Here is a 113,870-nt window from a genome sequence, read left to right on the forward strand (position 1 = left end):
CAAGTCCGAAGACTGAGATATTCATCTATGAACGGCGGCAGATCTGCGATCGTAGGGATCTGCCGCCGTTTCATGTGGACGGTCCATTTTCCGCCATTTGCCGGTATTTGCATTATGCCCCATCCATAATGCGTAACCATCCCCGAACAATCCGTGTGGCCCCTTCCGATACATCGGTGGGTTTGCATACGTTCACCTGAGCTCCGAATCCGGGGCGGTTCACCGCCGTCGCTGTACCCCAGCGCGCGGTTATGCCAACGGAGGTAAACGTAGTGCGCAAGGTGGTCGTGGGACTGCTCGGCGCCGTGATGGTCACCAGCGTCGGGATGTCACTCCCGGCCGGTGCCCTCGCAGCACCGCCGGTCGATCCGATGCCGGCGGCCAAGGCCGACACGGCTCAAGTGGACGATCTGCCCAACCCGCTCGAGGACAAGCGTCGCGCTCTGCGCGAGGAGGCTGTCGCCGACGTCGTGAGCGGCAAGGCGAAACCCATAAAGCGAAACGGCAGCACGGTCGTCAAGGTCGGCCGTACGCAGGGCTCGGGCGTGACCAACCGCAAGGTGGCCAAGTCCGGTACGGACCAGTACGTCGAGGTCAGCCGCGAGCGGACCGACCGGATCTTCGTGATCCTGGCCGAGTTCGGCAACGACCGGCACCCCAGCTTCCCCGACGTGGACAGCGACCCGGCCACCCCGGGCCCGGTGACGTGGGACGGCCCGGTGCACAACAAGATTCCCGCGCCCGACCGCTCGAAGGACAACTCGACGGTGTGGCAGCCCGACTACAACGCCGAGCACTACCGCGACCTGTACTTCGGTGAGGGCGCCGGCAAGGAGTCGGTGAAGACCTACTTCGAGACCCAGTCGTCCGGGCGCTACAGCGTCGACGGCGAGGTCACCGACTGGGTCAAGGTCAACTACAACGAGGCCCGGTACGGCCGCGACTTCTGCGGCGCCCACGTCTGCAACAACACCTGGGCGCTCGTCCGCGACGCCGCAAACAAGTGGGTCGAGGAGCAGAAGGCCGCCGGACGTACCGACGCCCAGGTCGCCGCGGACATGAAGTCGTTCGACCAGTACGACCGCTACGACTTCGACAACGACGGCAACTTCAACGAGCCCGACGGCTACATCGACCACTTCCAGATCGTCCACGCCGGCGGCGACCAGGCCGACGGTGACCCGCAGCAGGGCGAGGACGCGATCTGGAGCCACCGCTGGTACGCGTACGGCACCGACCAGGGCCGCACCGGCCCGACCGGTAACCTGCTCGGCGGCACGCAGATCGGCACCACCGGCATCTGGATCGGCGACTACACCATCCAGCCGGAGAACGGTGGCCTGAGCGTCTTCGCGCACGAGTACACGCACGATCTGGGCCTGCCGGACGACTACGACACCTCGGGCCTCGGCGACAACAACAACGAGCACTGGACCCTGATGGCCCAGAGCCGGCTCAGCGCGGCCGGCGACCAGGCCATCGGCACCCGGCCGGGCGACCTCGGCGCCTGGAACAAGCTGCAGCTCGGCTGGTTCGACTACGAGACCGTGGTCGCGGGTCAGCAGAAGACCCTCAAGCTCGGCCCGCAGGAGTACAACACCTCCAAGGCGCAGGGCGCGGTGGTGGTGCTGCCCGACAAGGAGGTCACCACCGACCTCGGCGCCCCGTTCGCCGGCACCAAGCAGTTCTTCTCCGGCAACGCCGACGACCTCAACAACTCCATGTCGCAGGCGATCGACCTGACCGGCAAGACCACCGCCGCGGTCACGCTCAAGGGCCGGTACAACATCGAGCAGGACTACGACTTCCTGTACTTCGAGGCCTCGACGGACAACGGCGCTACCTGGACCCGCCTGGACGGCACGCTGAACGGCGCGGCGTTCCCGCGGGACGCCAGCAACACGCCGGCCCTCACCGGCAGCACGGCCGGCGCTTGGGCGGACATCGCGGTGCCGCTGAACGCGTACGCGGGCAAGAAGATCACCTTCCGTCTGCACTACCTCACCGACGGTGGCGTGTCCGCGGGCGGCTTCTTCGGTGACGACGTGACGATCACGGCGGACGGCGCGACCGTGCTGGCCGACGGTGCCGAGGGTGCCACCACGTGGGCGCTGGACGGCTTCTCGATCGTCGGGGCGACCTCGTCCAAGAAGTTCGACAACTTCTACATCGCCGGCCACCGCAGCTACGTGTCGTACGACCAGTACCTGAAGACCGGCCCGTACTTCTTCGGCTATCTGCCGACTTTGCCGGACAAGGTGGACCACTACTCCTACCAGGAGGGTCTGCTGATCTCGTACTGGGACACCTCGCAGGTCGACAACAACACCAACGTGCACCCGGGTTCGGGCCGCAACCTGTACATCGATGCGCACCCGGCGCCGTTCTACAACCTGGAAGGGCTGCCGTGGCGGGCCCGCATCCAGGTGTACGACGCCCCGTTCAGCCTGAAGAAGGCGGATTCGTTCACGCTGCACATCAACGGCAAGCCCAGCTACATCAGGGGCCAGGCCGCGCAGCCGCTGTTCAACGACACCGCCAAGTACTTCTACGACGAGCTGCCGAACCATGGCGTCAAGCTTCCGGCGGTCGGCGTCAAGATCAAGGTGCTCGATGTCAACGGCACCTCGATGAAGATCAAGATCAGCTGATCTGGGACATTTGGAACGGCGCTCGGGAAATCTCCCGGGCGCAGTTTCGTTTCGCATAAAGAATTCGTTGCGAAGACTTCCATGCATCTCACTTTTTGCATACGTTCACTGAGGCCTTGATCACAAGGTCGTTGCATGCCGACCGCTGCAACCCAGCGTTTCGGGCACGTCGACGGAGGTACGTAGTGCGAAAGGTAGTCGTGGGACTACTCGGCGCCGCAATGGTCACCGGTGTCGGGATTTCGCTCCCGACGGTGGCCCAGGCGGCGCCGCCGGTGGAGCCGACACCGGCGGCCAGCAAGCGGGCCGCGATGGACGACCTCCCCAACCCGGTCGAGGACAAGCGCCGCGAACTGCGTCAGGAAGCCATCAACGGCGTCCTGAAGGGCGAGATCAAGACGCAGGAGCGCGGCGGCAGCACCGTTGCGAAGGTCGGCAAGACGCGGGGCGGCGGCCTGAACGACCGCACCGTCAAGGCGGCCGGCCAGGACCAGTACGTCGAGCTCAGCAACGAGCGTACTGACAAGATCTTCGTGATCCTGGCGGAGTTCGGGAACCAGCGGCACCCGAACTACCCGGACGTCGACAGCGACCCGAAGACGCCGGGCCCGACGACGTTCGAGGGCCCGCTCCACAACAAGATTCCGGCACCCGACCGCACCATGGACAACACCACGGTCTGGCAGCCGAACTACGACAAGAAGCACTACGAGGACCTCTACTTCGGCAAGGGCAAGGGCGTCGAGTCGCTCAAGACCTACTACGAGACGCAGTCGTCGGGGCGCTACAGCGTCGACGGCGAGGTCTCGGACTGGGTGAAGGTGCCCTACAACGAGGCCCGCTACGGTCGTGACTGCGACGTCAACGGCACCTGCACCGACACGAACGCCTGGGCCCTGGTCCGCGACGCCGTCAACAAGTGGGTCGCCGACCGCAAGGCCGCCGGCCGGACCGACGCGCAGATCGCCGCGGAGGTCAAGGAGTACGACAAGTGGGACCGCAACGACTACGACGGTGACGGCGACTTCAACGAGCCGGACGGCTACATCGACCACTTCCAGATCGTCCACGCCGGCGGCGACCAGTCCGACGGTGACCCGCAGCAGGGTGAGGACGCCATCTGGGCGCACCGCTGGAACGCCTTCCTGAACACGGTGGGCGTCGACGGCCCCTCGTACAACCAGTACGGCGGCACTCAGATCGGCAACACCGGCGTCTGGATCTCCGACTACACCATGCAGCCCGAGAACGGCGGCCTCAGCGTCTTCGCGCACGAATACGGCCACGACCTCGGCCTGCCGGACGACTACGACACCGACGGCGGCACGAACAACAACAGCGAGTACTGGACGCTGATGGCCCAGAGCCGTCTCTCCGGCGCGGGCGAGCCCCTCGGCACGCGCCCCGGCGACATCGGCGCCTGGAACAAGCTGCAGCTCGGCTGGCTGGACTACGAGACCGTGGTCGCGGGTCACAAGAAGACCCTCGAGCTCGGCCCGCAGGAGTACAACACGTCCAAGGCCCAAGGCGTGGTCGTGGTCCTCCCGGACAAGAAGGTCACCACTGACCTCGGCGCCCCGTTCGCGGGCACCAAGCAGTACTTCTCCGGCAACGCGGACAAGCTCAACACGTCGCTGACCCAGGCGGTCGACCTGACCGGCGCCACCTCCGGGTCGCTGGACCTGAAGGGCCGCTACTCGATCGAAGAGGGTTACGACTACCTGTACTTCGAGGTCTCGGCCGACAGCGGCACCACCTGGACCGCGGTCGACGGCACCATCGACGGCGCCCCGCTCGGCAAGGACGGCGGCGAGCCCGGCCGTCCGGCGATCACCGGCACCAGCGGTGGCGCGTGGAAGGACATCCACATCCCGCTCGACGCGTACGCCGGCAAGAAGGTGCAGGTCCGCCTGCACTACCTGACCGACGGCGGCGCCTCCAAGGGCGGCTTCTTCGGCGACGACCTCACCGTCAAGGTGAACGGCGCCGCGGCCTCCACCGACGGCGCCGAGGGCACCCTCGCCTGGACGCCGGCCGGCTTCAGCGTCGTGGGTCAGACCACGACCGCGGAGTTCGACAACTTCTACATCGCGGGCAACCGCAGCTACACCTCGTTCGACAAGTACCTCAAGACCGGCCCGTACAACATCGGCTGGGCGAACACCAAGCCGGACTGGGCCGAGCACTTCGCGTACCAGCAGGGCCTGCTGATCTCGTACAACGACCAGTCGGTGGCGAACAACAACGTCAACACCCACCCCGGCTCCGGACTGAACCTGATCATCGACAGCCACCCGGCGCCGTCGTACAACCTGGAAGGTGCCCCGTGGCGGGCCCGCGTCCAGCTGTACGACGCCCCGTTCAGCCTGAACAAGGCCGACTCGTTCACGCTGCACATCAACGGCAAGCCCAGCTACGTCCGGGGCCAGGCCGCGAAGTCGACGTTCGACGACACCAAGAAGTACTTCTACGACGAGATCCCGTGGAACGGCGTCAAGCTGCCGGCCGTCGGGGTCAAGATCAAGGTGGTGTCGCAGGACGGCACCTCGATGAAGATCAAGATTTCCTGAACCACCGCACCACCTGACGCCCGGGGACCGAGGTCCCCGGGCGTCACCCTTTCTCGCCGTCGGTGGGAACCTGCCGCGCTCAACCCGGGTCTCACTCACCGGAGGTGCAACACCATGTCCCTTTTCCGTACGGCCGCAGCGACGTCCCTGGTCCTGGGGTTTCTGACAGCCTGCTCATCCACCGAGGCCGCCGATCCCGGCATCTCCGTGCCCCCCTCGCCCAGCGTCTCTCCGTCGGCCGCCGCCCCCACCCCGCCTGCCGACGCGACTAGTTCCGCCACCCCGATTCCTCCCAACTCGGTCGGCACGGGAGCGCCCCCTGGTGCGAAGAAGCCGAGCGGAATCCCCAAGACCCCGACGGACAGCATTGCCAGCCCCGGCTGGATCGACGGCCTCGTCACCCGCGGCGGCACCGGCCCCTGCTACGGCTTCGCCGACTGGGACGGCAAACCGTACGCGGTCTACTCGCCCGTCGGCACGGAGCTGAAGAAGGGCGACCACATCCGGGTCCGCTTCGTCCCCAACAAGTTGCGCATCGACTGCGGCGAGGGAACACAGGTCGTCATGGAGGCGTTCGAGCGCGTCCAGTGACCGGGACAACACCGGCGTAGCCGGGTGCCCGTACGCTGTTTCGCATGAGTTCGCAGGTGGACGAGTCGTGCGTCCTGACGGAGGGTCCCTGGACCCACCGTTTCGTCGGCGCCAACGGCAGCCGTTTCCACGTCGTCGAGGCCGGCACCGGGCCGCTCGTGCTGCTGCTGCACGGCTTCCCGGAGTTCTGGTGGGCGTGGCACGACATGCTGCCCCGGCTCGCCGACGCGGGCTTCCGCGCGGTCGCGCTCGACCTCCGCGGCTACGGCGCCAGCGACAAGCCACCCCGCGGCTACGACGGCTACACCATGGCCGCCGACGTCACCGGCCTGATCCGCGCCCTCGGCGAACGCTCCGCCATGATCGTCGGAACGGGCGCGGGCGGCATGATCGGCTGGACGGCGGCGGCCTTCCACCCCAAGATGGTCAGCCGCCTCGTGGTCCTCGGCGCAGCCCACCCGCTGCGCCTGCGCGCGGCACTCTTCGCCGACCCGCGAGGCCAGATCGCGGCAACGGCCCCCACCCTGAAGTTCCAGGTCCCCCGCTACGAACACGTCCTCACCAAGGACGACGCCGCGGTGGTCGGCGAGCTCATCGAGCGGTGGAGCGGTCCGACATGGACACAGACCCCGGAGTTCACCGACTACGCGGCCCGCTGCCGCGAGGCACTCCGGATCCCCCAGGCGGCGTTCTGCGCCCTGGAGGCGTACAGGTGGGTGTTCCGCTCGGCGTTGCGCCTCCAGGGATACCGGTTCGTGAAGCTGATGCAGAAACCCCTGACCACCCCGACCCTCCAGATGCACGGGGCGCTGGACACGGCGGTGCTGCCACGAACGGCCCAGGGATCGGGACGCTACGTGATCGCGCCGTACGAGTGGCGGCTCATCGAGAACGCGGGCCACTTCCTCCATCAGGAGGCGGCGGACGTGGTGACCGGGGAGATCCTGCGCTGGCTGAAGGCCTGAGCCGGCTCGCCTAGACCCGGTGCTCGTAGAGCTCGCTCACCTCGTGGGCGGGGGCCCAGCCCTGATACACCCCGAAGTCGAACTCCTCCAGCCCCAGCGACCGCGCCACGGGACCCCGGCCGCCGGTGTACTCCACCCGTAGCCAGCTGTCGGCCTCGGCGAGGACGATGAACGGCTCGCCGCGCCAGGAGCAGGTCGTACGGACGTACACGAGATCGCTGAACTCCCCGGACCGCAGCACCCGGACGTAGCGTCCCGGCTGCACTTCCTCGAAGCCGTCGGCGGACTCGGGGGCATAGATGCGCACGTTCTCGCCGTCGGGCGCGGCGTCGTACTCGCGCCCGTGCCAGGTCACGACGTACCCGTCACGCATCGCCGTCTCCCTCCACGCGCACTGCCCTCACTCGCCTTTGCTCCCGCGGCGCTCTCGCTTCGCCCATCGGCGTCACTCGCTGACCCGGCGCCAGACCGGGGCGTCGCAGTCGAAGACGGCGAGCAGGCGCTCCTGCCCCTCGGCGTCGAGGTGCCACAACTGGGCCCCGTGCGGCAACCGGACACTGTCCACCTTGAACTCGGCGATGACGTCCTTGCCCTCACCCGGCGCAAACCCGTTACCCCGGAACGGCGGGCGCTCGATCACCCACCCGTCCATGGCGCGCAGCGCCTGCTCGCTCTGCCCGCCGTACGGAATGCGGTAAAGACTCGGCCGGAAAGCCGGCCAGCGAAGCACGAAGGCCTCCTTGGCATCGGCCTGATAGGGCGACCCGTCGTAAAGCAGCCCGAGCGCGGCGAACAGCTCTTCAGGACTCCGCAGATGCTCCACCTCGGCGGCGCGGTGCACGAACCCGGCCACCCGGTCGTATCCCCGCTCCAAGTAGTAGTCGACCTGCTCGGCCGGAACCGCCTTCTGCATCGTGGTAGGCCGCGCATCGGTCTCACCCGCCTGCTCCGGCACAACAGCAGCATCGACTTCCTCGACCGGCTCCCCGCCGAGCCCGGCCTCGATCGCCCAGCTGGCCAGCGCGATGACCTGCGGCCCCGGATACTTCGCCCCGACCGCGGTGCCAGGGTTCACGGCGAAGGACCAGGCCGGGTCGGGCCAGTTCCGAATCAGATCAACGAACCGGACGGCGACGGTACGCGCAGGCTCGGCGTAGTGATCGCTCAGCCGGTCCGGGCTCGTGAAGACGACCAGGAACCGCTCCCCGTCCATCTCCTCGGTCCGGAACGCAAACCCAGCCTCCCCGAGCGAGCTTCCCGGGCGCGAATCGGGCGCGACCGGCACCAGAACGGTGGCGAGCAGCAGCGTGGAGAGGAAGGCATCGGTGCTGTGATCGAGCGTCGCCTGGTAGAGGTCCCGCTCGACCTCGTTGGCGGCAATGAAGTCATCCTCGTCCGCGGCGTACGCCGGAGGCGCGATGCGGCCGCTTGCTTGCGCGCTCTTGGAGGGCGCGCCACCGGCTTCTCCGGCCTGCGCCGGGGGGCCTGCCTGGGGCATCGATCCGCCGAGGGCTCCCACGGAGGGTCCGGCCTGAGGCGCTGATCCCCCGGCGCCGCCGGCCCCTGCCGCCTGATCGGCCATCCCGGCGGCTTCCACCGACGGACCGGCCATCCCGCCGGCTTCCACCGACGGACCGGCCTGAGACGCTGATCCTCTGGCCCCGCCGACTTCGGCCGAGGCACCGGGCGGGGGCGCGGGGACCCGCTCGGCCTGGGCCTGGGACGCCGTGCGAGGTGCCTCGAAGCGCTGGGTATCCGCCGTGGAACGGCCGGTCTCTCCCGGCGCCAGCCCGCCGCCGGGCCGGCTCCCTCCGGTCGGCCGGGTGGGAAGACCACTCCCCGACGAGACACCGGGAATCGTCGGGCGGACTGCCGGTTCGGGGACGCTCGTACGGTTGGCACCGCCCGCACCCGGAATCACGGGCGGAGCGATACTCGCCTGCGGTGGACGGGCGGCCGGACTCGACCCTGCCGGGCTCTCTGCCGGGTTGGTCGGGGATGCACCGGCCTCGCCCTTCGCCGCGAGGGCTTGAGCAGCCGCGGCCATGCTGGGAGGACGCTCCGAGGACGAACCCACCTGCCGGCGCGGGAGACCACCCGGGCCCGCGGTTTCACCAGCCTGTTCGCTGGTGGCGCTGTCGCGACCGGCGTTCGTTCCTTGGTCGGCGGCCGTGGCGCCCTGGCCTGGGGCCGTCGTGGCGTTCTGACCTGGGGCCGTCGTGGCGTTCTGGCCGGGAGTCGCTTCCTGGCCGGGAGCCGCTTCCTGGCCGGCGCCCGCGTTGCCGGTCGCCGCGCCGCCGGACTGCTCGCGCTGCGCGAGGTGGCTAGGAACAGGCGGAGTCTGCGCCATCGGCGTGCGAGTCGGTAGAGGCCCATCCGGTCGCTGCAAGGGCGGCAGGTCGGCGCTCTCCCGATCGCCGCTGCCCTTTGCACCGCCACTATTCGGCCGGGCGTCAGCACCCCCGGGCGGCGTCTCTCCACCGCTCGGCCGGTCTCCACCGCTCGGCCGGGCGGGAGCACCACCGCGGCTACCCAGCGCGTCGAGGGCACTCGCACCACTCGACGGAGCCGGCATCCCGGACCTGCTGGCCAGGGCATCCAGCGCACTCCCCGGAGGAACCGCCGACCCGGAACCCGGGCCACGGCCACCGGACGCACCGGAAGCTGGGGGAACGGGGGCCGGGCTGTAGGACGCAGGGACGTCCGCGCCGGGGCGTGCCGGCCTGTCCTGCCCGGTACTGAAGCCACTGAAGGAGGAGGAGCTGCCAGGCCCACCCATCCCAGGCGGCGTGGCCGGTACGCGCGACGGCAACCCACTGGGAAGGACGGCGCCCGGAGTACGCACGGGAAGCCCGCCCGGACCGGCCGGCGACGCATCGGCCGGACCGGTCCCAGACTCGGGTCCGCCGTACCGTCCGGCGCCGCTCGCCGCTACTGCGCCTTGACCAGCGGAAACGCCACCGGAACGGGCAGCGTGCGCGTCCCCCGGGTCCTGGTTACCAGCGTCTGAGCCGGGTCCGTATCCGCCCACGCCCGCCGTACCAGGTCCGTATTCGCCGGCACGCGCGGCGCCTGCGGCATATGCGCCGGATTCGGTGCCGTTGGCGGGTGCCGTACCCGAAGATGGGTCGCCCGACATGGGGCCACCCGACTCCGGTGAGGCGTAGTTCTGGGCCGCGGCCGCGTTGGCGGCCATCGCGGCAGCGTGAAGATCCTTCATCCGGTCGGTCGCGTTGGCGCCGTCCCGAGCGGGCCCGCGCTTCGGAAGCCGCAGGTCACCACGGCTGAGCTGGGCCACGAACCAGGCCGGGAGGTAGCCCTCGATCGGCAGGCCGGGATTGACCGCCAGCCACCATTCGAGGTTGGGCCAGGTCTCCGCAAGTTCCGAGTACGCGACCCGCCGCGCAGAACCGGCGTAATCAGACAAGCAAGCCTGAAGTGCCGACGGCGACGTGAACGCCAGCACGTGCGTACGGCCGCCGGTGCTCCACGTGCCCCAGCCCATCGGCGCGAGACCTGCGAGAGCGTCCGCCGAGACGGGCAGGAGCAGGTCGACGCCGGCGAGAATGCGGAAGTAGGACTCCTGGTCGTCGGTGCGCAGGGCGTTGCGCATCGCGACTTCGGCGTCCGTACCCGGTTCCCACTCGGTCACGTCCACCTCTCCCTTCGCGGCGAACGGGCCACCTCAACGCGTACAACCTACAAGGTCAGGCCCCGATCACAATGGGCGGCTGCGTGGATACAGCCAACCAGGCTTTGCCCCCGCGCAACAGTCGCGTAAAGACACGATCCGATGACCATAAGTAGCCGCATTCCGGAAGGGGTCGGAACACGTCAACACCGGTGGTCGTGGTGGGGCCGACCCGCGGCGAGGCGATCGTCGGCCCAGCGCGTCACGTCGAAGGACTTCAGCCCGGCCGGCAAAGCCCTCGGCCCGGGTACCCGAGGCCCGCACCCAAGACCCGCACCCAACACCCGCACCCGAGACGCACTCGCGACACGCACCCGAGAACGGCAACGGCCGAGCACTCCCCCAGCGGGAAGGCCCGGCCGTACCGTGCAGATCAGCCCGCGAAGCGCTTCTCCGCGTTGCCTTCGGTCGTCGCGTAGTCCTGCGCCGCCTGGTCCACCGCGACCTTGATGTCGCGAAGGATGTTCTTGAGGTCCGTGGACGCTACGGTCCACTTCTGCTGACGCTGGGCGTACGCGTCCTGCGCCTGGCCCTCCCACGTCGCGACCAGCGGGCGCGCGTCGGCCTCGAGCTGGCTCAGCTGCGACTCCAGGTCGTTCACAGCCTTGTGGATGTCGGCGCCGGCCTGAGCCAGGGCGCCGAAGTTCACGCGGAGCAATCCGTCGTTCATTGAGTGATCCTCCCCCGCCGTCAGTTCTCGAGCGGCAGGCTGTAGCCGCCGCCACCAGCCTTGGTCACCGTGCCGGCGGCCGAGCTGTCGGTGTTCTCGTAGCTGACACCCGAGGTGCGAATCGCTTCGGCGGTGTCGGCCAGGGCCTTGTTCAGGTCGGCCAGATCCCGCTGGTACTGGTTCTTGACCGTCTCGAAAGCCCGGCCACCGGCGCCGACCCACGCGGTCTGCAGCACCGAGAGCTCCGACATGAGCTTGTTGAGCATCGAAGTCAACGTGCTGTTGACCTGATCGAACTTCGCGGCGGTCTGCGCCATCACCGCGGATTCTGCCTGCGTCTGGGCCACCCCGGACGTCACCCCGCTTTCTCTGTCGTCTGTCGTGCGCCGGGTCCTGAATGGACGGGTCGTGCCTGGTGGACGACGGGCCGGTGCATCGACGTGGCCCCCAGGTTAGCCCCTTCCGCAAACCGGTGGGGGGCACCCCTGAGCAGCCCTTTTTCGTTCCGCAGACCGACGGTAGCGGTACGGAGCCGGTCACCGTAACCCGGAACGTCAGCCTGTGGATATCGATGTCCGAGTTATCCACAGCCACCCCCCACCCCGGACCGCCGCCCCATACGATGGGTCCCCGCAAGGAAAAACGCACGATCGGAGGGCGGCGCAGGTGACGGCAGAGGTGGCGAGCGACCGCAGCTTCCCCGAGCTCGGCGGTGCCGGTCAGCGCCTACCCAAGATCCGCTCCCCCCTTGTCCGACATGGGCGCTTCTTCGGTATTCGCACTAGTCAGTTGGTCAGCACCCAGGTGGCCGCCGTGGCCTTACTGATCGGCGCCACCAACGGCCCCATCGCACTCGGCGCGGCGGTGTTCGTGGCGGTGGTGCTGCTCGCCATCACGTGGCTGCGCCTTCGCGGCCGGTGGGCCTTCGAGTGGCTGGGCACCGCGGCGCAATATGCGGGCCGCCGGCACCTCGTCTCCGTCGATGCGAATCCGACCGCTCTGCTCGCATTTGTCGCACCGGGATCCCGCGTCGAGCAGACGGAGCTAGCCGGCGACCCCGCCGCGATCATCGTCGACGAGCACGGCCTCACCAGCGTCCTGGAGGTCGGAGACCCCGCCGGCCTGCTGGCCGAGGACGCCGTCACCATGCCCTCTCCCGCCGGGCTGCTGCCGCCCGCGAGCGCCGAGCACCCACCGTGCCGCATCCAGCTCGTTCTCACCGGTGCTCCCGCGCCTTCGCTGCGGGCCGGCAGCGGGACGCCCGCCAACTCGTACCGTCAATTGACCGAGGGCCGGCTCCTCGGGCACAGCCGTGCCCACCTCGCCGTGCGCGTTCTGCGCGCCGAGGGCTGGTCGGAGGAAGATCTCCGGCGCGCGCTGTCCGGTCTGGTGCGCAAGCTGGTGCGGCGGCTGGCACCGACCCCGGCGCGGCCCCTCGGCGAGGCGGCGGCCCTGCGAGTGATCGCCGAGCTGTCCCACGACGACGGCGTCGGCACGGCCCAGGAGACCTGGCCGGGCCTGCAGGTGGGTGGCATGACGCAGGCCACATTCCGCCTGCACCGCTGGCCTGATCTGCGCATCGAGACCTCGCGACGCATCATCACCCGCACGCTGGCCCTGCCCGCGGCGGCCACGACGGTCGCGCTGGGTGCCGGCCCACGCTCCTCCACGGGTACGGACACAGCAGTCGACCTGACCATCCGCATCGCCGCGCCGGACGCCACCACGCTGTCGTTCGCCGCCCAGACGCTGCGCAAACTCCTCGCCGCCGAGCGAGCCACCGCCCGGCGCCTCGACGGCGAACACCTCGACGGCCTGACCGCCACGCTGCCCCTGGGCATCCCGACGGCTCCGGCCGTACCCGGTCGCCCCGGCCTCGACGACAACCCGGCGGACGAGCTGGACAACCTCGACCTGCCCCTCGGCAACGCGGGCCTGATGATCGGCAGCAACCGCCACGGAGACCCGGTCGTAGCCCGCCTCTTCCGGCCGGAACAGACCCGCGCCCTCCTCGTCGGCGGCGTGCGCTGCGCCCAGCTCTTGTCGCTCCGAGCCATGGCCCTGGGCGCCCGCGTGGTGGTCCAGACAGCCCGCCCGCAGGCCTGGGAGCCCTTCGTACGCGGCGCGGCGGTCCCCGGCGAGTCGATCGCGGTGATCCCGCCAGGCCGCGCGATGGACGTCCCCCCGGGCTCCGCCCTGCACCCCCTGCTCATGGTGGTGGACATCGGCCCCGTAGGCGCGGACAACCGCCCAGGCGCCGGCTGGCAGGCCACCCTGGTCGTCCGCGACGAGTTCAGTCCCGCGGACGCGGACCTGGCCTCCCGAGCCGACCTCCTGCTCGTCCAGCCCCTCCGCCAGGAAGAAGCCCAACTCGTAGGCGCCGCCCTCGGCCTGGGCGAAACAGCCAAATGGCTCACCCAGATCCGCCCGGACATGGTCGGCGTCATCAACCGCCGCGCGGTCCGCTGGGCCGCCCTCTCCCAGACCCCGATCGAAGCCCAGCTGATCGGCCCCCCGGTACGCGACTGACCCACCCCAAACGCGCGAAGCTAGGCCGAGCCGCGAGGTCATCCCTGGCGGCACACGGCCAGCCATCCCGGGTCCGCGTCCGCGCTGGCCCCGAGACGAGGCTGGCCGTGCAGGCGGCCGCGCAGGCGCCCTGGCGGAACGGACCGCGATGCCGCGCGGCGCGAGCGGGACGAGGCCGTTGGATGGCTGGGCCGCGCAGGTGGCCGCCCGGTGCCGTGGCTGGCCTGGCCGCGCCGGCGCCGTGGCTGGCCTGGGCCGCGCGCCGGGCACAGGAACCCGGGCCGCCAAGCCGCGACTGAACGGCCATCGGACCCACGCACCGGGCATCGGGCATCGGGTGCCGCATTCAGGCACGCGGCCCGGGCAACAGGTGACTGGCACCAGGCAACAAGTCACTACGCACGCTATGCCGTCGAGCCACCGAGCCGGAGCCCCCTGCTGGACACGATGGTCACCGCGGCCGACACCTAACGAACCCGTCGATTCGATGACTTTCTCGACTAGCGCCAACAAGATCGTGGAGTGTTGCTGCTCTTGGTGGCCCGGGCGTGGCACCATCGCGAGCCATGGGCATCATCATCCGGCTGGTGATCACCGCGGTATCGCTGTGGATCGCCACCTTGGTCATCGACGGCATCCGACTTACCACCGATTCCACACCGGGGAAGGTCGGCACTCTCCTGGCCGTCGCCGTCATCTTCGGCATCGTCAACGCGGTGCTGCGCCCGATCATCAAGACGATCGGGTGCGGACTCTACGTGCTGACCCTGGGCCTGATCTCGGTGGTGATCAACGGCCTGCTCTTCCTGCTCACCAGCTGGATCGCGGGCCGTTTCGACCTGCCGTTCCACGTCGACGACTTCTGGCCCTCCGCGGTCTTCGGCGCCCTGCTCGTCGGCGTCGTGAGCTGGCTGCTCAACATGCTCGTCCCCGACGGCGGCGACGACTGACGGCCCCAACGACTGACACCCCGACGAACCCGGAAGCGGCACTCGGACCCGCAACGGCATGGCCGGAAGCATCGCGGCCGTGCCGGGGGCCGGCCGGGCCAGCGAAGCGGCCGGGCCAGCAGGCGGCCCCGGCCGTGGGGCGCCCAAGCCGCCAGCGAGCACAACTGCACGCCCGCAGAACGACGGGCAAACGGCGCAGCGCCCGACAACAGCACAGCGCAGTAACCCTCCCTCCCCTTAACTAAATTCCATGCTGAAAGACCGCCGCGATGGCTTCCTGCTGACCGACGATCCCGCGCTCCTCGACCACGGCCTCGTCCACCGCTGGATCTCCACCGACACCTACTGGGCCGCGGGCCGCAACCGCGACACCATGGACCGCGCGATCGCCGGGTCCGAGGTCGCCGGGATCTACCGGGAACCGATCACCGGCAGGTCGCCTTCGCCCGGATCGTCTCGTCACCGATGGTGTCGTCTTCGCGTACCTCTGTGATGTATATGTCGATCCTGATCTTCGCGGCCGGGGGCTCGGGCGCTGGCTCGTCGCCGCCGTCCGCGACGACCTCGCCGCTCGGGGACTCACGCGGCTGCTGCTGGTCACCAAGACCGCTCAAGGTGTGTACGCACCACTCGGCTTCGCTCCTGTCGACCCGGAGCGGTGGATGCTCTGCGAGCTGGTGACCTCGTGACGTTCGACATATGCAAGGACCACACCCCTGTTCGCCCCTTACGGTGATTACATGGCTGACGAGCGTCGCGGATACCTGTACGGCCTGACCGCGTACGTCTGCTGGGGTTTCTTCCCGATCTACTTCAAGCTGCTCAAGCCCGCCGGCCCCATCGAGATCCTCGCCCACCGGGTCATCTGGTCGGTCGTCTTCGTCAGCCTGCTCCTCGCTGCCCTCCGCAACTGGCGCTTCGTCGGCCGCGTGGTCCGGAACCGGCGCCTGCTCGGCGGGGTGACGCTCGCCGCTCTGCTCATCGGGGTCAACTGGGCGACCTACATCTACGGCGTCAACTCCGATCGGGTCGTCGAGACCGCCCTCGGCTACTTCATCACCCCGCTGGTCGTCGTTCTTCTCGGCGTCACCGTGCTGCGTGAACGGCTGCGGGTGTGGCAGTGGATCGCTGTCGGGGTCGGTGCCGTCGCGGTGGCCGTGCTGACCATCGACTACGGGCATCTGCCGTACATCGCGTTGCTGCTGGCGGCGAGCTTCGGGGCGTACAGCCTGGTGAAGAAGCGGTTGTCGCTGCCGCCCGCCGAGGGTTTGTTCGTCGAGTCGTTCGTCCTGGCCGTTCCCGCGCTGGCCTACCTTGCCTGGTTGAACGGGGACGCCGCCTTCGGGCACGTCTCCGGCCGGCACACCGTACTCATGATCCTGTCCGGCGTCGCCACGGCCGTACCGTTGCTGCTTTTCGCCGGTGCCGCCAACCGGGTGCCGCTGGTCGGTCTCGGCATCCTTCAGTACGTCGCGCCGATTCTGCAGTTGGGTTTCGGGGTTCTGCTCTTCCACGAGCCGATGCCGGCAGCGCGCCTCGCCGGGTTCGCGCTGGTCTGGGTCGCCCTGGCGCTCTTCACCGTCGACGGGCTGCGGAGCCGGAGGGGTCAGAGGACGGCGGCCGACCCCGCGGCCGCCACCGCGGAGCCGGCCACCGCCCTACCGCCACGCTGACGGTCCCACGGAGGAGACGGACCATCAGGGGACGTCGTAGGCCAGCAGCGTCCTGCCGTCGTTCCGGACCAGCGCCAGCCGGGACAACGCGCCTGCGGTGAAGTGCGTGACGCCCGACATGCTGAACTCCTTGCCCGGCGATGCGGTCCAGGAGCCGAGCTGCTCGCTCTCCTGATCCGGCCCGTACGCCATCAGCCGGATCGTGTAAGGCTCGGACTCGGCGTTCCCCCGGTTGTACGAGCAGACGAGGTTGACCTTCGTCCCGCCCGGCGCGCCGGCGAGGTTGATCTGCGCGGAGACCGGGACCAGCTCGTTGGCGGGCGTCATCGCCACCGTCGGACCCGGCACCGTCGGGTCGGGGGCGCCGCGGCCCGTCCAGAAGACCGCGCCGATGCCCGCCACCAGGGCCAGGCATGCCGCCGCGAGGACCCCACCCAGCACGCGCCACCGCACGCGCTTGCGTTCCTGGCGGCGGGTCGTCTGCGCGGCCGAGACAAGGACCGGCGTGCTCGTGCGCCGGCGGGGGCCCGGCGGGGGCGGGAAGTCGGGTTCCAGCAGCCGTTCGAAGTCCGCCGGGTCGAGGCGGCCGAGCAGGCCCGGCAGGACCGCGATGTCGGCCACCGCCTCGCGGCAGAACGAGCAGGTGGCGAGGTGGCGTTCGTAGGCGGCGCGTTCCGACGGGGACAGGGCGCCGAGGACGTACGCGCCGTCGTCGTGCTCGTGGTCGCATCTCATCCTGTCACCCCCATCTCGTTCAGAACCATGCGCAGCGAGCGCAGGGCATAGTGCGTCCGCGACTTGACCGTGCCGGGCGGTACGCCCAGCCGCGCAGCCGCCTCGGCCACCGAGCGCCCCTGATAGAAGCACTCGACCAGCACTTCACGATGGCTCTGGGACAACCGCCCCAGGGCCTCGGCCACCGTCCAGGCTTCCACCGCTCGGTCCGCCTCGTCCGCGCTGGGCGGAGGCTCGGGAATCATGTCCGTGACCACCTCGCCGACCCGTACCGACCGGCGCCGCCAGGCATCGATGGCCAGGTTGCGCGCGGTGGTGAACAGCCATGACCGCACCGTGCCCCGCTCAGGGTCCAGTGCTTCGGGATACCGCCAGGCCCGCAGCAGGGTTTCCTGCACGAGGTCCTCGGCCCGCTGCCGGTCGCCTCCGGAGAGGCGTACGGCGTGCGCGAAAAGGGCGTCCCCGTGCTCGTCCTGCAGAGCGCGCAGCAGCTCGGCGTCCTGATTCTCCAAGGCTGCGGACCTCCCTCGCGCGTTCCACCCTGTCTTACGGGCGCGAGGGGTCCACGGGTTCAACAGGTCATTGAACGAACAAGTTCATTCACGCGGTGGCCGCGTCGCCGGTGGACAACGCCTCCGCGACGCTGCGGGCGGCCGCGGTCAGTTTGGCGCGGACCACCCGGGCCGAGGTGAGCATCTCCGCGGCGGGCAGCGCGCACGCGAGGACCAGCCGGCGTTCCATGTCCCGGTCCGTGATGACGTTGACCGCGGCGCAGGCGAGCCCCTGGCGGAACTGGCCCATCTCGAGCTGCATCCCCCGCCGCTCGCCGGCGGCCAGGTCGGCCTCGAGCGCCTCGGTCGTGGTCAGCGTCGCCGGGGTGAAGGCCCGCATGCCCCAGTCGCGCAGGTACCTGGCGCGCTGGTCGGGGGTCAGCGTCGCCAGCAGCGCCTTGCCCAGCGCGGTGGCGTGGCTGCCCTCGTCGAAGCCCGGGACCATGTCGTCCATGAACGGCGAACGGGCGCCCTCGGCGCTGGCGGTGATCGCGATCCGGCCGCCGACGAACCGGCCCAGGTAGTGGCTGTAGCCCGTGTCGATCGCCGCGCGTCGCAATGCCTCGCCGACCGACGGCGGGCCGCGGAACGCGGACACCAGCTCGCGGTACCGGTCCGCGATCTCGAGGCCCACGATGTAGGTGCCGTCTTCGCGTCGGATCACGTATCCCTCGTACGCCAGGGTACGGACAAGGTGATACGTCGTGGCAACGGTCAGCTCGCATCGCCGAGCGATCTGTTTCACGGTGAGTCCGCGCGGGGCCCGACCTACCGACTCGAGCACACGCAGGGCGCGTGACACGCTCCGGATGAGATCTGACGGCTCCGCCAGGGGGTCGCGCACAGCTACCTCCGACGCCGGGGACTTACACCATATGAATAATCTTCCCCGGACGGAATGCCTGAAGCGTGTCGACCATGACCAATCTCTACGCGACGTGTGGTTCTTGACACTCAGGGTCGAAGAACGAGCGCACGACAAGCGCACGCGAGCAGCGCGAAACCACTGTGGACCGGTGCGCGGAGGTCAGCTGGTGCGGTCGGCGATGAAGTCGCACAGCGACTCCATGGCGCGACGCGGCGACCCGTCCGGCAGCGGAGCGAGCTGGGCCCGCGCCTCTTCCGCGTAGGTGCGGACGGTCTCCCGCGCCCGCTTCATCGCGCGCGACTCGCGCAGCAGCCCCAGCGCCTCGGCATGCGGGCCGTCCTCGACCAGCGGGCCCGAGGCGAGCAGCTCGCGCAGGCGCACCGCGGACGCGTCCGTGTCGTCTCCCGCCAGCGCGTAGAGCACCGGCAGCGTCGGCACACCCTCGCGCAGGTCGGTGCCCGGTGTCTTGCCCGACTGCACCGACTCCGACGCGATGTCGAGCAGGTCGTCGGAGAGCTGGAACGCGATGCCGATCGTCTCGCCGTACCCGGCAAGGGCCTCGACGTGCTCGGGCGTCGCGCCGGAGAAGAGCCCGCCGAAGCGGGCGGACGTCGCGATGAGCGACGCGGTCTTCTCGGCGATGACGTGCAGGTAGTGCTCGATGGCGTCGCTGCCGCGCGCCCCGGCCGTCTCGGCGATCTGGCCGTGCACGAGCCGGGAGAACGTCTGCGCCTGCAGGCCGACCGCCTCCGGGCCCAGCGTCGCCGCGATGTCCGCGGCGCGGGCGAAGAGGTAGTCGCCGACCAGGATGGCCACGGAGTTGCCCCAGCGGGCGTTGGCGCTCGGGGCACCGCGGCGCACGGCGGCCTCGTCCATGACGTCGTCGTGGTAGAGCGTGGCCAGGTGGGTCAGCTCGACGACCAGCGCCGCCGGCACGATCTCCGGCCGGGCCGGGTCACCGAACTGCGCCCCCAGCGCCACGATGAGCGGCCGGAACCGCTTGCCACCCGCGTCCATCAGGTGCCGTGCGGCCTCGGCGACCAGGGGGTCGGCGCTGGCCACGTTGCTGCGCAGCGCGTCCTCCACCACGGCGAGCGTCGCCGACACCGAGGCATCGACCGTCGGGTCGATGTCGAGGCCGAGCGACGTCAGCGCGCTGTCAGCAGTCACGGGTTTCACGATGCCATACGAGTAATCCTCCGGGCGTCGCAGGGGTATCAAGATCAAATTCATTTCACGGTACGGGCGCAGCGCCGCCGGAGTGCCGCACGGCGGCGCTGATTGCCTGGTCCGGCCCGGGACGCGGCCGCCGGGCGGAGCTGCCTCATAAAGCAAACAGCCCCGGCAAACGCCGGGGCTGCAGAGCATTGACGGCTATCTGACGAATTGCGCGGCGTCGTTGGTCAGATCGAGCAGCGGCGCCGGGACGACACCGAGGGCGAAGGTCGCGATGACACCGATCGCCAGGGCCGCCGAGGTGTAGAAGCCCGGGATCGACACCGTCGGGGTGCTCTCGCTCGGCTCCGACAACCACATCAGCACGATGACCCGCAGGTACGGGAACGCCAGCACCATGCTGGTGATCACACCGAAAATGACCAGCCAGGTCTGCCCGCCCTCGATCGCCGCTCCGAAGACCGCGAACTTGCTCGTGAAGCCGCTGGTCAGCGGGATGCCCGCGAAGGCCAGCAGGATGAACGAGAAGACGCCGGCGAACAGCGGGCTCTTGCGGCCCAGGCCGGCCCAGCGGGACAGGTGTGTGGCCTCGCCCTCGGCGTCGCGTACGAGCGAGACGATGCCGAACGCCGCGAGCACCGAGAAGCCGTACGCGACCAGGTAGAACATCGTGCTGGACAGGCCCTCCTTGTTGAGCGCCAGGACGCCCACCAGCAGGTAGCCCGCGTTGGCGATCGACGAGTACGCCAGCAGCCGCTTCATGTCGGTCTGGGTGACCGCCAGCACCGCGCCGACGAACATCGTGAGGACGGCGATGACGCCGAGCACCGGCTGGAAGTTCCAGCCGACCCCGTCGAACGCCACGTAGAGCACCCGCAGCAGGGCACCGAACGCGGCGACCTTGGTGCAGGCCGCCATGAGCGCGGTGATCGGCGTCGGGGCGCCCTGGTAGACGTCCGGGGTCCACACGTGGAACGGCGCCGCGGCGCTCTTGAAGAGCAGGCCGATGGAGACCAGCGCCAGGCCGGCGAAGAGCAGCACCTCGCTGCGGGCCGGGTCGGCCACTGCGGCGTGGATCGACGCGAGGTCCACCGCGCCGCTGAAGCCGTAGATGAGCGCCACCCCGAAGAGGAAGAACGCCGAGGCGTACGAGCCCAGCAGGAAGTACTTCAGGGCCGCTTCCTGGCTCAGCAGGCGGCGCCGGCGGGCCAGCGCACAGAGCAGGTACAGCGGCAGCGAGAACACCTCGAGCGCCACGAACATGGTCAGCAGGTCGTTCGCCGCGACGAACAGCAGCATGCCGCCCAGCGCGAAGATCGTCAGTGGGTACACCTCGGTGGCCCCGGGCTGACCGCCGGCCTGCCGCAGGTCCTTCTGCGAGCCGACGGTGATCGCGGCCTGGGAGACGAACGCGCCGCCGGCCTCGATGGACCGCTCGCCGATCAGCAGCAGCGAGACGATGCCCAGCAGCAGGATCGAACCCTGCAGGAACAGCATCGGCCCGTCGACGGCGACCGCGCCGCCGATCGTGACGATCCGCTTGTCGCGCACCCAGATCACCACGACCAGCGCGGCGACCAGGGACAGCAGCGCCAGCCCGAGCTGCACGCCGTGCCGGCGGGTCTTCGGCACCAGGGCCTCGAACAGGACGCCGACGCAGGCCGCCCCGAAGAGGATCAACATCGGCGCCAGCGCCGCGTAGTCGATCTCGGGCAGTTTGAGGTCTCCCATGGCTACCGCGCCACCTTTCCGTTCGCGACCGCCGGCGGCACCGGGTCGGTCGTGCCGACGTCCTGCATCGTCGCCTGGACCGCCGGGTTGATCACATCGGTGACCGGCTTCGGGTAGAAGCCGAGGAGCAGCAGCAGGAGCACCAGCGGCGCGACGACCACCTTCTCGCGCAGCGTGATGTCCTTCTGCATCGCCGGGACCTCGGTCAGCGCCGGGTTAAGCGTGCCCTGCGTCGTGCGCTGGAACATCCAGAGCACGTACGCGGCGGCGAGGATGATGCCGACCGTGGCGATGACCGCGTAGACCTTGTGGGTGGTGAAGGTGCCGATCAGCACCAGGAACTCGCTGATGAACGGCGCCGTGCCGGGCAGGGCCAGCGAGGCGAGGCCGGCGAAGAACAGCACGCCGGCGAGGACCGGGACGAGCTTGCCGGCGCCGCCGAAGTCGCTGACCAGCGCCGAGCCGCGGCGGGCCACGAACATGCCCACCACGAGGAAGAGCAGGCCGGTGGCGAGGCCGTGGTTGACCATGTAGAGCACCGAGCCGGTGCCGGCCTGGGTGGTGAAGGCGAAGATGCCGATGCCGATGAACCCGAAGTGGGCGATCGACGTGTACGACACCAGCCGCTTGAGATCGTTCTGGCCGACCGCCAACAGGGCGGCGTAGATGATCCCGATGACGCCGAGGATCAGCGCCGCCGGGGCGAACCAGCGCGACGCCTCCGGGAAGAGCGGAAGGCAGTAGCGCAGGATGCCGAAGGTGCCGACCTTGTCCAGCACGCCGACGAGCAGCGCGGCGGCGGGCGCCGGGGCGGCACCACCGGCGTCGGGCAGCCAGGTGTGGAACGGGAAGAACGGCGCCTTGACCGCGAACGCGATGAAGAAGCCGAGGAACAGCCACCGGGCGGTGTCCGTCTCGAACGCCGCGGAGGCGTCCTTGAGGCTGGTCCAGTCGAACGTGTGGCCGCCGACCACCCATAGGCCGATGACGGCGGCCAGCATGAAGAGGCCGCCGACCAGCGAGTAGAGGAAGAACTTCACCGCGGCGTACTGGCGGCGCTGGCCGCCGTACGAGCCGATGATGAAGTACATCGGCACCAGCATGACCTCGAAGAACACGTAGAAGAGGAAGACGTCGGCGGCCGCGAAGACGCCGATCATCGTGCACTCGAGGGTCAGCAGCAGCGCGAAGTACGTCGGCACCGACCGCTGGGTCTCGTCGATGTCGTTCCAGGACGCCAGGATGACCAGCGGCACGAGCACCGCGATCAGCACCAGCATCACCAGGGCGATGCCGTCGGTGGCGAACGTGAACCGGGCGTCCCAGGTGGGGATCCACTGGTAGGACTCACGGAACTGGAATCGGTCGCCGTCGACCTGGAATGCCACCCACATGCCGATGCTCAGCGCGAGCACCACCAGCGACCACGCCAGGGCCACCGTCTTGGCGAGGTTGCCCTTGCCGCGCGGGATGAAGGCCACCACTGCCGCGCCCACCAGCGGGAGCAGCGTCAGGATGGACAGGAACGGGAAGTCCTTCATTACGCCAACCACCCCAGCTGGATCGCGAGGAACGCGCCGACGACCAGCACGGCGCCGGTGAGCATGGACAACGCGTACGAACGGACGAAGCCGGTCTGGAGCCGGCGCAGGCGCCCGGAGCTCCCGCCGACGGCGGCCGCAAGGCCGTTGACCACGCCGTCGATGCCCTTGTTGTCGAGGAAGACCAGGGCGCGGGTCAGGTAGATGCCGGGCCGCTCGAACACCGCCTCGTTGAACGCGTCGGTGTAGAGGTTGCGGCGGGCGGCCCGCACGACCACGCCGGCCGGCTGCTCCTGCTCGGCGGTGCCGTTGCGGAACAGCGCCCAGGCCAGGCCTGCGCCGGCCAGCGTGACCACGATCGACAGGATCGTGATCAGCGTGTGGCCCAGGACCGGGACGGCCTCGGCCTCCTCCTGCCCGAAGACCGGCTCCAGCCAGTCCGGCACCGACGAGGCCATGAGCCCACCGGCCACGATCGAGCCGAGCGCCAGCAGCATCAACGGCACGGTCATGATGTACGGCGACTCGTGCGGCTCCTTGATGTCCTCGGTCCAGCGCTTCGGCCCGTGGAACGTCAGGATGAAGAGCCGGGTCATGTAGAACGCGGTGAGCCCGGCGCCGAGCAGGGCGGCCATGCCGTACAGCCAGGCGGTCCAGCCGTCGCGCTCGAAGGCCGCCACGATGATCGGCTCCTTGGAGAAGAAGCCGGACAGCGGCGGGATGCCGATGATCGCGAGCCAGCCCATCATGAAGGTGAGCCAGGTCCACCTCATGTACTTGTGCAGCCCGCCGAAGCGCCGGATGTCGACCTGGTCGTGCATCCCGTGCATGACCGAACCGGCGCCGAGGAACATGTTGGCCTTGAAGAAGCCGTGCGCGAGCAGGTGGATGATGGCCAGCGCGTACGCCGCCCCGCCGAGCCCGACGCCGAGGAACATGTAGCCGATCTGACTGACCGTCGACCAGGCGAGGACGCGCTTGATGTCGTCCTTGGCCGCGCCGATGACGCAGCCCATCAGCAGGGTGATCGCGCCGACGCTGACCACGATCGTCTGCAGGGTGGCGTTCGCCGTGAAGATCGCGTGCGAGCGGGCGATCAGGTAGACGCCGGCGGTGACCATGGTCGCCGCGTGGATCAGGGCGGAGACCGGGGTCGGGCCCTCCATGGCGTCCGGGAGCCAAGCCTGCAGCGGGAACTGGCCGGACTTACCGGCGGCGCCGAGCAGCAGCAGGATGCCCATGACCAGCACGGTGCCGCCGGAGAGCGCGGAGACGTGGTTGAAGACGTAGTCGTACTGGGTGCTGCCGAGCGTGGCGAACATCAGGAAGATGCCGACCGCCAGGCCGGCGTCGCCGACCCGGTTCATCAGGAACGCCTTCTTGCCGGCGGTGGCCGCGGACGGCCGGGTGTACCAGAACGAGATCAGCAGGTACGACGCGAGACCGACGCCCTCCCAGCCGAAGTAGAGCATCACGTAGTTGTTGCCGAGAACCAGCAGCAGCATCGCCGCGACGAAAAGGTTGAAGTAACCGAAGAACTTCCGCCGCCCGGGGTCGTGCTCCATGTAGCCGACCGCGTACAGGTGGATGAGCGAGCCGACCCCGGTGATCAGCAGGACGAACACGCCGGCCAGCGGGTCGAACAGCAGCCCGAAGTCGACGTGCAGGTTGCCCACCACGATGAAGTCCCACATGCTCTGCTGTGCCGAGCGGTGCTCCTCCGCGAGGCCGCCCAGCTTGAAGAACATCGACAGGCCGAGGACGAAGGTCACGGCCACCGCCAGCACGCCGAGCCAGTGGCCCCACTTGTCGGCCTTCCTGCCGAGCAGCAGGAGGACCGCCGCGCTGGCGAGCGGAATGGCGACAAGCAGCCAGATTCCGCTCAAGAGCCCCGTCGCGTGGGCGTACTCCACTGTCTGTTCCACGTGAAGGCCCCTTTAGTACTTGAGGAGGTTGGCGTCGTCGACGCTCGCCGAGCGTCGCGTCCGGAAGATCGACATGATGATGGCGAGCCCGACCACGACCTCGGCCGCCGCGACCACCATCACGAAGAACGAGATGATCTGGCCGTCGAGGCTGCCGTTGATCCGGCTGAAGGTCACCAGCGCGAGGTTCGCCGCGTTCAGCATCAGCTCGATGCACATGAACAGCACGATCGCGTTGCGGCGCACCAGCACCCCGGCGGCGCCGATGGTGAACAGGATCGCCGCGAGTACGAGGTAGTAGTCAGGAGTCACTTCTCAGTCCCCTTGGGTGCGGCCTCACGCTCGGTCAGCTCCCGCACGGGCAGGATCGGCGAGAGGGTGCGCTCCGACGCGTTGCCGTCCGGCAGGCGGCCGGGCGCGGCGACGGACATGGTGTTGGCGTAGACGCCCGGGCCCGCCTTCGCACCGGGGTAGTTGCCCGGCCGGAAGCGTTCCTTCATCCGCGTCACCTGGTCGGCCTTGTCCTCCTTGGCCTGCTCCACGTGGGCGAGCACCATCGCGCCGACCGCCGCCGTGATGAGCAGCGCCGACGTGACCTCGAAGGCGAAGACGTACTTGGTGAACAGCAGCCGGGCGATCCCCTGGACGTTGCCCGCGGCGTTCGCCTCGGTGAGGCCGACCACCGCGGTGTCGCCCAGCGAGCGGGCCAGACCGGCGGCGACCAGCACGCCGAAGCCCACCCCGAGCAGGATCGCCGCCAGGCGCTGGCCTCGCAGGGTCTCGATGAGCGAGTCGGAGGCGTCCCGGCCGACGAGCATGAGCACGAACAGGAACAGCATCATGATCGCGCCGGTGTAGACGATGATCTGCACGGCGCCGAGGAACGGTGCCGCGTTGACGACGTAGAGGAAGCCCAGGCAGAGCATCGTCACGACGAGCCACAGCGCGGAGTGCACCGCGTTGCGCGCCAGCACCATCCCGAGCGCGCCGACCACGGCCAGCGACCCGAGGATCCAGAAGGCCCAGGCCTCACCCGTCGATACCTGCGCGGCGGCCTCGGCCGCGTACGACATCATCACTTCACCTCAGCGGGCTGGTCGGCGGCGTTATCCTTGCGCAGGGTGCCCGCCGTCTCGGCGCGCACCCTGCCCCCCGGCACACCCGCGGTGGCAGCGTCCTGGGTTCCGCTCTGCGACCACGGCGCCCGCTCGGCGCCGGCCGAGGTGCCCGGGTTGGTCAGCGCACCGAGGTAGTAGTCCTTGTCGGTGTCGCCGAGGCGCATCGGGTGCGGCGGCTGCTCCATGCCGGGCAGCAGCGGCGCCAGGAGTTCCTTCTTCGTGAAGATCAGGTCCTGGCGGTTGTCGCGGGCCAGCTCGTACTCGTTGCTCATGGTCAGCGAACGGGTCGGGCAGGCCTCGATGCAGAGCCCGCAGAAGATGCAGCGGGTGTAGTTGATCTGGTAGATGCTGGCGTACCGCTCACCGGGCGAGAAGCGCATCTCCTCGGTGTTGTCGCCACCCTCCACGTAGATCGCGTCCGCCGGGCAGGCCCAGGCGCACAGCTCGCAGCCGATGCACTTCTCGAGACCGTCCGGGTGCCGGTTGAGGATGTGCCGCCCGTGGTAGCGCGGCGCCGGCTTCGGCGGGGTGAAGGGATAGTCGGTCGTGATGACCTTGCGGAACATGTGCGCGAAGGTCACCCCGAAGCCCTTGAACGAGCCCGTGAACGTTCCCACGTCACACCTCCTTGTCTGACGCGTCGTCGTCCGGGCCGGTGGTCGTGCCGCCGACCGTGGCAGGCTGGCGCTCCGCGACCGCACGCCGGGCGCGCGGGCTGGGCGGGACCTGCAGGTCGATCGGCGGGACCGGGAAGCTGCCGGGCGGCCGGGCCGCCAACTGCTCCTCGATCGAGTACTCGCGGGGCTTCTTGCTCGCCGGCCAGAGCAGCGCGATGCCGAGCACCACCACCGCCGCGACGATGTAGACGAGGTACCGCCCGTTGCCGTCGACCCTGGTGTTGGTGACCCGGACGCCGGCCAGGAAGAGGATCCAGACCAGGTTGACCGGAATCAGCACCTTCCAGCCGAAGCGCATGAACTGGTCGTAGCGCATCCGGGGCAGCGTGGCCCGCAGCCAGATGAAGCCGAAGAGCAGGATCAGCACCTTGACGAGCCACCAGACCAGCGGCCACCAGCCGGAGTTGGCGCCCGCCCAGATGCTGGTGATCGGCGCCGGCGCCCGCCAGCCGCCGAGGAACAGCGTGGTGGCGAACGCCGAGACGGTGATCATGTTGATGTACTCGGCGAGGAAGAACATCGCGAACTTGAACGACGAGTACTCGGTGTGGAAACCGCCGACCAGCTCCGACTCCGCCTCGGGCAGGTCGAAGGGCGCCCGGTTGGTCTCACCGACCGCGGCGATGCAGTAGATGATGAAGCTGGGCAGCAGCAGGACCGCGTACCAGCTGGGCGCGGTGGGGTTCCAGCCGAGGATGTCGAAGCTCGACTCGCCGTTGCCGGCCTGCGCCTTGACGATCTGCGAGGTCGACATCGTGCCCGCGGTCATGAAGACGGCCACGATGGACAGGCCCATGGCGACCTCGTACGAGATCATCTGGGCGCTCGACCGCAGGCCGCCGAGCAGCGGGTACGTCGAGCCCGACGCCCACCCGGCCAGCACGACGCCGTACACGCTCATCGAGGAACACGCGAGCAGCACCAGCACCGAGGCGGGGACGTCGGTGAGCTGCAGGGCGGTCCTGTGCCCGAAGATCGACACGACCGGCCCGAACGGGATCACCGAGAACGCGGTGAAGGCGCAGGTCGCGGAGATCACCGGGGCGAGGAAGTAGACCACCTTGTCGGCGGTCTTCGGGATGATCTCCTCCTTGAACGGCAGCTTGAGGCCGTCCGTGAGGCTCTGCAGCCAGCCGTTGGGCCCGACCTGGTTGGGGCCCGGGCGGACCGCCATCCGGGCCACGACCTTGCGCTCATAGTTGATCGTGAACAGGGTCAGCAGCAGCAGGACCACGAAGACGCCCAGCAGCTTGATGAGCGTGATCCACCAGACGTCGTTCTCGAACGTCTGGAGCGTCGGGTCCTGCGCGGCCCCCAGGATCAAAGTGTTCATGCGTTCACCCCTTGGGCGAGGACCGGGCCCGGCTTGCCGGCGCTGAGCCGGACCACCGCACCCGAGGTGACGCCGAGGCTGCGACGCACCGTCGAGCCGGGCGAGTTCGTGGGCAGCCACACCACCTGCGGCGGCAGGTCGGTGATCGCCGCCGGCAGCGTGATCGTGCCCCGGTCCGTGCCGACCGTGACGGCGTCGCCGTCGGCTACACCGAGCGACTCGGCGAGATCCTTGCCGAGGCGGATCAGCGGGGTCCGGGCCGTGCCGGCCAGCACCTCGTCGCCGTCGAGCAGAGCACCGAGGTCGACCAGGTGGTGCCAGGTGGCCAGGACGGCCTCGTGATGGCCGGGCTTCGGCAGGCTTCCCGCGGCGACCGTCGGCAGCGCCGGGCGGGCCGTGCGGCTCGCCGGCATCGTGCCCAGCTCCCGGCGGATCGCGGCTACGTCGCCCGTGCCCAGCGGGATGCCTTTAGTCGTGCTCTGGGCGGTGGCGGGGTGGTTGGATGGGACTTCCATCGACGCTGCGATGGCCTCCAGCACGCGGCCGTCGGTCATCGCGCCGGTCGGCAGCACGGCGCCGAAGGTCCGCAGGCGGCCCTCCCAGTCCATGAACGTGCCGGCCTTCTCCGGCGCGGGCGCGATCGGCAGCACCACGTCGGCACGCCGGGTCACGGCGCTCTGCCGCAGCTCGATGCTGACCAGGAACGGCACCGCGTCCAGGGCCTGTTCGGCCGCGACGGGGTCGGCCAGGTCGGCCGGGTCGACGCCGGCGACCAGCAGGGCGCCGAGAGATCCGTCCGCGGCGGCGGCGAGGATCGCGTCCGTGTCCCGGCCCGCCGTGGCGGGCAGAGAGTCGACGTCCCAGGCGGCGGCCAGCTCGGCCCGGGCCGCCGCGTCGGTGACCGGGCGGCCACCGGGCAGCAGGTTGGGCAGGCAGCCCGCGTCCACGGCACCGCGGTCGCCCGCGCGCCGCGGCACCCAGGCGAGCCGGGCGCCGGTCCGGGCGGCGAGCGCGGCCGCGGCAGAGAGTCCGCCCGGCACGCTCGCGAGCCGCTCGCCGACGATCAGCAGCGAACCCGGCGCGCTCAGCGCGGCGGCCACCGTGGCGTCGGTGCCGAGCAACCGTGCCTCGTCGCCGGGTACGGCCGGAACGAGCGCCGCGCCGAGCTTCTCGAAGCCGCGGGTCAGGAACGGCGCCACCGCCGTGACCTTCAGCTTCTTCTTGCCGTGAGCCTTGCGCAGGCGCAGGAAGAGGATCGGGCACTCTTCCTCGGGCTCCAGCCCGACGATGAGCGCCGAGGGCGCGTTCTCCACGTCCTCGTACGTCACGTCGGTGACCCCGGCGACCGAGGCGGCAAGGAAGTCCGCCTCCTCCGCCGACAGCGGGCGGGCCCGGAAGTCGATGTCGTTGGTGCCGAGCGCGACCCGGGCGAACTTCGCGTACGCGTACGCGTCCTCGACGGTGACCCGGCCGCCGGTGAGCACACCGACGCCCTTGCCCCTCGCGGCCGCCAGGCCCTCGGCCGCGGCGACCAGCGCCTCGGACCAGGAGGCCTCACGCAGCTCGCCGGTGACCGCGTCGCGGATCATCGGGGTGGTGATGCGGTCGTAGCCGGTGGTGTAGCGGAAGCCCCACCGGCCCTTGTCGCAGTTCCACTCCTCGTTGACCGCCGGGTCGTCGCCGGCCAGGCGGCGCAGCACCTTGCCGCGGCGGTGGTCGGCGCGCATGGCGCAACCGGCCGCGCAGTGCTCGCACGTCGTCGGCGTGGAGACCAGGTCGAACGGGCGGGCCCGGAACCTGTACTGCTCGCCGGTCAGCGCGCCCACCGGGCAGATCTGGATCGTGTTGCCGGAGAAGTACGAGTTGAAGGCGACGTCACCCGCGCCCTCGCCGACCTGCCCGTCGCCGGTGCCCGTGCCGCCGAAGAAGTCGTCGCGGTACACGTTGATCTGCTCGCCGGACGAGCGGTCCATCAGGTCGATGAACTTGTCGCCGGCGATCTCCTCGGAGAACCGGGTGCAGCGCTGGCACAGGATGCAGCGCTCCCGGTCCAGCAGCACCTGGCTGGAGATGTGGATCGGCTTCTCGTACTCACGCTTGTGCTCGTGGAACCGCGAGTCCGCCCGGCCGTTGCTCATGGCCTGGTTCTGCAGCGGGCATTCGCCGCCCTTGTCGCAGGTCGGGCAGTCGAGCGGGTGGTTGGCGAGCAGCAACTCCATCACGCCGCCCTGTGCCTTGGCGGCGACCTCCGAGGTGAGCTGGGTCTTGACGACCATGCCCTCGGCCACCGTCTGGGTGCAGGAGGCGACCGGCTTGCGCTGGCCCTCCACCTCGACCAGGCACTGCCGGCAGGCGCCGGCCGGGGCCAGCAGCGGGTGGTCGCAGAACCGCGGGATGGCGGTGCCCATCCGCTCGGCGACCCGGATGACCAGCTCACCCTTCTCGGCTTGCACCTCGACGCCGTCGATGATCAAGGTGACGGTGTCGGCCTTCTTGGCGACGTCGGTCATCAGTGCGCTCCTACCAGGGCCTTTTGGGACAGCCGTGGAGCGGTCCGGCCCTCGATGTAGTCCAGGTAGTCCTGCCGGAACCACTTCAGCGTGGAGACGACCGGGGTCGCCGCGCCGTCGCCGAGGCCGCAGAAGGACCGCCCGAAGATGTTGTCCGCCGTGTCCTGCAGGGTGTCCAGGTCCTGGTGGGTGCCCTGGCCGGAGAGGATCCGGCGGTACGTGCGCACCATCCAGTAGTTGCCCTCGCGGCACGGGGTGCACTTGCCACAGGACTCGTGGTGGTAGAACTCGAGCCAGCGCCAGGTCGCGTACACCGGGCAGTCCTGGTCGGAGAAGATCTGCATCGCCGTGGTGCCCAGGATCGAGCCGGCCGCCGAGACGCCCTCGAAGTCCATCGGCGTGTCCATGTGCTCGGCCGTCAGCAGCGGCGTTGACGAGCCGCCCGGGGTCCAGAACTTCAGGTTGTGGCCGGGCTTCATGCCGCCCGCCAGCTCGATCAGCTCGCGGAGGGTGATGCCGAGGCCGCACTCGTACTGGCCGGGGTTGGCGATCCGGCCGGAGAGCGAGTAGATCATCGGGCCGGACGACTTCTCCGTGCCCATGCTCTTCCACCAGTCCGCGCCGCCCAGCACGATGTACGGCACCGAGGCGATGGTGCCGACGTTGTTGACGACCGTGGGGCTGGCGTAGAGGCCGGCGACCGCGGGGAACGGCGGGCGCAGCCGGGGCTGGCCGCGGAAGCCCTCGAGCGAGTCGAGCAGCGCCGTCTCCTCGCCGCAGATGTACGCGCCCGCGCCGCTGTGCACGACGAGGTCCAGGTCGAACCCGGAGCCGAGGATGTTCTCGCCCAGGTAGCCCTTCGCGTACGCCTCCTTGACCGCGTGGCGCAGGCGGCGGGCGGCGTGCACGGCCTCACCGCGGATGTAGATGTACGCCCGGCTGGCGCGGATCGCGTACGAGGCGATGATCGCGCCCTCGATCAGCGAGTGCGGGTCGTACGTCATCAGCGGCAGGTCCTTGCAGGTGCCCGGCTCGCCCTCGTCGGCGTTGATCACGAGGTAGTGCGGCTTGCCGTCGCCCTGCGGGATGAACCCCCACTTGAGACCGGTCGGGAAGCCGGCGCCGCCGCGGCCGCGCAGGCCCGAGTCCTTGACGAGCTGGATCAGGTCGTCGGGGTGCACGTCCAGCGCCTTGCGGGCCGCGGCGTAGCCGTCGAGCCGCTCGTACACGTCGATCTTCCAGGCGTCCGGCGACAGCCAGCGCTTGGTGAGGACGGGGGTGAGCTTCTGGAGCACCTCGAGCCGTGGCTGAGTCACTTCTTCTCCTCGGTGCCGCGCTTGTTCTCCTGCGGCTGGGCTCCGCGCTTGCGCGTCGCGGTGCGCTCGCTGACGATGCTCTCGCCGCGCTGGCCGTCACCGGCCGGCTTGCCGTCACCGGCAGGGGCGTTTCCGGCCGTGCCTGCCGCCTCGGACGGGCTCGCCGGAACGGGGGCCGCCTCGACCTTCGCCGGGTCCGGGGTGGGCGTGGACGCGTCGGGGTTGCGGGCCTCCGCGGCGCGCACCTCCGGGTCCTTGACGTCGCCGGCCTTGACCGGCCGGCCGGCGCGGTGCTCGACCACGTGCTCGGCCTTGTCCACGACGGCCGCCGCCGCGCTCTTGACCGCGCCGGCCGCCTTCTTCGCGACACTGGCGATCTTGCCCTCGGGCTTCGCCGCCGGCGGCTTGGCGCCGGCGGGGGCCGGGTCCTTGACCGCCTTGGCGGAGTCGTCGCGGGCGGGCTTGGTCGTCGTGATCGGAGTGTCGATGTTGAAGTCGGCGACCGCGACGCCGTGTTCCTGCGCCAGGGACACACCGCGCAGCGTGGGGGCACCCGCGACACCGTCGGCGACCGCGCCCTCGCGCTCGTCGGCGAAGCCCGCGAGCTGGAACTGCATCTCCTTCAGGGTGCAGATGCGCGCCCCGCGGCTCGGCGTGGGCCGCTCGCCGTTGCGCAGCTTGTCGACCAGGCCGACCGTCGCCTCGGGAGTGGCCTCGTCGATCGTGAAGTCGTAGTTGACCGTCACGACCGGCGCGTAGTCGCACGCCGCGAGGCACTCGGCGTGCTCCAGCGTGATCTTGCCGTCGGCGGTGGTCTCGTCGTGGCCGACGCCGAGGTGCTCGGTCAGGCCGTCGTAGATCTCCTGGCCGCCGAGCACGTTGCACAGCGTGTTGGTGCAGACGCTGACCAGGTACTCACCGGTCGGGCGGCGCTTGTACATGGTGTAGAACGTCGCCACCGCGCCGACCTGGGCCTTGTTGATGCCCAGAACCTCGGCGCAGAACGCGACGCCGTCAGGACTGACGTGTCCCTCCACCGTCTGTACGAGGTGCAGCAACGGCAGCAGCGCCGACCGCTCACGGCCCACGGGGTAGCGGGCGATGATTTCGAGGGCCGGCTCCAGAAGCTTCTCGGCCAGCGGGGCGGCTGCGGGGGAGAAGTCCACCTCACCCGGGGTCTCCGTAGCAGTGCGGCGAAGCCGCCCGGAAAGCGCAGTATCGGACATTTAGCGGTCACACCCACCCATCACCGGGTCCAGAGAGGCGCCGCCGGCGATCACGTCGGCCAGCAGGGCGCCTTCGGCCATCGCGGGGATGGCCTGGAGGTTCACGAAGCTCGGGTCACGCATGTGCACTCGGTACGGATGCGTGCCGCCGTCGGACACCGCGTGCACGCCGAACTCGCCGCGCGGATGCTCGATGCTGACGTAGACCTGGCCCGGAGGAACCCGGAAGCCCTCGGTCACGAGCTTGAAGTGGTGGATCAGCGACTCCATCGACTGACCCATGATCTTGGCGACATGCTCGAGCGAGTTGCCCATGCCGTCGACGCCGACGGCGAGCTGCGCGGGCCAGGCGATCTTCTTGTCGGCGATCATCACCGGGCCGGGCCGGAGCCGGTCCAGCGCCTGCTCGACGATCTTCAACGACTCGCGGATCTCCGCCATCCGGACCAGGTAGCGGCCCCAGACGTCGCCGGTCTGCGCGGTCGGCACGTCGAACTCGTAGGTCTCGTACCCGCAGTACGGCATGGTCTTGCGCAGGTCCCAGGCCAGGCCCGAGGCGCGCAGGACCGGGCCGGTGATGCCCAGCGACAGGCAGCCCGTGACGTCGAGGACCGCGACGCCCTGGGTGCGCTCCTGCCAGATGACCTGGCCGGTGAGCAGGGCCTCGTACTCCTTGAGCTTCTTGGGCAGGTAGACCAGGAGGTCGCGGATCTTCTTGATCGCCGACTCCGGGATGTCCTGCGCGACGCCGCCGGGGCGGAAGTACGCGTGGTTCATTCGCAGCCCGGAGGTCTCCTCGAAGATGTCGAGGATGTACTCGCGCTCGCGGAAGCCGTACAGCATCATCGAGATCGCGCCGAGCTCCATGCCGGTGGTGGCGATCCAGACGAGGTGCGACGAGATCCGGTTGAGCTCCATGAAGAGCACCCGGATCGTGTTGGCCCGCTCGGTGATCTGGTCCTCGACGCCGAGCAGCTTCTCGACCGCCAGGCAGTACCCGGCCTCGTTGAACAGCGGCGCCAGATAGTCGGCCCGGGTCACGAACGTCGTGCCCTGGGTCCAGTTGCGGTACTCGAGGTTCTTCTCGATGCCGGTGTGCAGGTAGCCGATGACCGGCCGGCACTCGGTGACCGTCTCGCCCTCGAGCTCGAGGACCAGCCGCAGCACGCCGTGTGTCGACGGGTGCTGGGGGCCCATGTTGACGACGATCTTCTCGTTGCTGAGCGGGTCGACGCTGTCGGTGACCGTGTTCCAGTCGCCGCCCGTGACCGTGAAGACGCGGCCCTCGGTGGTCTCTCGCTCGGTGGCGTAACCCGACTGTGTCACTGGTAGACCCTCCGCTGGTCAGGAGGCGGAATCTGGGCGCCCTTGTACTCGACGGGCACGCCGCCGAGCGGGTAGTCCTTGCGCTGGGGGTGGCCCTCCCAGTCGTCCGGCATCAGGATCCGGGTCAGGTTCGGGTGGCCGTCGAAGACGACGCCGAACATGTCGTAGACCTCCCGCTCCTGCCAGTCCGCTGTCGGGTAGATCGAGGACACGCTCGGCAGGCTGACGCCGACGGCGACCGCGGCCTCCAGCCGGACCCGGCGCCGGTACGTCATGGAAGTCAGCTGGTACGTGACGTGCAGGCGCCGCTCGTCGCTGCCCAGGTAGTCCACGCCGTCGACCGAGGAGCACAGCTCGAAGCGCAGCGACTCGTCGTCGCGCATGATCTGGCAGACCTCGGCGATCCGCTCCGGCTGAATGTGCAGCGTCAGCTCACCCCGGTCGACGACCACCTTCTCGATCGCGTCGGCGAAGCCCGGGTAGGCCTCCTCCAGCGCGTCGTACACCTCGTCGAAGTAGCCGCCGAACGGCCGCAGGCTGTCCACCGTGGTGGGCCGCCGGCGGGCCAGACCGCCGAAGCCGGAGACGTCGCCGGTGCCCTTGACCCCGAACATGCCCTTGTCGGGGCTGGGCGGGACCTGAGCGGGGGCGTCGATGTTCGCGCCGACCGGCTGGGCCGCCGGCACGCCGCCGTCGGATTCGGAGTGCGTTGTCACTTCCCACCCTCTCGAAGGTGCGACTGCAGCTTCATCCAGTTCTCGATGCGGAGCTGCTCCTCGCGGCCTTCCTTGACCGCCTGCGTCCACTCGGCACGCCGGGCCTTGTCCACCCTGTACGACGAAGGCATCGCACCCGGGGCCACGATCGGCACGTCGCCGCGTTCCTTGCGGGCCTCCAGCATCTTGCGGCCGTTGGGGCCGAGCGGCGTGGCCATGACCTTCTCGCGCATCTTGAGAATGGCGTCGATCAGCATCTCCGGCCGCGGCGGGCAGCCGGGCAGGTAGATGTCGACCGGGACGATGTGGTCGACGCCCTGCACGATCGCGTAGTTGTTGAACATGCCGCCCGAGGACGCGCAGACGCCCATCGAGATGACCGAGCGCGGCTCCGGCATCTGGTCGTAGATCTGCCGCACGACCGGTGCCATCTTCTGGCTGACCCGGCCCGCGACGATCATCAGGTCGGCCTGCCGGGGCGACGCCCGGAAGACCTCCATGCCCCAGCGGCCGAGGTCGTAGTGCGGGCCGCCGGCGGCCATCATCTCGATGGCGCAGCAGGCGAGGCCGAACGTGGCGCCCCAGAACGACGACTTGCGGGCCCAGTTCGAAAGCTTCTCGACCGAGGTCAGCAGGATGCCGCTCGGGAGTTTCTCTTCGATTCCCATAGCACTCAGTCCCAGTTCAGGCCGCCACGCCGCCACACGTACGTGTAGGCGATGAAGACGGTGACGATGAAGAGGACCATCTCCACGAACCCGAACAGGCCCAGCGCCTCGAAGGACACGGCCCACGGGTACAGGAAGATGGTCTCGATGTCGAAGACGATGAAGAGCATCGCCGTCAGATAGAACTTGACCGGGAAGCGTCCGCCGCCGATCGGCTGGGGCGCCGGCTCGATGCCGCACTCATACGCGTCCAGCTTGGCCCGGTTGTAGCGCTTGGGCCCGACGATGGGCGCGATTGCCACCGAGAACAGGGCGAAGAGCGCACCGAGAACCAGCAGCCCGACGATCGGTACGTAAGGATTGAGCGTCATGCCTTCTCCTGCTCGACTGTTAGCCGCTTCACACTATTAATGCGCATTTGCCGGGGCTCGACCGGGGTGCCCCCGTCCGACCGCCCCACCACCGCCCAAAACTGGACTAAAGACATTATTCACACCGCCGGCGCAACCTTGGTCAGACCGTTGATGATTCGGTCCATCGCGTCTCCGTCCCGCGGATCCGTCAGATTGGCGAGCAGCTTGAGCACGAAGCGCATGAGCGTCGGGTGCGGCATGCCGTGCTTGGTGGCGATCCGCATGATCTGCGGGTTGCCGATGAGCTTCACGAAGATCCCACCGAGCCGGTAGTACCCACCGAATCGGACCTTCAACTCCGCCGGGTACGCCCGCAGCGCCCGCTCGCGATCCGGGCCCGCCGCCCGGGCGAGCGCCTGGACGGCGACCTCGGCGGCAAGTTCGCCGGACTCCATCGCGTACGCGATGCCCTCGCCGTTCATGGGGTTGACCATGCCGCCGGAGTCGCCGACGAGCATCATGCCGCGGGTGTAGTGCGGCACCCGGTTGAAGCCCATCGGCAGGGCGGCACCCAGGATCGGCCCGTCGGCGTTCTCCTCGCCGCGCATGCCCCAGTCCTCGGGGGTGGTGCCCAGCCAGTCGGTGAGCAGGGACCGGTAGTTGGTCTTGCCGAACGCGTCGGACGAGTTCAGGATGCCCAGGCCCACATTGACCCGGCCGTCGCCCAGCCCGAAGATCCAGCCGTACCCGGGCAGCAGCCGGTCGTGATCCCTGGCGCTGCGGAGCTCCAGCCAGGACTCCAGGTAGTCGTCGTCGGCGCGGGCCGGCGAGTGGTAGTAGCGCCGGACGGCCACGCCGATCGGCCGGTCGTCGCGCTTCGCGAGGCCCATGGCCAGCGGCAGCTTGCCGGACACGCCGTCCGCCGCGATCACCAGCGGGGCTCGATACTGGACGGGCTCCTTCGCGGGACCGGCCTTGGCCTCCACGCCGATGGCGCGGCCGTCCGCGTCCAGCACCGGCCCGGTGACCACGACACCGGTACGCAGCAGCGCGCCGGCCTCGACGGCCCGCCGCGCCAGCATGTCGTCGAAGTCGAGACGGGTGCGCACGAGGCCGTAGTTGGGGAAGCTCGCGAGGTCAGGCCAGTCGAGCTCGAGGCGGACGCCGCCACCGATCACCCGCAGGCCTCGATTGTGGAGCCAGCCGGCCTTCTCGGAGGTGTCCACACCCATCCGAACGAGCTGGCGCACTGCCCGCGGAGTGAGGCCGTCGCCACAAACCTTCTCCCGCGGGAACTCGGTCTTCTCGAGCAGCAATACCCTCAGCCCGTGTCTGGCCATGTGGTAGGCCGCGGCGGATCCGCCCGGCCCGGCACCGACCACGATCACGTCCGCCTCGTCGGCGACGCTCCCGGTCACGGCTCACCTCCGTCTCGCGCGGGCTCGTGAAACAGTTCACAAGCCAGCCCAGTCCGGAGTCTATGACCGGCATCGAAGCGGGCTAGGGTTAGGGAACCCTAACTATTTCCCGCCGGTGAAATTACCGCCGAACTTTCCTTGCCCGCCCCGTTGAGCGCCCGATCCGCCACGTCGCGGGTGGGCCCGTCCAGGTATTCCCGAAACGTACCGCCCAGGGCCCGGTCCAGTTGCACGATCAGCTCATCAACCAGCCGTTGCGCGTGTCCCGGGTCGTGAACTGCGACCATCCGGATCCGATCCGCCAGCTCCAGGGCCCGCCGCTCACCCTCGTCCCGGTCGTCGATCGCGACGTCGATGTCCGAGTCGTCGACGAAGTGGTCGATTGTCGTCATATCCCGAGCTAACACCTCGGCCGGGTGCAAAGCGGGCGAACGGCGTTTTTTTAGCTCTTCGTAGCGCGGTGCAGGGCCACGATCCCGCCGGTGAGGTTCCGCCACCCCACCCGGCTCCACGGGCCGGCCTCCCCGATGCGGGCCGCGAGCGCCGCCTGGTCCGGCCAGGCACGGATCGACTCGGCCAGGTACACGTACGCATCAGGGTTGCTGGAGACGCCGCGGGCGACCGCCGGCAGGCTCCGCATCAGGTACGACATGTAGACCGTGCGGAACGCGGGATGGGTCGGGCTGCTGAACTCGCACACCACCAAGCGCCCGCCCGGCCGGGTCACTCGGGCCAGCTCCCGCAGCGCCGCGCCGGTGTCGACGACGTTGCGCAGGGCGAAGGAGATCGTGACGGCGTCGAACGCCTCGTCGGCGAACGGCAGGTTCAGCGCGTCCCCGGCGACCAGCGGCACGTCCCGGCGAACCTTGCGCCCGGCCCGCAGCATGCCGGTGGAGAGGTCGGCGCCGACCGCGAACGCCCCCGACAGACCCAGCTCCGCGGTCGAGACGCCGGTGCCGGCGCCCACGTCGAGGACCCGCTCCCCCGGCCGCAGACCCAGCGCGGCTCGGGTCGCCCGACGCCAGCCGCGGTCCTGCCCGAAGGAGAGGACGGTGTTGGTGAGGTCGTACCGCTCGGCCACGCCGTCGAACATCTCGGCGACCTCGTGCGGCTGCTTGTCCAGGTCTGCGCGCGTCACGAGTGAATACTGCCAGCTCTCTTACGAACAGAACGGGCGGGATGGTGACCCATCCCGCCCGTTCCTTGTGCGTTATATATACGACCGCCATCGGTCGGGTCCGAACCCACCGCCGGCGGTCAGATGCCTCGGCGACGCTTCAATGGTGCGGTGCAACACCGGAGTTACCCGGTGTCACGCAGGCACCGTAACCAGCGAGAACACGTCGAGCCAGAGACACGCGGAGCTCGTTACCGAGGAGCAATCCGCCCCTCCCCGGTCCGCCGAGGCGCACCTGGCCGATCGGCCGACCCGCGAGGTCGTACGGCCCATCGACACCCCTCAGCGCGCGTCGACCAGCGGCAGGTTCTTGCGGCCGCCCTCGGGCATCGCGATCGAGGAGTAGTGCGAGACCACCCGCTCGTCGGTGGGGTCGTCCGCCTCGGTGTGGTGCACGGCCAGGTGCCGGTAGAGGGTGTCGCGCTGGGCCGGGATCCGGCCGGCCGTGCGGATCATCCAGATCAGCTCGTGCAGGTTGGAGCGGTGCCGGGCGCCCGCCGACGAGATGACGTTCTCCTCCAGCATGATCGAACCGAGGTCGTCGACGCCCAGGTGCAGTGAGAGCTGGCCGACGTCCTTGCCCGTGGTCAGCCAGGAGGCCTGCAGGTGGGCGATGTTGTCGAAGAACAGCCGGGACACCGCGACGAACCGCAGGTATTCCAGCGTCGTCGCCTGGGTGCGGCCCTTGAGGTGGTTGTTCTCCGGCTGGTACGTCCACGGGATGAAGGCCCGGAAGCCGCCCACGCCGCCGTCGGCCTCGACCGGCGAGTCCACGTACCCGTTGGCGACGGCAAGGTCCTGCACCTCGCGGATCATCCGGATGTGCTCGATGCGCTCGGCGTTCGTCTCGCCCGTACCCATCATCATCGTGGCCGTGGAGCTCAGGCCGTTGCGATGGGCGACCGCCATGACCTCCAGCCAGCGCGCCCCCGACTCCTTGAGCGGGGCGATCGCCGTGCGCGGCCGGTCGGGCAGCATCTCCGCGCCGGCGCCCGCGATGGAGTCCAGCCCGGCGGCCTTGATCCGGACGACCGCCTCCTCGATGGAGACGCCGGAGACCTTCGCCATGTGCAGGATCTCGCTGGGGCCGATCGAGTGGATGGCCAGCTGCGGGTAAGCCGCCTTGACCGACGAGAAGAGGTTCTCGTAGTACTCGACGCCGTAGTCGGGGTGATGACCGCCCTGGAGCATCACCTGCGTCGCGCCCAGGTCGACCGCCTCGCCGCACCGGTGGAGGATCTCCTCCATCGGGTGCGACCAGCCTTCCTTGTGCTTCGGCGCCCGATAGAAGGCGCAGAACTTGCACGCGGTGACGCAGACGTTCGTGTAGTTGATGTTGCGATCGATCAGATACGTGACGATGCCGTCGGGATAGCGCCGCCGCCGGACGGCGTCGGCCGCCTCGCCCAGGGCGTGGAAGGGCGCGTCGGTGTAGAGCAGCAGGGCCTCCTCGGGCGTGATCCGCCCGCCGTCGGCACCCCGCTGCAGAATGCTGTCGATCTCCGCGTTCACCGTCACGCCTCGAAGACTACGTCCCCTCGCCATTCCCGGTCAGCGGCGCGGGTCACTGACGGCCCTTGCTGTCGATCAGCACGCCGAGGCCGTCGAGCACCCGCTCCAGGCCGAAGGCGTACGCGTGCTCGGCGTTGAAGGCGCCACCGAGCTCGGCGCCCGCCGCCTCCCCGACCCGGACGGCCAGGGGGTAACGGTGGCGGTCGAAGACCTTCTCGAGCAGCGGCCCGCTCTCCTGCCACCACTGGGCGTCCGTCTGCGCGGAGCGCTCCGCCACGGCCTTCGCCTCCGCCGCCGCACGCGCCGAGTGCTGCACGAAACCCAGCACGAAGGTCAGCGCCGAGTCCGTCTCCACGTCGTCCAGCCCGGAGCCCTCGAACGCGCGGAGCTCGTGCTCGTACTTCGCCATCAGCCCGGGGCCGAGGGGAGGCCGGCTCGCCGATATCTCCGCAGCCCAGGGGTGGTGGTCGTACAGCGCGCGGTTCTCTCGGGCGACCGCACGCACCCGCTCGCGCCAGCCGGGGCCGTCGTCCGCCGGCCGTTCCATGCGCAGGTAGAGCGCATCCACCATGAGATCAAGAAGAGCTGCTTTGTCCGGTACGTAGGTATAGAGCGTCATGGGGACCACGCCGAGCTCCTGCGCGACCCGCCGCATGCTGACCGCGTCAAGCCCCTCGGCGTCGGCGAGGGCGATCGCGGCATCGACGACCTGCGTCAGCGACAGGCCCTTCTTCCGCCCGCGCCGGCTCTGCGGCTCCTCGAGCCACAGCAGGTCGATCGTGCGTCGTGCCACGCTAGTGGCGCTCCTTTCTTGTACGGTGTATCTTATACGGTGTCCACAAAGAGTCGGGAGGCGTCTTGCAGATCTCTTCCTCCGCTGTTTCGCTCACCGTCGACGACGTTCCCGCCTCCAGCAAGTTTCTCGCCTCGCACTTCGGCTTCACCGAGCGGATGTCCGCCGACGGGTTCGCCTCCCTCGGCCGGGACGACGGTGCGATAGACCTGATCTTCCTCCGCCGCGGGCTGGAGGTCCTTCCCGAGGAGTTGCGCGACCGCCGCGCCGCGGGCACGATCGTCGCGTTCGTGGTCGACGATCTGGACGCCGAGCACGAGCGGCTGCGGGCCGAGGGCGTTCCGATCACTCTGCCGCCCCGCGAGGAGCCCTGGGGAGAACGCCTCTTCATGGTCCAGGACCCCAACGGCCTCGTGTACGAGCTGGTCGAGTGGGTGCCGCCATGAGCCTCGCGCCGCCTCGGTCGTTAATCTCGATGGGTCGATCGGAATCGGAGTCGCAGTGCTCGTCGTACATGGCGTCTGGATCGCCGGTGAGTCGGCGCCGGGACGACTCGCCCTCTGGGCGGAGGATCCCGCCCTCCCCCTGACCGCCTCCCGGTCACGCCGGCGGCCGCACCCCTTCGCCGCCACCGCCGCCGCCCTGTCCACGGCGCTGACCGGCTCGTCCGACGACGTCCGCGAAGCCCTCGCCAAGGCCGACGAGACCACCGTGACCCTGCGGCTGCCGGGCACCACAAAGGGTCCCGTGCCGTCGCCTGAGACCGGGAGCGAGGTGCCCGCCCGTGGCTTGCGGCTGGCGGAGTGGGAGACGCCGGCCGTGGTGCTGCCGGGCGACCAGGCCCTCACCGCTCTTGGGGCCCTCGCGGACCCGGATCCGGACGGGCCCTGGGTGGCGGCCGCATCGCTGCGATATCTGTCGCTTCTCGCCGGCCACGCCTGCGACATGGCCCGGCGCGGCCGGATGCTGCCGCAGCTCGTTCGGGAGGCGGGCGTGCCCGCGGCGCGCTGGCGGCCGGTGCTCACCGGGGCCGACGCCGCGGCGTTCCGCGACTTCGCCGAGGCTATGCCGCCCGTCTGCCGGGCCTCGGCGCTCCCGGAGGCCGGTGCGGCACGCACCCTCCGCGACGCGCTCAACGCGCTGCTGGACGCCGGGGCGCGGGCCGTGCTGCCCGAGCGACTCCTGCTCGGGACCCGCCCGGGACTGAAGGCGGACCTGGCCGACCGGTGGCTCGCCGCCCTGACCGCGGCCGACCCCGCCCTGCCCGAGGCGAACCCCGCCGACGTGGTCCGGCTGGCCGATCCGCTCGAGGCGTGGCTGCGGGCCGCCCACGAGGCGAACGGCCCGGTCCGGGTCAGCTTCCGGCTCGTCGAGCCGGAACCGGGCAAGGACGACTGGGCGCTCGGCTTCGCCCTGCAGTCCGCCGACGACCCGAGCCTCTATCTGCCCGCGGAGGAGCTGTGGACCGGCGGCCGGCTCCCGGGGCTCGCCACCCGCGCCGACGAGACCCTGCTCGCCGGGCTCGGGCGCGCGGTCCGGCTCTTCCCGGCGCTGCACGAGGCGCTGCTCCAGGCCGAGCCGGACGGCATGACGCTGACCACCGCCGACGCGCACGACTTTCTGCGGCAGGCGGCGCCCCTGCTGCAGGCCGCGGGGTTCGGGGTCCAGCTGCCGTCCTGGGCCGGGCGCAAGGCGGTGGGACTCAAGCTGACCACCCGGACCAAGTCCTCGTCGCCGTCCGGCCGGGCGGCCGCCGACTCCGGGTTCGGCCTCGAACAGCTGGTCGACTTCCGCATCGACCTGATCATCGGGGACGGCGCCGTCAGCGCCGAGGAGCTGGCCGAGCTGGCCCGGCTCAAGGTGCCCCTCGTGCGGGTGCGCGGGCAATGGGTCGAGCTCGACGAGCGCCAGCTCAAGGCGGCGCTGAAAGCCGTGAGCCGCCGGCGCGAGGGCGAGATGACCGCCGGCGAGGTGCTGCAGCAGGTGGTGGACGGCGGCGACGAGGACCTGCCGCTCGTCGAGGTGGACGCCGACGGGCACCTGGGCGACCTCGTCTCGGGTAAGGCCGCCGAGCGGCTGACGCCGGTGCGCACCCCCGCGGACTTCCAGGGGGTGCTCAGGCCGTACCAGGAAAGGGGTCTGTCCTGGCTCTCCTTCCTGGCGCGGCTGGGGCTCGGCGGCGTTCTTGCCGACGACATGGGCCTGGGCAAGACGGCGCAGACGCTGTCACTGCTGTTGACCGAACGCGCGGATGGAGGCAGGCCCGCGCCGACCCTGCTCGTCTGTCCTATGTCGCTGGTCAGCAACTGGCAGAAGGAGGCGGCCCGCTTCGCGCCGAGCCTGCGGGTCCACGTCCACCACGGCGGCACGCGGAAGCGGGACGACGAGTTCCTGACCGCGGTGGCAGAGTCCGACGTCGTCATCACGACCTACGGCACAGCACTCCGTGATCTCGGCACGCTGCGTTCCGTCCAATGGGGACGCGTCGTGTGCGACGAGGCGCAGGCGATCAAGAACAGCGGCACCCGGCAGGCGCAAGCGGTGCGCGCGATCCCGGCCCGCACCCGCCTCGCCCTGACGGGCACGCCGGTCGAGAACCACCTGGCGGAGCTGTGGTCCATCATGGAGTTCGCCAACCCGGGGTTGCTCGGGCCGGCGAAGCGGTTCCGCAAGCGATTCCAGGAGCCGATCGAGGTACGCGGCGACGCCGACGCGACGGCCGCCCTCAAGCGCGCGACCGGCCCGTTCGTCCTGCGCCGCCTCAAGACCGACAAGTCGATCATCTCCGACCTGCCGGAGAAGAACGAGATGAAGGTCTGGTGCCCGCTCACCGCCGAACAGGCCACCCTCTACCAGGCCGTGGTGGAAGACATGATGGCCACCATCGAGAGCAGCGAGGGCATCCAGCGGCGTGGCAACGTGATCGCGGCCATGACCAAGCTGAAGCAGGTGTGCAACCACCCGGCCCACCTGCTGAAGGACGGCTCCCGGCTGCCCGGCCGCTCCGGCAAGCTCGCCCGCCTCGAGGAGCTGGCCGAGGAGATCATCGAGGACGGCGACAAGGCCCTGATCTTCACGCAGTACGCGGAGTTCGGGACCATGCTGCAGGCGTACCTGGCGGCTCACCTCGACCGCCCGGTCCTGTGGCTCCACGGTGGACTCTCCAAGGCGAAACGTGACGAGCTGGTCGACCGCTTCCAGACAGACCGCGAGCCGATGCTGTTCCTGCTCTCGCTCAAGGCGGCCGGCACCGGGCTCAACCTGACGGCGGCCAATCACGTCATCCACGTGGACCGCTGGTGGAATCCTGCCGTCGAGGACCAGGCGACCGACCGCGCGTTCCGCATCGGACAGAGCCGCAACGTGCAGGTGCGCAAGTTCATCTGCACCGGCACGCTCGAGGAGAAGATCGACGCCATGATCGAGCGCAAGAAGGCGCTGGCTTCCACAGTGGTCGGTACGGGCGAGGACTGGGTGACGGACCTGTCGACCGAGCAACTGCGCGAACTGTTCGCCCTCGACCCGGTGGCGGTGAGCTGACATGCCGGTTGATCCTGATGGCCGCTGGTTCGAGTCGAGCGGACCCATCCAAGTCGACGGCGGCATCGCCGTGCGTGCCCAACGCGGAAAGATCGGCGAGCAGTGGTGGTCGCGCCGATTCGTCGACATCCTCGAACGCACCTGCGCTCCCGGTCGCCTTGCCCGTGGCCGCTCGTACGCACGCAAGGGCCAAGTCATCGACTTCACCCTCGCGCCCGGCCGGGTGGCGGGACGGGTCCAGGGGTCCCGCCCCGACCCCTACCAGGTCACCATCACCATCCCGGCGTACGACGAAGCACAATGGACCGTCGCGCTCTCCGCCCTCGGTTCGCAGGCGTTGTATCGGGCTGCACTGCTGGCCGGTGACATGCCGCACGAAATCGTCGAGCTCTTCGAAGAGCTCGACCTGCCGCTCTTCCCGTCCACACTCGACATGCGGTGTTCATGTCCCGACTGGGGTGTGCCCTGCAAGCACGTCTCCGCCGTCCTGTACGTCCTCGCCGAGGCGTTCGATGACGACCCGTTCCTGGTACTCGCCTGGCGCGGCCGTAACCGCGACGAGATCCTGACCGCCCTCCGCGGTCTCCCCGAACCGACCGAGACCGTCGACCCGCTCGCGATCGATGAGGAGCCGCTGGACGGGCGCCTCACCGACTTCTACACCCCGTCGATCTCGCTGAGCCGACTCCGCGAACGCCCCGCCCGGATGACGGCTCCGCCGGAACTCCTTCTGCGGGTGCTCGACCCGCCCCTGGTCCGGGTGCGGCACATCCCGCTCGTGGACATCCTCCGCCCTGCCTACCGAGACCTCGCCGACCCACCCGGCTGATCCGGATCCAGCTCGGGATCGGTACACAACGGAGGGCCTGCGATGCCGCGCAGGCCCTCCGTCGAGCTGCTTTACCTCAGCCCTTGTGCCACTTCTGGTTCGCCGTACCGGCGCAGTCCCACAATTGGAGCCTTGCCCCGTCGTTCGCGTTCCAGTCCTTGATGTCGACGCACCTGTTCGACTGGGGGTTCACCAAGTCTCCCGCGCCGGACAGGACGAACTGTTGCGCCCCCGTGCCGTTGCACGTGTACAGCTGGACCGCCGCGCCGTTGGCTGTGGAGCCTCCGGCCACGTCCATGCACTTGCCGCCCGCCTGGAGCGTGCCGTTGGTGAAGGTCCACTTCTGGGCGCTGCTGTTGTTGCAGGTCCAGGCCTGCAGCGGCGCGCTGTCGACGAAGTTGGCGCTGGGGACGTCGACGCACTTGCCGTTCCAGTCGCTGATGACCGGCACTCCGCCGCCTGTCGGCGGCGGGTTCGTCGGGCCGCCCGCGCCGAACGGGGTGAGGATCAGGCCGGCCGAGCGGGGATCGCCGTCGTGCACCAGCGACTCGAAGTTGCCGACGTCGTCGAAGGCGAACGCGTACGCCTTACCGTCCGCCATGTTCTGGTGGATGATCTTCGCGTACTGGTTGGTCGGGTTGTTCTGGTAGAACTGCGCGGCGTTCGTGCTCGGCTGGGTGTCGATCGTGCCGAGGGTGCCGCGGTTGAGGGCCGCGCAGAGGGTGCGCGAGATCGGGCCCACCACCAGGTCGTTCGGGGCCGGCAGGTCGCCGTCGCAGCCCCACACCGACGCGGACGACGGCTTGTTGAACGACGCCACCTTCTGGCCCGCCGAGTTGGTGAAGTTCATGACGTTGCCCGACGTACGCCCGAAGTACTTTGTGTTCGGCTGGTCCCCGAACGGCACGACGGTCAAGGTCTTCGACGCGTACGCGTTCCAGGCCGAAGTGATGTACGAGTCGAGGTAGTTCGCGCTCAACAGCCCGGCACCGGCGGCCTTGCCCGGGGCGAGGGCGCGCAGCACCGTGCCGTCCGAGCGGGTGTAGACCGTGTTGGCCCAGCCCGGCTGCGCCTTGATGCTGTTGATCACGTTGGTGCGACCGTTGTTGAGCAGCTCACCGGTCTTCGACGTGACGCCGTTCGAGCCGGTCACCGTCACGGCGTGCGGCACCGCGAACATGTCCACCTGGGAGCTGTTCAGCCACAGGCCGGAATCGTTGTACGTGAACTCGCTCCAGTCGAACAGGATGTTGTAGTTCGCGTCGCCGCTGGCCCACGGGGCCGGCTGGACCAGGCCGTCCGGGGTCAGGAAGAACTTGAGCTTCTCGCCGAGGGAGAAGTAGACCCGGCCGGAGAAGCCGCGCGGGAACTGGACCGTCGTCGTGCCGCCGTTGCCCGGCCCGCCGATGGCGACGTCCGGGGCCGGCGACGGCGGGATCTGCCCGGCCGGCCAGGGGGTGAACGTGCCGCCCTGGTTGACGTAGCCGAGCCGGTTGGTGCTGAGGTTGATGCCGATCACGTACAGGTAGACGGCCTCGCCGCGGCCGGTGTTGTTGGTGACGGAGACGGGCAGCAGTGCCGGGCCCAAGGCCTGGGCCGGCGTGGCGGCGGCTGCGGCGCCCACAGGTACGGCCACGGCCAGCGCGGCCAGCGCATGCAGGAGCTTTCTTCTGGTACGCACAGTGACTCCTCGGGGGACGAAGCGGAGGCAAAGCGGGGGACAACCAGGGGGATCGGGGACGGATGGAACATGGACGAGGCGACAAGCGGTGAATGTGAACGACCTCCGTTGCGGCGGGTGGCTGAGCCGCGGCGTTGGCCTGGAGTGCCGCGCTCGCCAGGCCGGTCGACGGCGATCTAGAGAGCGCTCTCACAGCATTAAATGGTTAACTTCGTGTGTCAATAGATAACAGCTAATGTATTAGCCGGTGATCTCCGGGGCGGCCGGCCCGTACGCCGCGACATAGGGTCGGAGCATGAGTCAGATGAGCTACCGCCGCCTCGGCGAGTCCGGGCTGGTCGTCTCCGTCGTCGGCATCGGCTGCAACAACTTCGGCCGGAAGCTGGACCTCGACGGGACCCGGGCCGTCGTCGATGCGGCGTTCGACGCCGGGATCACCCTCTTCGACACCGCCGACATCTACGGCACCCCGCACGGCAGCTCCGAGGAGTGCCTGGGCGCCGCCCTCAAGGGACGCCGTGACGAGATCGTGCTGGCCTCCAAGTTCGGCATGGACATGGAGGGCGTGAACGGCAACGACTTCGGCGCCCGGGGCTCCCGGCGGTACATCGTGCGGGCCGTCGAGGCCTCGCTGCGCCGGCTCGGCACCGACCACATCGACCTCTACCAGATGCACCAGCCCGACGAGGCCACCCCGATCGAGGAGACCCTCGCCGCCCTGGACGACCTCGTACGCGGCGGCAAGGTGCGCTACCTGGGCAACTCGAACTTCGCCGGATGGCAGATCGCCGACGCCGACTGGACCGCCCGGGCCGCGGGCCAGACCCCCTTCATCAGCGCGCAGAACCAGTACAGCCTGCTGCACCGGGAGGTCGAGACCGAGGTCGTGCCCGCGTGCGAGCGGTTCGGGCTCGGGCTGCTGCCCTTCTTCCCGCTGGACAGCGGCCTGCTCAGCGGCAAGTACCAGCGCGGCGAGCAGCCCGCCGAGGGCACCCGGCTCTCCCTCGAGCGCTACCGGCGGTGGCTCGACGGCGCCGACTGGGACACCATCGAGGCGCTGACGGCGTACGGGAAGGAACGTGGCCATTCCCTGCTGGACGTGGCGATCGCGGGCCTGGCCGCGCGACCGGCGGTGACCAGCGTGATCGCCGGCGCGACCACCCCCGAGCAGGTCCGGGCCAACGCCGCGGCGGGCGCCTGGGAGCTCAGCGCCGAGGACGTCGCGGCCCTGGACGAGGTCCTCGGCGACTGAGGCATGGACCTGGAGGAGCAGGCACGGGCCGTGCTACCGCCGGCCGTCTTCGACTACTACCGGGCGGGGGCCGGCGAGGGCATCAGCAGGGACGAGGCCGCCGCGGCATGGCGGGACTGGCGGTTCCGCCCGCGCCTCTTCCGCGACGTCTCCAGCGTCAGCACGGCGACCACCCTTTTCGGTACGGCCATCGCGGCGCCCGTGCTCGCCGGGCCGACGGCGCTGCACACCCTGGCGCATCCCGAGGGTGAAGTGGCGACCGCGCGAGGCGTGGCGGCGGCCGGATCACTGCTCGTGCAGTCGTCCCGGGCGGGGCGAACCGTCGAGTCGGATCGGTGGTGGTTCCAGGCGTACGTGCTGCGGGACCGGTCGATCACCGAGGGGCAGGTCCGGGACGCGGCCGGCCGCGGGGCGACGGCGATCGTGCTGACGGCCGACGCCCCGTACGTCTACCGGAACACGGTGCCGGAGGCCGGGGACGCCGCGCCCGAGGCCAGGCCCGTCGAGCGGCAGCAGGATCCGGCGCTGGGTGCCGACGCCGTGGGGTGGCTCACGGGGATCTCCGGCCTGCCCGTACTGGTCAAAGGGGTCCTGCGGCCGGAGGACGCCGTCGCCGCGGTGGAGGCCGGTGCCGCGGGGGTGATTGTCTCCAACCACGGAGGCCGCCAGCTGGACCGGGCGATCGCCTCCGCGGACGCGCTCGGCCCGGTGGTCGCGGCGGTGGCGGGACGGGTGCCCGTCCTGGTGGACGGCGGCATCCGCACCGGCGCCGACGTGCTGACCGCCCTGGCCCTGGGAGCGCGCGCCGTGCTCCTCGGCCGGCCGGTGCTCTGGGCGCTGGCCACGGGCGGTGCTGAGGGCGTACAAGATCTGCTGGATTCTTGTCGTGCGGATCTGGCCCGGACGATGGCGCAGGCGGGCGTGCCGACCCTCGCGGACATCGACGAGTCCCTGGTCACCCGCCGGCCGTGACGAGCCGGCGGCGCCCCGGCGGCGCAGAACGGCTCAGACCTGGGCGAAGACCGGGCCGTCGGCCGGGAGCGGGGGCGCCTCGCCCCGCTCGGCGGCCCGCCGGGCGAACTCGCGTACCCCGGCGATCTGCCTCTCCCCCAGGGAGAAGTCGAGCGCCCGGAAGTAGGTGGCGAGAGTGGCCGCGTCGAACGGCTCCCACCGGGCGGCCGACTCGGCGACCGCATCGAGCTCGTTCAGGCAGAGGTCGCGGGAGCGCTGGAAAGCCTCGTGCACGTCCTTGACCACGCCCGGCTGCGCGGCGGCGAAGTCCCGGCGGACGGCCCAGACCGCGAACACCATCGGCAGGCCGGTCCACTCCTTCCACGCCTGGGCCAGGTCGGTGACCTCCAACCCCAGCCCGGGCGCCTCGTAGAGGGCGCGCAGGGCCGGGTCACCGATGAGTACGCCCGCATCCGCCTCGAGCAGCATCTGGTTGAGCTCGGGCGGGCAGCGGAAGTACTCGGGGTCGGCGCCGTACCGCTCGGCGAGCACCATCTGGGCGAGCAGCACGCCGGTGCGCGACGTGGAGCCGAGCGCCACCGGGCGGCCGTCCAGTTCGGCGAGGGGCCGGGTGGAGACCAGGTTGACCGAGAGCACCGGGCCGTCGCTGCCGACCGCCAGGTTGGGCAGCAGCAGCAGCTCGTCGGCGTGGCGCAGGTACTCCACGAGCGAGATCGGGCCGATATCGAGATCACCGGCGACGAGCGCGGCATTGAGCCGGTCCGGCGTGTCCTTCTGCAGGTCGACGTCGAGCAGCGCACCGGAGCGCATCAGGCCCCAGTAGATCGGCAGGCAGTTGAGAAACTGAATATGCCCGACCCGGGGGCGCTGAACTGCGACGTCGCTCATCCTCCGACGCTATCTCCGGCGTGACGTTCCCACGGGCTGGGAGGGAGCAATCTCACGTCCAGCCCGCTACCCTGCCGCCCGGTCAGCCACCTTGAGCTGCTCGTCGCCGAAGTCAGCGATCAACTTGAGAGTTCCCCCGAGCGCAGCGTTTATTCGGTCGCGTTGCGGGTGGCACGGGCGTACCCTGGTGGGCTCGCCCGCGGGGACCGCGCGCTTCTCTCAACCGGGCACTGCCGACACCGCACTCAGATGCACCGCACCCAGATGCACCGCACCTTGACGGAGCGCCGGGCGGCCCACGTCAGCCGAACCACAGACACCGATGCCGGAAGGTTCCTCGGATGACGCTGCCTGCCCACACCGACCTCGACCACGATTTGGCCGCGGAGCGACGGCATCTTGCCGATTCCCGCGCCGCCCTCGCCCGGATGCGGGGCCGGGCCGAGTCGCTCTTCTCGTCCTCCGCCGACGTCGCCGGCGATCCGTTCGCTGCCGAGACCCTCGGGCGTGCCCTGTTGCGCCGGGTGGCCGAGTTGGCGGACGATCCCACCACTCCCCTCTTCTTCGGCAAGCTGGACATCGAGGATTCCGCGTACCACATCGGGCGGCGGCATGTCACCGATGATGCCGGGGAGCCGATGGTGCTCGACTGGCGGGCGCCCCTGTCGCAGTCGTTCTACCGGGCCAGCGTGCGGGATCCGCAGGGGGTGTCGACGCGCCGGCGGTTCGGGTTCGTCAAGGGTGATCTGACCAGCTTCGAGGACGAGCATCTTGACCGCGGCGAGGAGCTCGGCACGAAGAGCCGCATCCTGACCGCCGAGATCGAGCGGCCGCGGGTCGGGCCCATGCGCGACATCGTCGCCACGATCCAGCCCGAGCAGGACGAGCTGGTCCGGGCCGAGCTCGAGGAGTCGATCTGCGTGCAGGGCGCGCCCGGCACCGGAAAGACCGCGGTCGGGCTGCACCGGGCCGCCTTCCTCCTGTACGCGCACCGCGACCGGCTGCGGCGCTCCGGCGTGCTGATGGTCGGCCCGAACACCGCCTTCCTCTCGTACATCGCGGCGGTGCTGCCGGCGCTGGGCGAGGTCGACGTCCGGCAGTCCACGGTGGACGAGCTGATCGCGCGCGTACCTGTGAAGGGCCGGGACGGTGACGCGGCGGTGCTGCTCAAGCACGACGTACGGATGGCGGAGGTGCTGCGCCGGGCGGTGTGGAGCCGGCTGGTCAAGCCCGCCGAGCCGATCATGGTGTCGGACGGCTCGTACCGGTGGCGCATCGACGCCGAGCCGCTGCGCCGGATCGTGGACGAAGCGCGCCGCGAGGGGCTGCCCTATTCGGTGGGCCGCGAGCGGGTCCAGGCCCGGGTGGTCGGGCTCCTGCAGCGGCAGTCGGAGTACCGCACCGGCAATTCGCCGAACGAGGGCTGGCTGCGCAAGATGGCGAGGGTCGCGCCGGTCCGGGACTTCCTCGACAAGGCGTGGCCGGCGGTCACCCCGGAGGCGCTGGTCGTCGCGTTGCTGACCGATGCCGAGCTGATGGCGTCCGCGGCCGACGGCATCCTGACCGCCGAGGAGCAGGCGGCGCTGCTGTGGGCGAAGGCGCCGAAGACGCCGAAGTCCGCCCGGTTCAGCGCCGCCGACCTGCTGCTTCTCGACGAGGCGGCCGGGCTGCTGGAACGCGAGACCAGCTTCGGGCACGTCGTGGTGGACGAGGCGCAGGACCTCTCGCCGATGCAGGCGCGGGCCATCGCCCGGCGCAGCGAGCACGGTTCGATCACGCTGCTCGGCGACCTCGCGCAGGGCACCGCGCCGTGGGCGGCCGCGCAGTGGAAGGACACGCTGGCCCATCTCGGGAAGCCGGATGCCGCCGTGGTGCCGTTGACGGTCGGTTTCCGCGTACCGGCTGTGGTTGTGGCCCTGGCCAATCGTCTGTTGCCCGCCCTCGGGGTGGACGTGCCGGAGGCCGTCTCGCTGCGTCGCGACGGCGACCTCACGATCGTGCAGCTCGCCGATCCGGACGAGGTCGACGGCGCGACGCTGGTGGAGGTGACCGCAGCGCTGGAGCACGAGGGCTCGGTGGCCGTGATCGCGGCGGACGCCGCGGTGGACCGGCTGCGGAATCACCTCGCCGCGGCGGGGCTGGAGGCCGCGGCGCCGGACGACGTGGATTCCGAGGCGCGCGTCACGGTCGTGCCGGCCACGATCGTCAAGGGCCTCGAGTACGACCATGTCATCGTCGTCGAGCCGGCCGAGATCGTCGCCGCCGAGCCGCGCGGGCTGCACCGGCTGTATGTGGTCCTGACCCGTGCGGTGTCCCGGCTCTCGGTCGTCCACGCCGCACCGCTGCCGGAGGCGCTGAACGGTTAGAGCGGCTTGATCCAGCGGGACCAGTCGTCTTGGCGGCGGTAGCCGTGGGCCGCCCAGATCGCGTGGGCGGCCTCGTTGTCGTCGAGGACCATCGCGTCCATCCGGATGCCGCCCAGGGCCCGGCCGCGCTGCTCGGCGGCCTCGAGCAGGGCGCGGCCGATGCCCGCGCGGCGGCGGGACGGGGCGACGGCGAGGCGGTAGAGATGGCAGCGCCAGCCGTCCCAGCCGGCGATGACCGTACCCACGATCTCGTCGCCGTCGAGGGCCAGGATGAGGGCGTCCGGGTCGCGCAGGTGGAGGGCGGCCGGTGAGTCCGCCGGCCGGCTCGCATTCTCGGCTGCGGCGAGCCAGAAGCGCAGTACGGCGCCCAGTTCGCGTGACTCGGCCGTTCGCAGCACCACATCCCCCATGGCAAGGCATGCTAACCGAGATCAACTTTATGGCACAAAGTTCTTTGACTTTGCGTTGTAAAGTTCTTTGCATGGAAGAAGACGAACAGCCGCCGCTCGATGCCGCCGAGTCCCTCCGCCTGATCCGCCAGGAACAGACCGCCACGGTGCGCAGGATCGTGCCGGACCCCCGCCTCCTGCTGTGGCCGTGGGGCGTCGCCTGGCTGCTCGGCTTCACCGTGTTCTTCCTGCGCTACGGCCCGGACGACCGCGTCCTCGTCGCCATGCCCTCGTGGCTGCCGCTGCTCGTCCTGCTCGCGCTCATCCTGGTCGCAGGCACGATCACCGGCATCGTGGGCGCCCGCGCCGCCCGCCAGGTCACCGGTCCGACCTCCCGCCAGGGCGCGATGTACGGGTTCACCTGGGCGCTGGCCTTCGCCGGCATGATCTCCGTGCTCAACCGGCTCGGCGACCAGCTGCCCGTCGGCCTCACCAACCTGATCTGGGCCGGCACCATGACCGCTCTGACCGGCGCCCTGCACATGGCCGGCGGCGCGCTCTGGAACGACCGCACGCTGTTCCGCCTCGGCGCCTTCCTCAGCGTGATCAACGTCGTCGGCGTGATCCTCGGTCCCGGCTGGCACGCGCTGATCGTCGCCGTCCTCGGCGGCGGCGGGATGCTCGTCGCGGGGCTCGTCTCGTGGCTGCGGCTGCCGCGATGAGCGACGCCCTGCCGGAGCTCGACCCGGTCATCCACGCCCAGGCCCGGCTGCGCGTCGTCTCCTCCCTGTCGACGCTGCGCGAGGGCGACAGCATCGCCTTCCCCCGCCTGCAGGACATCCTCCGCATGACCCCCGGCAACCTCTCCGTCCACCTCCGCAAGCTCGAGGACGCCGGATACGTCGAGGTCGTCAAGACCCATCAGGGCCGGACCCCGGCCACCCTCGTGCACCTCACCCGCCGTGGGCGGCTGGCCTTCGAGGACTACACCGCGGCTGTACGGGAGCTGCTCGAGCCGAGGGAGGACCGATGATCCTGGCCCGCGCCATGAACGTCAGCCGGCGGTACGCAAGGGTGCTCGCCCTCGACCGGCTCGACCTCGACGTGCACGCCGGGGAGCTCGTCGGCCTGCTCGGGCCCAACGGCGCCGGCAAGAGCACCCTGGTCGGGCTGCTCACCGGCGTACGGCGGCCGAGTTCGGGCCGGGTCGAGCTGTGCGGCGGCGACCCGCGAGACCCGGCCACGCGGAGCGGGCTCGGCGTCACGCCGCAGGAGACCGGGCTGCCGTCGGCGCTGCGCGTGGGCGAGGTCGTCGACTTCGTACGCGCCCATTTCCCCGATCCGCTGGGCAAGTCCGAGCTGCTCGCGCGGTTCGGGCTGGAGGACCTGGTCAAGCGCCAGACCGGCGGGCTCTCCGGCGGGCAGAAGCGGCGGGTGGCGGTGGCCCTCGCGTTCGTCGGGCGCCCGCGCATCGTGTTCCTCGACGAGCCGACCACCGGGCTGGACGTCGAGGCCCGGCACGCGCTGTGGGCCGGCATCCGCGCGTTCCACGCCGGCGGCGGCACGGTCGTGCTGACCAGCCACTACCTCGAGGAGGTGGAGGCGCTGGCGAGCCGGGTCGTGGTCATCGGCGGCGGCCGGGTGCTCGCCGACGACACCGTCGCCGCCGTACGGGGAATGGTCGCGATCCGGCGGGTGAGCGTGACCGTGGCCGTACCCGTACCGGATCTTCCCGGGGTGGTCGGCACCGAGCGCGACGGTGACCGCACCCACCTGCTGACGCCGGACGCGGACCGGCTGGTCCGCGACCTGATCGCGCACGATGTGCCGTTCCGCGACCTGGAGGTCCGGCCCACCTCGCTGGAGGAAGCGTTCCTCACCCTCACCGCCGCCTGAAGGAGAGCCGTGTCGTCCCTCGCCCTGACCCATGCCCGGTTCCAGCTGATCGAGACGCTGCGCATCCCCATGGCGCTGATCGGCAGCGCGTTCTTCCCGGCCGCGTCGATGATCTTCTTCGTGGTGCCGTTCGTCGGCCACGACCGTACGTACGCGACCTACGCCACCGCGTCGATGGTGACCTTCGTGGTGATGACCTCGAACCTCTTCCAGTACGGCATCGGCGTCGCCGAGGATCGCGCCCAGCCCTGGGACCCGTACGCCCGCACGCTCCCGGCCGGCGCCGCACCCCGCTTCCTCGGCCGGATCCTGGCGGGGCTGGTCCTCATGGTGCTGTCACTGATCCCGGTCGTGGTGATCGCGGCCGTGGCGACCGAGGCGAGCGTCAGCCCGGCCGGCTTCCTGGCGGCCCTCGGTGCGGTGGTGGTCGCCGCGGTGCCGTTCACGCTGCTGGGGCTCGCGATCGGCTACTCGCTGCCGGCCAAGGCGGCGATCGTCCTGGCCCAGGTGCTGTTCTTCCCGCTGGCGTTCGGTGGCGGGCTGATGACAGCGCCGGGCGACGCACCCGGATTCGTCGAGACGATCGCGCCCTACCTTCCCACCGGCGCGGCCGTACGCCTCATGTGGGCGGCCGTCGGCGACTTCCCGGTGCAAATTGCATCGATCGTCGCCTTGTTCGCCTGGACCCTGGCGTTCGCTGGGGTGGCCACATGGGCCTATCGCCGCGACGAGGGTCGGCGGTTCAGTTGAACTTCCGACTGAGCGCCCTCGTACAAGGCATCGCGGTGCAACGATCCACCTGTCGTCTGCCGTGACTCGCGAGGAGCCCCTCATGACCCGTCCGACGCCCGGAGTGCCGAACTGGGTCGACCTGGGAACAGCAGACTTGGAGGACGCGACCCGCTTCTACACCCGGCTGTTCGGCTGGGAGGCCGACGTGTCCGGCGAGGAGTACGGCGGCTACACCACGTTCCGCCTCGACGGGCGGGCGGCGGCGGGTGGCGGCCCGCTCTACGGTGAGGGCCAGCCGACGGCGTGGAGCACGTACATCGCCACCGACGACGCCGACGCGGTGGCGGCCCGGGTGGAGGCGGCCGGTGGCAAGGTGCTCGTCGCGCCCTTCGACGTGATGTACCAGGGCCGGATGGCGGCCTTCCTCGACCAGGCCGGCGCGCCGTTCAGCGTGTGGCAGCCCGGCACCATGAAGGGCGCCGACGTCTTCGACGTACCCGGCTCCCTGGCCTGGAACGAGCTGGTCACCCGGGACGTGGAGGGTACGGCCGCTTTCTACGGCGCGGTGTTCGGCTGGGTCGCGCGGGAGATCGAGGTGCAGGGGTTGCCGTACATCGTCTGGGAGCTGGCCGGCGAGACCGTCGCGGGCATGCAGGTGATGGACGCCACCTGGCCGCACGACCTCTCCCCACATTGGATGATCTATTTCGCGGTGGCGGACTGCGACGAGTCGGCCGCGTACGCGCAGTCCCTGGGCGCCCGGGTCGCGCGCCCGCCCTCGGAGCTGGCCATCGGCCGGTACGTCGTGCTCGAGGACCCTCAGGGCGGCCTCTTCGCGCTGCTCCAGGCCGTCAGCGCCTGACCGGTACGACCAGCGGGCCGCGCTCGCCGTCGATCACCCTGACCCGTACCCGATAGTGCTCGGCCAGCAGCTCCTCGGTGAGCACCTCGCGGGCGGTGCCCCTGGCCACGACACGGCCCGCGGCCAGCAGCACCATGCGGTCGGCGTACTCACCGGCGGTCGACAGGTCGTGCATGGTGGCGAGCACGGTCAGGCCCCGCTCGGCCCGCAGCCGGTCCACGAGGTCGAGCACCTCCTGCTGGTGACCGATGTCGAGCGCGCTGGTCGGCTCGTCCAGCAGCAGGATGCCGGCGCCCTGCGCGAGCGCCCGGGCCAGGAAGACGCGCTGCCGCTCGCCGCCGGAGAGGGTGTCCAGCCGCCGGCCCACGAAGGCATGCAGGTCCAGCGCCCCGAGGACCTCGTCGACCACGGTCAGGTCCGAGGCGGACTCGCGGCCCAGGGCGGGGATGTAGGGCGTACGGCCGAGCAGCACGTAGTCGTAGACCAGCATCGCGGGCGGCACGATCGGCGACTGGGCCACCGTGGCCAGCGTCCGGGCCCGCTCCCGCCGGGACAGCCGGTCGAGCTCCTGCCCGCCGAGCAGGACCGTTCCCTCGTACGGGACCAGGCCGCCGACCGCCCGCAGCAGCGTCGACTTGCCGGCGCCGTTCGGACCGATGATCGTGACCCACTCGCCGTCGGCCACGTCGAGGTCCACGCCGTCGACGATCGGCGCGCCACCCAGCCGGACCCGTACCCCCGAAACCGAGATCATGTCCGGGTCCTGCGCAGCACGACGGCGAAGAACGGGGCGCCGAAGAAGGCCGTCACCACCCCGATCGGGATTTCGGCGGGGCTCGCCACGGTCCGCGCCACGAGGTCGGTCAGGGCCAGGAACGCCCCGCCGTAGAGCACCGACAGCGGCAGGATCGATCGGTAGCTCGGCCCGGCGAGCAGCCTCAGCGTGTGCGGCACGATGATGCCCACGAAGCCGATCAGGCCCGAGACCGACACGGCCGCCGCGGTGCCCAGCGAGGCGGCGACCACGAGCAGGTAGCGGCTGCGCTGCGGGTGCAGCCCCAGGCTGGTCGCCTCCTCGTCGCCGACGGTCAGCACGTCCAGCTCGCGCCGGTGGGCGAGCACGATCAGGCAGGTCGCCGCCGCGTACGGCAGCACGATGAGCACGTCGTGCCAGCCGGCGGTGGCGAGGCGGCCGAGCAGCCACGCGTACACCTCCCGCATGGAATCGGTGTGCCGCTGCATGAGGTAGGTCTGCGCGGCCGACAGGAACGCCGACACGGCCACCCCGGAAAGGATCAAGGTCGCCGGGGTACGGGCGCGCCCACCGGCCCCGCCGAGCAGCCACGTCAGCACGACGGCGGCCACCGCACCCACGAAAGCGGCCACGGGTACGCCGATCGGCAGACCCGCGGTGACGTCGCCGGTGCCACCACGCAACGAGATCACCGCGGTGACGCCCAGCCCGGCCCCGGCCGCGACGCCGAGCAGGTGCGGATCGGCGAGCGGGTTGCGGAACACCCCCTGATACGCCGCGCCGGCCAGCGCGAGCAGGGCGCCGACCAGCAGTCCCAGGACGACGCGCGGCAGGCGCAGCTCGGTGACGATGGCGACCTCGCGCTCGCTCAGGCCGCTGTGCAGCCGTACCCCCGGAAGGAGATCGAGCAGCTCGGCCGCGACGCCGGCGGGAGGAAGGGTGACCGGTCCGACAGCGACGCCGACGACCAGCGCGACCGCCACCGCGAGCACGCCACCGGCCACCCAGGCGACCCGCAGCCCCGCGGGCCGGATCATGGGGCCTTGGCCACCGCGTCCGCCACGGCCCGGACGAGATCGACGACGCGGGGTCCCCAGCGGGAGGCGATGTCGTCGTCGAGCACGACGATCTGGTTGTTCTTCACCGCGGTCACGCCCGCCCAGCCCTTGCGGGCCCGGACGGTCGCCGCCGACTGGGCGCAGCACTTGCCGTCCGCCAGGAAGATCATGTCGGGGTCCGCCGCGACCAGCGCCTCCTGCGAGAGCTGCGGGTACGCGGTCTTGGCGCCGTCCGCGACGTTCGTCAGCCCGAAGCGCGCGAAGATCGAACCGACGAAGGTCTGCGACGTGACGGTGTAGTACGTCGGGTCGAGCTCGTAGTAGTAGCTCGGCGGCGCCGGCCGGGCGGGCACACCCTTGACGATCTTGTCGATGTCGGTCCGCATGTGCTCGACCAGGGCGGCCGCCTCTGCCGGGTGACCGGTGAGCGTGCCGAGCTGACCGATCTGGGCGTACGAGTCGTCGAGCTCCTGCGCCGCCGGGGCGAGCAGCACCGGGATCTTCAGCTTGGTGAGCTGATCCACGATCTTGTTCAGGTCGTCGGAGATCACCACGAGGTCCGGATCCTTGGCCGCGATCGCCTCGGCGTTCGGCTTGAAGCCGGACAGCTCGCTCCGCGGCGCATCGGCCGGGTACGTGGACTGATCGTCGACGGCGACCACCTGCGGCCCGGCGTCGATCGCGAAGAGCATCTCGGTGGCGGTCGGCGCCAGCGACACGATCCGCTCGGGCCGCCGGTCGAGGGTCACGCCGCCGGCCGACGCCGGGAAGGCGGACCCGCCGGCACTCGCCGCCGGTTGCGCCTTCTGCTCGTCCCCGCCGGCGCAGCCGCCGAGCAGCAACACGGTCGCCGCGAGGGCGGCGGTCAACAGCCGTTTCATCCTGGTCCTCCTGCCGGGCTCCGCCGACCGGAGTCCCGGCCCGCGAGGCGCCCCTCCGTCGAGAGCGCGATATCGCGACCGGCGTGCAGGCGACCTGGCTTTGCCTGGGAACAGGACTTCACAGTTGCGGGACAGCGCCGGAATCCCACCGGCTTCGCTGCGACGCGGTCACCCTGACGCTATCCCACACGCTCACCAGACGTTCAGGAGACGGCGTCCGTCGACCGATCCGGCCGGGATCGGCCCCCACTGCCGGGAATCCCGTGAGATCTCGCGATGGTCGCCCAGGACGTACAGGTGACCGTTCGGCACCGTCACCGGCGCATCGCAGTCGGCGGTCCGGGCGCCCTTCAGGTACGGCTCGTCGAGCGGCACGCCGTCGCGCCACACCCGCCCGTCGCGGCAGCTGATGGTGTCACCGGGCAACCCGATCACCCGCTTGAGCGACCGGCCCCCGTCGGGGATGGTGAACTCGACGATGTCGCCGCGATCGATACCGGTGAACCGGTAACTCACCTTGTCGATCACGAACCGGCTGGTCACCGGCACGGTCGGCGCCATGGCCTCGCTGGGCATGTATCGCATGCTCAGCGCGAACTGATTGATCAGTACCGCCGCGACGAGCCCGGTCGAGGCGGCCGTGAGAATGCGGCGCTGCACGCTTACGGTCCGGGGAAGCCGGCGGGACAGCTCCCGCCGCTCGCGCCACGCCGTGCGCAAGCCACCGGCCGCCCAGCGCGCCGCCTCCCAGCCGCCCTTGGTCTGCTCGAACTCGGCGAGCACGGCCTCACCCCAGGGGCCGCCCCGTTCGCGGCGCCCCCGTACCGCCGCGACCAGGACTCCCCGTGAAACCCTCCGCACGACCGCCATCACGCCTCCCGGGGGACGAAGGCGGCCCGGCCCCGCGCCTTCTCGGCAGCGGCGGCCAGCCGGGCAGCGGCGAGCTCGACGCCGTCGGCGGTGAGCCGATAAGTGTGCCGCGGCGGGCGGCCGGGCTCGTCGGAAGCTTCCCAGCCGGTATCCAGCAGCTGCTGGCCGGACAGGCGCATCAGGATCGGGTACAGCGTCCCGGACGCCAGGCCGGTCTCCCTGCTCAGGTCGTATCCGTAGCGCCACCGGGCGGGCTCGGCCAGCAAGGCCTCGAACACCCGCAGGGTCTGCGGCGATGAGTGCGACATCCTCGGCATGCGGAAAGTCTACATAACTCGACTAACGGCGGCCACCCGTCTTCGCGGGTGGCCGCCGCGCGACATCAGCAGTAAGTCGACTCCTTGCCGATCACCTTGTACGGGCAGTCCGCCACCTCGGCCAGCAGCAGCGCCGCCTCACGGTTACGGGACGTCTCCCGCGGGATCACGCTGCCGGGCGGGTAGAAGCCGCCGCCCGCCGAACTGGTCGGATACATCTCGAAGGTGAACGCGAAGATCTTCTGCGTACCCCACAGGTAGTCGAGCAGGTCGCCGTCGGTGATGTACAGGTCGCTGGACTGCTCCGGGGTGTAGCCGTTGGTCGCGGCCATCTGCCGGCCCAGCGTGGCGAACGTGTTGTACTGGTCGGCGGTCATGCCGGTGGTGGTGTTCGCAGTGGTGTAGCCGAACGGCCACAGCACCAGCTCCGAGTACGTGTGGAAGTCCATCGTGGCCTTGATCTGCTGGACACCGCCGACGACCCGGCTCAGCACGAAGTCACGGACGACCCGGGTCTCCGGGGCCGAGAACGCCGAGCTGCCCCGGTACGTCTCCGAGGACGGGCTGCCGGACGAGCCGCCGCAGCAGCCCCACTTGTAGCTGTAGTTGCGGTTCAGGTCGGTGCCGACGTACGAGGAACCGGTGTTGGGCTGGCGGTTCTTGCGCCACGAGCGGTAACTACCGGTGGCGATGTCGTACTCCGCGCCGTCCGGGTTGACCGACGGGATGATCCAGATCTCGCGGCTGTTCACGATGTTTCGGATCCGCGTGTCACTCGCGTAGTTGTCCGTGTAGAGATGCAGCAGGTAGACCGCCATCTCCACGGTGAGGTGCTCCCGCGCGTGGTGGTTGGCGTCGTAGAGAACCTCGGGCTCGCTCTCGTCCGTACCGACATTGTCCGAAATCTTGACGGCGACGATGTCGCGACCCTGGTACGTCTTCCCGAGCACCCGCTTGCTCGCGATGGCCGGATACTGCGCGACGATCGTGTTCACCTCGGAGACCATCTCCGAATAGTTGTGATAGGCGGCATCCCGCGACGGGAAGTCCCGTGTGGACACGCCGTCACCCGCGCCGGTGGCCTCGATCTTCTTGACCGTGAAGCCGAGCGCCCGCAGCGCCCGCACCTCCTGGCCGGTCGCAGTCACCTCGACAACAGCATGCTCCACCGCATCGATGGCGGCGCCGGTGCTGGCGATCGTGTTGCGCTGAGCGAGGGTACGAACGTCGTAGATCTCGTACTGTGCCGAACTGTCGGCGCGCAGCTCCGCGGTCGCGGGCTGAGCGGTGGCGGCGGATGCGGCGATCAGGGCAAGACCGGCGGTGGCGGCCGCGACCAAGCCGGTGACGCGTCGTCTCATGAACGACCTCCCGGGGGTCAGTGGGGGTTCGAACCCCGTCACTGCATCACCCGGAATCGACGTTTGGCAATGGAATGGACGCGCGGCGGCCATGCCAAAGTGCCCCCTACGTCGACATGATGACGTCAGGCAGTGCCGGTGCCGCCGTCGGTTTCGGTTTCGGCGGGGCGCTCTCCTGCCTCAGCGGCGGCCGGTGCGGCCGGTGCCGGGCCGACCTTTGCCGCCGGGCTGGACTTGGCCGCCGGGCTCGCCGTGGCCGCCGGGCTCGCCTTGGCCGGGCTGGATGCCGTGTCGGCCGTGATCGGGCCGGCCGTAGTACCCGCCGCGTCGGGCGCTGGGCCGGCGGCGGTCCCGGTCTTCACCGCGGCCGTCGCGGCGCCGGCCGTCGCGGCCGCAGATGCGGCGGCAGCCGTTGCGGCGGTGGAAGCCGCGCCCGTCGAGCCCGTGGAAGCGGCGCGGGCGCCGGTAGCTGCGGGTTCGGCGGCACGATCACCCGCGGCGGCCGCGGCCTCGTCACCGGCCAGGGCGGCCCGCAACCGCTCCTTCTCCGCGGCCCGCCGCTGCGCCACCGACCCGAGCTGGTCGGCCATCTCGTTGCGCCACTTGGCCAGCAGGAAGTAGGAGAAACCCGCCGAGGCGAGCAGCGCGATCATCGCCGTCACCAGGGGGTTCAGCGGCAGCGGCAGGAGCAGCACGAACACCACGACGAACAGCCCGAGGCGCCCGAGCGTGTACTTGACGGCGGGACTCATCACGAACTCCTGTCAGCCCGCCCGGTGGCTCAACCACCGGAGGCCGTAGAACCAGATCAGGCAGTAGACGACCGTGAGACCGAGCGCACCGACAGCGCCGCTCACGAGCGGGGGGAAGACCGGGGCGGCAAGCCCGGCGAGCGTCATGCCGGCGGCGACCCCGAAGCCGGATCCCAGGGCGGCAACCACGATCCGGTACGCCCCGTACCCGGCCGCCCGGAACTCCTCAGTAAACAACCACACCGGCAAGACGACGGCGATCCACCCGCTGGCCCCACCGAACTCCGAGGCGCGCACCAGGGACATGACGCCCTCGAAGAGCAGCAGGATGACGAGCCCGGCGAGCAGCCCGGCCAGCGCCACACCCATCAGGTCCTGAACGGTCGCCAACCGCCCGTCCGCATCCCGGCGCGGACGACGCGCACTCTGAGTCTCGGCCATGTCAACCACGAGGGTACGCCGCCCGCAACCAGCGATCGAAGCCCACACCCGCCCACGGCCGAAGCCCCACAATCCCCCCCAACACGGCCCGGCGCCCCGCCGGCCAGCCGTCGCGGAGCCGGCATCGTTCACCCGGCCGTCGCGGGGTACCGAACCGGACGCAAACGCGGCTGGGTGAGCAGGAGAAGGGGGAGATGCAAGCCGCACGGCAGGCAGCTGCCCTTCTCCGGGCCCGGCTGCCTCAGCGTCCGTCAGCGACGAGGTCCGGGCGTTCGCGTCGACACGGCCGCCCGCGAACGGCTCCCGGGCCGCCCGTGAGCGGCTCCTGCGTCAGGCCCAGACCTGCTGGGGTTCGCTGCGCCGCTCGGCCAGGGGGGTCGGCTTGTCGTACTCGCGGACCACCTCGTACCTGGTGTTGCGCTCGACCGGCTGGAAGCCCGCGTCCCAGATCAGGTCGAGGAGGTCGCCGCGGTGCATGGTGTTCGGGGTGCCGTACGAGTCGGCGTCGTGCGTGATCTTGTATTCGACCACCGAGCCGTCCAGGTCGTCGACGCCGAAGTTGAGGGAGAGCTGGGCGACCGACAGGCCGTGCATGACCCAGAAGCACTTCACGTGCGGCACGTTGTCGAACAGGAGCCGGGACACCGCGAAGGTCTTGAGGGACTCGGCCGGCGCCGCCATCGTCGTGCGGGACTGGATGCGGTTGCGGATCTTGCCGTCCGCCGAGTCGACGAAGTCGTGCTGGTAGCGCAACGGGATGAAGACCGCGAACCCGCCCGTCTCGTCCTGCAGCTCGCGGAGGCGCAGCACGTGGTCGACCCGGTGGCGCGGCTCCTCGATGTGGCCGTACAGCATGGTTGCCGGGGTCTTCATGCCCTTCTGGTGTGCCAGCCGGTGGATCCGCGACCAGTCCTCCCAGTGGCAGTTGTGATCGACGATGTGCTGGCGGACCTCCCAGTCGAAGATCTCCGCGCCGCCGCCGGTGAGCGACTCGAGGCCGGCGTCCATCAGCTCGTCGAGGATCTCGCTGGCGGGCAGGCCGCTGATCTTCTCGAACCACTGCACCTCGGTGGCCGTGAAGCACTTGAGCTTGATGTTGGGCAGCGCCGCCTTCAGCTCGCGCAGCACCTTGGGGTAGTAGCGCCAGGGCAGGGTCGGGTGCAGGCCGTTGACGATGTGCAGCTCGGTGAGCTGCTCGTCCTCCATCTCCTTGGCCTTGCGAACCGCCTCGTCGATGCGCATCGTGTACGCGTCCTTCTCGCCCGGCTTGCGCTGAAAGGAGCAGTACGCACAGCTGGCCGAGCAGACGTTCGTCAGGTTGAGGTGCCGGTTGACGTTGAACATCACCCGGTCGCCGTTCATCTCGGTGCGCTTGTGGTGCGCCAGCCGCCCCAGCCAGGCCAGGTCGTCGGAGTCGTAGAGGGCGATGCCGTCCTCGCGCGTCAGCCGCTCACCGGCGTAGACCTTCGCCTCGAGCTCGCGCTTCAGTCCGACGTCCATCTGGGCCCCTCTCACGTTCGCGGTGGGTCGAGCGTACGTCCTGCCTCTGACAGAAGTTCGCTCGTGTTCCCTGGAGGGCGGCGTAGCTCACGTAACCGGCTTACGATTCTCAGGGTCCTTTCAACTCGAATCAATCGACACCGGTACAGGTGTTGGGGTATGACCTTTATGGGGACGGCAACCGCCGGCTGGCAAGTGCTCGCGGACGGGGTACGCATGGCCAAGACGAGGCAGGATCGGGGCCGAACAGCGCTCCGAGTGCTGCCCTGGCGTCCGCTCGCCTGCTCAGCCGTGACCGCCGCCGCCATCGCCGCCCTGTTCAGCCCGCTGCCGGCCGCCGCGGTCCCGGCCGCCCCGCCGCCCGCGGCACCCGGAGCACCGCCCGTGCCCGGAGTGCCGGCCGCCCTGCCCGGAGCGCCAGGCGCCCTGCCCGGAGCGCCCGGTGCGCCAGGCGCGGTCCCGGACGCGGGTTCACGCCCCATCGCCATCGGCGCGATCACATTGCCGGGGCAGAAGCCCGGCACCCCGGCGACCACTCCCGCAGCCATCACGCCGGTCACCGGCCTGCCCACCAGCCCGCTGCTGAAGAAGGTCGAGGCCGGCCGCACGGCGATCGCGGCCAGGGGCGAGGAGCTCGCCAAGCTCGACGAGGATCTCAACCTCACCCGGACCCAGCTCACCACGGCCGATCAAAAGATCGTCCAAACCCAGTCGGCCGTGACGGCCGCGCAGCAGGAGGTCGAGGCTGCGGCTGCGACAGCGGTACGCAGTGCAGCGGCGCTCCCTCCGGGCACACTCGGATCCGGGCTGCACGACCTCGACTCCCTGGCTCGCCTGCAACGGGGCGAGTCCGCGACCGAGCAGGCCGCCGCCCGTCAGCTGACCATCGTGCAGGCGGGGCACACGGCCGCCGTCGCCGAGCAGCAGAGCCTGCGGACGAAGTTCGACCAGCTCTCCGCCGAACACACGAAGCAGAAGGCGGCGCTCGACAAGAAGGTCGCCGCCCAGCAGAAGTTCGAGCAGGAGCACGCCGCCGAGATCAGTACGGCGGACGCCGCCCAGGCGGCCCAGGACGCCCAGATCGGCGCGGACTACCTCGCGGGCGAGAACGCGGGCCGGGGCGCCGACCGCCGGGCCATCGCGGCCCTCAAGATCGCCCTGGCACAGCGCGGCGATCCGTACGTGTGGTCCGAAGAGGGCCCGGACATGTTCGACTGCTCGGGGCTGATCTGGTTCTCCTACCACCAGGACGCGGCCGGCGGGTTCCCGCTGACCCGGGTGTCGAAGGACCAGTACTACCAGACCCGCGGCAAGACGGTGGATCGCTATTCACTGCTCCCCGGCGACCTCCTCTTCTTCAGTTCGTCCGCCAGCTGGACCGGCATCCACCACGTAGCCATGTACGCCGGCAAGGGCATGATGGTCGAGGCCCCACGCACCGGCCTGAACGTGCGGCTCACCCCCGTACGCTGGACTCGGTTGTTCGCGGCGACCCGGATCTACGGCTCGGTGGAGGGGACGGTCGAGGGCCCGGCCCTGGGCGCGCCGGACCCGGAGACGCCGAGCAACCATTCCCCGACGCCGCGGCCGTCGAGCAAGCCGCCGACGAGCAAGCCGGGTACGCCGACCAGCCCGAAGCCGTCGTCCTCGAGCCCGAGCCCGAAGCCGTCCTCGTCGAGCCCGAGCCCCAAGCCGTCGTCGTCGAGCCCCAGCCCGAAGCCGTCGTCCTCCAGCCCGAGCCCGAAGCCGTCCTCGTCGAGCTCGAGCCCGTCGACGCCCGCCACCAGCGCGCCGCCCGCCGGCGGGCCGTCGCCGAGCAAGTCCCAGGGTCAGAGCAACTCGCCATCGAACTCCGCACCGACCTCCGGCTCGACGAAGAACCCGACGGCCTCGGCAACCTCGTCGAAGGCGCCCGCCACGTCGGCGTCCACCACCAAGCCCGCAGTGTCGGCATCGGCCTCGAAGTCAGCCGAGGCGAAACAATCCGGTAACGGCTGAGCTGAGACCGGATCTTGACACCGCAGACCGGTTGACGCCGGGTGCGCTCATGAGCGGTGATATGGCACGGTAGGACGAACGCCCGGCATTTCGGCTTGCCCGGCGTCCGGCAGTGACGTCGCTCGCGGGTGGCGGCGATCGGGAGGACCCATGGACGAGCAGCAGGCGAAACCGGACGGCGACGGCACGAAGCCGCCCGCTGCGCCGACGCCGGCGAACGGTTCCGGGCCGCAGAACGATCAGGGGTACGAGCTGCCACCACCGCCGGCCGCCGGTGCGCTGTGGGCATCGTCGGGACAGGCCGGCGCCGCCAGACCCGTATCGGGATCCGCCTCGGTGCCCAGCTCCGCACCGGTCTCCGGATCCGCGGCGGTCCGCAGTTCGGCCGCGCCGGTTTCCGGGTCTGCCTCCGTGCCCGTCTCCGGGTCGGCTTCCGTCCCCAGCTCCGCGCCCGTCTCCGGATCGGCCTCGGTGCCCAGCTCCGCGCCGGTCAGCGGCCCTTCCGGTCGTGCGGCCGGGTCCGCCGGTCGCTCGGCGTTCTTCCCGGACGGCGCCGAAAGCTCCGCGAAAGCGGGCGGCTCGGCGCGTCCGGTGTCGGTGCCGCCGAGTGCGAACGCCGCCCGGGCCACCGTCCCGGGTTCGGCCCAGATCAAGCCCGCCGACGATCGTTCCGCGACCCGGTCGGGCGGCGGGCAGGCCAAGGTTTACGGCACCCGCTCGATCGAGAAGCCGGAGCCGGAGGCCACCGAAACCCCCGAAGCTCCCCCGGCCGAGACCGCGCCGTCGAGCCCGAAGCCAGGGCCCGCGTCCGCCGAGCCGTCGTCCCCGGAGCCGGATCTGCCCGAGCCGTCGACCCCGGAGCCGCGGCCCGCGAAGCCCGAGCCGCCGAAGCCGACCCGGCCCGAGCCGGCACCGTTCCCGGCCCCCTCGCCGGCGCCGCCCGGCCCGGCTCCGGAGCCTTCCCCGGCTCCCGGCCCGTCGCCGACGCCTCCGGGCCCGGTACCGCCCGGCCCTGGGCCCAGCCCGATCCCGCCGGGTCCCGGACCCGATCCGGTCCCGCCCGGCCCGGGTCCGAACCCGATCCCGCCCGGACCCGGTCCCAGCCCGGTGCCCCCGGGCCCCGGACCGTCTCCCGTGCCGGGTCCGCCGCCGAGCCCGTTCCCGGCACCGCCGGCCTTCCCGGCGGCGAGCAGCCTGCCGTCCTACACGGTGCCGCCCGCCACCGGCCCGGTGAGCACACCACCGTCCGCCGCCGGCCACCCCGCTCCACCGGTCGCAAGCCGCTCCACCCCACCCGTCGCGGGCCATCCGGCACCGGCCAGCAACCACTCCACGCCACCGGTCGTCGCGGGCCATCCGGCACCGGCCACCAACCACTCCGCCCCACCGGCCTCATCGGCCACTCATGACTCGACCATGCCCTTCACCACGGCCGCCGCCGGTCATTCCGCGAGCCGGTCCGGCGCGGCTACGGCGAGCACCACCACTGGAAGCGACTCCACGATGCCCTTCACGTCAGCCGCGGCGAGCCCTTCCGGCTCGAGCGACTCGACCATGCCCTTCACGACGGCCGCAGCAAGCCAGGCCCCGAGTGACGCCACCATGCCCTTCATGACGGCCGCGGCCAGCCAGGCCCCGAGCGATGCCACCATGCCCTTCGCAGCGGGCGCCGGGCATGCCGCAGCGAGCGCCGGGCATGCCCCAGCGGCCGCCGCCGGGAGCGACGCGACCATGCCGTTCACCACGGCCGCCGCGAGCCAGGCCCCGAGCGACGCCACCATGCCGTTCGCTGCTCAGGGGTCGCCGCACGGGCACTCTCCCTTCGGGGTCGGTGCATCGGGCGGGGCTCGGCAACCGTTCGGCGGAACGATGTCCCCGGGGGGCGGCTCGTCGGGTCGGCCCTCGACATACGGGTCGGGTTTCGGACAGCCGGCCACCGTGCCGCAGCAGCGGGGCGAGGGGACGGTGTACGGCGGGTTGGCCGACTATGCGCCCGCCGACATGACGATGCCCGTGATGACCAATCCGATGGAGAACTCCGGCTCGCTGACCGGCCACATCCTGGCCCAGGGCTGGCGCGATGCCCCCGAGGCGCAGCGGCGCAGCAACGTCAAGGTGGTCGTCGCCATGCTGGTCGTGCTGGTCGTCCTGGTCGGCGTCAGCCTGCTGTTCCTCTTCACCGTCGGGGACGCGTTCAGCAACATGATCGGTGGAGTATTCAAGGATTAGCTTGTCGCTTTCGCCGTCCGCGCCTAAGCTGGCGAGGTTGCGCCCGAAGGGTGAGTCTGCCCACTACCGGTGCGGAATGCGGGCGGTGTCTGCGACGTTGCCCCGTACACTGATGGCAGTAATTGACCTGGCGTGCCCTCATGGTGCACGCCACGGGCGTTCTTGCGGGCAATTCAGCGGCAGGCACAAGGCAGCCGCGGCGGGCCATTCGCGAGCATGCGCCCCCGTAGAGAGGTTCTCTTGACCACTTTCGCTGATCCCAGCACGTTCCCGTCCGTCTTCGAAACCCCCTCCCCCGGCCAGGCCGACCCGACGACCGCAGACGTCGAGATCGTCGCCACCGCAGACGCGGAGGTCACCGCCGGCACAGAGCTCACCGCCGACGCCGAACTGACCGCCGACGCGGAGCTGGCCGCCGACGCGAACCTCACGGCCGAGACCGAGCTCACCGCAGACACAACGGTCACGGCCGGCACTGAGGCCACCGCTGTCGCAGCGGTCACCACTGACGCGGAGCTCACGACCGACGACGACGCGGAGCTCACGGCCGACGACGACGTCGCGATCGTCGAGGCCACCAAGTCCTTCGCCGACCTCGGTATCCCCGCCGAGCTCGTGCGCGTCCTCAGCCGCGAGGGCATCACCACCCCGTTCGAGATCCAGGCCGCGACGATGCCGGACGCCCTGAGCGGCCGGGACGTACTCGGTCGGGGCCAGACCGGCTCCGGCAAGACCCTGGCGTTCGGCCTGCCGCTGCTGACTCGCGTCGCCCAGGGCGGCCGCGCGCTGCCGCACCACCCCAAGGCCCTGATCCTGGTGCCGACCCGCGAGCTCGCGATGCAGGTCGCCGACGCGCTCATGCCGCTCGGCCGTTCCGTCGGCGTCTTCCTCAAGACCGCCGTCGGCGGTGTGCCGTACGACCGGCAGATGGACGCGCTGCGCCGCGGCGTCGAGGTCATCGTCGCGACCCCGGGCCGGCTGGGCGACCTGATCGAGCGGGGCGCCTGCAAGCTCGACAGCGTCGAGATCACCGTGCTGGACGAGGCCGACCAGATGGCCGACATGGGCTTCCTGCCCGAGGTCACCGAGCTGCTCGCCAAGACCCCGGCGGGCACTCAGCGCCTGCTCTTCTCGGCGACCCTCGACGGTGACGTCGACACGTTGGTCAAGCGGTTCATGACCGACCCGGTGACGCACTCGACGGCCCCGGCCGAGGCGAGCGTGTCCACGATGGACCACCACCTGCTGCTGATCCCGCCGCACGACAAGTTCCCGATCACCGCGTCGATCGCCAACCGCACGGGCAAGACGATCGTCTTCGCCCGTACGCAGATGGGCGTGGACCGGCTGGTCGAGCAGCTCGCCGCGGTCGGTGTCCGGGCCGGTGCGCTGCACGGTGGCAAGACCCAGCGGGTACGCACCCGCACGCTCGCCGAGTTCAAGGAAGGCCGTACGAACGTGCTGGTCGCCACGGACGTCGCGGCGCGTGGCATCCACGTCGACGGCATCTCGCTCGTCGTGCACGTGGACCCGCCGAAGGACCCGAAGGACTACCTGCACCGTGCCGGTCGTACGGCCCGGGCCGGCGAGTCCGGCGCGGTCGTGACGCTGGTCCTGCCGAAGCAGCGCCGCAGCACCCAGGCGATGATGCAGAAGGCGGGCGTCACGCCGGGCGAGTTCCGGGTACGTCTCGGCGACGAGACGCTGGCCGAGGTCACCGGTGCGCGCGAGCCCAGCGGCGTACCGGTGAAGGAAGAGCCGGAGCAGCGTCGCGAGCGGGGCGACCGTCCCCGTCGCTTCGGGGACCGCCCGCAGCGCGGTGGTTTCGACCGTCCGCGCGGCGAGCGCAGCTACGGCGACCGCCCGCGCGGCGACCGCGAGCGCTCGTTCGGCGGCGACCGCCCGCGCGGGGAGCAGCGCAGTTACGGAGACCGTCCCGCGAGCGACCGCCCTCGTGGCGACCGCAGCTACGGCGACCGGCCCACCGGCGAGCGCACGTTCGGCGGCGACCGTCCCCGCGGCGAGCACCGCAGTTACGGAGACCGTCCGGCAAGCGACCGCCCCCGCGGCGACCGCACCTACGGCGACCGGCCCACCGGCGACCGCCCCAGCGGCGACCGCACCTACGGTGACCGGCCCAGCGGCGATCGGTCGTTCGGTGACCGGCCGCGTGGCGAGCGCAGCTTCGGTGACCGTTCGTCCCGCACCTTCGGTGACCGTCCCGGTGGCTTCCGCCGGGAGACCGGCCGCAACGACCGGCGTGAGCCGGGCAACGGCCGCTCCCCGCAGGGTCGACCGGCGCACACGCACTGACCGCACCCGCTTCTTTCGAGGGCTCTCGGCTTCGGCCGGGGGCCCTCGTCCCGTTCCGGCCGGCCGAGTGCCGCACGGCAGCTGCGCACCGGTTCGGCCACCGGTACGCCGGGTACGGTGATGGCATGTCCGTTCTGCCTCGTTCGCTGTTCTGGGAGCGCCGGGACACCACCGGTGCCGAACACACGCTGGTCGACGCGCGCACGGGCCTGCACGCGCGTGGCACCGCGCTGGCGGTGCATCCCCTCGCCTACACCGCGCGGTACGAGATCCGGACCGATCCCTCCTGGGTCACCACGTCGGTCGAGGTGACGACCGAGGGCGAGGGCTGGAGCCGTACCCTGCGGATGGAAGCCGACGGCGGACGATGGCGGGCGACCACCGCCGAGCAGGGCGACCTGGACGCGGCGCTGGCCGCCGGTGGGCATGCCCGCGCCGGGCTGCCCGGCACAGAGGACCCGGACCTGCTGGTCGGGGCGTACGACGTCGACCTGACCGGCTCGCCGCTGACCAACACCCTGCCGATCCGCCGGCTGGGGCTGGACAAGGCCGAGCCGGGGGTGGCGCACCGGGTCAGCGTGGCGTGGGTGCTGCTGCCCAGCCTCGAGGTGGTGCAGGCGGACCAGATCTACACCGCGTTGGGCGACGGCCGGGTGCGCTTCGCCAACGAGACGTTCAGCGCCGACCTCACGGTCGACGATGATGGTTTCGTCGTCGACTATCCCGGTCTGGCCCAGCGCCGACCCTAGGCGCGGTCGCGGATCCAGGCGACGCAGGACCTGTCGACGGTCTTGAACGGCCGACCGAGCGCCTCTTGCGACGCGGGGTCCAGGTCGCGGTCCTCGCGCAGGTAGAGCCGGACGAACGTGAAGAGGGCGCGCTGGCCGTACTTCGTGGCGATGCAGTCCGCGGCGAAGTGGCCCAGGCCGTAGAACGCGTCGCCGTCCTCGCTGCGCGCGTCGGCGTCCAGGGATTTCACCGCGATGGAGGTGGGCCGCCGGCTGCCGTGCACCGCGTCGCGGACCGCTTGGCGGCGCCAGCTGGCGGTGGCCGGCTGCGGGTACCAGCCGATGTACTCGGCGATGCCTTCCTTGAGCCACATGTCGCCCGGACCGCCATAGGTACGCCGGTGCACGCCGCCGACCGTCACCACGTGACCGAGCTCGTGCTGGACCGTAGTGGCGAGGAACCGGCTGTCGTCCTCGAGCTCGGCCATGTTGAGCACCACGTCGGTGCCGGACTCGTGGAGCGGGAGCGCGTACCCGACGATCCACTTGTCGGTCATGCCGCCGTACCAGGTCTTCCACTGCTTGGCGCCAGCCAGGTAGATCCGGTAGCGCCCTTGCGGGTTGCCGACGAGGCCCGCGAATCGGTCGTTGACCGCGGCGGCCTGCTCGGCGATCGGCAGCATCCGCCGGAAGTACTTCTGCTCGCCGGGAACGGCCACCAGCGTGACGCGCTTGCCCTTGGCGGTGACCAGCTCGCTCGTCGCCCAGGGGGCCCGCTGCTCGTCCGGCGCGCTCTTCCTCGCGGTGAGCGAGGTGATGACCCAGCCGCCCTTGACCGTCTTCAGGTCGAGCTCCTGCGCCACGGTCGGGGGCCCTTCCGATTCGGCGCTCTTCTCCACCTGGCAGTGGTCGTCGGCGTAGCAGTACGCGACGTCCGCCCCCACGCTGAGGCGGCCGGAACCGTCCTTGGCCTGGCCCCGGACGTACGTCTTGTATTCGAAGTAGCTGACGCCGAGCCCGCGCAGCGACCGGTACATGGCGCGGTAGCGCGTCCTGAGCTTCGGCCGGCCCGGATCGACTGCGGCCAGCCAGGCCTTCTCGTCGCCGCGCAGCAGGGCCGCCGCCTGCGCCTTGAGGAGCGCGTTGACCTGCTCGAACGGTGTCAGCGGCAAGGCGCGGGCGGGTTGGCCCGCGGCCTCGGCCCGGCCGTCGAGCGGCTCCCGGTTGGCGACGTAGACGGCACCGGCGCCGACGGCCAGCGCGGCGACCAGGGCAAGCGCCCCGCCGACGAGCAGCCCCCGGCCCCGGCCCCGCGAAGGAGGCTCAACAAACGAAGGAGGCACAAAGAACGGCGGGGCGACGCTGCCCGAAAACCCCGCCGACTCGGAAGGATGCGGCATCCGCTGGGAAGGAACGAAGGACGAAGTGTGAGGAAAGGGCGTGGCGGGAGGAAAAGCGGGCGCAGCCGGCGGGCTGGTGACATCGTCGCCGTCGGGCACGGGCGCTCCTTGACGTGAATCCCTTTACCGGGCCCCATCCTCGCAGGTCGCGCTCCCGGGCGCTGCCCCGGATCCCGGCGGAGGCCAGACCCCGCCGGCGAGGAACCCATCGATGATGGCCAGCGGCGCCTCCAGCGACATCCCCTGTTCCGCCACCCAGGCGTCCGAATAGTAGGTGTCCGTGTACCGCTCACCGCCGTCGCAGATGAGGGTCACCACAGAGCCCGTACGGCCCTCCGCGAGCATTTCCGCGATGAGGCCGAAGGCGCCCCACAGGTTCGTACCGGTGGATCCGCCGACCTTGCGCCCCAGCACCTTGGAGCCCGCCCGCATGGCTGCCAGCGACGCCGCGTCGGGCACGGGAATCATCCGGTCCACGACCGCCGGCTGGAACGACGGCTCGACCCGGGGCCGCCCGATGCCTTCGATGCGCGAGCCGCGGCCGGTGCGGATTTCCCAGTCCTGCTTCTGGTACGCGGGCCAGAAGGCCGATCCCTCCGGGTCCACGACGCACAGCCGGGTCGGGAAGCGCCGGTAGCGGGCGTACCGGCCGATCGTGGCGCTGGTGCCGCCGGTGCCCGCGCCGACCACGATCCAGGCGGGCAGGGGGTGCCGTTCCAACGCCAGCTGAGCGTAGATCGACTCGGCGATGTTGTTGTTGCCGCGCCAGTCGGTGGCCCGCTCGGCGTGGGTGAACTGGTCCATGAAGTGGCCGCCAAGTTCTGCCGCGAGGGAGCGGGCGGCGCCGACCACGGCGGTCGGGTCGTCGACGAGGTGGCACTTGCCGCCCTGGAACTCGATCAGCGAGATCTTCTCGTGCGACGTGCTCGCCGGCATGACCGCGATGAACTCCAGGCCGAGCATCCGGGCGAAGTACGCCTCGCTCACCGCTGTCGAGCCCGAGGAGGCCTCCACCACAGGGGTGTGCGGGCCGATCCAGCCGTTGCACAGGGCGTACAGGAAAAGGGATCTTGCCAGTCGGTGCTTGAGCGAGCCGGTGGGGTGGGAGGACTCGTCCTTGAGATAGAGGTCGACGCCCCAGGAGGCGGGCAGCGGGAACGGCAGGAGGTGGGTGTCCGCCGAGCGGTTCGCGTCGGCCTCCACCAGGGCGATCGCGTCGCTCGCCCAATCCCGTTTCGCCGGGTCACAGCGGTCGAGATGCAGCATGGTTCAACCTACCGCCGGGTCACGGCCCGGCTGGGGCCGGTTCTCCCACTTCGTCGACAACGCGATGGCGGTTCGGGTGGATGCGACCCCGGGTGTCCGGTTGATCCGCACGATGAGTTGCTCCAGCTCGGCGATGGTGCCGACCCGGACGGTCAACTGGTACGACTCCACGCCGGCCATGAAGTAGCAGGACTCGATCTCGGGCATGACGCGCAGGGCGGCGAGCACGTCGTCGGTGTCGGCGCCGGAGTCCTCGATGATGCCGATCAGCGCCGTGACGCCCAGCCCGATCGCCTCGGGCTCGACCTCGGCCCGGTACGCCCGCACCGTCCCGGCCGCCTCCAGCTTGCCGACTCGCTCGTGCACGGCGGGCGCGGAGAGGCCCACCTGGCGCGCCAGTTCGGCGTACGAGGAGCGGGCGTTGTCCCGCAACAGGTCGATCAGGCGCAGGTCGATGGCGTCCATGGCTTCAGAGGTTAGTGCGACCCGTCCGGGTACTTCACGCCCGGTAGCGAGCTACGGCCCGGAGACCGAGCCAGGATAATGGTCAACGTCGCAATCAGGGCTTTTTCCGCATTTCAGCGACTTGCTGTTTTTCCCGATGCTCTAATGGCTGTACGTCCCGATCGAGCACGCCGAACACGCACCGTGACCACCGGCGCTCCACAACGACGCAGGGAGAGGGCCGTGGACACAGGAGATCGACTGCTGACGCCAGGGGAGGTTGCCGCGCTGTTCCGGGTCGACCCCAAGACCGTTACGCGATGGGCGGCCGCCGGACGCATCGGCAGCATCCGGACTCCGGGTGGCCACCGCCGGTTCCGCGAATCGGAAGTGCGGGCGCTGCTCGAGGGCGACGGCGTGGTCGAGGAGATGCGCGAGGACGACGCGGCCAACCGGCCACGCAACGCCGGCCCCGCGAACCCCGGACCGAGCTACGGCCCACCCAACGGGCTTCGCTGACCTTTACGGTCGCTGACCGCCGCCCAGCTCGCCGCGCCAGCGGGTGAAGAGCTGGTGCGGCACAGCAAGGGCGTCGAGCACCTTGCCCGCCACGAAGTCGACCAGCTGCTCGGCGGTGGCGTCCGCGCCGGCGCCGTAGAAGCCCGGTGAGGCCGGGAGGACCACGGCACCCGCGTCGTGCAAGGCGATGAGGTGCTCCAGGTGGCTACGGGTCACCGGGGTCTCCCGCGGCACGACGACCGTACGCCGGCGCTCCTTGAGGTTGACCTCCGCGGCCCGCTGCAGCAGGTCCTTGGAGAGGCCGATCGCGATGCCCGCGCAGGCCGCCGTGCTGGCCGGCACGACCGCCATTCCCTTCGCCGGGTACGAGCCGCTGCTCGGCCCGGCGGCCAGGTCGCCGGCGGCCCAGTAGACGAGGTCCGCCCCGCCGAGGTCCCGCCCGAGCCAGGCGGCCACGTCGTCCTTCCAGTGCGCGTCCCGGATGCTCGCCCCGGTCTCGTCGAGCAGGGTGAGCCGGGCGGCACGGGAGATCACCAGGTCCACGGCCTCGCCGGCGTCCAGCAGGGCGCCGATCACGGCCCTGGCATAGGGCGTGCCGGAGGCGCCCGAGACGCCGACGATCCACGGAGTCCGCATCGCTCAAGAATGCAGCACGAGATCGAGCACGGCGAAGACGAACAGGGCTATTCCGACGAAGCCGTTGGCGGTGAAGAACGCCCGGTTGACCTTCGACAGGTCGTTCGGCGTCACGACGACGTGCTGGTAGGCGAACGCCACCGCGGTCATCGCGAGCCCGACCCACCAGAGCCGGCCGAGGCCGACGAGCTGGCCGAACCACACGAACAGCGCGAACGTCACCACGTGGGTGGCCGTCGAGATGTGCAGGGCGGTGCGGACCCCGAAGCGGGCCGGCGTGGAGTGCACCCCGATCCGCCGGTCGACCTCGACGTCCTGGCAGGCGTAGATGATGTCGAAGCCGCCGATCCAGAGGCCGACCGCGACGCCGAGCACCCAGGCCGGGCCGGAACCGGCGAACGTTGCGGTGATCGCGAGCCACGCCCCGACCGGCGCCACCGCCTGCGCCAGCGCCAGGACGTAGTGGGGGAAGTTCGTGAAGCGCTTCGCGTACGGGTAGACGATCAGCGGGATCACCGCGAGCGGCGACAGCACCAGGCACAGCGGATTGAGCAGAGCCGCGGCGGCGAAGAGCACGACGAGCGAGACGGCCGCGCCGGTCCAGGCCGTTCGCACGCTCACGGCGCCGGTGACGAGCTCCCGGTTCTGCGTACGCGGGTTCTGCGCGTCGATCTTGCGGTCGAGGATGCGGTTGGCGGCCATGGCGAACGTACGGCCGGACACCATCGCGATCGTGACGAGCAGCAGGTCCAGCCAGTGCACGCCGGTGCCCTCGCGGTCCATCGCAACCAGCGCCGACAGGTACGCGAAGGGCAGCGCGAAGACCGAGTGCTCGATGGCGACGAGCCGCAGGAACGCCTTGATCCGGCCCGGTCGTTCCGGTGCGGACGCCACCGCCGTCATATGCCGTATTCCTTCCACCGCTTGTCCACCAGGGCGACCACCTCGGACGACATGGTCATCTCTTCCGGCCAGCCGCGGGTGTAGCCCTCGGCGGGCAGCTTACGGGTGGCGTCGAGGCCCGCCTTACCGCCCCAGAACTGCTGGTAAGAGGCGTGGTCCAGGTGGTCCACCGGGCCCTGGGTGACCAGCAGGTCGCGGTCGTAGTCGACGTTGCCGAACGCCCGGAACGCGACCTCGTGGTAGTCGTGCACGTCGCAGTCCTCGTCCACCACCACGATGAGCTTCGAGAGCGACATCAGGTGCGCCCCCCAGATCGCGTTCATGACCTTCTGCGCGTGCTTCGGGTAGCGCTTGCGGATCGAGACGATGACGCAGTTGTGGAAGACGCCGGCGGCCGGCATGTCGTAGTCGACGATGTCCGGGATCATCATCCGCAGCAGCGGCAGGAAGATGCGTTCGGTGGCCTTGCCCAGGCCGTGGTCCTCCTGCGGCGGCTTCGACGTGACGATCGAGTGGTAGATCGGCTGCTTCCGCATGGTCATGCACTCGATGTGCAGCACCGGGAAAGGCTCGACGGGAGTGTAAAAGCCGGTGTGGTCGCCGAAAGGGCCCTCCGGGGCGCGCTCCCCAGGCTCGAGATAGCCCTCCAGGACGATCTGCGCCTGGGCCGGGACCTGCAACGGCACGGTCATGCAGTCGACCATCTCGACCCGCTCGCCGCGCAGGAAGCCCGCGAACAGGTATTCGTCGATGTCGCTGGGGAGCGGCGCGCTGGCCGCATAGCTCACCACCGGATCGCAGCCGATCGCGACGGCCACGGGAAGCCGCTCGCCCCGGCGCTCGGCGATCGCGTGGTGGGCGGTCGAGTCCTTGTGGATCTGCCAGTGCATGCCGAGCGTGTTCCGAGAATGCTGCTGAAGGCGGTACAGCCCAAGGTTGCGCTTGCCCGTCTCCGGGTGCTTCGTGTGGGTCAGCCCATAGTTGTGGAAGACGCCGCCGTCGCCGGGCCACACCCGCAGGCCCGGCAGCCGGCCCAGGTCGACCTCGTCGCCCTTGAGCACGACCTCCTGACAGGGCGCCGTCTTGACCTTCTTCGGGGGCACGGACTTCAGCTGCAGCACCTTGCCCAGGCCCTCGCGGATGCCCGACCAGCCGACCGGCAGCTCCGGCTTGATGAGCGCGCCGATCCGGTCGCCCACCTCGTCCAGCGTGTCGACGCCCAGGGCCATCGCCATGCGCTTCTCCGTGCCGAAGAGGTTGACGACGATCGGCATCTCGCCGCGGGTGGGCCGCTCGAAGAGCAGAGCCGGGCCACCGGCCCGGACCGTCCGCGTCACGATCTCGCTGATCTCCAGGCTGGGATCCACCGGCACGCGCACCCGGCGCAGCTCACCGGCTGCCTCCAGGGCCGAGATGAAGCTCTGCAGATCGTGGTACGGGAAGCCCTTCGCAGCCATGCCCCCAGTCTGTCACCCGTCACTAGGTGATCTCGTCCGGCGTTGATTCATCGGATCGGTACGGGTCTTCTCGGGGGGCGGGTGGCGGCGTGAGGTTCCGGGTCGTGGCGCGGTGGTGCGCCCTGGCAGGCCTGGTCAGCGGGCTGGCGATGGCCGGCCCCGCGGCATCGCACGGCGGCGGCCGACTGCCGGTGTGTGAGCACGGCAACTCCTCGACACGGCCGCCCACCGGCCCGGCGAGCCGCAAGACCCCGGGCGCGTGCCAGGCCGCCGCCCGGGTGCTCGAGTCGGGCGTACGCATGGATCAGGTACGCGGGCGCAGCACCCCGAGCGGCTACCACCACCTCGGCGCCGGCACGGGCGGCGAGTGGAGCGGCGTCTTCGGGCGAATCTCAGTCGTGGACGGGGCGGTCCGGCGCAACACGTACGACTTCGTCGCGAGCCGGTTCATGGTCAAGCGCGACATGGGCGGCGGCAGTATCGCCTGGCTCGAGGCGGGCTGGGCCGAGACGGGCTGGGCCGGGCAGGGCCGCCAGCACATCTACACGTTCAACACCAACACGCAGGCCTGGCAGTTCTACGACCAGTACCGGCTGAAGCCCGGCGACCGCCTCTGGCTGGATCTGCACACCGACGCGGACAACGTCTGGCAGGCCTGGCTCTGGTGGGACAACCGCTGGAACCTGCTGACCGCCCAGAAGCTGCCGATCGGCTCCAGCGCGTACGTCGAGCAGTACGTCGAGGTCCACGTCGACGCCGGCCGCCCGGCCCAGCTGCGGGTGCCGCCGGTGACCGTGGACAACGTCCAGCTCCGGCCGCCGGGCGGGGGCGCGGGCCAGTACTGGCGCGAGGACGTCGCGACGCTGACGAGCGACCCGTCCCAGCAGCGCGCGGGCGGCTTCTGCCTCGACTGGATCACGCACTGGGACACCTGGACGGCGGGCGACTGCCCCGGCGGCGGCACGGGTGGCGGCACCGGCCGGCCGCTGCGCAGACCCCGGCCCTGACGGGAATCAGCCGGCGTTGGCGTACGAGTGCAGCCCCTCGAAGAACAGGTTCACGCCGAACAGGTTCATGAGCATCGTGGCGAAGCCGATCAGCGCGATCCACGTGGCCGTCGTGCGCTTGATGCTCGGTGTGGCCCGGGCGTGCAGGTAGCAGGCGTACACGACCCAGGAGATGAACGCCCAGACCTCCTTGGGGTCCCAGCCCCAGTAGCGCCCCCAGGACGCCTCGGCCCACAGCGGCCCGGCGATGAGTGCGCCGAACGTGAACAGCGGGAACGCGAACGCGTGCATGCGGAACGTCAGGCGCTCCAGGATCGCCGCCGCCGGGACCTTCGCGCCGAGGGTGTACGGGAAGCTTCGTTTGCCCTGGTCGTGGCCGCTGCGGATGAGGAACATCGCAGCGGGCACCGCGCCGACGAGGAAGATGCCGCTGGACAGGATGATCGTCGTGACGTGGATGAAGAACCAGTACGACTGGAGCGCCGGCACCAGCGGACCCGCCGGCGTGTACGCGATCAGCCCGGCCGTGCCGAGCAGGACGACGAGCGTCAGCGCGACGAACAGCCCGAGGTGGCGGACGGCCGGCTTACGGGTCAGCACGCCCAGCCAGACGGCGGAGCCGACCAGCGTCACGTCGAGGATGAACTCGTACATGTTGCCCCAGGGCATGCGGCCGGCCGCGATGCCTCGGGTGACCACTGTGCCGATGTGCAGGGCGAAGGCGAGCCAGTTGAGCCCGACGCCGATGCGTCCGAGGAGGACACCGCCGTCGCGCTTCGGGGGTTCCGCAAGGTCGTCCGCCGGGACCTCGATCGCCGGGGCGCCGGCACCGACGAGCTGGCGGGCCGGGCGGGTGGCGGCGCGGCCGATGTGGCTCTTGTCGCCGAACGCGTACTCGGCCGCGTAGCAGACCATCGCGGCGAGGTAGGCCAGCACCGTGACGGCCATCAACTGGTTGGACAACTCCGCCATCACGGCGTCCCTTCATCCGTACCGCGGGCGGCACCCACGACCTGGCCGAACTCCTCGTCGAAACCCGGGTAGTCGGTGCGGGGCAGGCCACCGGCCTCCATCAAACTACCGGAACCGTCGCGCGGCGAGATCCGGAACCACAGCCGGCGCCGATGGCCGGCCAGCGACAGCATGAGCCCGAGCAGGCCGAGGACCGCGCCGCCCAGGACCAGCGGCTGGGTGGGGTCGTAGCGGACCGCCAGGGTCGCGAACGGGCGGGTGCCGACGAACTCGAGCTTGGTCCCGTCGTCGAGGGCCCACGTCTGGCCGGGCTTGAGCCGCTCCGGCCGCCGGCCGCTGACCTGCTTGAGCTTGCCGGTCACGAGCTGCGAGCGGTCCAGGGCGTAGACCGAGCCGGGCAGGCCGGCGTCGACCCCGAGATTCCCCCTGTACGCCGTGAGGAACAGCGCCGGGTCGTTCTCGGCCGGGAACACCGAGGTGGTGCCCCCCTTCGGATCGACCGTGGGCAGGTAGACGCCCTCGAAACCGACCTGGAGGTTCTCGTCGCGCCGGTTCGTCTTCGGGTCGATGTTGACGTCCGGGAACTGCGCGACGCCCTCGCTGGTGAACATGCCGTCGCGGGGCAGGAACGGCGCGATCTTCGTCTGCTGGTCGCCGTACCGGTCGGTGTAGCGCAGGACCACCGCATAGCCGTGGCCGATCAGGTGCACGTTGGCCTGCGACAGGCGCAGCGGGTCGTTGACCGTGAAGCGCTCCGGCCGCCAGGGCCCGTCCTGCCGGTCCTGGACGTCCACGGTGGCCTCGAACCTCTTCGGCTGGCCGCTGGGCTGGAACGCCGCCTCGAAATCGGTCAGCCGCAGGCAGAAGAACGGCAGGTCGGCGGCGTCGATGCGCGGGCCCAGCGAGGACTCGTCGTACTGCGTCACCGAGTTGCAGAAGCCCTGATCGGTGCCCTCGACGAGGAGGCGGTTGCCGTGCCAGCCGTACCAATGTCCGAAGCCGACCCCGACCAGCACGGAGAGCAACGCGAAGTGGAAGAGCAGGTTGCCGGCTTCCTTGAGGTAGCCCTTCTCGGCCGAGACCGTCCAGCTGCCGTCCCCGCGCTCGCGGACCACCGTGCGGAAGCGACGCTTCCGCAGCACGGCCGCGGCGGCCTTCGCCGCATCGGCCGGATCGTCGGGTCGCTCTTCCGGCGCCGCGAACTGCGGGAGACGCTCCAGCCGGCGAGGAGCATCCGGGGGTACGGTGCGCAGCGCGCGGAAGTGGTCCAGGAGCCGCGGCACCACGCAACCGATCAGCGAGGTGAACAGCAGCAGGTAGATGGCCGCGAACCAAGGCGACGCGTACACCTCGAAGCCGCCGAGCCGGTTCACGACGGGCGCCAGATCGGGATGCGCCTGGTAGTAGGCGGCGACCTTCTCGGTGTTGAGCGCGCGCTGCGGAAGCACCGAGCCGGGGACGGCGGCGACGGCGAGCAGGAAGAGCAGCACCAGTGCCGTCCGCATGCTCGTGAGCTGCCGCCACGAGTTGCGCAGCAGCTCCCACGCCCGGAAGGGCCGGCGCGGCGGCGGCGATGCGGCGGGCGCGGGGCGTTCGTCGACGGCGGTCACAGCAGCGTCCCGTCGAAGGTGAACGTGGTCTGCAGCCAGATCAGGAAGCTGTCCCAGCCGCCCGTGACCAGGGTGATCCCGACGACGATGAGCAGCGCCCCACCGATCCGGGTCACCCACCGGCTGTTGCGGCGCACAGCCCGGAACACCCCGAGCAGCCGCCGGAAGAAGAGCCCGAACAGCACGAACGGCACCCCGAGCCCCAGGCTGTAGGCGAGCGCCAGGGTCACCGCCCGGTCGGTCTGGCCCGCGGTGGTGGCGAGACCCAGCACGGCCCCGAGGGTGGGGCCGACGCAGGGGATCCAGGAGAGCGCGAAGAGCGCCCCGAAGACCGGCGCGCCGACCAGCCCGGCGTTCGGCAGCTTGTGGATCCGTACCTCGCGCTGCATGCCCGGGATCAGCCCGAGGAAGGCGATGCCGAGGACGATGACCAGGATGCCGAGCACCACGTTCAGCATCTGCCGGTGCGTCTGCAGCGTCATCCCGATGTTGGCGACGAGCGTCGCCATCAGCGTGAACACCACCGCGAAGCCGAGGACGAAGAGGCTCGTCCCGGCCAGGATGCGGCCCTTGGTCCGGCTCTCCCGCTCGTCCGACTCGGCAGCGTTCAGGTCGGATCCGGCCAGACCCGTCACATAGGACAGATAGCCCGGAATCAGGGGCAGGACGCAGGGCGAGAGGAAGCTGACCAGACCCGCCAGCGTCGCGGCCGCGATCGCCAGCAGCAGCGGGCCGCTGCTGGCGGTGTCGGCGAAGGACTCCCCCATCAGCTGGTTCCTTCGGTTCCTTCGGCGGCTACGCGCTCCACCACCGGTTGAAGCACGCTCTTGACGGTGGCACCGCGGATCGCGGCGGCGATCCGGCCCTGGCGGTCGAGGATGAGCGTCGCGGGCGTGGACACCTGCGTGACGTCGAACTTCAGCGCCACGCTGCCGTCCCGGTCGTAGATGCTGGGGTACGTCACCCGGCCCCGCTCGAACGCCTTGGCCGCGTCCCGGTCGTCGCGCGAGTTCACCCCGACGAACGTGACGTTCTGCGCCTTGGTCGCCTGGTACGTGTCCTCGAGGTCGTCCGCCTCGGCGCGGCACGGATTGCACCACGAGCCCCAGAAGTTGACCACCACGACCTTGCCGCGGTCCTGAGCGACGTCGTACGTGCCGCCGCCGAGCAGCTCCCCGGTCACCTCGCGGGCCTCCGGGCGCTGCTCAGGCGTGCACTCGATGACCTTCTCCGCGTTGGTCGTGCACTTCTTCTCCCAGCTCTCCTCGCCGCACCCGGTCAGCACACCGGCCGCAACGCCGGCGGTGAGGACGACAGCGACGAGCCGGCGCATCAAGCCCCCTTGGCGGTCCTGGCGCCGGGCGACATGGCGATCAGGGCAGCGGCCGGCTCCGAGTAGTCGATGCCCACGACCTTCGAACCCTCGAACCGGAAGGAGGTCAGGCTGGCGAGGCCACACTGGCGGCGGCGCGGGTCGTGCCACAGGCGCTTCTTCTCGACGTACCGGCGCAGCGTCCAGATCGGGAGCTGGTGCGACACGCAGACGGCCTCGTGCCCCTCGGCGGCGACCCGGGCCGCCTGGACCGCGGCGAACATCCGGTGGGCGATCACCAGGTAGGCCTCGCCCCAGCTGGGGGTGATCGGGTCGCGCAGCACCCACCAGTTGCGCGGGTTGCCGAACGCGCCGTCGCCGACCGAGACCTTCTGGCCCTCGAAGAAGTTGGCGCTCTCGATGAGCCGGGTGTCGGTCGCCGTCTCCAGCTCGAACTGCTCGGCGAACGGCTCGGCCGTCTCCTGCGCGCGTTCCAGCGGGCTGGCCACGACGTGCGTGACGTCGCGGTCGGCGAGCGCCTCCGCGGCCGCCTTGGCCATCTGCCGGCCGAGCTCGGACAGGTGGAAGTCGGGCAGGCGGCCGTACAGGATCTTGGCCGGGTTGTGCACCTCGCCGTGCCGCAGTACGTGCACCGTGGTCCTGGTGGGCTCGGTCATGTATCGCTCCCCGCTGCGGCGGCGGCGCGCGCTGCTGCCGGCAGCGCCGCTTCGATCGTCTCCATGGCGGCGTCGTCCAGCGCCGTGGACACGAACCACGATTCGTACGCGCTCGGCGGCAGGTAGACGCCGCGGCTGAGCATCGCGTGGAAGAACGCCTTGAACGCCGTCGCGTCCTGACCCTTCGCCGAGTCGTAGTCGACGACCTCGGCATCGGTGAAGAAGATCGAGAACATGTTGCCCGCGGACGAGAGCCGGTGCGGAACCCCGGCGGCGGCGAGCGCATCGGAGGCCAGCGTGCCCACGGTCGACGCCACCTCGTCGAGCCGCTTGTAGACGGCCTCGTCGGCGAGGCGCAGGCTGGCCAGCCCGGCCGCGCAGGCGAGCGGGTTTCCCGACAGCGTCCCGGCCTGGTAGACCGGGCCGGCCGGGGCGAGCCGGGACATGATCTCGGTCCGGCCACCGAAGGCCGCGGCGGGCAGGCCGCCACCCATGACCTTCCCGTACGTGAAGAGGTCCGCGTCGACCGGCTCGAGCCCGGCCCAGCCGCCCGCGGAGACGCGGAAGCCGGTCATCACCTCGTCAACGATGAGCAGCGCGCCGTTCGCGTGGGCGATCTCGGCCAAACGCCGGTTGTAGCCGTCGCGGGGGGCGATCACGCCCATGTTGCCGGCCGCCGCCTCGGTGATGATCGCGGCGATGTCGTCCTGCTCGGCGAAGACGGCCTCGACCGCGGCCACGTCGTTGTACGGCAGCACGATCGTCTCGCTCGCCGCCGCGCCGGTGACGCCGGGCGAATCGGGCAGGCCCAGCGTGGCGACGCCGGACCCGGCCGCGGCGAGCAGCGCGTCGACGTGGCCGTGGTAGCAGCCGGCGAACTTCACGATCTTGGAGCGGCCGGTGTAGCCGCGGGCCAGCCGGATCGCCGTCATCGTCGCCTCGGTGCCCGAGTTGACGAGGCGTACCTGCTCGACGGGGGTGCGCCGGACGATCTCCTCGGCCAGCTCGACCTCGCCCCGGGTGGGCGTGCCGAAGCTGGTGCCGTGGGCGGCGGCGGCCTGGACGGCGGCGATGATCGCCGGATGCGCCTGCCCGTGGATCAGCGGACCCCACGAGCAGACCAGGTCCACGTAGCGACGCCCGTCGGCGTCGACCATCCACGGACCTTCGCCGTGCGTCATGAACCGCGGCACACCGCCGACGGCCCGGAACGCACGCACGGGTGAATTGACCCCGCCGGGCACGATGCCCTTGGCGCGGTCGAACAGGGCCTGGGAAGCCGGGGCGTCCTCCGGGTACGGAGTGCCGGCGGCGCGGTATGAGGTGGTCACGGCGAATCCCATTCTGTCAGCGCTGCCGGGGCGGCGTCCGCCCAGCCCCGGACGAGGGTTGTTCACATCACCCTGCACCCCGCCGGCGAACCGGACGCGACCGCATCCGACAGGCCGGATTCGGCCACCCGCGATAGGGTGGCTGGGTGGAGCGACCGGAGCTGTCCATCGCGGTTCAGCGCGCACCCGACGAGGTCGTGTTCCATCTCGCCGGGGAGATCGACGTGCTGACCGTGACGAGGCTGTCCGCGATGGTGAACGAGGTCCTCCAGGAACCGGAGCTCCCGGCCCGCATCGTCCTCGACATGGCCGGCGTGACCTTCTGCGACTCCCAGGGCCTCGGCACGCTGGTGGTGCTCAGCCGCAAGGCCCAGCACGCCCGCGCGGTGCTGTCCCTCGCCAACGTCGGCGACTTCCTGATGCGGGTGCTGGACATCACCGGCCTGCGGTCGGCCCTGATGATCTCGTCGACCGCCTGACCGCTTCCGGTCATCCCGGCGCAGCCTGATCGCCGCAGCTGAACTCAGGTGCCCCAGCGGGCCTTCTCCAGCAGCTCCAGCGCCTCGGCGGGGGCGGTGTTCCCGCCGGCACGCAGCTTCTGGGCCGCCTCGTCCACCAGGTCGGTCAGCCGCTGCCACTGGGCTTCGCGCTCCCGGACCGCCTCCCCCTGCGCCTTGAGCTGCTGCGTCTTGGTCCACAGCTCGACGAAGATGGAGACCTTGGCCCGGAGCACCCACGGGTCGAACGGCTTGGTGAGGTAGTCGACCGCGCCGACCGCGTATCCGCGCAGGGCCAACTGCGCGTCGCGGTCGGCGGCGGTCAGGAAGAGGATCGGCACGTGCCGGGTACGTTCCCGGCGCTTGATGTGACTGGCCGTCTCGAAACCGTCCATGTTGGGCATCTGGGCGTCGAGCAGGATGACGGCGAAGTCGTCGACCAGGAGCTGCTTGAGCGCCGCCTCGCCACTCTCCACCGCCACCGCTTGCACGGGCAGGCCTTGCAGGATGGCCTCCAGCGCGAGCAGGTTGTCGCGCCGGTCGTCGACCAGCAAAGCCTTCGCGCGGTCAGCCACGCTCACTCTCCGTCCCCGGAACTGTCGGACGCATTCACCCACCGGGCCATGAGCTCGATGAGCTGGTCGAGATCGACGGGCTTGGTGATGTAGTCACTCGCCCCCGCCGCCAGCGCCGACTCCCGGTCACCGGGCATCGCCTTCGCCGTGAGGAACACTACCGGTAGGTCGCGGAAACGCTGATTCCGGCGAATGCCACGGGTCGTCTCGTACCCGTCCTGGTCCGGCATCATGGCGTCCATCAGCACGATGTCCACCTCCGGGTGCTCGGCCAGCAGCCGGACCCCGTCGACCCCGTTGTCCGAGTACAGGACGTGGAGGCCGTGCATCTCCAGGGCGCTCGTCAGGGCGAAGACGTTGCGTACGTCGTCGTCGACGATCAGTACCGTGGCGCCGTCGAGCTGCCGGCTCGCCGCACTCACCGCGTGCGTCTCCGGCTCCGGCTGCGGCGTCAGCAACGGCAGATCCAGCGACGACAGGGTTCCGGCTCGCGAGGGCACGACCGCCTCCAGCGGCAACTGCGGCACGGGTACGGGCACCGTGTCGGGCACCAGCGCATCCGGCATGTACAGGGTGAACGTGGAACCCGCACCCGGCGCGGACGACACCACGATCGTGCCGCCGAGCAGCGCGGCGAACTCCCGGCTGATCGACAGGCCCAGGCCGGTGCCGCCGTACTTGCGGCTGGTCGTGCCGTCCGCCTGCTGGAACGCCTCGAAGATCAGGCTGAGCTTCTCGTCGGAGATGCCGATGCCGGTGTCGGTGACCGCGAAGGCCACCACCTGCTCGGCCGCGGACAGCGACGGGATGTCGAAGTCGGTGTCGGCCGGCGCCGGGAAGATGTTCAGCGTGACCGATCCCGAGTCGGTGAACTTGACCGCGTTGGAGAGCAGGTTGCGCAGGATCTGCTGGAGGCGCTGGGCGTCCGTGACGATCGTATCGGGCAGGTCGGACGAGACGCCCACCCGGAACTCCAGGCCCTTGTCGTCGGCCTGCGGCCGGAACGCCTGCTCGACGTAGCTGCGGATGTGGTCGAAGTCGACCGGGTCCGGCTCGACGTCCATCCGGCCCGCCTCGATCTTGCTGAGGTCGAGGATGTCGTCGATCAGCGACAGCAGGTCGGAGCCGGCGCTGTGGATCGTCCGGGCGAACTCGATCTGCTTCTCCGTCAGGTTCTTGTCGGAGTTCTCGGCGAGCAGCCGGGCGAGCAGCAGCAGGGAGTTGAGCGGGGTCCGGAGCTCGTGGCTCATGTTCGCCAGGAACTCCGTCTTGTACGCCGACGCCCGCGACAGCTGTTGCGCCTTCTCCTCCAGGCCGAGCCGGGCCAGCTCGATCTCCCGGTTCTTCGTCTCGATGTTGCCCTTCTGCTCGCTCAGCAGCTGAGCCTTGTCCTCCAGCTCGGCGTTGGTGCGCTGGAGCTCGGCCGACTGGTCCTGCATCTCGCGGGCCAGCCGCTGCGACTGGGCGAGCAGCTCCTCCGTACGCCGGTTGGCCTGGATGGTGTTGAGCGCGATGCCGATCGTGGCGACGAGGCGCTCGAGGAACGTCAGGTGCAGCCCGCTGAACGCGGCGACCGACGCAAACTCGATGACGCCCAGCATCTCGCCCTCGAAGAGCACCGGGAGCACGACGAGGTCGTTCGGCGGCATGTTCATCAGGCCCGACCGCATGGTCAGCACGCCGTCGTGGGTCGCTCGCACCCGGATCGTGCGCCGCGACACCGCCGCCTGGCCGACCAGCCCCTCGCCCGGGCCGAACGTCACCTCGTGGTTGCGGGCGACGTAGCCGTACGCGGCCGCCAGCCGCAGGCGCATCACCGCTTCCTCGTTGTCGACCAGGAAGAACGCGCCGAGCTGGGCGTCGACCAGCGGCGTCACCTCGGTCATGATCATGCGGCAGACCTCGCCGAGATCGCGCTGGCCCTGCAGCAGGCCGCCGATCCGGGCCAGGTTGGAGTCCAGCCAGCCCTGCTCGGCGTTCGCCTTGGTGGTCTCGCGCAGGGTCACGATCATCTGGTTGATGTTGTCCTTGAGCTCGGCGACCTCGCCCTGCGCCTCGACGGCGACCCGCTGGGTCAGGTCGCCGCGGGTCACCGCCGTGGACACTTCGGCGATCGCCCGCAGCTGGGTGGTGAGCGTGGAGGCGAGCTGGTTGACGTTGTCGGTCAGGTCTCGCCACGTACCGGAGACGCCCTTGACCTGGGCCTGACCGCCCAGCTTGCCCTCGATGCCGACCTCGCGGCCGACCCGGGTGACCTCGTTGGCGAACGAGGAGAGCTGGTCGACCATGGTGTTGACGGTGTCCTTGAGCTCCAGGATCTCGCCGCGGGCGTCCACCGTGATCTTCTGGGACAGGTCGCCCTTCGCCACGGCCGTGGTGACCGACGCGATGTTGCGGACCTGCGCGGTCAGGTTGGACGCCATGTAGTTGACGTTGTCGGTCAGGTCGCGCCACGTGCCGGCCACGCCGCGCACCTGCGCCTGGCCGCCGAGCTTGCCCTCCGAACCGACCTCACGGGCGACGCGCGTGACCTCGTCGGCGAACGAGGACAGCTGGTCCACCATCGTGTTCACCGTCGACTTCAGCTCCAGGATCTCACCCTGCGCGTCGACCGTGATCTTCTGCGACAGGTCGCCCCGCGCCACGGCGGTGGAGACCTGGGCGATGTTACGGACCTGCGCGGTCAGGTTGGACGCCATCGAGTTGACGTTGTCGGTCAGGTCTCGCCACGTACCGGCCACGCCGCGCACCTGGGCCTGGCCGCCGAGCTTGCCCTCGGTGCCCACCTCGCGGGCCACGCGCGTGACCTCGTCGGCGAACGACGACAGCTGGTCCACCATCGTGTTGACCGTCGACTTCAGCTCGAGGATCTCGCCACGGGCGTCGACCGTGATCTTCTGGGACAGGTCGCCTTTCGCCACCGCGGTCGTGACGGAAGCGATGTTGCGTACCTGGCTGGTCAGGTTGGACGCCATGTAGTTGACGTTGTCGGTCAGGTCTCGCCACGTACCCGAAACGCCCTTGACCTGGGCCTGGCCGCCCAGCTTGCCCTCCGAACCGACCTCGCGGGCGACCCGGGTGACCTCGTCGGCGAACGACGACAGCTGGTCCACCATCGTGTTCATCGTGTTCTTCAGCTGCGCGATCTCGCCGCGGGCGTCGACCGTGATCTTCTGCGACAGGTCGCCCTTGGCGACCGCCGTGGACACCTGGGAGATGTTGCGGACCTGGTCGGTGAGGTTGGCGGCGAGCTGGTTGACGTTCTCCGTGAGGTCCCGCCAGGTGCCGGACACGCCCCGTACCTGCGCCTGACCACCCAGCCGGCCCTCGGTGCCCACCTCGCGCGCCACCCGGGTGACCTCGTCGGCGAACGACGACAACTGGTCCACCATCGTGTTGACGGTGTCCTTGAGCTCCAGGATCTCGCCCTGGGCCGCCACCGTGATCTTCTGCGACAGGTCGCCCTTGGCGACCGCCGTCGAGACCTGGGCGATGTTGCGGACCTGGCTGGTCAGGTTCGACGCCATGGAGTTCACCGAGTCGGTGAGGTCCTTCCAGGTGCCTGCCACATTCGGTACGTCCGCCTGGCCGCCGAGCTTGCCCTCCGTGCCCACCTCGCGGGCCACCCGGGTCACCTGCTCGGCGAAGAGCCGCAGCGTGTCCGTCACGCCGTTCATCGTGTCGGCCAGCTCGGCCACCTCGCCCCGGGCCGACACGGTGATCTTCTGCGACAGGTCGCCGCGCGCCATCGCCGTCGCCACCTGCGAGATCGAGCGCACCTGGTGGGTCAGGTTGGACGCCATCGTGTTGACGGAGTCGGTGAGGTCCTTCCAGGTGCCGGCGACCCCCCGGACGTCGGCCTGGCCGCCCAGCTCGCCCTGGGTGCCCACCTCGCGGGCCACCCGCGTGACCTCGCTCGCGAACGACGACAGCTGGTCGACCATGGTGTTGACCGTGCGGCCGATGCGCAGGAATTCACCCCGCAGGGGTCGTCCGTCCATCTCCAAAGCCATGTGCTGCGAAAGATCACCCTCGGCCACGGCGACGATGACGCGGGAGATCTCGGTCGTCGGCCGGGCCAGGTCGTCGATCAGCGAGTTGACCGAGCGCGCGGTGTCGGCCCACGCCCCGTCGAGCCCCTCCTCGTCGAGGCGATCGGTCAGCCGCCCCTCCCGGCCGACCGTGCGGCTGATCCGCCGGACGTCCAGGGTCTGCCGCTCCTGCAGCGACACGACCTCGTTGAACGCGTCCACGAGCTCGCCGAACGAGCCGCTGCGCCGCGCCAGGCGAACCTTGAGATCGCCACGGCGGACCCGACGCAGGGCGTCGGCGACCTCACCGAGCAGGGCGGTCTCGTCGGTCACGCCGACGCCGACCTCTTTCGCCGCAGTCATGCTGTTCCTCACTCGCTGTCCAACGCCGGGGGCGTCCCATCATCCCTCGTCCGGCCGGGTCATTGCGAGATGTGGCTTTGTGCAGACGGGCGCCGGCAGGGGAGGATGCAGTCGTGTCGGTGGAGGTGGGTCAGACGACGGGCGCCCTGGTCCGGCGGGTCCGGCTGCCCAACGACCGGCGTACGCCGGCCGCCGCCCGCGCCCTGGTCCGCTCGGTGCTGGCGGAGACGGGCCTGGAGACCCTGGTCAACGAGGCACTGCTGCTGACCACCGAGCTGTCCACGAACGCCGTCGTGCACGCCGGCACGGAACTCGACATCGAGGTCGCCGCCGACCATGGCGGCCTGACGGTCACGGTCACCGACTTCGCCCCGGGCCCGGTCGAGGAGCTCGCCGTCGGGCCGCGCAACGACAAGTCCGAGATCGGCGAGGTAGCGGAGCGTGGTCGCGGGCTCCTGCTCGTCGACCACTTCGCGAGCCGCTGGGGCACGGTGCACGAGGGCACCGGCAAGGGCGTGTGGTTCCGCCTCGAGAACCGCACCGGCCCGGATACGGCCGCGCGGCTCCCGCTGGCCGAGGGCGACGCCACACCCAGCGTCGGCGAGCTGACCGCCCTGCTCCAGACCCATCCCGAGCGACCCACCGAGGAGGCGCTGGCCGAGTTCGCCACCGAGCTGCTCGTCCGGCTGGCCCGCCTCACCGGCGCGACCGGCGGTGTGGTCCGGCTCGACCGGGGCGACAGCGGCGGGCTGCAACTCCTCGCCCGGCACGGCCGGGCACCCCGGGACGACGCCGACACCATCCGGGTGCCGCTCTCCGTGCAGCGACCGTACGCGGGAGAGCTGGAGCTCGACGCCTCCCCGGACGGCTACGCCCAGCCCCTCGCCACGATCGTCGCCGAACGGCTCTCCCTGTACCTGGAGAACGACCGCCTGCGCCGTACCGACCTGCGCCGGCAGACGTGGCTGACGTTCCTGGCCGAGGCGAGCGAGCTGCTGGCCCAGTCCCTCGACGTCAACCTCACCATGGCACTGATCCCGCAGCTGGTCGTGCCACGGCTCGGGCGGTGGTGCGCGGTGCACACCACCGACGCGTGGGGCCGCCTGCAGCTCGCCGCGGCCACCCACGCCGACGAGGCGACGGTGTCCCAGCTCTACGGCACCCTCTCCGAGACCGGACCCGACTCGATCCTGGCCCGGCTCGAAGAGGCGTCCCGGCTCGGCCAGCAGGTCATGTTCGGCTCGCCCTCCGACGGCGTCGCGGTGCCGCTGGTCGCCCGCGGCCAGCGACTCGGCACCCTCGCGGTGGGCCGCCACCTGCGCCACCGGCTCGACGTCGACGAGGTCGCGGTGCTCGAGGACGTGGCCCGCCGCGCGGCGCTGGCCATCGACAACGCGCGGATCCACGACGAACGCCGCAAGGTCGCCCGTACCCTGCAGGCCTCGCTCCTGCCGCCGGCCCTCCCGCACGTCGAGGGCGTCGGCTTCGCCGCCGAGTACGTACCCACCGGCTCCGAGGTCGGCGGCGACTTCTACGACGTGGTCCCCTCGAACGACGGCTGGATCGTCGTGGTCGGCGACGTCTCCGGCAAGGGCGTCCAGGCCGCGACGGTCACCGGCCTCGTACGGGACGTGATCCGCATCCTGGTCGACGACGGCAAGCCGATGAGGGAGGTGCTGCACCGGGTCAACCGCACCCTGGTCCAGCGCGGCGGCGGCCGCTACTGCACCCTGGCGATGGCCTCGGTGCGGCGCCGCGGCGACGACCTGGTGGTCTGCCTGCACCTGGCCGGGCACGACCGGGCCGTCCTGGTCCGGGCGGACGGCGGTACGTATTTCGTGGGCGAGGGCGGAACGGCCCTGGGCCTGCTGGAGAGCATCACCTCCCCGGACGCCGAGGTGATCCTCCACCCGGGCGACTCCCTCGTCTTCTACACCGACGGCGTGACCGAGCGCCGCCGCGGCCGCGAACTGTTCGGCACCGCCCGGCTCCGGGAGGCGGCGAAGCCGCTCGCGGGCTACCCGGCCGACGTCATGGCGGCCCGGCTGCGCTCCACGACCATCAACTTCTCGGTCGAGGAACCCCGCGACGACATCGCCATCCTGGTGCTGCGCAACGACGCCTGATTCCTGTCGTACCCCCGTGGCAGGGTTACCTCGTGGCGAAGACGCAGTACTACACGGCGACGAGCTTCGACGGCTTCATCGCCGACCAGGACAACTCCCTCGACTGGCTCTTCGAGGTCGAGGACGCCGACAACCCGTTCGGCGCCTTCTTCCAGGACGTGGGCGCATTCGTCATGGGCGCCACGACGTACCAGTGGGTGCTGGAGCACGACGCCCTGCTGGACCGGCCGATCAAATGGGCGGACTACTACGGCGACACCCCGGCCTGGGTCTTCACCCACCGGGATCTGCCCCGCGTGCCCGGCGCCGACCTGACGTTCGTCCAGGGCGACGTCCGCCCGGTCCATGCGGCGATGACCTCGGCGGCGGGAGGGAAGAACGTGTGGGTCGTGGGCGGCGGTGAACTGGCCGGCTCCTTCGCCGACGCGGGGCTGCTCGACGAGATCATCCTCGGGGTGGCGCCGGTGACGCTGGGCGCGGGCGCTCCGCTGCTGCCGCGCCGCTTGACGTCGTCGCGGTTGTCGCTGAGGGCCGTGCAGCAGCGGGGTCAGTTCGCCTATCTGACCTATGAGGTGGGCACGCCGGCCTGACCGAGGTGCGGAGGGAGCCTGGCGAGCGGCGGCTGCTACGCGGGCGCCGGCGCTTCAGTGGCGCCCGTCCTTGAGGGAGCGTCTCGCCGCGGACGGTCCTCCGCGGGAGGTCCTTCGGTCCTGGCCGATCCGACCCTTTTGTCGGCTCCGTCATGGCATGGTGTTTCTCGTGGCGAAGACTCAGTACTACACGGCGACCAGCATCGACGGCTACACCGCCGATCTGGACAATTCGCTCGACTGGCTGTTCGAGGTCGACGAGGGTACGGACAACCCGTTCGGCGCGTTCTTCTCCAATGTCGGCGCCTTCGCTATGGGCGCCACCACGTACGAGTGGGTGCTGAAGAACGACAACGTCGTCGAGGAGCCCCAGAACTGGCACGAGATGTACGGGGACGTGCCCTGCTGGGTCTTCACCCACCGCGAACTCCCGCTGGTCCCGGACGCCAACATCTTCATGGTCAGCGGCGACGTACGCCGGGTGCACCACGCGATGACCGTGGCCGCCCAGGGCCGCAACGTGTGGCTCGCCGGCGGGGGCGACCTCGTGGCGGAGTTCGCGGACGCGGGCCTGCTGGACGAGATCATCCTGGCGGTGGCCCCGGCGATCCTGGGTGCCGGCACTCCGTTGCTGCCCCGCCACTTGAGCGCGCGCCAGCTCGCCCTCACGAACGTCGCGCAGATGGGCCAGTTCGCCTACCTGTCCTACGCGGTGGGCGTGCTGGCCGACATCGGCCGCCACCTGGCCGCGGACATGGTGGGCCGCTCCCCCGCCCCGTCCGAACCCGCCGGTCTTCCCAGCTGACGGGCGTGCGACGCCCTCAAGCGGGCTCGACCACTAGAACAGATCCCGCCGATCGGCCATGTCGAGCTCCTCGCTGATCTCCCGCGGAGCCGCGACGACCACGCACCTCCCGCCCCGCGCCAGCAAAACCCCCCGTACCGCGTCCACGATCCCCTCCACCCGCTCCAACCCGATCGACCCCGGCAGCACCGCATGCACGATCCCCCGCCCGGCCGACCCCCGCACCGGCACCGCCATCCCCGCCACGTCCCGCAGAGCGAGCACCGCCGCCTGGAGGTCCGCCGTCCGGACGGCGATCCGCAGCGCCACGTCGTCGTGGCCGAACGGGTAGCGGCCCCACCAGGGCGGCGCCAGGGGCGAAGCGGTGGCGTGGTCGCCGAAGGCTCTTTGCAGGCGACCGGCGCGGTCCGCCACCTCGTCGGGGTCTCCCTCGAGCAGGACCGCCAGGACTCCGATCGGCGGCGTCGCGGAGAGGTCGACCTCGATGGCGCTCGGGGTCACGTGCCGGGCCGTCGTCTCCTGGACCAGGTCGTGGATGTCGCGGGGAGTGGTGACCGGGGCCGCCACCCAGCGGCGGGCGGCCGGCAACGGTTCGAGGCGTACGTGGGCCGACAGGATGACGCCGTCGATCTCCGCGATGCCGGGGCGGCCGTGTTCGCCGTCCGAGGTTCCGGCTTCTCCTTCCCTGGTCACGTACGCAATGTGGTTGACCTGGTCGGCCGCCGTGCCGAACCGGTGGCGCAGCGGGCCGGTCTCGTTGAACGCGAGCATGCCGCCGAGGGTGGCCGACGGCGACGGCGGGTCGACGGCGAGGCGGCGGCCGCGCAGGGCCAGGGCCGCCTGGATCGCCTTGACCGGCGTGCCGGCGCCGATCTCCGCTGTTGTCGCTCGCGCGTCGTGGTGCCAGATGCCGTCCAGGCGGCGGGTGTCGAGCAGCAGGTCGACCCCGGGCGGTGGGGCGCCCCAGTCGAGTTTGGACCCGGAGCCGCGGAAGCTGACGGCGAGGCCGCGGTCGGCCGCCAGGCGCATGGTGTCGGCGACGGCGTGGGTGGTCGCCGGGGCCGCCACGAAACTGGCCAGGCGTCCGGCCACCGTGTCGGCCGGGCCGGCTCTCCGGGCGAAGTCCGGACCGCAGATGTCGATCAATGCCCGGAGCAACGGCTCACGTGCGGGCAGATCCGTCCCCATCGTGCCCCCCCGACATCGGCTGCTCAGACGTTGATCTATCGGAGATCGTCCACTCTGGCATATCGTACACATGTTCTAATGAGCCGGGGAGCCCCCCAGGGCGACCACCATCGGTGCGAAGTCGCGGTCCGTCCTGGACGCCTCCCAACTGCCCGGTAACGTGGTCAGGCGTGACGACCGACATGCCCACGACCCCGCCGGCGGTACGCCAGGTGCCCACCGAGCGCACCTTCCACGGCGACACCGTGACGGACGAGTTCTCCTGGCTCACCGAGAAGGAGAATCCCGACACGATCGCGTACCTCAAGGCGGAGAACGCCTGGACGCAGAAGGCGACCGCGCACCTGGAGGACCTGCGGAACACGGTCTTCGAGGAGATCAAGCGCCGCACCCAGGAGACGGACCTGTCGGTGCCGCAGCGCAAGGGCGGCTACTGGTATTACACGCGCACGGTCGAGGGCAAGCAGTACGGGATCCAATGCCGCGTGGCGGCCGCGCCGGGCGAGGTGGACCCGCCCGCCACGGGTGACGGCGCGCCCCTGCCCGGCGAGGAGGTGCTGCTGGACGGGAACGAGCTCGCCGAGGGCAAGGAGTTCTTCGCGCTGGGTACGTACGACGTCACACCCGACGGCACCCGGCTCGCGTACTCGGTGGACTTCGACGGCGACGAGCGCTTCGTGCTCAAGGTCAAGGATCTGCGCACCGGTGAGACGCTGGCCGACGAGGTGCCGGACACGTTCTACGGCAGCGCATGGTCCGCGGACGGCTCGACGCTGTTCTACATCACGGTCGACGACGCCTGGCGGCCGCACCGGGTGTGGCGGCACACGGTCGGGCGGCCGGCCTCGGACGACGTGATCGTCTACGAGGAGGCCGACGAGCGGTTCTGGGTCGGCGTCGAGCTCTGCCGCAGCGAGAAGTTCATCGTCATCGACGCGAACAGCAAGGTCACGTCGGAGGTACGCGTCATCGCCGCCAACCGCCCCACGGCCGAGCCGGCCGTGATCCGGGAGCGCGTGCAGGGCGTCGAGTATTCGATCGAGCATCACGGCCACCGCTTCCTCGTGCTGCACAACGAGAACGCCGAGGACTTCGCGCTGGCGCACACGTCGGTGGACAACCCGGGCGACTGGGTGGAGCTGATCCCGCACACGCCGGGAACCCGGCTCGAGTCGGTCGACGCGTTCCAGCGGCACCTGGTCGTCTCGTTGCGCCGCAACGGGCTCACCGGGCTGCGGGTGATCACCGACGGCAGCACCGACGCGTACGACATGGAGTTCCCGGAGCCGCTCTACAGCGTGGGCCTGTCCGGAAACCCCGAGTACGACACCAACCTCGTCCGGATCACCTACACCTCCATGGTCACCCCGGATTCGGTGTACGACGTGGACCTGATCACCCGCGCGATGGTGCTGCGCAAGCGCAAGGCGGTGCTCGGCGACTTCGACCCGTCCGCGTACGAGCAGTTCCGGGAGTGGGCGGTAGCCGACGACGGCACCCGCGTGCCGATCTCGGTCGTGGCGCGCAAAGGCACCCCGCGCAACGGTACGGCGCCCCTGCTCCTGTACGGCTACGGCTCGTACGAGATCAGCATGGACCCGTACTTCTCCATCGCCCGCCTCTCGCTGCTGGACCGCGGCATGGTCTACGCGATCGCGCACGTCCGCGGCGGCGGCGAGATGGGCCGGCGCTGGTACGAGGACGGCAAGATGCTGGCGAAGAAGAACACCTTCACCGACTTCGTGGCCTGCGCGCGGGCCCTGGTGCAGGCGTCGTGGACCAGCCACGACCGGATCGTGGCCCGGGGCGGCTCGGCGGGCGGCCTGCTGATGGGCGCGATCGCGAACCTGGCCCCGGAGGCGTTCGCCGGCATCGTCGCCCAGGTCCCGTTCGTGGATCCGCTGACGTCCATTCTGGACCCGTCGTTGCCGCTGACGGTCACGGAGTGGGAGGAGTGGGGCAATCCCCTGGAGAACGCGGACGTCTACACGTACATGAAGTCGTACAGCCCGTACGAGAACGTCGCGAAGCTGAAGTACCCCTCGATCCTGGCCGTGACCAGCCTGAACGACACCCGCGTGCTGTACCACGAGCCGGCGAAGTGGATCGCGCGGCTGCGGGCGACGGCGCCGGACGGGTCGTACCTGCTCAAGACCGAGATGGGCGCCGGTCACGGCGGCCCGAGCGGGCGCTACGACTCCTGGAAGGAGGAGGCGTTCGTGACCGCCTGGATCCTGGGCACGGTGGGCCTGGCGTAAGTCTGTCGGACCCGGCCCGAGGGCCGGGTCCGTCGTCACCCGGCCCGGAGTTCCTCGAGGTCGGTGCTCGACCGCAGGACCAGAAGACCGATCCCGGCGGCGATCACCATGGCGAGCAGGGCGCCGCCTCCGAGCAGGGCCAGCAATTCCACGGGTACGGGCACAGCCGCCGTCACGGGCGCACCGGGCGTGACGACCTCGACTGCCTCGCCCGTGCCCGCCTGACATGCGGCGTCGCACAGGTAGCCGCTCGAGGTGCCCGCCGAGACCTCCGTGCCCATCAGCCGCGCAATGCCGAGTCCGGAGACCAGCGCGAGCAGCAGCGCCGGGATCAGCGGCGCGAGCGTGTGCCACAGCACCGCCTCGGAGAGGGTACGGCGGGGCACGCCGACCGCGGTCAGGGCGGCGTAGGCGCGGCGCCGCGCCACGATGCTCTCGGCGAGCGTCACCAGCACCCCGGCCGCCGCGACCGCCACGCCGATGCCGACGGCGACCATGATCAGGTCGATGGCGCCGACGTAGAAGCCCTCGTCCGCGCCCAGGCCCTGTCCCGAGTCGCCGCCGAGCAGCGCGTTGTACATGTCGATGGCGCGGAACTCCGTCTGGACGTGGGCGCGGTAACCGAGGGCGATCGCGCCGGCGACCACGCTGGCCAGCAGGGCGGCGAGCGTACGGCTGCCGCTCCACGGATCGCCCATCAGGCGCCGGCCCGCGAGCAGCATCGCCGGGCGGCTCCCGAAGCGGTGCAGCAGGCGCCCGGTGGTGTGGGCGATCCAGCCGGTGCCGAGCACGACGCCGATCATCGTGAGGGCCACACCCGCCGAGAGGATCGTCGCGAGGGTGCTGCCGCTGATCGGGCCGAGGTGCTTCGGCATCCCGAACAGGACCAGGCCGGCGATGATGAGCACCCCGGGCCACGGCCACGGGCCGCCCGTACGGACGCGCCGCACCACGCCGAGGGGGCTGATCACGACCCGGCGCAGCAGCACCACCCCGACCAGACCGGCGACCAGCGGCACCGCGAGCATGATGACCAGGATCGACACCGGCGACGGCAGGACGTCGGTCGGCAGCACCAGCAGTCGCGTCGCGTCGCGCCGCTCGAGGAGCACGCGCAGCAGCAGGAAGACGCCGAACCCGGCGACCGATCCGGCGAGGGCGGCCACGACCGTCTCCGCGCCGGCGATCAGCACCGCCTGCCGGGGCGTGGCGCCGGCCAGGCGGATCGCCGCCAGACGACGGTCGCGGGCCGGGGCGCCCAGCCGGATGCACTGCCCGGTGAGCGCCAGGACGGGCATCGAGAGCAGGATCAGGGCGGCGGCGACTCCGGGCCGCAGGCCGCTCTCGACCAGCAGGGCGGCGGCGTACCGCTCGGCTTCGCCGCGGATCGCGATGACCGTCGCGGCGGCGAGCAGGGTGACCGCGGCCAGGGCGGCGCTCAGTGCGGTCAACGCCGTACGCAGATGGTCCGTGCGGTTTCCCGCGACCGCGAGCCGGACGAGGGTGGCGGGTCTCATGAGCGCGCTCCCAGTCCCAGGCCGCTGGGGTCGACCACGCCGTCGCGCAGGACGATCTCCCGGTCGGCGTACGCGGCGATCTGTGCCTCGTGGGTGACCAGGACGACCGACGTGCCCTGCTCACGGACGACGTGCACGATCTCCCTCAGCACCTGCTCGCCGGTGAGCACGTCGAGCGCGCCGGTCGGCTCGTCGGCGAAGAGCACCTTCGGCTCGGTGACCAGGGCCCGGGCCACCGCGCAGCGCTGCTGCTGACCACCGGACATCGTGCCGGGCAGCTTGTCGGCCAGATCGCCGACGCCGAACCGCCCGAGCCACAGCGTCGCCGCCTTCCGCGCGTCGCGCCGGTGGGCACCGGCGAGGAGCAACGGCAGGGCGACGTTCTCGGCGGCGGTCAGCTCCGGCACGAGCTGGCCGAACTGGAAGAGCACCCCGAAATCGGTACGCCGCAGACGCGACCGCGCACCCTCGGTCCACAGGGCGATGTCCTGGTCGCGATAGCGCACCTCGCCCGAGTCGACTCGCAGGATTCCGGCGAGGCAGTGCAGCAGGGTCGACTTGCCGCAGCCGCTCGGGCCGGTGACGGCCACGATCTCCCCCTCGCCCACCTCGATGTCGACGCCCCGCAGGGCCGGCGTGGGACCGTATGCGCGGTGCATCCCGGTTCCCCGGAGCAAAGCAGTCATGTGTTCACCTCTCGGTGCAGCTCGGCGACGCGCAGCAGCGTGGTCTGCAACCACCGCAGGTCGGCGTCCAGATGGGCGATGGCGTAGTCGGCCGCCACGACGTCCGCGACGGTTGCGGACCGGTCGGTCTTGACGGCGGTCAGCTCCCGCAGTCGCGAGGTGTGCGCGGTCCGCTGAGCGACGAGGTAGTCGGTCGCCGTGCCGGTGTCGGCGGCCAGCAGGCTGACCACGACCTTGGCGAAGAGCGTGCTGGTCACGTACGGTGCGGGCGGCTCGACGCTGGTCAGCCACTCGGTGAGCCGGGACCGGCCGGCGTCGGTGAGGGCGTACGAGGTGCGGTCGGGTCCGCCCTCGCGGTCCTGCCCGCGCTGCTCGACGAGCCCGTCCCGCTCGAGTCGCCCGAGGGTCGAGTAGACCTGGCCGTATGCCAGCGGCTTGGCTCGGGGCAGCCGCTCGTCGTGGGCGCGCTTGAGGTCGTACCCGTGCCGGGGCCCGGCGGCGAGCAGCCCCAGCAGCACATGCGACGTCGACATGGCGGACACTATTCACTGAGTGAATAGCCACCGTCAAGCGTTCAGCTGCGCCGCAGAGCCACCACCGCGATGTCGTCCGCCTGCTCGCCCGGCCCCGCGAGCTGCACGAGAAGCCGCTGGCAGAACGCGTCCAGGCTCGCCTCGACCTCGCCGGCGCATGCCGCGAGCGCCGACAGGCCCACGTCGATGTCGCTGTCCCGGCGCTCGATCAGGCCGTCGGTGTAGAGGACCAGGGTGCCGCCGCGCGGGATCACGAACTCCATGTCCTGCGGCCGCGACGCGTTGATGCCCAGCAGCGGGCCGCGCTGGTCGATGAAGCGGGCCCCGGTGGTCGCGACGTGCAGCAGCGGCGGGAGGTGGCCCGCGCTCGCCATCCGGATCCGGCCCGAGTCCGGTTCCACGGTGAGCAGGCACACGGTCGCCGACTCCGTGGGCAGGACCGTACGCATGAAGCGGTTGACCAGCTCGAGGACCGCTCCCGGCGGGTGGCCCTCCACCGCGTACGCGCGGACCGCGTGGCGCAGCTCGGCCATCACCGTCGCCGCGTGCAGGGAGTGGCCGGCCACGTCGCCGATCGCCACCAGGAGGCGGCCGTCCAGCATGGTCAGCTCGTAGAAGTCGCCGCCGACCTCCGTCTGGGCGCCCGCCGGTTCGTAGCGCACCGCAAGCTCGAGGCCCGGCACGTCGGGGAGGCGGGACTGCAGCAGGCTGCGTTGCAGCGTGACCGCGATGCGGTGCTCCTCGTCGTACGAGCGCTGGGCCTCCACCGCCGCCGCGACCGCCTGGGCGAGCTGGCGGAGCACCGGGAATCCGGGCGTCTGGGAGCTGCTCGGTACCGCCACGTACACCGGGGTGCGGTCGGCGCGGAGCTTCGCCGAGGCCACCGCGACGGATTCCTGTTCCGGCCAGTCCGTCAGGTTCCAGGCCGAAGGCTGCTCCGTGCGTACCGTCGAACCGACCGCCGTCTCGTGGTGCTCGACCGTCCAGGGCCGCACGGTGGCGGTCCGGCCGGTCGCGATCGCGGCCAGGCCGTCGCCGTCGGCGGTCTCCGCGACCACCACCACCGGGCCGCCGAAGATCTGGCACGCCCCGTCCGACGCCGCCTGGAGCAGGCCGACCAGCGTCGACGCGGAGTTGATCGCGAGCGTGGTCTCGGCCAGCTTGACCATGCGGGCGGCGAGCGACTCGGCGCGCTGCCGGGCGCGGTAGTAGCGCAGCACCGCCTGGGCCGTCGCGATCAGCTCGTCGGGCTCGATCGGTTCCACCAGGTACGCGTCCGCGCCCCGGTTGAGCCCCTGGGTGCGGTCGACCACGTCCACGGCGTGCGCCGACACGTGGATCACCGGCAGGACGCCGTACCCGGGATCGGTCTTGATCCGCTCGCACACCTCGAAGCCGCTCATGTCCGGCAGCTTCACGTCGAGCACGACCAGATCGACCTCGGCCTGCCCGAGCAGCGTCAGCGCGGCGCCGCCGGTCTCCGCCTCGACCACCGTGAACCCGGCGCGGGTCAGCCAGCTCACCAGGAGATACCTCTTGGTGGCGCTGTCGTCGACCACCAGGACGGTGGCCGGTGTCATGGCGACACCGGCAGCGAGACGACGAAGGTGCTGCCCTCGCCAGGAGTGGACATGACTCGCATGGCACCACCCAGAATACCGACGAGCCGCCGCGCGTAGGGAAGCCCGAGCCCGGTTCCCTTGCCGCTCAGCGCCGTACTGCCGGGCACCTGGTAGAACTCCTCGAAGACGCGTTCGTGCAGTTCGGGCGGGATACCGGTCCCGGTGTCCGCCACCGTGAACTCGACGTCATCGCCCGTCCGCGCGACGCTGAGCCGTACCGATCCCTGGGCGGTGAATTTGATCGCGTTGGTCAGCAGGTTCCGCAGGATCTGGGCCAGCAGCACCTCGTCGCAGCGCAGCCGGGGCACCGCCGGCTCCTCGACGATGAACTCGACCTCCGGCCGCGTGGCGAGTGGCCGCAGGGTGCCGCGGAGCTGACCGAAGACCGCCTTGAGATCCACATCGGACCAGTTCGGCTCGATCCGGCCGGCCTCCGCCTTGGCGAGGTCCAGCAGGTCGTTCACCAGCGACAGCAGATCCGCGGCGGAGGACCGGATCAGCTCGACCTGGCGGGACTGCTCCTCGGTGAGCTTGTCGGACGACTCGTCGGTGAGCAGCCGGCCCAGGCCGATGATGGCCGTGACCGGGGCGCGCAGTTCGTGGCTGACGTTCGCCAGGAAACGGCTCTTCGCCTCGCTGGCCGCACGCAGCTGCACCGACTTCTCGTCCAGCTCCGCGTAGAGGGCGACGACGCCGCGGTTCGTCTCCTCCAGCTCGTCGGAGAGCTGGTGATACAGCGCCATCACGCCGCGGTTGGTCTCCTCGAGCTCGGCGTTGAGTCGGGCCAGGTCGTCGCGTTGGGCCCGTACCTCGTCGAGGGCGCCGATGAGCTGCTGGTTCTGCACCGTGAGCTCGTCGAACGGCGTGCCCGGCACGTGGGCGGCAAGGCGGTCGCGGATCTCGTCCATACGGTCGGGGGTCAGGGCCGGTGAGCTCGGCGGCAGACGTCGAGACATCCGCACGACCGTACCGGTCGCCCCATCCCCCACCTCCATCGTGTCCACCAGGCGACTGACCAGGGCCAGCTGCGGACGCAGCCGGGCCCCGTCGCCGGCCACCGGATGTGCCATCTCTACCAGCAGAGTAGGTACCCCGTCGGCCGCCGTCGTGAACGCCACGTCCGTATCGCGTCCCGCCGCGACCAGTAACCGGCCGACTTCGCTGAGCGCTGTGGCCAGCCGGGTCTGGTCCTGGGATTCGAAGCCCATCTCCCGCGCCACCTCGCGGCCGAGCTGGCGGACGGTGAAGACGTCCTGCTCCACCCGGATCCGCATGCGCATCAACGGTTCGCGGGTCATGGCAACCGCGCTACGAGCACACCCGCGTCGTCGCGGCGGGTGCCGGCATCGCGAAGCACCGTCGCCGCGATAACCTGCGGCGAATGCGACAGCAGATCGGGATAGTCGTTGGCGTTCCAGCGGTCCACCACGCCGTCGGAGTGCATGAGGACCACCGCCCTTGGCGCCAGCGGGTAGTCGTACTCGCGGATCTGCCGCCGTTGATGCCCGGCGATGCCGGGCAGGGAAACCATGCCGCGGCGGCCACCGTCCGGCGCCAGCACCGTGCCCGAGATGTTCCCGAGGCCCGCATAGCGGACCTGCCCCCGGGCCGGGTCGAGCTCGGCGATCGCGAGGGCGGCCCCGCGGGTGTGTCCGAGCGCACGGTGCAGCGTGTCCAGAAGCGCAGCCGGCGGCTGTGCGGGCGCATTGGAGAAGACGCGCACGGCCTCCTGCGACGCCGCGTGGGCGAGGCGCCCGTGACCGAGCCCGTCGCAGACCATCACCTGGCGCCGCCCGTCGACGTCCCGGAAGGCGTAGGCGTCCCCGCTCACCGGTTCGCCGGTCAGCGGGCGGGTGAGCCCGGCCGCCCAGGCCGGCTGCGGCGCCGGACCCGGCCACACCTGCGCGGCGAGCACCGTGCCCCGGCCGGGGACCGAGTGCAGATCGCTCCAGCTCGCCTGGCGGACGATGGCGCCGAGACCGATGCCCAGCGTGCCGGCGGTGGAGTGCCCGTCACCCACGGATCGCCGCACGTCGGCCATCCCCGGGCCGCGATCGACGACGATGATCTCCACGCCGGCCATGCCGTCGGCCCGGACCGCGCGCACCAGCAACGTCCCCTCGTCGGCGTGCTTGACGAGGTTGCCCGCCGCCTCCGCCACCACGATCGAGAGGTCGGCGATCCGTAGCTCCGGCATGGCGAGCTCGGTGGCGAGACGTTCGGCGGCGCGGCGGACGGCGGCGGCCGTACCGGCGGCCTCCACCCGGAACCAGACCCCTCCGTCGAGAAGCCCCTCGGGTAGCGACGCCACCGCGCCTCCGCTCATCGGCACCACTTGGTCACGCTGATGGTCGTACCCCGGCCGACCGCCGTGTCGATGGCGAACTCGTCCACCAACCGGCGGGAGCCGCTGAGCCCGAGGCCCAGGCCGCCACCGGTGGTGTAGCCGTCGGTCAGTGCCAGGTCGAGGTCCGCGATACCCGGTCCCCGGTCGGCGAAAACGATGTGGATGCCGGTACGCCGCCCGTTGTCGACCCGGGTCACCTCGACCGTGCCCCCGCCGCCGTAGACGAGGGTGTTGCGCGCCAGCTCGCTCGCGGCGGTGACCAGCTTGGTCTGGTCCACCAGCGACAGCTTTACCGCCACCGCGACCGTACGCACCAGCTGGCGGACCCGGACGACGTCCTGGTCGGAGCTGACCGTGATCCGCTCGGCGCCGCCGCCGGTCATGGCGCGGTGACCGTCGGTTCGTCGGCGTCGTCCTGGCCCTCGTCGTCGTCCTCGTACCGTCCCCGGGCCAGCAGCTCCATGCCCAGCTCGACGTTGAGCGCCGTGCGGATGCCGGGCAGCGAAAGTCCCAGCTCGACCAGGGTGATCGCGACCGCGGGCCGCATGCCCACGACGACGGTCTCGGCGTCCAGGACGCGGGAGATGGAGGCGATGGTGGCCAGCGTCCGGCCCACGAAAGAGTCGACGATGTCCAGCGCGCTGATGTCGATGATCACGCCGTGACAGCCGGACGACACGATCCGGTCGGCGAGGTTCTCCTGCAGCTGCAGGGCGACCTGGTCCTCCATGTCGATCTGGATGGAGACCAGAAGGATGTCGCCGATCTTCAGGATCGGCACGCGGTCCATCTGCTCAGCCCTCCCGGCGCGGGGACTTCTGGGAGACCCTGTCACCCGTCTTGCGCAACACGTGCCGCAGGGCGTCGGCGAGCGACGACTTCGTGGCGATGTCGCCGAACTCGATGCCGAGCGCCACGATCGTCTGGGCGATCTGCGGGCGGATGCCGGAGATGATGCAGTCGGCACCCATCAGCCGGGCGGCCACCACGGTCTTGAGGATGTGCTGCGCGACCTGGGTGTCGACGGCGGGGACGCCGGTGATGTCGATGATCGCGTACGGCGAGCCGGTGTCCACCAGCGTCTGCAGCAGGCGCTCCATGACCACCTGGGCCCGGGCCGAGTCGAGCGTGCCGACCAGCGGCACCGCGACGACGCCCTCCCAGAGCTTGACGACCGGGGTGGAGAGCTCGAGCAGCTGCTCGGCCTGGTCGGCGATGAGTTCCTCGCGCGCCCGCGTGTAGCTGTCGAAGGTGAAGAGGCCGGCCCGGTCGACGAACGCCGAGAAGGCCACGTACGCCCGCAGCGCCTGCTCGTCGTCGCCGAGAACCTTCAGGACCGCTTCCTTGAGCGCGAAGACGCTGACGGCCGTCTCGGTGGCGGTGAAGCCCTGCCGCGCCCGGGTGGTGGAGAGCTCGCTGAGCAGCGCCCGCAGCTCGGCCGCGGCGTCGTCGCTGATCTCCTGCGCGCCACCGCTGAGCGCCGTCTGGAAGGCCTTCTGCAGCTCGAGCGTCTGCCGGTGCAGCTCCGCGTGGCTGAGCCGGCCACGCAGCGACGCCGTGATCCCGTCGGTCCACGAGGAGACGACCGTTTCCTCGTGTTCCTGGAGCATGTCGGCGAAGCGACTGCCCTCGTCCGAACTGAGCCCCACCGCTGCCTCCTGTGACCTCCGCCGAACCCCTGCCTGCCGCAGGTCGCGCGCAGCCGGGGCGGACTTTACCATCGGAGCCCGCTGTTACTTGTCATCGGCCAACTAATATCCCATGGTCAGGCGGCCTCCCCGTTCTGCGGACCCGCGGCCGCGTGGAGTAACGTTCTGGCCATAACTGGGAGGTCCTGAATGTCCCTGACGGTACAAACGGAACAGCGCGGCGACGTGGTCGTCGTGTCGGTGGCCGGTGAGCTCGACATGGCTACCGCTCCCCAATTGCAGGATCAGATCAGCGACCTGCTCGAGAAGGGCCGCACCCGCCTGGTCTTCGACCTGGCCGAGGTCTCCTTCTGCGACTCCACCGGGCTGTCCGTCTTCGTCCGCGCCAAGAACAGCACCGACGACGCCGGCGGCGTGGTCCGGCTGGCCGCTCCGCAGCGCGGGGTGCTGCGCATCCTCGAGGTCTCCGGGCTGGTCGAGGTGCTGCACACCTACCCGACGGTCGACGAGGCCGTGACGGCCGAGGAGCCCGCGCTCGACTGACGCTTCATGGGGCCGAACGGCGTAGTTTGTCGCCGACCGGTCGCGGGCAACTGCTGCCCTCGAACCCCCTCGGCTCTCATCGGCAGGAGTTGCTCGTGAGCTCGATGCTCAAAGGCTTCAAAGACTTCATCATGCGCGGCAACGTCGTCGACCTGGCGGTGGGCATCGTCATCGGCGCCGCCTTCACCGCAGTCGTCACCTCCTTCACCAAGGCGTTCCTCGAGCCGCTGATCAAGCTCATGAGCGGCGGCAAGGGTGTGGATGCGGGCAAGCCGGAGATCCGGGGTGTCGTGTTCGACATCCCCGGCTTCCTCAATGCGCTCATCACCTTCGTGCTGACCGCCGCGGTGCTGTACTTCCTCGTCGTCTACCCGCTGAACAGGCTGGCGGAGCGGCGTAAGCGGGGCGAGGAGCCGCCGCCGGAGGCGCCGAGCGAGGAGGTCAAGCTGCTGACCGAGATCCGCGACGCGCTGGTGCGGCAGCAGGTCGCCCCCGGGGCCGTGAACGACATCCTCGGCCGGCACCAGCAGGAACCGCCGCGCTGACCCCTTTCGGAAAAGATCAACCCACCCGGCGCTGTTCGAACAGATGTTCGATACAGTGCCGGGATGGAACAGCGTAAGCACTGGTGGAACGGCAGATGGGGACGCGTCGCCCGCAAGGACGTGTATCTGCGGACGAGCGGCGACCAGTGGTACGTGGAGCAGCGCGCGGGCGGCGCGGACGGGGTCTCCCACTTCTTCGAGTACGACAGCGAGGACGCCGCCCTGGACATGGTCCGCGCCCTGCTGACCGGGGCCGACGACTGGCGTGAGCTGTCGGTGCGACCGCGTGAGCGCTGAGCCTGATCAGGCGGCCCGGCGCTCGCCACCCGGCGGCTCGTGCGCCGCGGTGGCCGGCCCGCGCGGCACCAGGCGCAGTCTCGGGGTCCGCGGGATCGCGCCGGCCTCCCCCGGGTCCTCCACCAGGTGCCAGCGGTCGCCGATCTCGGACCGATGACCGGGCGGCTCGGCCGAGCCGCCGGAGACCCGCGACAGCGCCACCACGAGCAGGTACCCGAGGATCACGAAGCCGTGGCTGACCAGGCGGGCGCCGTCGACCCGGGCCGCCGAGAGGTCGTTGAGCGACAGCAGCAGGAGCATCCCCACGAACGCGGTGAGCATCGGCACCAGACCGGTCGGCCGGCTGCGCCGGAGCGCGATGAAGAGGAAGCCCGCGCCGACGGCCACGTTCCACGCGGCGGACTCGTGCCAGAGGTGTCCGGGGATCGCATCCGCGCCCGCCCCCGCGTGCACGTGCTGGCCGGCGCTGCCGCCGCCGACCTGGTTCAGCCCGAGGATGAGCTGCACGGCCCCTACGGCGGCCAAGGCCACGTAGAGCGCTGCGGTGGCCCGTACGCGCCACGGGATCCGGCCGGGCGGCCCGGGTGGTAGCGCCGCAAGGATCGCGTCGCTGAGGTCGGGAACCTCCGGGACCGGCCCCGTACGCGTCAGCCGGTTGACCGCGGCCGCCCGATCAAGCCACTCCCGGCAGCCGGCACACCCGGCCAGGTGTTCGTCGACCCGGTCGCGATCGGCCGGATCGTCCTCGCCGTCCAGTTGCGCGGACAGCATCTCGCGCCACCGTTCACACGCCATGTACCCATAGTCGCTCGGCGCGGCCCCGGGGTTCCCGGCGCGGGCCCGCCTTTCGCCGCGTCAGGGCAGGCCAGGCCGTTGCACGGAGGGGCCGTCCTGGCCGTCGGTGCCGCCCATCAGGCGTTTGCGCTCGCGGAAGGCGCGCAGGTTCGCGGTGTTGCCGCAGGTGCTCACGTCGTGCCAGACGCCGCTGTTGTTACGCGAGGTGTCGAAGAACGCCGCCCGGCACTCGACGTTGTTGCAGAGCTTGAGCCGCGGCCACAGGCCCGCCTGCTGCGCCAGCAGGGCCTCCGCCCAGAGGGCCGAGGCCAGCCAGCGGGTGCCCCGGCCGGAGGGGATCATCCGGACCCAGCCCTCGGCGTCCGGCACCAGGGTCACCGGCACGTCCGCGGGAGGCAGCGCGTCGTCCTGGCTCGGAGCTCGGCCGCTGCCGGCGAGGATCACGCCCTCGAAGGTGGTGCGCAGGCGGCGCAGCGAGCGCATGTCGGTCGACGACAGCAGGAGGACCGGGGCCGGCAGCCCGGCCACGCGTGACCACGTGGCCAGCGCGTCGCTCAGCCAGCGCTGCGCGTCGTCCGGCGAGGCCAGCAGATCCGGGGCGTAGGACATGGTCGCCCGGGTGTTGATGAGGTCCTGCAGGAGGGCGAGGCCGGCGGGCGCCTCGCGTACGCCGTGCCGGGCACTTGCCTTCCATGACATAGGCGAAGAGTACTTGATTCTTTTTCATGCCCACATCCGCCGGTCGCCCGATCGGTGCCGCCGGCCGCGCCCCACGCAGCGCATTCATCGCCTGACGCCCTGTGAATCATCCGACGGATCGGAGCTTGAATTAACTATTAGAGTTGTTAACCTTGTGTCCGGTCACATCGATGACCGAAGATATCCAGCAGCGGCCGCCGTCCCCCGATCCCCCTTTCTCTGCGAGGAACCGACATGGTTCGACAACCCCTCCGGCGCGCCCTGGCCATGGCCGCGGGACTGCTCACCGCCGCCGCCGCTCTCGTCGCGCCGCCCGCGTCCGCTGCCGCGGCCACCCCCTTCAAGGTCCTGGCCTTCTACAACGGCACCTGGGACGCCGCGCACATCGACTTCGACAAGGAAGCCCGCGACTGGTTCCCCCGTGCCGGCGCGCAGTACGGCTTCACCTGGGAGGCCACCACCGACTGGAACCGGCTGAACGCGACCGACCTGGCGGCGTACAAGGTGATCATGTTCCTGGACGACGGCCCGCCGGCGTCCCGGCGCGCCGCCTTCCAGCAGTACATGCAGAACGGTGGCGCCTGGATGGGCTTCCACGTCAGCGCCTTCACCACCGACGCGAACTCCTGGAGCTGGTACCACAACACGTTCCTGGGCTCGGGCAATTTCCAGACGAACACCTGGGGGCCGACCGCGGAGACGCTGCGCATCGAGGACCGCAACCACCCGTCCACGGCCGGGCTGCCGGCGACCATCCAGTCCTCGGTGAGCGAGTGGTACTCGTGGAGCCGCGACCTGCGCCAGAACCCGGACATCGACGTGCTCGCCACGATCGACGCGTCGAGCTTCCCGGTCGGCACCGACCCCAACCAGCAGTGGCGCAGCGGCTACTACCCGCTGCTCTGGACCAACCGCAACTACAAGATGCTGTACGCGAACTTCGGCCACAACGCGATGAACTACGAGACCAACACCCGTACGTCGTCGACGTTCGCGAGCGAGCAGCAGAACCAGTGGCTGATCAACGGCCTGCTCTGGCTCGGCGGCGGGACGAGCACACCGGCGCCGACCTGGTACTCGCTCGTCAACAAGAACAGCGGCAAGTGCGTCGACGCCCGCGGGGCCGGCACCACCAGCGGCACGCCGATCCAGCAGTACGCCTGCAACGCCTCGAACGCGCAGCAGTACCAGCTGGCGGCGACCACCGGCGCGTACGTACGGATCAACAACCGGGGCAACAGCGCCCAGGCCTTGGACGTCACCAACGTGTCGACCGCCGACAACGCGCCGATCCAGACGTGGGCGTACTCCGGCGGCACCAACCAGCAGTGGCAGCCGGTCGCGGAGAGTGACGGCTACTTCCACTACGTCAACCGCAACAGCGGCAAATGCCTGGACGTCCCGGCCGCCTCGACGGCCGACGGCGTGCAGCTCGTCCAGTACACGTGCAACGGCACCGCGGCCCAGAGTTTCCGCCCCACCGCCCAGCCGTGACCCATCGGCGCGGCCGGCCACCGTGCCGGCCGCGCCGCGACGTGCATCCCCGTGGCACCCTTGAGCCCGCATCGGCAACCGCGAACGGTTTTCGCATGTGATCATCGGGTAGCGAGGGAGACGTGGTGCGCAAAGCTCTGACGTATGCCGTGGCGCTGGTAGCCGCGGCGACATTGATCGCCGGCTGTGACACAGGCGGCGCGAACCAGGCTGCGCCCGCGCCGTCCACCACTGCCACGACCGCCCCGGAGCCCTCGGCATCCGCGTCCTCGCCGACGCCCGAGCCGTCGACCCCGGCGACGACCGCGCCCGCCCCCAAGCCCCAGAAGCTCAAGAGCGGCGTCAAGGGCGAGAAGGTCGTGGCGCTGCAACAGCGCCTCACCGAGCTCGGCTACTGGAACGGCAAGGGGGACGGCACCTTCGGTTCCCAGACCCAGCAGGCGGTCTACGCCCTGCAGAAGGCGGCCGGCCTCACCCGCGACGGCGTGGTGGGACCCAAGACCCAGAAGGCCCTGGACCGAGGGGTACGCCCGAAGGTGCGCAGCACGAGCGGCCGGGTCATCGAGATCAGCAAGAAGAGCCAGCTCCTGATGCTCGTCGACGACGGCAAGGTGACCGAGGTCTTCAACACCTCGACCGGTTCCAACCAGCACTACGAGCACGAGGGCCAGACGTACCTCGCGGACACGCCGAGCGGGCGCTTCAAGGTGTCCCGCCAGATCGACGGCTGGCGTAAGGCGCCGCTGGGCCTGCTGTGGCGCCCGAAGTACTTCAACGGCGGCATCGCGGTGCACGGCGCGAACAGCGTGCCGCCGTACCCGGCGTCGCACGGCTGCGCCCGGCTGTCGGTCTCGGCGATGAACTACCTCTGGTCGAGCGACAAGATCCCGCTCAAGACCAAGGTCTGGGTCTACTAGCCGGCGACGGCCAGCGACTGGGCCACGCGACGCAGGAATTCCCGGTTCGAGCCGGTTGTCCGCAGCTGCTCCAGGAGCTGCTGGAGTCCTTCCCGTCCCTGGCCGTTCAGTGCACGGCGGATCTGGGCCGCGATCGCCAGCTCGGCCGGCGCCATCAGGGCCTCGTCGTGCCGGGTGCCGGACGCGGCCAGGTCGATCGCCGGGAAGAGGCGGGCCTCGGCCAGCGAGCGGTCGAGCTTGAGCTCGGCGTTGCCGGTGCTCTTGAACTCCTCGAAGATCACGGTGTCCATGGCGGAGCCGTTCTCCACCAGCGCGGTGGCGATGATGGTCAGCGAGCCGCCGTTCTCGATGTTGCGAGCCGCGCCGAGGAACCGCTTCGGCGGGTGCAGCGCCGACGCGTCGATGCCGCCCGAGAGCGTACGGCCGCGGCCCGGCGCGATCAGGTTGTACGCCCGCCCGAGCCGGGTGATCGAGTCGAGCAGCACGACCACGTCCTCGCCGTGCTCGACGAGGCGCTTGGCCCGCTCGATGGCAAGCTCGGCGACGGCGGCGTGGTCCTGCGGCGGCCGGTCGAACGTGGCCGCGACGACCTCGCCCGAGACCGAGCGGCGCATGTCGGTGACCTCCTCGGGCCGCTCGTCGACCAGCACGACCATGAGGTGGCACTCGGGGTTGTTCCGCGCGACGGCGTTCGCGACCTCGTGCAGCACCGTGGTCTTGCCCGCCTTGGGCGGCGCCACGATCAGGGCGCGCTGGCCCTTGCCGATCGGCATCACGAGGTCGATGACGCGGGTGGTCAGCAGGTGCGGTTCGGTCTCCAGCCGGAGCCGTTCCTGCGGGTAGAGGGCGGTGAGCCGGTAGAAGTCGGTCCGGTTGCCCGGGGTCCGGCCGTTGACGGTCCGCACCTGGAGGGTGGCGGGCTTGCGCCCGTCGACCCGGGCGGCGCCGGTGATCCGGTCGCCGCGGCGCAGGTCGAGGCGCCGCACCTGGTCGAGGGACACCGGGATGTCGTCGGGACCGGGCAGGTAACCGTCGGCGCGCAGCCAGGCGCGGTTGTCGACGATGTCGAGGAGGGTATCGACGGGAACATCGACGCCCGGTTTACGGGAATTGTCCGTCATGGGGTACTCCAAAGAGCGTCACGAAGGGACGCGAGAGGAAGAAAGATCGCCGGTAAGGCCTCTAGGGGCGGCATGCCGCCAGCATCCAGGGCTCGGCTGCGGTAAAGGTAGCACGATTCGACTGGCGGTTACCGCACGTCCATCTAGGACGGCTACGTTGCCGCCATGGGTGCAGTCGATCGCCGTACGTTCCTGCGCATGGCGGGGCTGCCGGCCGCCGCCGCGGCAGTGCCGCTGGATCTGAGCAAGGCCCTCGCCATTCCGGCGCACCACCGCACCGGGACGATCGCCGACGTCGAGCACGTCATCTTCCTGATGCAGGAGAACCGGTCCTTCGACCACTACTTCGGCACGCTGCGCGGGGTCCGCGGGTTCGCCGACCCGCATCCGATGCGTACGCCGGCCGGCAAGACGGTGTGGCACCAGCCGCAGCCCGGCGGCCCCGACCTGCTGCCGTTCCGGCCCGACGTCCCGGACCTGGGCCGCACCTTCCTGCCCGACCCGCCGCACGGCTGGAACGACGGGCACGCCGCGTGGAACGAGGGCCGCTACGACCGGTGGGTGCCGAACAAGGGCGTCACCACGATGACGTACCACACCCGCAAGGACCTGCCCTACCAGTACGCCCTCGCGGACGCCTTCACGGTCTGCGACAACTACCACTGTTCCCTGCTCGGCCCGACGGACCCGAACCGCTACCACATGTGGAGCGGCTGGGTCGGCAACGACGGCACGGGCGGCGGACCGGTCATCACCAACGCCGAGGCCGGGTACGACTGGTCCACCTACCCGGAGCGGCTCGAGCGCGCCGGCATCTCCTGGAAGGTGTACCAGGACGTCGGCCTGGGATTGACCGCCGAGGGATCCTGGGGCTGGACGCAGGACCCGTACATCGGCAACTACGGCGACAACTCGCTGCTCTACTTCCACCAGTACCAGAACGCCGCGCCGGGCACGCCGCTCGCGGACCGGGCCAAGACGGGTACGAACGTCAACGCGCTCGGCCGTGACCCGGAGGCGCTGCTCAGCGACTTCCGCCGGGACGTCTCCGAGGGCCGGCTGCCGGCGGTCTCGTGGATCGTCGCGCCGGAGGCGTACACCGAGCACCCGAACTGGGAACCCGCGTACGGCGCCTGGTACGTCTCGCAGGTCATCGACATCCTCGCCGACCATCCCGAGGTGTGGAGCAAGATGGCCCTGTTCCTGACGTACGACCAGGAGGGTGGCTTCTTCGACCACCTGGCGCCCCCGACCCCCGGCGTCACCACGGTGCCCACGACGAACGAGATCTTCCCGGGCGGCGACGGCCACCCGGCCGGACCCTACGGCCTGGGCATCCGGGTGCCGATGGTGGTGGTCTCGCCCTGGACCCGCGGCGGCTGGGTCGACTCCCAGCGCCTTCGACTTCCGGACGCCGAACCGGGCCCGGCCGGTGCGACTGCCGGACACCGACGACTTCAAGCCCGCCGACCTGGTACGCCACCCCGACGAGGTCCCGGTCCCGCCGGCCGAGCAGGAGTTGCCCGGCCAGGAGAAGGGAGTACGCCCGGCGCGCGCCCTGCCGTACGC

Annotated in this window: 105 protein-coding genes, 4 pseudogenes and 1 riboswitch (2 of these 110 cut by a window edge); of the genes and pseudogenes, 39 read left to right on the forward strand and 70 right to left on the reverse strand. The window is 70.5% G+C overall.

Annotation, left to right across the window (positions count from 1 at the left end; genetic code table 11):
* From acs to AB0368_RS05820, 5 genes are all read left to right on the forward strand, one after another.
* Positions 1 to 16, forward strand: partial view of an acetate--CoA ligase gene (gene acs / locus AB0368_RS05800; protein WP_366152623.1) — the final stretch only. It extends 1,970 nt beyond the left edge of the window; only the last 16 of its 1,986 coding nucleotides appear in the window; the start codon falls outside the window, past its left edge; it ends in the stop codon at positions 14 to 16.
* 271 nt (positions 17 to 287) lie between these two features.
* Positions 288 to 2,651, forward strand: coding sequence for an immune inhibitor A domain-containing protein (locus AB0368_RS05805; protein WP_366152917.1), 2,364 nt, complete (start codon positions 288 to 290; stop codon positions 2,649 to 2,651).
* A 200-nt stretch (positions 2,652 to 2,851) separates the two neighbouring features.
* Positions 2,852 to 5,221 carry an immune inhibitor A domain-containing protein gene (locus AB0368_RS05810; RefSeq protein WP_366152918.1) on the forward strand — a complete coding sequence of 790 codons (2,370 nt, stop codon included), beginning with the start codon at positions 2,852 to 2,854 and terminating at the stop codon, positions 5,219 to 5,221.
* Between the two features lie 114 nt (positions 5,222 to 5,335).
* On the forward strand, positions 5,336 to 5,812 hold the full coding sequence (locus tag AB0368_RS05815; protein ID WP_366152624.1) for a hypothetical protein: 477 nt from the start codon (positions 5,336 to 5,338) through the stop codon (positions 5,810 to 5,812).
* 44 nt (positions 5,813 to 5,856) lie between these two features.
* On the forward strand, positions 5,857 to 6,777 hold the full coding sequence (locus AB0368_RS05820) for an alpha/beta hydrolase (RefSeq protein WP_366152625.1): 921 nt from the start codon (positions 5,857 to 5,859) through the stop codon (positions 6,775 to 6,777).
* Positions 6,778 to 6,787: 10 nt separating this feature from the next.
* Here AB0368_RS05820 and AB0368_RS05825 read toward each other — a convergent pair whose 3' ends face one another.
* The 5 genes and pseudogenes from AB0368_RS05825 to AB0368_RS05845 all read right to left on the reverse strand — a co-directional run bounded on the left by AB0368_RS05825 (position 6,788) and on the right by AB0368_RS05845 (position 11,485).
* Positions 6,788 to 7,150 carry a hypothetical protein gene (locus AB0368_RS05825; protein ID WP_366152626.1) on the reverse strand — a complete coding sequence of 121 codons (363 nt, stop codon included), beginning with the start codon at positions 7,148 to 7,150 and terminating at the stop codon, positions 6,788 to 6,790.
* A gap of 72 nt (positions 7,151 to 7,222) precedes the next feature.
* Positions 7,223 to 8,275 (reverse strand): SseB family protein, encoded by a 1,053-nt coding sequence (locus tag AB0368_RS05830; RefSeq protein WP_366152919.1) that lies wholly within the window; start codon positions 8,273 to 8,275, stop codon positions 7,223 to 7,225.
* A gap of 1,764 nt (positions 8,276 to 10,039) precedes the next feature.
* A pseudogene (locus tag AB0368_RS05835) lies at positions 10,040 to 10,429 on the reverse strand (SseB family protein); the annotation flags it as partial.
* A gap of 412 nt (positions 10,430 to 10,841) precedes the next feature.
* On the reverse strand, positions 10,842 to 11,138 hold the full coding sequence (locus AB0368_RS05840) for a WXG100 family type VII secretion target (protein ID WP_366152627.1): 297 nt from the start codon (positions 11,136 to 11,138) through the stop codon (positions 10,842 to 10,844).
* 20 nt (positions 11,139 to 11,158) lie between these two features.
* Positions 11,159 to 11,485 carry a WXG100 family type VII secretion target gene (locus tag AB0368_RS05845; RefSeq protein ID WP_366152628.1) on the reverse strand — a complete coding sequence of 109 codons (327 nt, stop codon included), beginning with the start codon at positions 11,483 to 11,485 and terminating at the stop codon, positions 11,159 to 11,161.
* A gap of 331 nt (positions 11,486 to 11,816) precedes the next feature.
* Between AB0368_RS05845 and eccE the strand changes: the two genes are divergently transcribed.
* The 5 genes and pseudogenes from eccE to rarD all read left to right on the forward strand — a co-directional run bounded on the left by eccE (position 11,817) and on the right by rarD (position 16,290).
* Entirely contained in the window at positions 11,817 to 13,667 is a 1,851-nt protein-coding gene (gene eccE / locus AB0368_RS05850; protein ID WP_366152920.1) for a type VII secretion protein EccE, read from the forward strand.
* A 566-nt stretch (positions 13,668 to 14,233) separates the two neighbouring features.
* The gene (locus tag AB0368_RS05855; RefSeq protein WP_366152629.1) at positions 14,234 to 14,617 is read left to right on the forward strand and encodes a phage holin family protein; all 384 of its coding nucleotides are present in this window, start codon (positions 14,234 to 14,236) and stop codon (positions 14,615 to 14,617) included.
* A gap of 250 nt (positions 14,618 to 14,867) precedes the next feature.
* Positions 14,868 to 15,110, forward strand: coding sequence for a hypothetical protein (locus tag AB0368_RS05860; protein ID WP_366152630.1), 243 nt, complete (start codon positions 14,868 to 14,870; stop codon positions 15,108 to 15,110).
* A gap of 43 nt (positions 15,111 to 15,153) precedes the next feature.
* A pseudogene (locus tag AB0368_RS05865) lies at positions 15,154 to 15,306 on the forward strand (GNAT family N-acetyltransferase); the annotation flags it as partial.
* Between the two features lie 51 nt (positions 15,307 to 15,357).
* The gene (gene rarD / locus AB0368_RS05870) at positions 15,358 to 16,290 is read left to right on the forward strand and encodes an EamA family transporter RarD (protein WP_366152631.1); all 933 of its coding nucleotides are present in this window, start codon (positions 15,358 to 15,360) and stop codon (positions 16,288 to 16,290) included.
* A gap of 24 nt (positions 16,291 to 16,314) precedes the next feature.
* On the opposite strand, the gene AB0368_RS05875 is transcribed toward rarD, so the two are convergent.
* The 23 genes from AB0368_RS05875 to AB0368_RS05985 all read right to left on the reverse strand — a co-directional run bounded on the left by AB0368_RS05875 (position 16,315) and on the right by AB0368_RS05985 (position 40,960).
* On the reverse strand, positions 16,315 to 17,025 hold the full coding sequence (locus tag AB0368_RS05875; protein WP_366152632.1) for a zf-HC2 domain-containing protein: 711 nt from the start codon (positions 17,023 to 17,025) through the stop codon (positions 16,315 to 16,317).
* The gene (locus AB0368_RS05880; protein WP_366152633.1) at positions 17,022 to 17,537 is read right to left on the reverse strand and encodes a sigma-70 family RNA polymerase sigma factor; all 516 of its coding nucleotides are present in this window, start codon (positions 17,535 to 17,537) and stop codon (positions 17,022 to 17,024) included. Before AB0368_RS05880 ends, AB0368_RS05875 begins: the two co-directional genes overlap by 4 nt.
* Before the next feature lie 88 nt (positions 17,538 to 17,625).
* Positions 17,626 to 18,420, reverse strand: a complete 795-nt coding sequence (locus tag AB0368_RS05885) for an IclR family transcriptional regulator C-terminal domain-containing protein (RefSeq protein ID WP_366152634.1) — start codon at positions 18,418 to 18,420, stop codon at positions 17,626 to 17,628.
* A 183-nt stretch (positions 18,421 to 18,603) separates the two neighbouring features.
* Positions 18,604 to 19,575, reverse strand: a complete 972-nt coding sequence (locus AB0368_RS05890) for a polyprenyl synthetase family protein (RefSeq protein WP_366152921.1) — start codon at positions 19,573 to 19,575, stop codon at positions 18,604 to 18,606.
* Between the two features lie 243 nt (positions 19,576 to 19,818).
* Positions 19,819 to 21,351, reverse strand: coding sequence for an NADH-quinone oxidoreductase subunit NuoN (gene nuoN / locus AB0368_RS05895; RefSeq protein ID WP_366152635.1), 1,533 nt, complete (start codon positions 21,349 to 21,351; stop codon positions 19,819 to 19,821).
* A gap of 2 nt (positions 21,352 to 21,353) precedes the next feature.
* A complete protein-coding gene (locus tag AB0368_RS05900; RefSeq protein ID WP_366152636.1) occupies positions 21,354 to 22,892 on the reverse strand; it encodes an NADH-quinone oxidoreductase subunit M in 1,539 nt (512 codons plus the stop codon).
* Positions 22,892 to 24,817, reverse strand: a complete 1,926-nt coding sequence (nuoL, locus tag AB0368_RS05905; RefSeq protein ID WP_366152637.1) for an NADH-quinone oxidoreductase subunit L — start codon at positions 24,815 to 24,817, stop codon at positions 22,892 to 22,894. The genes AB0368_RS05900 and nuoL overlap by 1 nt, the downstream gene beginning before the upstream one ends.
* Positions 24,818 to 24,829: 12 nt before the next feature.
* Positions 24,830 to 25,129: an NADH-quinone oxidoreductase subunit NuoK gene (nuoK, locus tag AB0368_RS05910; RefSeq protein ID WP_015618499.1), complete on the reverse strand. Its 300-nt coding sequence runs from the start codon at positions 25,127 to 25,129 to the stop codon at positions 24,830 to 24,832.
* The gene (locus tag AB0368_RS05915; RefSeq protein ID WP_366152638.1) at positions 25,126 to 25,893 is read right to left on the reverse strand and encodes an NADH-quinone oxidoreductase subunit J; all 768 of its coding nucleotides are present in this window, start codon (positions 25,891 to 25,893) and stop codon (positions 25,126 to 25,128) included. The genes nuoK and AB0368_RS05915 overlap by 4 nt, the downstream gene beginning before the upstream one ends.
* A complete protein-coding gene (gene nuoI / locus AB0368_RS05920) occupies positions 25,893 to 26,552 on the reverse strand; it encodes an NADH-quinone oxidoreductase subunit NuoI (protein WP_366152639.1) in 660 nt (219 codons plus the stop codon). Before nuoI ends, AB0368_RS05915 begins: the two co-directional genes overlap by 1 nt.
* Position 26,553: 1 nt before the next feature.
* On the reverse strand, positions 26,554 to 27,945 hold the full coding sequence (nuoH, locus tag AB0368_RS05925) for an NADH-quinone oxidoreductase subunit NuoH (protein ID WP_366152640.1): 1,392 nt from the start codon (positions 27,943 to 27,945) through the stop codon (positions 26,554 to 26,556).
* Positions 27,942 to 30,455 (reverse strand): NADH-quinone oxidoreductase subunit G, encoded by a 2,514-nt coding sequence (locus AB0368_RS05930; RefSeq protein ID WP_366152641.1) that lies wholly within the window; start codon positions 30,453 to 30,455, stop codon positions 27,942 to 27,944. Before AB0368_RS05930 ends, nuoH begins: the two co-directional genes overlap by 4 nt.
* Entirely contained in the window at positions 30,455 to 31,771 is a 1,317-nt protein-coding gene (gene nuoF, locus AB0368_RS05935) for an NADH-quinone oxidoreductase subunit NuoF (RefSeq protein WP_366152642.1), read from the reverse strand. Before nuoF ends, AB0368_RS05930 begins: the two co-directional genes overlap by 1 nt.
* Entirely contained in the window at positions 31,768 to 32,997 is a 1,230-nt protein-coding gene (nuoE, locus tag AB0368_RS05940) for an NADH-quinone oxidoreductase subunit NuoE (protein WP_366152643.1), read from the reverse strand. The genes nuoF and nuoE overlap by 4 nt, the downstream gene beginning before the upstream one ends.
* Complete coding sequence (locus tag AB0368_RS05945) at positions 32,998 to 34,323, reverse strand: NADH-quinone oxidoreductase subunit D (RefSeq protein ID WP_366152644.1); 1,326 nt, start codon at positions 34,321 to 34,323, stop codon at positions 32,998 to 33,000.
* Complete coding sequence (locus AB0368_RS05950) at positions 34,320 to 35,039, reverse strand: NADH-quinone oxidoreductase subunit C (protein ID WP_366152645.1); 720 nt, start codon at positions 35,037 to 35,039, stop codon at positions 34,320 to 34,322. The genes AB0368_RS05945 and AB0368_RS05950 overlap by 4 nt, the downstream gene beginning before the upstream one ends.
* Entirely contained in the window at positions 35,036 to 35,707 is a 672-nt protein-coding gene (locus AB0368_RS05955) for an NADH-quinone oxidoreductase subunit B family protein (RefSeq protein ID WP_366152646.1), read from the reverse strand. Before AB0368_RS05955 ends, AB0368_RS05950 begins: the two co-directional genes overlap by 4 nt.
* 5 nt (positions 35,708 to 35,712) lie before the next feature.
* The gene (locus tag AB0368_RS05960) at positions 35,713 to 36,078 is read right to left on the reverse strand and encodes an NADH-quinone oxidoreductase subunit A (protein WP_366152647.1); all 366 of its coding nucleotides are present in this window, start codon (positions 36,076 to 36,078) and stop codon (positions 35,713 to 35,715) included.
* A gap of 119 nt (positions 36,079 to 36,197) precedes the next feature.
* Positions 36,198 to 37,478: a geranylgeranyl reductase family protein gene (locus AB0368_RS05965; RefSeq protein WP_366152648.1), complete on the reverse strand. Its 1,281-nt coding sequence runs from the start codon at positions 37,476 to 37,478 to the stop codon at positions 36,198 to 36,200.
* Between the two features lie 98 nt (positions 37,479 to 37,576).
* A complete protein-coding gene (locus AB0368_RS05970) occupies positions 37,577 to 37,870 on the reverse strand; it encodes a hypothetical protein (protein WP_366152649.1) in 294 nt (97 codons plus the stop codon).
* A gap of 50 nt (positions 37,871 to 37,920) precedes the next feature.
* A complete protein-coding gene (locus AB0368_RS05975) occupies positions 37,921 to 38,616 on the reverse strand; it encodes a demethylmenaquinone methyltransferase (protein ID WP_366152650.1) in 696 nt (231 codons plus the stop codon).
* 321 nt (positions 38,617 to 38,937) lie between these two features.
* Complete coding sequence (mqnC, locus tag AB0368_RS05980; protein ID WP_366152651.1) at positions 38,938 to 40,173, reverse strand: cyclic dehypoxanthinyl futalosine synthase; 1,236 nt, start codon at positions 40,171 to 40,173, stop codon at positions 38,938 to 38,940.
* 46 nt (positions 40,174 to 40,219) lie between these two features.
* Complete coding sequence (locus tag AB0368_RS05985; protein ID WP_366152652.1) at positions 40,220 to 40,960, reverse strand: TetR/AcrR family transcriptional regulator; 741 nt, start codon at positions 40,958 to 40,960, stop codon at positions 40,220 to 40,222.
* 65 nt (positions 40,961 to 41,025) lie between these two features.
* Between AB0368_RS05985 and AB0368_RS05990 the strand changes: the two genes are divergently transcribed.
* Genes AB0368_RS05990 through AB0368_RS06000 form a run of 3 tightly spaced genes read left to right on the forward strand, consistent with a single transcriptional unit; the run spans position 41,026 to position 45,329 of the window.
* Entirely contained in the window at positions 41,026 to 41,406 is a 381-nt protein-coding gene (locus AB0368_RS05990; protein WP_366152653.1) for a VOC family protein, read from the forward strand.
* A 55-nt stretch (positions 41,407 to 41,461) separates the two neighbouring features.
* Positions 41,462 to 44,500: a DEAD/DEAH box helicase gene (locus AB0368_RS05995; protein WP_366152654.1), complete on the forward strand. Its 3,039-nt coding sequence runs from the start codon at positions 41,462 to 41,464 to the stop codon at positions 44,498 to 44,500.
* Position 44,501: 1 nt separating this feature from the next.
* Positions 44,502 to 45,329: an SWIM zinc finger family protein gene (locus AB0368_RS06000; protein ID WP_366152655.1), complete on the forward strand. Its 828-nt coding sequence runs from the start codon at positions 44,502 to 44,504 to the stop codon at positions 45,327 to 45,329.
* A gap of 76 nt (positions 45,330 to 45,405) precedes the next feature.
* Here the strand turns inward: AB0368_RS06000 and AB0368_RS06005 are convergent, their stop codons facing one another.
* A complete protein-coding gene (locus tag AB0368_RS06005; protein WP_366152656.1) occupies positions 45,406 to 47,010 on the reverse strand; it encodes a beta-1,3-glucanase family protein in 1,605 nt (534 codons plus the stop codon).
* A 295-nt stretch (positions 47,011 to 47,305) separates the two neighbouring features.
* Here AB0368_RS06005 and AB0368_RS06010 point away from each other — a divergent pair, with 295 nt between their 5' ends.
* Both AB0368_RS06010 and AB0368_RS06015 read left to right on the forward strand, forming a co-directional pair.
* Complete coding sequence (locus AB0368_RS06010; protein WP_366152657.1) at positions 47,306 to 48,262, forward strand: aldo/keto reductase; 957 nt, start codon at positions 47,306 to 47,308, stop codon at positions 48,260 to 48,262.
* Positions 48,263 to 48,265: 3 nt separating this feature from the next.
* Positions 48,266 to 49,234 (forward strand): alpha-hydroxy acid oxidase, encoded by a 969-nt coding sequence (locus AB0368_RS06015; protein ID WP_366152658.1) that lies wholly within the window; start codon positions 48,266 to 48,268, stop codon positions 49,232 to 49,234.
* A 33-nt stretch (positions 49,235 to 49,267) separates the two neighbouring features.
* On the opposite strand, the gene AB0368_RS06020 is transcribed toward AB0368_RS06015, so the two are convergent.
* Positions 49,268 to 50,122 (reverse strand): menaquinone biosynthesis protein, encoded by an 855-nt coding sequence (locus tag AB0368_RS06020; protein WP_366152659.1) that lies wholly within the window; start codon positions 50,120 to 50,122, stop codon positions 49,268 to 49,270.
* A gap of 341 nt (positions 50,123 to 50,463) precedes the next feature.
* On the opposite strand from AB0368_RS06020, the gene AB0368_RS06025 reads away from it, so the two are divergent.
* A complete protein-coding gene (locus AB0368_RS06025) occupies positions 50,464 to 52,488 on the forward strand; it encodes an AAA family ATPase (RefSeq protein ID WP_366152660.1) in 2,025 nt (674 codons plus the stop codon).
* Here the strand turns inward: AB0368_RS06025 and AB0368_RS06030 are convergent.
* Positions 52,485 to 52,898, reverse strand: coding sequence for a GNAT family N-acetyltransferase (locus AB0368_RS06030; RefSeq protein WP_366152661.1), 414 nt, complete (start codon positions 52,896 to 52,898; stop codon positions 52,485 to 52,487). The genes AB0368_RS06025 and AB0368_RS06030 overlap by 4 nt on opposite strands.
* Positions 52,899 to 52,969: 71 nt before the next feature.
* Between AB0368_RS06030 and AB0368_RS06035 the strand changes: the two genes are divergently transcribed.
* The 5 genes from AB0368_RS06035 (at position 52,970) to AB0368_RS06055 (ending at position 56,367) form a co-directional block, all read left to right on the forward strand.
* Entirely contained in the window at positions 52,970 to 53,599 is a 630-nt protein-coding gene (locus AB0368_RS06035) for a transporter (protein WP_366152662.1), read from the forward strand.
* Complete coding sequence (locus AB0368_RS06040; RefSeq protein ID WP_366152663.1) at positions 53,596 to 53,910, forward strand: transcriptional regulator; 315 nt, start codon at positions 53,596 to 53,598, stop codon at positions 53,908 to 53,910. Before AB0368_RS06035 ends, AB0368_RS06040 begins: the two co-directional genes overlap by 4 nt.
* A complete protein-coding gene (locus tag AB0368_RS06045) occupies positions 53,907 to 54,773 on the forward strand; it encodes an ABC transporter ATP-binding protein (protein WP_366152664.1) in 867 nt (288 codons plus the stop codon). Before AB0368_RS06040 ends, AB0368_RS06045 begins: the two co-directional genes overlap by 4 nt.
* A 9-nt stretch (positions 54,774 to 54,782) precedes the next feature.
* A complete protein-coding gene (locus tag AB0368_RS06050; protein WP_366152665.1) occupies positions 54,783 to 55,523 on the forward strand; it encodes an ABC transporter permease in 741 nt (246 codons plus the stop codon).
* Between the two features lie 82 nt (positions 55,524 to 55,605).
* Complete coding sequence (locus tag AB0368_RS06055; protein WP_366152666.1) at positions 55,606 to 56,367, forward strand: VOC family protein; 762 nt, start codon at positions 55,606 to 55,608, stop codon at positions 56,365 to 56,367.
* On the opposite strand, the gene AB0368_RS06060 is transcribed toward AB0368_RS06055, so the two are convergent.
* From AB0368_RS06060 to mqnE, 9 genes and pseudogenes are all read right to left on the reverse strand, one after another.
* Positions 56,357 to 57,121, reverse strand: a complete 765-nt coding sequence (locus tag AB0368_RS06060) for an ABC transporter ATP-binding protein (protein ID WP_366152667.1) — start codon at positions 57,119 to 57,121, stop codon at positions 56,357 to 56,359. The genes AB0368_RS06055 and AB0368_RS06060 overlap by 11 nt on opposite strands.
* Positions 57,118 to 58,158 (reverse strand): iron ABC transporter permease, encoded by a 1,041-nt coding sequence (locus AB0368_RS06065; protein WP_366152668.1) that lies wholly within the window; start codon positions 58,156 to 58,158, stop codon positions 57,118 to 57,120. The genes AB0368_RS06060 and AB0368_RS06065 overlap by 4 nt, the downstream gene beginning before the upstream one ends.
* Entirely contained in the window at positions 58,155 to 59,060 is a 906-nt protein-coding gene (locus AB0368_RS06070) for an ABC transporter substrate-binding protein (protein WP_366152669.1), read from the reverse strand. The genes AB0368_RS06065 and AB0368_RS06070 overlap by 4 nt, the downstream gene beginning before the upstream one ends.
* Before the next feature lie 66 nt (positions 59,061 to 59,126).
* A riboswitch (cobalamin riboswitch) is annotated at positions 59,127 to 59,267 on the reverse strand.
* Positions 59,253 to 59,921 (reverse strand): signal peptidase I, encoded by a 669-nt coding sequence (lepB, locus tag AB0368_RS06075; RefSeq protein ID WP_366152670.1) that lies wholly within the window; start codon positions 59,919 to 59,921, stop codon positions 59,253 to 59,255. It overlaps the preceding riboswitch by 15 nt.
* 8 nt (positions 59,922 to 59,929) lie before the next feature.
* Complete coding sequence (locus AB0368_RS06080) at positions 59,930 to 60,247, reverse strand: helix-turn-helix transcriptional regulator (RefSeq protein ID WP_366152671.1); 318 nt, start codon at positions 60,245 to 60,247, stop codon at positions 59,930 to 59,932.
* Positions 60,248 to 60,315: 68 nt separating this feature from the next.
* Positions 60,316 to 61,608: pseudogene (locus AB0368_RS06085) on the reverse strand (M14 family metallopeptidase); the annotation flags it as partial.
* Positions 61,609 to 61,733: 125 nt separating this feature from the next.
* Complete coding sequence (locus AB0368_RS06090; protein ID WP_366152672.1) at positions 61,734 to 62,360, reverse strand: DUF4229 domain-containing protein; 627 nt, start codon at positions 62,358 to 62,360, stop codon at positions 61,734 to 61,736.
* Between the two features lie 12 nt (positions 62,361 to 62,372).
* Positions 62,373 to 62,801, reverse strand: a complete 429-nt coding sequence (locus AB0368_RS06095; protein ID WP_366152673.1) for a hypothetical protein — start codon at positions 62,799 to 62,801, stop codon at positions 62,373 to 62,375.
* Between the two features lie 330 nt (positions 62,802 to 63,131).
* Positions 63,132 to 64,301 carry an aminofutalosine synthase MqnE gene (gene mqnE, locus AB0368_RS06100; RefSeq protein WP_366152674.1) on the reverse strand — a complete coding sequence of 390 codons (1,170 nt, stop codon included), beginning with the start codon at positions 64,299 to 64,301 and terminating at the stop codon, positions 63,132 to 63,134.
* Between the two features lie 291 nt (positions 64,302 to 64,592).
* Here mqnE and AB0368_RS06105 point away from each other — a divergent pair, with 291 nt between their 5' ends.
* The gene (locus tag AB0368_RS06105) at positions 64,593 to 66,299 is read left to right on the forward strand and encodes an NlpC/P60 family protein (RefSeq protein WP_366152675.1); all 1,707 of its coding nucleotides are present in this window, start codon (positions 64,593 to 64,595) and stop codon (positions 66,297 to 66,299) included.
* Between the two features lie 239 nt (positions 66,300 to 66,538).
* Here AB0368_RS06105 and AB0368_RS06110 read toward each other — a convergent pair whose 3' ends face one another.
* The 3 genes from AB0368_RS06110 to AB0368_RS06120 form a co-directional block, all read right to left on the reverse strand.
* Positions 66,539 to 66,952 carry a hypothetical protein gene (locus tag AB0368_RS06110; RefSeq protein WP_366152676.1) on the reverse strand — a complete coding sequence of 138 codons (414 nt, stop codon included), beginning with the start codon at positions 66,950 to 66,952 and terminating at the stop codon, positions 66,539 to 66,541.
* Between the two features lie 549 nt (positions 66,953 to 67,501).
* Positions 67,502 to 67,702, reverse strand: a complete 201-nt coding sequence (locus AB0368_RS06115) for a hypothetical protein (RefSeq protein ID WP_366152677.1) — start codon at positions 67,700 to 67,702, stop codon at positions 67,502 to 67,504.
* Between the two features lie 39 nt (positions 67,703 to 67,741).
* Positions 67,742 to 68,080 (reverse strand): hypothetical protein, encoded by a 339-nt coding sequence (locus tag AB0368_RS06120; RefSeq protein WP_366152678.1) that lies wholly within the window; start codon positions 68,078 to 68,080, stop codon positions 67,742 to 67,744.
* A 157-nt stretch (positions 68,081 to 68,237) separates the two neighbouring features.
* Here AB0368_RS06120 and AB0368_RS06125 point away from each other — a divergent pair, with 157 nt between their 5' ends.
* The 3 genes from AB0368_RS06125 to AB0368_RS06135 all read left to right on the forward strand — a co-directional run bounded on the left by AB0368_RS06125 (position 68,238) and on the right by AB0368_RS06135 (position 71,590).
* Positions 68,238 to 68,528, forward strand: coding sequence for a hypothetical protein (locus tag AB0368_RS06125; RefSeq protein WP_366152679.1), 291 nt, complete (start codon positions 68,238 to 68,240; stop codon positions 68,526 to 68,528).
* Positions 68,529 to 68,768: 240 nt separating this feature from the next.
* Entirely contained in the window at positions 68,769 to 70,841 is a 2,073-nt protein-coding gene (locus tag AB0368_RS06130; RefSeq protein ID WP_366152680.1) for a DEAD/DEAH box helicase, read from the forward strand.
* Positions 70,842 to 70,966: 125 nt separating this feature from the next.
* On the forward strand, positions 70,967 to 71,590 hold the full coding sequence (locus AB0368_RS06135; protein WP_366152681.1) for a putative glycolipid-binding domain-containing protein: 624 nt from the start codon (positions 70,967 to 70,969) through the stop codon (positions 71,588 to 71,590).
* Here the strand turns inward: AB0368_RS06135 and AB0368_RS06140 are convergent.
* The 3 genes from AB0368_RS06140 to AB0368_RS06150 all read right to left on the reverse strand — a co-directional run bounded on the left by AB0368_RS06140 (position 71,587) and on the right by AB0368_RS06150 (position 74,700).
* The gene (locus AB0368_RS06140; RefSeq protein ID WP_366152682.1) at positions 71,587 to 72,969 is read right to left on the reverse strand and encodes a hypothetical protein; all 1,383 of its coding nucleotides are present in this window, start codon (positions 72,967 to 72,969) and stop codon (positions 71,587 to 71,589) included. The genes AB0368_RS06135 and AB0368_RS06140 overlap by 4 nt on opposite strands.
* Before the next feature lie 123 nt (positions 72,970 to 73,092).
* Positions 73,093 to 74,235 (reverse strand): PLP-dependent cysteine synthase family protein, encoded by a 1,143-nt coding sequence (locus AB0368_RS06145; protein WP_366152683.1) that lies wholly within the window; start codon positions 74,233 to 74,235, stop codon positions 73,093 to 73,095.
* A gap of 3 nt (positions 74,236 to 74,238) precedes the next feature.
* Positions 74,239 to 74,700, reverse strand: coding sequence for an Lrp/AsnC family transcriptional regulator (locus AB0368_RS06150; RefSeq protein WP_364703463.1), 462 nt, complete (start codon positions 74,698 to 74,700; stop codon positions 74,239 to 74,241).
* Positions 74,701 to 74,922: 222 nt separating this feature from the next.
* Between AB0368_RS06150 and AB0368_RS06155 the strand changes: the two genes are divergently transcribed.
* On the forward strand, positions 74,923 to 75,198 hold the full coding sequence (locus AB0368_RS06155) for a BldC family transcriptional regulator (protein WP_106127009.1): 276 nt from the start codon (positions 74,923 to 74,925) through the stop codon (positions 75,196 to 75,198).
* 3 nt (positions 75,199 to 75,201) lie between these two features.
* Here AB0368_RS06155 and AB0368_RS06160 read toward each other — a convergent pair whose 3' ends face one another.
* From AB0368_RS06160 to AB0368_RS06170, 3 genes are read right to left on the reverse strand one after another with little or no spacing between them, the layout of a single operon-like run.
* The gene (locus AB0368_RS06160; protein ID WP_366152684.1) at positions 75,202 to 75,834 is read right to left on the reverse strand and encodes a UbiX family flavin prenyltransferase; all 633 of its coding nucleotides are present in this window, start codon (positions 75,832 to 75,834) and stop codon (positions 75,202 to 75,204) included.
* Positions 75,835 to 75,837: 3 nt separating this feature from the next.
* Positions 75,838 to 76,737, reverse strand: coding sequence for a menaquinone biosynthesis prenyltransferase MqnP (mqnP, locus tag AB0368_RS06165; protein ID WP_366152685.1), 900 nt, complete (start codon positions 76,735 to 76,737; stop codon positions 75,838 to 75,840).
* Positions 76,734 to 78,194, reverse strand: coding sequence for a menaquinone biosynthesis decarboxylase (locus AB0368_RS06170; protein WP_366152686.1), 1,461 nt, complete (start codon positions 78,192 to 78,194; stop codon positions 76,734 to 76,736). The genes mqnP and AB0368_RS06170 overlap by 4 nt, the downstream gene beginning before the upstream one ends.
* Positions 78,195 to 78,283: 89 nt before the next feature.
* Between AB0368_RS06170 and AB0368_RS06175 the strand changes: the two genes are divergently transcribed.
* Positions 78,284 to 79,201, forward strand: coding sequence for a hypothetical protein (locus tag AB0368_RS06175; protein WP_366152687.1), 918 nt, complete (start codon positions 78,284 to 78,286; stop codon positions 79,199 to 79,201).
* A gap of 6 nt (positions 79,202 to 79,207) precedes the next feature.
* Here AB0368_RS06175 and ccsB read toward each other — a convergent pair whose 3' ends face one another.
* Genes ccsB through hemL form a run of 6 tightly spaced genes read right to left on the reverse strand, consistent with a single transcriptional unit; the run spans position 79,208 to position 85,115 of the window.
* Positions 79,208 to 80,173 carry a c-type cytochrome biogenesis protein CcsB gene (gene ccsB, locus AB0368_RS06180; RefSeq protein WP_366152688.1) on the reverse strand — a complete coding sequence of 322 codons (966 nt, stop codon included), beginning with the start codon at positions 80,171 to 80,173 and terminating at the stop codon, positions 79,208 to 79,210.
* On the reverse strand, positions 80,173 to 81,783 hold the full coding sequence (locus AB0368_RS06185) for a cytochrome c biogenesis protein ResB (protein ID WP_366152689.1): 1,611 nt from the start codon (positions 81,781 to 81,783) through the stop codon (positions 80,173 to 80,175). The genes ccsB and AB0368_RS06185 overlap by 1 nt, the downstream gene beginning before the upstream one ends.
* Entirely contained in the window at positions 81,780 to 82,550 is a 771-nt protein-coding gene (locus tag AB0368_RS06190; RefSeq protein ID WP_366152690.1) for a cytochrome c biogenesis protein CcdA, read from the reverse strand. The genes AB0368_RS06185 and AB0368_RS06190 overlap by 4 nt, the downstream gene beginning before the upstream one ends.
* Positions 82,550 to 83,116 (reverse strand): TlpA disulfide reductase family protein, encoded by a 567-nt coding sequence (locus AB0368_RS06195; RefSeq protein ID WP_366152691.1) that lies wholly within the window; start codon positions 83,114 to 83,116, stop codon positions 82,550 to 82,552. Before AB0368_RS06195 ends, AB0368_RS06190 begins: the two co-directional genes overlap by 1 nt.
* Positions 83,116 to 83,772 (reverse strand): histidine phosphatase family protein, encoded by a 657-nt coding sequence (locus AB0368_RS06200; RefSeq protein WP_366152692.1) that lies wholly within the window; start codon positions 83,770 to 83,772, stop codon positions 83,116 to 83,118. The genes AB0368_RS06195 and AB0368_RS06200 overlap by 1 nt, the downstream gene beginning before the upstream one ends.
* Positions 83,769 to 85,115, reverse strand: coding sequence for a glutamate-1-semialdehyde 2,1-aminomutase (hemL, locus tag AB0368_RS06205; protein ID WP_366152693.1), 1,347 nt, complete (start codon positions 85,113 to 85,115; stop codon positions 83,769 to 83,771). The genes AB0368_RS06200 and hemL overlap by 4 nt, the downstream gene beginning before the upstream one ends.
* A 134-nt stretch (positions 85,116 to 85,249) precedes the next feature.
* Here hemL and AB0368_RS06210 point away from each other — a divergent pair, with 134 nt between their 5' ends.
* Positions 85,250 to 85,582 (forward strand): STAS domain-containing protein, encoded by a 333-nt coding sequence (locus tag AB0368_RS06210; protein ID WP_366152694.1) that lies wholly within the window; start codon positions 85,250 to 85,252, stop codon positions 85,580 to 85,582.
* A gap of 44 nt (positions 85,583 to 85,626) precedes the next feature.
* Here AB0368_RS06210 and AB0368_RS06215 read toward each other — a convergent pair whose 3' ends face one another.
* Together AB0368_RS06215 and AB0368_RS06220 are read right to left on the reverse strand one after the other, a co-directional pair.
* On the reverse strand, positions 85,627 to 86,175 hold the full coding sequence (locus AB0368_RS06215; protein ID WP_366152695.1) for a response regulator: 549 nt from the start codon (positions 86,173 to 86,175) through the stop codon (positions 85,627 to 85,629).
* Positions 86,176 to 86,177: 2 nt separating this feature from the next.
* Positions 86,178 to 90,569 carry a HAMP domain-containing protein gene (locus tag AB0368_RS06220; protein WP_366152696.1) on the reverse strand — a complete coding sequence of 1,464 codons (4,392 nt, stop codon included), beginning with the start codon at positions 90,567 to 90,569 and terminating at the stop codon, positions 86,178 to 86,180.
* Between the two features lie 113 nt (positions 90,570 to 90,682).
* On the opposite strand from AB0368_RS06220, the gene AB0368_RS06225 reads away from it, so the two are divergent.
* From AB0368_RS06225 to AB0368_RS06235, 3 genes are all read left to right on the forward strand, one after another.
* Positions 90,683 to 92,695, forward strand: a complete 2,013-nt coding sequence (locus AB0368_RS06225) for a SpoIIE family protein phosphatase (RefSeq protein WP_366152697.1) — start codon at positions 90,683 to 90,685, stop codon at positions 92,693 to 92,695.
* 32 nt (positions 92,696 to 92,727) lie between these two features.
* On the forward strand, positions 92,728 to 93,285 hold the full coding sequence (locus AB0368_RS06230) for a dihydrofolate reductase family protein (protein ID WP_366152698.1): 558 nt from the start codon (positions 92,728 to 92,730) through the stop codon (positions 93,283 to 93,285).
* Between the two features lie 157 nt (positions 93,286 to 93,442).
* Complete coding sequence (locus AB0368_RS06235; protein WP_366152699.1) at positions 93,443 to 94,090, forward strand: dihydrofolate reductase family protein; 648 nt, start codon at positions 93,443 to 93,445, stop codon at positions 94,088 to 94,090.
* Positions 94,091 to 94,123: 33 nt separating this feature from the next.
* On the opposite strand, the gene AB0368_RS06240 is transcribed toward AB0368_RS06235, so the two are convergent.
* Positions 94,124 to 95,278 (reverse strand): FAD-binding oxidoreductase, encoded by a 1,155-nt coding sequence (locus AB0368_RS06240; protein ID WP_366152700.1) that lies wholly within the window; start codon positions 95,276 to 95,278, stop codon positions 94,124 to 94,126.
* 170 nt (positions 95,279 to 95,448) lie between these two features.
* Between AB0368_RS06240 and AB0368_RS06245 the strand changes: the two genes are divergently transcribed.
* Positions 95,449 to 97,536: a S9 family peptidase gene (locus AB0368_RS06245; RefSeq protein WP_366152701.1), complete on the forward strand. Its 2,088-nt coding sequence runs from the start codon at positions 95,449 to 95,451 to the stop codon at positions 97,534 to 97,536.
* A gap of 35 nt (positions 97,537 to 97,571) precedes the next feature.
* Here AB0368_RS06245 and AB0368_RS06250 read toward each other — a convergent pair whose 3' ends face one another.
* The 9 genes from AB0368_RS06250 to AB0368_RS06290 are packed head-to-tail and all read right to left on the reverse strand — an operon-like array spanning position 97,572 to position 105,890.
* Positions 97,572 to 99,053: an FtsX-like permease family protein gene (locus AB0368_RS06250; protein ID WP_366152702.1), complete on the reverse strand. Its 1,482-nt coding sequence runs from the start codon at positions 99,051 to 99,053 to the stop codon at positions 97,572 to 97,574.
* Positions 99,050 to 99,739: an ABC transporter ATP-binding protein gene (locus AB0368_RS06255; RefSeq protein WP_366152703.1), complete on the reverse strand. Its 690-nt coding sequence runs from the start codon at positions 99,737 to 99,739 to the stop codon at positions 99,050 to 99,052. The genes AB0368_RS06250 and AB0368_RS06255 overlap by 4 nt, the downstream gene beginning before the upstream one ends.
* Positions 99,736 to 100,272, reverse strand: a complete 537-nt coding sequence (locus AB0368_RS06260) for a PadR family transcriptional regulator (RefSeq protein ID WP_366152704.1) — start codon at positions 100,270 to 100,272, stop codon at positions 99,736 to 99,738. The genes AB0368_RS06255 and AB0368_RS06260 overlap by 4 nt, the downstream gene beginning before the upstream one ends.
* A 41-nt stretch (positions 100,273 to 100,313) precedes the next feature.
* On the reverse strand, positions 100,314 to 101,852 hold the full coding sequence (locus AB0368_RS06265; protein WP_366152705.1) for a SpoIIE family protein phosphatase: 1,539 nt from the start codon (positions 101,850 to 101,852) through the stop codon (positions 100,314 to 100,316).
* Positions 101,849 to 103,192 carry a sensor histidine kinase gene (locus AB0368_RS06270; RefSeq protein WP_366152706.1) on the reverse strand — a complete coding sequence of 448 codons (1,344 nt, stop codon included), beginning with the start codon at positions 103,190 to 103,192 and terminating at the stop codon, positions 101,849 to 101,851. Before AB0368_RS06270 ends, AB0368_RS06265 begins: the two co-directional genes overlap by 4 nt.
* Entirely contained in the window at positions 103,189 to 104,220 is a 1,032-nt protein-coding gene (locus AB0368_RS06275; RefSeq protein ID WP_366152707.1) for a SpoIIE family protein phosphatase, read from the reverse strand. Before AB0368_RS06275 ends, AB0368_RS06270 begins: the two co-directional genes overlap by 4 nt.
* Complete coding sequence (locus tag AB0368_RS06280) at positions 104,217 to 104,624, reverse strand: ATP-binding protein (RefSeq protein ID WP_366152708.1); 408 nt, start codon at positions 104,622 to 104,624, stop codon at positions 104,217 to 104,219. The genes AB0368_RS06275 and AB0368_RS06280 overlap by 4 nt, the downstream gene beginning before the upstream one ends.
* Positions 104,621 to 105,031, reverse strand: coding sequence for an STAS domain-containing protein (locus AB0368_RS06285; RefSeq protein WP_366152709.1), 411 nt, complete (start codon positions 105,029 to 105,031; stop codon positions 104,621 to 104,623). Before AB0368_RS06285 ends, AB0368_RS06280 begins: the two co-directional genes overlap by 4 nt.
* A gap of 4 nt (positions 105,032 to 105,035) precedes the next feature.
* The gene (locus tag AB0368_RS06290) at positions 105,036 to 105,890 is read right to left on the reverse strand and encodes an STAS domain-containing protein (RefSeq protein ID WP_366152710.1); all 855 of its coding nucleotides are present in this window, start codon (positions 105,888 to 105,890) and stop codon (positions 105,036 to 105,038) included.
* A 189-nt stretch (positions 105,891 to 106,079) separates the two neighbouring features.
* Between AB0368_RS06290 and AB0368_RS06295 the strand changes: the two genes are divergently transcribed.
* The 3 genes from AB0368_RS06295 to AB0368_RS06305 all read left to right on the forward strand — a co-directional run bounded on the left by AB0368_RS06295 (position 106,080) and on the right by AB0368_RS06305 (position 107,275).
* Positions 106,080 to 106,433, forward strand: coding sequence for an anti-sigma factor antagonist (locus AB0368_RS06295; protein ID WP_106126981.1), 354 nt, complete (start codon positions 106,080 to 106,082; stop codon positions 106,431 to 106,433).
* A 104-nt stretch (positions 106,434 to 106,537) separates the two neighbouring features.
* Positions 106,538 to 106,978: a large conductance mechanosensitive channel protein MscL gene (mscL, locus tag AB0368_RS06300; RefSeq protein WP_366152922.1), complete on the forward strand. Its 441-nt coding sequence runs from the start codon at positions 106,538 to 106,540 to the stop codon at positions 106,976 to 106,978.
* A 63-nt stretch (positions 106,979 to 107,041) separates the two neighbouring features.
* Complete coding sequence (locus AB0368_RS06305) at positions 107,042 to 107,275, forward strand: hypothetical protein (protein WP_366152711.1); 234 nt, start codon at positions 107,042 to 107,044, stop codon at positions 107,273 to 107,275.
* Between the two features lie 6 nt (positions 107,276 to 107,281).
* Here AB0368_RS06305 and AB0368_RS06310 read toward each other — a convergent pair whose 3' ends face one another.
* Positions 107,282 to 108,070, reverse strand: a complete 789-nt coding sequence (locus AB0368_RS06310; RefSeq protein WP_366152712.1) for a zf-HC2 domain-containing protein — start codon at positions 108,068 to 108,070, stop codon at positions 107,282 to 107,284.
* A gap of 60 nt (positions 108,071 to 108,130) precedes the next feature.
* Entirely contained in the window at positions 108,131 to 108,769 is a 639-nt protein-coding gene (locus tag AB0368_RS06315) for a CGNR zinc finger domain-containing protein (protein WP_366152713.1), read from the reverse strand.
* Between the two features lie 234 nt (positions 108,770 to 109,003).
* Here AB0368_RS06315 and AB0368_RS06320 point away from each other — a divergent pair, with 234 nt between their 5' ends.
* The gene (locus tag AB0368_RS06320; RefSeq protein ID WP_366152714.1) at positions 109,004 to 110,263 is read left to right on the forward strand and encodes a ThuA domain-containing protein; all 1,260 of its coding nucleotides are present in this window, start codon (positions 109,004 to 109,006) and stop codon (positions 110,261 to 110,263) included.
* Between the two features lie 125 nt (positions 110,264 to 110,388).
* Positions 110,389 to 111,180: a peptidoglycan-binding protein gene (locus AB0368_RS06325; protein WP_366152715.1), complete on the forward strand. Its 792-nt coding sequence runs from the start codon at positions 110,389 to 110,391 to the stop codon at positions 111,178 to 111,180.
* Here AB0368_RS06325 and rho read toward each other — a convergent pair.
* Entirely contained in the window at positions 111,177 to 112,313 is a 1,137-nt protein-coding gene (gene rho, locus AB0368_RS06330) for a transcription termination factor Rho (RefSeq protein ID WP_366152716.1), read from the reverse strand. The genes AB0368_RS06325 and rho overlap by 4 nt on opposite strands.
* Positions 112,314 to 112,616: 303 nt before the next feature.
* Between rho and AB0368_RS06335 the strand changes: the two are divergent.
* Positions 112,617 to 113,639, forward strand: a pseudogene (locus tag AB0368_RS06335) (alkaline phosphatase family protein); the annotation flags it as partial.
* Between the two features lie 94 nt (positions 113,640 to 113,733).
* A protein-coding gene (locus tag AB0368_RS06340) for a phospholipase domain-containing protein (RefSeq protein WP_366152923.1) crosses the window boundary here: on the forward strand, positions 113,734 to 113,870 show its beginning. The gene runs 523 nt beyond the window's last position; the window shows 137 of its 660 coding nt (coding positions 1–137); it begins with the start codon at positions 113,734 to 113,736; its stop codon lies off the right edge, out of view.

Origin of the sequence: Actinoplanes sp. NPDC051475, assembly GCF_040689425.1 — a bacterium.
GTDB lineage: Bacteria > Actinomycetota > Actinomycetes > Mycobacteriales > Micromonosporaceae > Actinoplanes.

Excerpts from the sequence above, each read along its gene's own strand:
- AB0368_RS05815 (WP_366152624.1), top strand. The coding sequence starts at position 5,336 with ATGTCCCTTTTCCGTACGGCCGCAGCGACGTCCCTGGTCCTGGGGTTT.
- AB0368_RS05820 (WP_366152625.1), top strand. The coding sequence starts at position 5,857 with ATGAGTTCGCAGGTGGACGAGTCGTGCGTCCTGACGGAGGGTCCCTGG.
- AB0368_RS05825 (WP_366152626.1), bottom strand. The coding sequence starts at position 7,150 with ATGCGTGACGGGTACGTCGTGACCTGGCACGGGCGCGAGTACGACGCC.
- AB0368_RS05830 (WP_366152919.1), bottom strand. The coding sequence starts at position 8,275 with ATGCCCCAGGCAGGCCCCCCGGCGCAGGCCGGAGAAGCCGGTGGCGCG.
- AB0368_RS05840 (WP_366152627.1), bottom strand. The coding sequence starts at position 11,138 with ATGAACGACGGATTGCTCCGCGTGAACTTCGGCGCCCTGGCTCAGGCC.
- AB0368_RS05855 (WP_366152629.1), top strand. The coding sequence starts at position 14,234 with ATGGGCATCATCATCCGGCTGGTGATCACCGCGGTATCGCTGTGGATC.
- AB0368_RS05860 (WP_366152630.1), top strand. The coding sequence starts at position 14,868 with ATGCTGAAAGACCGCCGCGATGGCTTCCTGCTGACCGACGATCCCGCG.
- rarD (WP_366152631.1), top strand. The coding sequence starts at position 15,358 with ATGGCTGACGAGCGTCGCGGATACCTGTACGGCCTGACCGCGTACGTC.
- AB0368_RS05875 (WP_366152632.1), bottom strand. The coding sequence starts at position 17,025 with ATGAGATGCGACCACGAGCACGACGACGGCGCGTACGTCCTCGGCGCC.
- nuoN (WP_366152635.1), bottom strand. The coding sequence starts at position 21,351 with ATGGGAGACCTCAAACTGCCCGAGATCGACTACGCGGCGCTGGCGCCG.
- AB0368_RS05900 (WP_366152636.1), bottom strand. The coding sequence starts at position 22,892 with ATGAAGGACTTCCCGTTCCTGTCCATCCTGACGCTGCTCCCGCTGGTG.
- AB0368_RS05915 (WP_366152638.1), bottom strand. The coding sequence starts at position 25,893 with ATGATGTCGTACGCGGCCGAGGCCGCCGCGCAGGTATCGACGGGTGAG.
- nuoH (WP_366152640.1), bottom strand. The coding sequence starts at position 27,945 with ATGAACACTTTGATCCTGGGGGCCGCGCAGGACCCGACGCTCCAGACG.
- AB0368_RS05930 (WP_366152641.1), bottom strand. The coding sequence starts at position 30,455 with ATGACCGACGTCGCCAAGAAGGCCGACACCGTCACCTTGATCATCGAC.
- nuoE (WP_366152643.1), bottom strand. The coding sequence starts at position 32,997 with ATGTCCGATACTGCGCTTTCCGGGCGGCTTCGCCGCACTGCTACGGAG.
- AB0368_RS05955 (WP_366152646.1), bottom strand. The coding sequence starts at position 35,707 with ATGGGAATCGAAGAGAAACTCCCGAGCGGCATCCTGCTGACCTCGGTC.
- AB0368_RS05960 (WP_366152647.1), bottom strand. The coding sequence starts at position 36,078 with ATGACGCTCAATCCTTACGTACCGATCGTCGGGCTGCTGGTTCTCGGT.
- AB0368_RS05970 (WP_366152649.1), bottom strand. The coding sequence starts at position 37,870 with ATGACGACAATCGACCACTTCGTCGACGACTCGGACATCGACGTCGCG.
- AB0368_RS06000 (WP_366152655.1), top strand. The coding sequence starts at position 44,502 with ATGCCGGTTGATCCTGATGGCCGCTGGTTCGAGTCGAGCGGACCCATC.
- AB0368_RS06010 (WP_366152657.1), top strand. The coding sequence starts at position 47,306 with ATGAGTCAGATGAGCTACCGCCGCCTCGGCGAGTCCGGGCTGGTCGTC.
- AB0368_RS06015 (WP_366152658.1), top strand. The coding sequence starts at position 48,266 with ATGGACCTGGAGGAGCAGGCACGGGCCGTGCTACCGCCGGCCGTCTTC.
- AB0368_RS06020 (WP_366152659.1), bottom strand. The coding sequence starts at position 50,122 with ATGAGCGACGTCGCAGTTCAGCGCCCCCGGGTCGGGCATATTCAGTTT.
- AB0368_RS06025 (WP_366152660.1), top strand. The coding sequence starts at position 50,464 with ATGACGCTGCCTGCCCACACCGACCTCGACCACGATTTGGCCGCGGAG.
- AB0368_RS06030 (WP_366152661.1), bottom strand. The coding sequence starts at position 52,898 with ATGGGGGATGTGGTGCTGCGAACGGCCGAGTCACGCGAACTGGGCGCC.
- AB0368_RS06035 (WP_366152662.1), top strand. The coding sequence starts at position 52,970 with ATGGAAGAAGACGAACAGCCGCCGCTCGATGCCGCCGAGTCCCTCCGC.
- AB0368_RS06040 (WP_366152663.1), top strand. The coding sequence starts at position 53,596 with ATGAGCGACGCCCTGCCGGAGCTCGACCCGGTCATCCACGCCCAGGCC.
- AB0368_RS06045 (WP_366152664.1), top strand. The coding sequence starts at position 53,907 with ATGATCCTGGCCCGCGCCATGAACGTCAGCCGGCGGTACGCAAGGGTG.
- AB0368_RS06055 (WP_366152666.1), top strand. The coding sequence starts at position 55,606 with ATGACCCGTCCGACGCCCGGAGTGCCGAACTGGGTCGACCTGGGAACA.
- AB0368_RS06060 (WP_366152667.1), bottom strand. The coding sequence starts at position 57,121 with ATGATCTCGGTTTCGGGGGTACGGGTCCGGCTGGGTGGCGCGCCGATC.
- AB0368_RS06065 (WP_366152668.1), bottom strand. The coding sequence starts at position 58,158 with ATGATCCGGCCCGCGGGGCTGCGGGTCGCCTGGGTGGCCGGTGGCGTG.
- AB0368_RS06070 (WP_366152669.1), bottom strand. The coding sequence starts at position 59,060 with ATGAAACGGCTGTTGACCGCCGCCCTCGCGGCGACCGTGTTGCTGCTC.
- AB0368_RS06080 (WP_366152671.1), bottom strand. The coding sequence starts at position 60,247 with ATGCCGAGGATGTCGCACTCATCGCCGCAGACCCTGCGGGTGTTCGAG.
- AB0368_RS06090 (WP_366152672.1), bottom strand. The coding sequence starts at position 62,360 with ATGAGTCCCGCCGTCAAGTACACGCTCGGGCGCCTCGGGCTGTTCGTC.
- AB0368_RS06095 (WP_366152673.1), bottom strand. The coding sequence starts at position 62,801 with ATGGCCGAGACTCAGAGTGCGCGTCGTCCGCGCCGGGATGCGGACGGG.
- mqnE (WP_366152674.1), bottom strand. The coding sequence starts at position 64,301 with ATGGACGTCGGACTGAAGCGCGAGCTCGAGGCGAAGGTCTACGCCGGT.
- AB0368_RS06120 (WP_366152678.1), bottom strand. The coding sequence starts at position 68,080 with ATGGTGGCGTCGCTCGGGGCCTGGCTCGCGGCGGCCGTGGTGAACGGC.
- AB0368_RS06135 (WP_366152681.1), top strand. The coding sequence starts at position 70,967 with ATGTCCGTTCTGCCTCGTTCGCTGTTCTGGGAGCGCCGGGACACCACC.
- AB0368_RS06140 (WP_366152682.1), bottom strand. The coding sequence starts at position 72,969 with ATGCCGCATCCTTCCGAGTCGGCGGGGTTTTCGGGCAGCGTCGCCCCG.
- AB0368_RS06145 (WP_366152683.1), bottom strand. The coding sequence starts at position 74,235 with ATGCTGCATCTCGACCGCTGTGACCCGGCGAAACGGGATTGGGCGAGC.
- AB0368_RS06150 (WP_364703463.1), bottom strand. The coding sequence starts at position 74,700 with ATGGACGCCATCGACCTGCGCCTGATCGACCTGTTGCGGGACAACGCC.
- AB0368_RS06160 (WP_366152684.1), bottom strand. The coding sequence starts at position 75,834 with ATGCGGACTCCGTGGATCGTCGGCGTCTCGGGCGCCTCCGGCACGCCC.
- mqnP (WP_366152685.1), bottom strand. The coding sequence starts at position 76,737 with ATGACGGCGGTGGCGTCCGCACCGGAACGACCGGGCCGGATCAAGGCG.
- AB0368_RS06170 (WP_366152686.1), bottom strand. The coding sequence starts at position 78,194 with ATGGCTGCGAAGGGCTTCCCGTACCACGATCTGCAGAGCTTCATCTCG.
- ccsB (WP_366152688.1), bottom strand. The coding sequence starts at position 80,173 with ATGGCGGAGTTGTCCAACCAGTTGATGGCCGTCACGGTGCTGGCCTAC.
- AB0368_RS06190 (WP_366152690.1), bottom strand. The coding sequence starts at position 82,550 with ATGGGGGAGTCCTTCGCCGACACCGCCAGCAGCGGCCCGCTGCTGCTG.
- AB0368_RS06195 (WP_366152691.1), bottom strand. The coding sequence starts at position 83,116 with ATGCGCCGGCTCGTCGCTGTCGTCCTCACCGCCGGCGTTGCGGCCGGT.
- AB0368_RS06200 (WP_366152692.1), bottom strand. The coding sequence starts at position 83,772 with ATGACCGAGCCCACCAGGACCACGGTGCACGTACTGCGGCACGGCGAG.
- hemL (WP_366152693.1), bottom strand. The coding sequence starts at position 85,115 with ATGGGATTCGCCGTGACCACCTCATACCGCGCCGCCGGCACTCCGTAC.
- AB0368_RS06220 (WP_366152696.1), bottom strand. The coding sequence starts at position 90,569 with ATGACTGCGGCGAAAGAGGTCGGCGTCGGCGTGACCGACGAGACCGCC.
- AB0368_RS06235 (WP_366152699.1), top strand. The coding sequence starts at position 93,443 with ATGGTGTTTCTCGTGGCGAAGACTCAGTACTACACGGCGACCAGCATC.
- AB0368_RS06240 (WP_366152700.1), bottom strand. The coding sequence starts at position 95,278 with ATGGGGACGGATCTGCCCGCACGTGAGCCGTTGCTCCGGGCATTGATC.
- AB0368_RS06250 (WP_366152702.1), bottom strand. The coding sequence starts at position 99,053 with ATGAGACCCGCCACCCTCGTCCGGCTCGCGGTCGCGGGAAACCGCACG.
- AB0368_RS06255 (WP_366152703.1), bottom strand. The coding sequence starts at position 99,739 with ATGACTGCTTTGCTCCGGGGAACCGGGATGCACCGCGCATACGGTCCC.
- AB0368_RS06260 (WP_366152704.1), bottom strand. The coding sequence starts at position 100,272 with ATGTCGACGTCGCATGTGCTGCTGGGGCTGCTCGCCGCCGGGCCCCGG.
- AB0368_RS06265 (WP_366152705.1), bottom strand. The coding sequence starts at position 101,852 with ATGACACCGGCCACCGTCCTGGTGGTCGACGACAGCGCCACCAAGAGG.
- AB0368_RS06270 (WP_366152706.1), bottom strand. The coding sequence starts at position 103,192 with ATGACCCGCGAACCGTTGATGCGCATGCGGATCCGGGTGGAGCAGGAC.
- AB0368_RS06275 (WP_366152707.1), bottom strand. The coding sequence starts at position 104,220 with ATGAGCGGAGGCGCGGTGGCGTCGCTACCCGAGGGGCTTCTCGACGGA.
- AB0368_RS06280 (WP_366152708.1), bottom strand. The coding sequence starts at position 104,624 with ATGACCGGCGGCGGCGCCGAGCGGATCACGGTCAGCTCCGACCAGGAC.
- AB0368_RS06285 (WP_366152709.1), bottom strand. The coding sequence starts at position 105,031 with ATGGACCGCGTGCCGATCCTGAAGATCGGCGACATCCTTCTGGTCTCC.
- AB0368_RS06295 (WP_106126981.1), top strand. The coding sequence starts at position 106,080 with ATGTCCCTGACGGTACAAACGGAACAGCGCGGCGACGTGGTCGTCGTG.
- mscL (WP_366152922.1), top strand. The coding sequence starts at position 106,538 with ATGCTCAAAGGCTTCAAAGACTTCATCATGCGCGGCAACGTCGTCGAC.
- AB0368_RS06305 (WP_366152711.1), top strand. The coding sequence starts at position 107,042 with ATGGAACAGCGTAAGCACTGGTGGAACGGCAGATGGGGACGCGTCGCC.
- AB0368_RS06310 (WP_366152712.1), bottom strand. The coding sequence starts at position 108,070 with ATGGCGTGTGAACGGTGGCGCGAGATGCTGTCCGCGCAACTGGACGGC.
- AB0368_RS06315 (WP_366152713.1), bottom strand. The coding sequence starts at position 108,769 with ATGTCATGGAAGGCAAGTGCCCGGCACGGCGTACGCGAGGCGCCCGCC.
- AB0368_RS06320 (WP_366152714.1), top strand. The coding sequence starts at position 109,004 with ATGGTTCGACAACCCCTCCGGCGCGCCCTGGCCATGGCCGCGGGACTG.